Source organism: Mycobacterium sp. 2-64, from assembly GCF_035918375.1.
Lineage (GTDB): Bacteria > Actinomycetota > Actinomycetes > Mycobacteriales > Mycobacteriaceae > Mycobacterium > Mycobacterium intracellulare.
On the sequence record NZ_CP142361.1, the window covers coordinates 3,064,152 to 3,179,494 of the forward strand.

103 protein-coding genes and 2 pseudogenes (1 of these 105 only partly in view) are annotated in these 115,343 nt (G+C 68.6%); 35 read left to right on the top strand and 70 right to left on the bottom strand.

Annotation, left to right across the window (positions count from 1 at the left end):
• The first annotated feature begins 18 nt into the window (after window positions 1-18).
• Entirely contained in the window at window positions 19-537 is a 519-nt protein-coding gene (locus QGN31_RS14485) for a nuclear transport factor 2 family protein (RefSeq protein ID WP_008256487.1), read from the top strand.
• Between the two features lie 6 nt (window positions 538-543).
• Window positions 544-1,644: an NAD-dependent epimerase/dehydratase family protein gene (locus tag QGN31_RS14490; RefSeq protein ID WP_008256485.1), complete on the top strand. Its 1,101-nt coding sequence runs from the start codon at window positions 544-546 to the stop codon at window positions 1,642-1,644.
• Here the strand turns inward: QGN31_RS14490 and QGN31_RS14495 are convergent.
• Entirely contained in the window at window positions 1,641-2,618 is a 978-nt protein-coding gene (locus QGN31_RS14495; RefSeq protein ID WP_014384660.1) for an NAD-dependent epimerase/dehydratase family protein, read from the bottom strand. The genes QGN31_RS14490 and QGN31_RS14495 overlap by 4 nt on opposite strands.
• Entirely contained in the window at window positions 2,618-3,589 is a 972-nt protein-coding gene (locus QGN31_RS14500; protein WP_014384659.1) for an aldo/keto reductase, read from the bottom strand. The genes QGN31_RS14495 and QGN31_RS14500 overlap by 1 nt, the downstream gene beginning before the upstream one ends.
• Window positions 3,590-3,685: 96 nt before the next feature.
• Between QGN31_RS14500 and QGN31_RS14505 the strand changes: the two genes are divergently transcribed.
• Entirely contained in the window at window positions 3,686-4,993 is a 1,308-nt protein-coding gene (locus tag QGN31_RS14505) for an acyltransferase family protein (RefSeq protein WP_014384658.1), read from the top strand.
• A gap of 12 nt (window positions 4,994-5,005) precedes the next feature.
• Here QGN31_RS14505 and QGN31_RS14510 read toward each other — a convergent pair whose 3' ends face one another.
• The 10 genes from QGN31_RS14510 to QGN31_RS14555 all read right to left on the bottom strand — a co-directional run bounded on the left by QGN31_RS14510 (window position 5,006) and on the right by QGN31_RS14555 (window position 14,129).
• Window positions 5,006-5,920 carry a formate/nitrite transporter family protein gene (locus tag QGN31_RS14510; RefSeq protein WP_014382505.1) on the bottom strand — a complete coding sequence of 305 codons (915 nt, stop codon included), beginning with the start codon at window positions 5,918-5,920 and terminating at the stop codon, window positions 5,006-5,008.
• A complete protein-coding gene (locus QGN31_RS14515; protein ID WP_008256475.1) occupies window positions 5,917-6,186 on the bottom strand; it encodes a hypothetical protein in 270 nt (89 codons plus the stop codon). The genes QGN31_RS14510 and QGN31_RS14515 overlap by 4 nt, the downstream gene beginning before the upstream one ends.
• On the bottom strand, window positions 6,183-6,803 hold the full coding sequence (locus QGN31_RS14520; RefSeq protein WP_014384657.1) for an RNA polymerase sigma factor: 621 nt from the start codon (window positions 6,801-6,803) through the stop codon (window positions 6,183-6,185). Before QGN31_RS14520 ends, QGN31_RS14515 begins: the two co-directional genes overlap by 4 nt.
• 10 nt (window positions 6,804-6,813) lie before the next feature.
• The gene (locus tag QGN31_RS14525; protein ID WP_014384656.1) at window positions 6,814-7,881 is read right to left on the bottom strand and encodes an acyl-CoA dehydrogenase family protein; all 1,068 of its coding nucleotides are present in this window, start codon (window positions 7,879-7,881) and stop codon (window positions 6,814-6,816) included.
• Entirely contained in the window at window positions 7,878-8,363 is a 486-nt protein-coding gene (cynS, locus tag QGN31_RS14530) for a cyanase (RefSeq protein ID WP_014380078.1), read from the bottom strand. Before cynS ends, QGN31_RS14525 begins: the two co-directional genes overlap by 4 nt.
• Window positions 8,364-8,387: 24 nt before the next feature.
• A complete protein-coding gene (locus tag QGN31_RS14535) occupies window positions 8,388-8,912 on the bottom strand; it encodes an OsmC family protein (RefSeq protein ID WP_014384655.1) in 525 nt (174 codons plus the stop codon).
• Window positions 8,913-9,075: 163 nt separating this feature from the next.
• Window positions 9,076-10,392: an iron uptake transporter deferrochelatase/peroxidase subunit gene (gene efeB, locus QGN31_RS14540; RefSeq protein ID WP_014941874.1), complete on the bottom strand. Its 1,317-nt coding sequence runs from the start codon at window positions 10,390-10,392 to the stop codon at window positions 9,076-9,078.
• Window positions 10,393-10,394: 2 nt separating this feature from the next.
• Window positions 10,395-11,477, bottom strand: a complete 1,083-nt coding sequence (efeO, locus tag QGN31_RS14545; protein WP_014941873.1) for an iron uptake system protein EfeO — start codon at window positions 11,475-11,477, stop codon at window positions 10,395-10,397.
• 164 nt (window positions 11,478-11,641) lie between these two features.
• Entirely contained in the window at window positions 11,642-13,210 is a 1,569-nt protein-coding gene (efeU, locus tag QGN31_RS14550) for an iron uptake transporter permease EfeU (RefSeq protein ID WP_014384653.1), read from the bottom strand.
• 85 nt (window positions 13,211-13,295) lie between these two features.
• Window positions 13,296-14,129: a DUF3097 family protein gene (locus tag QGN31_RS14555; RefSeq protein WP_014382497.1), complete on the bottom strand. Its 834-nt coding sequence runs from the start codon at window positions 14,127-14,129 to the stop codon at window positions 13,296-13,298.
• 224 nt (window positions 14,130-14,353) lie between these two features.
• Here QGN31_RS14555 and QGN31_RS14560 point away from each other — a divergent pair, with 224 nt between their 5' ends.
• Window positions 14,354-14,641 carry a DUF3349 domain-containing protein gene (locus QGN31_RS14560; protein ID WP_009956367.1) on the top strand — a complete coding sequence of 96 codons (288 nt, stop codon included), beginning with the start codon at window positions 14,354-14,356 and terminating at the stop codon, window positions 14,639-14,641.
• Window positions 14,642-14,662: 21 nt separating this feature from the next.
• On the opposite strand, the gene QGN31_RS14565 is transcribed toward QGN31_RS14560, so the two are convergent.
• The 6 genes from QGN31_RS14565 to QGN31_RS14590 all read right to left on the bottom strand — a co-directional run bounded on the left by QGN31_RS14565 (window position 14,663) and on the right by QGN31_RS14590 (window position 20,874).
• Window positions 14,663-15,628, bottom strand: a complete 966-nt coding sequence (locus QGN31_RS14565) for a patatin-like phospholipase family protein (RefSeq protein ID WP_043954831.1) — start codon at window positions 15,626-15,628, stop codon at window positions 14,663-14,665.
• 66 nt (window positions 15,629-15,694) lie between these two features.
• Window positions 15,695-16,765 (bottom strand): ABC transporter ATP-binding protein, encoded by a 1,071-nt coding sequence (locus QGN31_RS14570; protein ID WP_014941871.1) that lies wholly within the window; start codon window positions 16,763-16,765, stop codon window positions 15,695-15,697.
• A gap of 2 nt (window positions 16,766-16,767) precedes the next feature.
• Window positions 16,768-17,562: a carbohydrate ABC transporter permease gene (locus QGN31_RS14575; protein ID WP_014384650.1), complete on the bottom strand. Its 795-nt coding sequence runs from the start codon at window positions 17,560-17,562 to the stop codon at window positions 16,768-16,770.
• A 34-nt stretch (window positions 17,563-17,596) separates the two neighbouring features.
• Complete coding sequence (locus tag QGN31_RS14580) at window positions 17,597-18,568, bottom strand: carbohydrate ABC transporter permease (protein WP_326544623.1); 972 nt, start codon at window positions 18,566-18,568, stop codon at window positions 17,597-17,599.
• Window positions 18,565-19,890, bottom strand: a complete 1,326-nt coding sequence (locus tag QGN31_RS14585; protein ID WP_009956372.1) for an ABC transporter substrate-binding protein — start codon at window positions 19,888-19,890, stop codon at window positions 18,565-18,567. The genes QGN31_RS14580 and QGN31_RS14585 overlap by 4 nt, the downstream gene beginning before the upstream one ends.
• A gap of 12 nt (window positions 19,891-19,902) precedes the next feature.
• Window positions 19,903-20,874: a sigma-70 family RNA polymerase sigma factor gene (locus tag QGN31_RS14590; protein ID WP_014941870.1), complete on the bottom strand. Its 972-nt coding sequence runs from the start codon at window positions 20,872-20,874 to the stop codon at window positions 19,903-19,905.
• Window positions 20,875-21,039: 165 nt separating this feature from the next.
• On the opposite strand from QGN31_RS14590, the gene QGN31_RS14595 reads away from it, so the two are divergent.
• Entirely contained in the window at window positions 21,040-21,390 is a 351-nt protein-coding gene (locus QGN31_RS14595; protein WP_009956374.1) for a DoxX family protein, read from the top strand.
• An 11-nt stretch (window positions 21,391-21,401) separates the two neighbouring features.
• On the opposite strand, the gene QGN31_RS14600 is transcribed toward QGN31_RS14595, so the two are convergent.
• A complete protein-coding gene (locus tag QGN31_RS14600; RefSeq protein WP_009956375.1) occupies window positions 21,402-22,202 on the bottom strand; it encodes a nuclear transport factor 2 family protein in 801 nt (266 codons plus the stop codon).
• On the bottom strand, window positions 22,202-22,762 hold the full coding sequence (gene pncA, locus QGN31_RS14605; RefSeq protein ID WP_158020468.1) for a pyrazinamidase PncA: 561 nt from the start codon (window positions 22,760-22,762) through the stop codon (window positions 22,202-22,204). The genes QGN31_RS14600 and pncA overlap by 1 nt, the downstream gene beginning before the upstream one ends.
• A gap of 95 nt (window positions 22,763-22,857) precedes the next feature.
• Here pncA and QGN31_RS14610 point away from each other — a divergent pair, with 95 nt between their 5' ends.
• Window positions 22,858-23,925: a DoxX family protein gene (locus QGN31_RS14610; protein WP_014380064.1), complete on the top strand. Its 1,068-nt coding sequence runs from the start codon at window positions 22,858-22,860 to the stop codon at window positions 23,923-23,925.
• 19 nt (window positions 23,926-23,944) lie between these two features.
• On the opposite strand, the gene QGN31_RS14615 is transcribed toward QGN31_RS14610, so the two are convergent.
• From QGN31_RS14615 to QGN31_RS14630, 4 genes are read right to left on the bottom strand one after another with little or no spacing between them, the layout of a single operon-like run.
• Window positions 23,945-24,523, bottom strand: a complete 579-nt coding sequence (locus QGN31_RS14615) for a zeta toxin family protein (RefSeq protein WP_014941867.1) — start codon at window positions 24,521-24,523, stop codon at window positions 23,945-23,947.
• Window positions 24,524-24,547: 24 nt separating this feature from the next.
• Window positions 24,548-24,937, bottom strand: coding sequence for a TA system antitoxin ParD family protein (locus QGN31_RS14620; protein WP_014941866.1), 390 nt, complete (start codon window positions 24,935-24,937; stop codon window positions 24,548-24,550).
• 57 nt (window positions 24,938-24,994) lie between these two features.
• Window positions 24,995-25,282: a hypothetical protein gene (locus QGN31_RS14625; protein WP_014941865.1), complete on the bottom strand. Its 288-nt coding sequence runs from the start codon at window positions 25,280-25,282 to the stop codon at window positions 24,995-24,997.
• Between the two features lie 27 nt (window positions 25,283-25,309).
• Window positions 25,310-26,314, bottom strand: a complete 1,005-nt coding sequence (locus tag QGN31_RS14630; protein WP_326544625.1) for an SAM-dependent methyltransferase — start codon at window positions 26,312-26,314, stop codon at window positions 25,310-25,312.
• Between QGN31_RS14630 and QGN31_RS14635 the strand changes: the two genes are divergently transcribed.
• Window positions 26,304-26,915 (top strand): TetR/AcrR family transcriptional regulator, encoded by a 612-nt coding sequence (locus QGN31_RS14635; protein ID WP_009956383.1) that lies wholly within the window; start codon window positions 26,304-26,306, stop codon window positions 26,913-26,915. The genes QGN31_RS14630 and QGN31_RS14635 overlap by 11 nt on opposite strands.
• 70 nt (window positions 26,916-26,985) lie before the next feature.
• Here the strand turns inward: QGN31_RS14635 and QGN31_RS14640 are convergent, their stop codons facing one another.
• Genes QGN31_RS14640 through QGN31_RS14650 form a run of 3 tightly spaced genes read right to left on the bottom strand, consistent with a single transcriptional unit; the run spans window position 26,986 to window position 31,022 of the window.
• Entirely contained in the window at window positions 26,986-27,486 is a 501-nt protein-coding gene (locus QGN31_RS14640) for a gluconokinase (RefSeq protein ID WP_014384641.1), read from the bottom strand.
• Window positions 27,483-29,486 carry a DUF7064 domain-containing protein gene (locus QGN31_RS14645; RefSeq protein WP_014384640.1) on the bottom strand — a complete coding sequence of 668 codons (2,004 nt, stop codon included), beginning with the start codon at window positions 29,484-29,486 and terminating at the stop codon, window positions 27,483-27,485. The genes QGN31_RS14640 and QGN31_RS14645 overlap by 4 nt, the downstream gene beginning before the upstream one ends.
• An 18-nt stretch (window positions 29,487-29,504) precedes the next feature.
• Window positions 29,505-31,022: a carboxylesterase/lipase family protein gene (locus QGN31_RS14650; RefSeq protein WP_041784972.1), complete on the bottom strand. Its 1,518-nt coding sequence runs from the start codon at window positions 31,020-31,022 to the stop codon at window positions 29,505-29,507.
• A gap of 80 nt (window positions 31,023-31,102) precedes the next feature.
• Between QGN31_RS14650 and QGN31_RS14655 the strand changes: the two genes are divergently transcribed.
• Window positions 31,103-31,771, top strand: a complete 669-nt coding sequence (locus QGN31_RS14655; RefSeq protein ID WP_196232480.1) for a hypothetical protein — start codon at window positions 31,103-31,105, stop codon at window positions 31,769-31,771.
• 74 nt (window positions 31,772-31,845) lie between these two features.
• Here QGN31_RS14655 and QGN31_RS14660 read toward each other — a convergent pair whose 3' ends face one another.
• Window positions 31,846-33,069 (bottom strand): cytochrome P450, encoded by a 1,224-nt coding sequence (locus QGN31_RS14660; RefSeq protein WP_043954826.1) that lies wholly within the window; start codon window positions 33,067-33,069, stop codon window positions 31,846-31,848.
• A gap of 92 nt (window positions 33,070-33,161) precedes the next feature.
• Between QGN31_RS14660 and QGN31_RS14665 the strand changes: the two genes are divergently transcribed.
• Window positions 33,162-33,791, top strand: coding sequence for a TetR/AcrR family transcriptional regulator (locus tag QGN31_RS14665; RefSeq protein WP_014941862.1), 630 nt, complete (start codon window positions 33,162-33,164; stop codon window positions 33,789-33,791).
• Between the two features lie 12 nt (window positions 33,792-33,803).
• Here the strand turns inward: QGN31_RS14665 and QGN31_RS14670 are convergent, their stop codons facing one another.
• The 4 genes from QGN31_RS14670 to QGN31_RS14685 form a co-directional block, all read right to left on the bottom strand.
• Complete coding sequence (locus QGN31_RS14670; protein WP_009956392.1) at window positions 33,804-34,424, bottom strand: hypothetical protein; 621 nt, start codon at window positions 34,422-34,424, stop codon at window positions 33,804-33,806.
• 111 nt (window positions 34,425-34,535) lie between these two features.
• Window positions 34,536-35,288 carry a mycofactocin-coupled SDR family oxidoreductase gene (locus QGN31_RS14675; RefSeq protein ID WP_014384634.1) on the bottom strand — a complete coding sequence of 251 codons (753 nt, stop codon included), beginning with the start codon at window positions 35,286-35,288 and terminating at the stop codon, window positions 34,536-34,538.
• A 67-nt stretch (window positions 35,289-35,355) separates the two neighbouring features.
• Entirely contained in the window at window positions 35,356-36,438 is a 1,083-nt protein-coding gene (locus tag QGN31_RS14680; protein ID WP_036458891.1) for an NAD(P)H-dependent amine dehydrogenase family protein, read from the bottom strand.
• Between the two features lie 62 nt (window positions 36,439-36,500).
• Window positions 36,501-37,289: an SDR family NAD(P)-dependent oxidoreductase gene (locus tag QGN31_RS14685; protein ID WP_014941861.1), complete on the bottom strand. Its 789-nt coding sequence runs from the start codon at window positions 37,287-37,289 to the stop codon at window positions 36,501-36,503.
• A 209-nt stretch (window positions 37,290-37,498) separates the two neighbouring features.
• Here QGN31_RS14685 and QGN31_RS14690 point away from each other — a divergent pair, with 209 nt between their 5' ends.
• Complete coding sequence (locus tag QGN31_RS14690) at window positions 37,499-38,098, top strand: TetR/AcrR family transcriptional regulator (RefSeq protein ID WP_026071596.1); 600 nt, start codon at window positions 37,499-37,501, stop codon at window positions 38,096-38,098.
• A gap of 7 nt (window positions 38,099-38,105) precedes the next feature.
• On the opposite strand, the gene QGN31_RS14695 is transcribed toward QGN31_RS14690, so the two are convergent.
• Entirely contained in the window at window positions 38,106-39,209 is a 1,104-nt protein-coding gene (locus QGN31_RS14695; protein WP_014384632.1) for an NAD(P)H-dependent amine dehydrogenase family protein, read from the bottom strand.
• Window positions 39,210-39,599: 390 nt separating this feature from the next.
• On the opposite strand from QGN31_RS14695, the gene QGN31_RS14700 reads away from it, so the two are divergent.
• The 10 genes from QGN31_RS14700 to QGN31_RS14745 all read left to right on the top strand — a co-directional run bounded on the left by QGN31_RS14700 (window position 39,600) and on the right by QGN31_RS14745 (window position 48,025).
• The gene (locus QGN31_RS14700) at window positions 39,600-40,247 is read left to right on the top strand and encodes a hypothetical protein (protein ID WP_009956400.1); all 648 of its coding nucleotides are present in this window, start codon (window positions 39,600-39,602) and stop codon (window positions 40,245-40,247) included.
• A gap of 219 nt (window positions 40,248-40,466) precedes the next feature.
• A complete protein-coding gene (locus QGN31_RS14705; RefSeq protein ID WP_014941860.1) occupies window positions 40,467-41,996 on the top strand; it encodes a nitric oxide reductase activation protein NorD in 1,530 nt (509 codons plus the stop codon).
• A gap of 22 nt (window positions 41,997-42,018) precedes the next feature.
• Entirely contained in the window at window positions 42,019-42,813 is a 795-nt protein-coding gene (locus QGN31_RS14710) for a CbbQ/NirQ/NorQ/GpvN family protein (RefSeq protein ID WP_009956403.1), read from the top strand.
• Between the two features lie 17 nt (window positions 42,814-42,830).
• Window positions 42,831-42,959 (top strand): hypothetical protein, encoded by a 129-nt coding sequence (locus tag QGN31_RS14715; RefSeq protein ID WP_009956405.1) that lies wholly within the window; start codon window positions 42,831-42,833, stop codon window positions 42,957-42,959.
• Window positions 42,956-43,681: a hypothetical protein gene (locus QGN31_RS14720; RefSeq protein ID WP_009956407.1), complete on the top strand. Its 726-nt coding sequence runs from the start codon at window positions 42,956-42,958 to the stop codon at window positions 43,679-43,681. Before QGN31_RS14715 ends, QGN31_RS14720 begins: the two co-directional genes overlap by 4 nt.
• 13 nt (window positions 43,682-43,694) lie before the next feature.
• Window positions 43,695-44,126 carry a hypothetical protein gene (locus QGN31_RS14725; RefSeq protein ID WP_014380057.1) on the top strand — a complete coding sequence of 144 codons (432 nt, stop codon included), beginning with the start codon at window positions 43,695-43,697 and terminating at the stop codon, window positions 44,124-44,126.
• A 13-nt stretch (window positions 44,127-44,139) separates the two neighbouring features.
• Window positions 44,140-45,189, top strand: a complete 1,050-nt coding sequence (locus tag QGN31_RS14730) for an NAD(P)H-dependent amine dehydrogenase family protein (protein ID WP_014941859.1) — start codon at window positions 44,140-44,142, stop codon at window positions 45,187-45,189.
• Complete coding sequence (locus tag QGN31_RS14735; RefSeq protein WP_008256385.1) at window positions 45,186-45,608, top strand: hypothetical protein; 423 nt, start codon at window positions 45,186-45,188, stop codon at window positions 45,606-45,608. Before QGN31_RS14730 ends, QGN31_RS14735 begins: the two co-directional genes overlap by 4 nt.
• A gap of 211 nt (window positions 45,609-45,819) precedes the next feature.
• A complete protein-coding gene (locus tag QGN31_RS14740) occupies window positions 45,820-46,779 on the top strand; it encodes an SDR family NAD(P)-dependent oxidoreductase (RefSeq protein ID WP_014384628.1) in 960 nt (319 codons plus the stop codon).
• Between the two features lie 19 nt (window positions 46,780-46,798).
• Window positions 46,799-48,025 (top strand): cytochrome P450, encoded by a 1,227-nt coding sequence (locus QGN31_RS14745; RefSeq protein WP_014384627.1) that lies wholly within the window; start codon window positions 46,799-46,801, stop codon window positions 48,023-48,025.
• Here the strand turns inward: QGN31_RS14745 and QGN31_RS14750 are convergent.
• From QGN31_RS14750 to QGN31_RS14760, 3 genes are all read right to left on the bottom strand, one after another.
• Window positions 48,022-50,631: a sugar epimerase family protein gene (locus QGN31_RS14750; RefSeq protein WP_041784970.1), complete on the bottom strand. Its 2,610-nt coding sequence runs from the start codon at window positions 50,629-50,631 to the stop codon at window positions 48,022-48,024. The two genes, QGN31_RS14745 and QGN31_RS14750, sit on opposite strands and share 4 nt — an antisense overlap.
• 26 nt (window positions 50,632-50,657) lie before the next feature.
• Window positions 50,658-63,191 (bottom strand): type I polyketide synthase, encoded by a 12,534-nt coding sequence (locus tag QGN31_RS14755; protein WP_043955717.1) that lies wholly within the window; start codon window positions 63,189-63,191, stop codon window positions 50,658-50,660.
• 361 nt (window positions 63,192-63,552) lie between these two features.
• Window positions 63,553-63,903: a hypothetical protein gene (locus QGN31_RS14760; RefSeq protein WP_026071594.1), complete on the bottom strand. Its 351-nt coding sequence runs from the start codon at window positions 63,901-63,903 to the stop codon at window positions 63,553-63,555.
• A gap of 172 nt (window positions 63,904-64,075) precedes the next feature.
• On the opposite strand from QGN31_RS14760, the gene QGN31_RS14765 reads away from it, so the two are divergent.
• Window positions 64,076-64,411, top strand: a complete 336-nt coding sequence (locus tag QGN31_RS14765; RefSeq protein WP_007770897.1) for an RNA polymerase-binding protein RbpA — start codon at window positions 64,076-64,078, stop codon at window positions 64,409-64,411.
• A gap of 9 nt (window positions 64,412-64,420) precedes the next feature.
• Here QGN31_RS14765 and lnt read toward each other — a convergent pair.
• The 3 genes and pseudogenes from lnt to QGN31_RS14780 all read right to left on the bottom strand — a co-directional run bounded on the left by lnt (window position 64,421) and on the right by QGN31_RS14780 (window position 69,627).
• Window positions 64,421-67,280: pseudogene (lnt, locus tag QGN31_RS14770) on the bottom strand (apolipoprotein N-acyltransferase).
• Window positions 67,273-68,805 carry an amidohydrolase gene (locus tag QGN31_RS14775; protein ID WP_085978373.1) on the bottom strand — a complete coding sequence of 511 codons (1,533 nt, stop codon included), beginning with the start codon at window positions 68,803-68,805 and terminating at the stop codon, window positions 67,273-67,275. The pseudogene lnt and the gene QGN31_RS14775 overlap by 8 nt, the downstream one beginning before the upstream one ends.
• A 300-nt stretch (window positions 68,806-69,105) precedes the next feature.
• A complete protein-coding gene (locus QGN31_RS14780) occupies window positions 69,106-69,627 on the bottom strand; it encodes an FxsA family protein (protein ID WP_008256375.1) in 522 nt (173 codons plus the stop codon).
• A 73-nt stretch (window positions 69,628-69,700) separates the two neighbouring features.
• On the opposite strand from QGN31_RS14780, the gene QGN31_RS14785 reads away from it, so the two are divergent.
• Entirely contained in the window at window positions 69,701-70,408 is a 708-nt protein-coding gene (locus tag QGN31_RS14785; RefSeq protein ID WP_008256373.1) for a dienelactone hydrolase family protein, read from the top strand.
• Between the two features lie 3 nt (window positions 70,409-70,411).
• Here QGN31_RS14785 and QGN31_RS14790 read toward each other — a convergent pair whose 3' ends face one another.
• Together QGN31_RS14790 and cobN are read right to left on the bottom strand one after the other, a co-directional pair.
• Entirely contained in the window at window positions 70,412-70,792 is a 381-nt protein-coding gene (locus tag QGN31_RS14790; protein ID WP_008256371.1) for a PPOX class F420-dependent oxidoreductase, read from the bottom strand.
• Between the two features lie 234 nt (window positions 70,793-71,026).
• Window positions 71,027-74,602 (bottom strand): cobaltochelatase subunit CobN, encoded by a 3,576-nt coding sequence (gene cobN, locus QGN31_RS14795; protein ID WP_014941855.1) that lies wholly within the window; start codon window positions 74,600-74,602, stop codon window positions 71,027-71,029.
• 56 nt (window positions 74,603-74,658) lie between these two features.
• Here cobN and QGN31_RS14800 point away from each other — a divergent pair, with 56 nt between their 5' ends.
• Window positions 74,659-74,859: a hypothetical protein gene (locus QGN31_RS14800; protein ID WP_014941854.1), complete on the top strand. Its 201-nt coding sequence runs from the start codon at window positions 74,659-74,661 to the stop codon at window positions 74,857-74,859.
• A gap of 4 nt (window positions 74,860-74,863) precedes the next feature.
• Here the strand turns inward: QGN31_RS14800 and QGN31_RS14805 are convergent, their stop codons facing one another.
• The 4 genes from QGN31_RS14805 to QGN31_RS14820 form a co-directional block, all read right to left on the bottom strand.
• The gene (locus tag QGN31_RS14805; protein ID WP_014384620.1) at window positions 74,864-76,414 is read right to left on the bottom strand and encodes a molybdopterin-dependent oxidoreductase; all 1,551 of its coding nucleotides are present in this window, start codon (window positions 76,412-76,414) and stop codon (window positions 74,864-74,866) included.
• Between the two features lie 100 nt (window positions 76,415-76,514).
• A complete protein-coding gene (locus tag QGN31_RS14810; RefSeq protein ID WP_043955714.1) occupies window positions 76,515-77,189 on the bottom strand; it encodes an alpha/beta hydrolase in 675 nt (224 codons plus the stop codon).
• Window positions 77,190-77,292: 103 nt separating this feature from the next.
• Complete coding sequence (locus QGN31_RS14815) at window positions 77,293-78,048, bottom strand: ABC transporter ATP-binding protein (RefSeq protein WP_038536136.1); 756 nt, start codon at window positions 78,046-78,048, stop codon at window positions 77,293-77,295.
• Between the two features lie 11 nt (window positions 78,049-78,059).
• Window positions 78,060-78,887 carry an ABC transporter permease gene (locus tag QGN31_RS14820; RefSeq protein WP_043954818.1) on the bottom strand — a complete coding sequence of 276 codons (828 nt, stop codon included), beginning with the start codon at window positions 78,885-78,887 and terminating at the stop codon, window positions 78,060-78,062.
• A gap of 102 nt (window positions 78,888-78,989) precedes the next feature.
• On the opposite strand from QGN31_RS14820, the gene cobG reads away from it, so the two are divergent.
• The 3 genes from cobG to QGN31_RS14835 are packed head-to-tail and all read left to right on the top strand — an operon-like array spanning window position 78,990 to window position 82,226.
• Window positions 78,990-80,090: a precorrin-3B synthase gene (gene cobG, locus QGN31_RS14825; protein ID WP_014941850.1), complete on the top strand. Its 1,101-nt coding sequence runs from the start codon at window positions 78,990-78,992 to the stop codon at window positions 80,088-80,090.
• A gap of 19 nt (window positions 80,091-80,109) precedes the next feature.
• On the top strand, window positions 80,110-80,736 hold the full coding sequence (locus tag QGN31_RS14830; RefSeq protein WP_014941849.1) for a precorrin-8X methylmutase: 627 nt from the start codon (window positions 80,110-80,112) through the stop codon (window positions 80,734-80,736).
• The gene (locus QGN31_RS14835) at window positions 80,733-82,226 is read left to right on the top strand and encodes a precorrin-2 C(20)-methyltransferase (RefSeq protein ID WP_014941848.1); all 1,494 of its coding nucleotides are present in this window, start codon (window positions 80,733-80,735) and stop codon (window positions 82,224-82,226) included. The genes QGN31_RS14830 and QGN31_RS14835 overlap by 4 nt, the downstream gene beginning before the upstream one ends.
• A gap of 62 nt (window positions 82,227-82,288) precedes the next feature.
• Here QGN31_RS14835 and QGN31_RS14840 read toward each other — a convergent pair whose 3' ends face one another.
• Window positions 82,289-83,941: a PPE domain-containing protein gene (locus QGN31_RS14840; protein ID WP_201409419.1), complete on the bottom strand. Its 1,653-nt coding sequence runs from the start codon at window positions 83,939-83,941 to the stop codon at window positions 82,289-82,291.
• A 175-nt stretch (window positions 83,942-84,116) separates the two neighbouring features.
• On the opposite strand from QGN31_RS14840, the pseudogene QGN31_RS14845 reads away from it, so the two are divergent.
• Together QGN31_RS14845 and sigC are read left to right on the top strand one after the other, a co-directional pair.
• A pseudogene (locus QGN31_RS14845) lies at window positions 84,117-84,761 on the top strand (DUF2275 domain-containing protein); the annotation flags it as partial.
• A 162-nt stretch (window positions 84,762-84,923) separates the two neighbouring features.
• Complete coding sequence (gene sigC / locus QGN31_RS14850; protein ID WP_225324108.1) at window positions 84,924-85,478, top strand: RNA polymerase sigma factor SigC; 555 nt, start codon at window positions 84,924-84,926, stop codon at window positions 85,476-85,478.
• On the opposite strand, the gene QGN31_RS14855 is transcribed toward sigC, so the two are convergent.
• Genes QGN31_RS14855 through QGN31_RS14870 form a run of 4 tightly spaced genes read right to left on the bottom strand, consistent with a single transcriptional unit; the run spans window position 85,467 to window position 88,894 of the window.
• Entirely contained in the window at window positions 85,467-86,195 is a 729-nt protein-coding gene (locus QGN31_RS14855; protein ID WP_201409421.1) for a cobalt-precorrin-6A reductase, read from the bottom strand. The two genes, sigC and QGN31_RS14855, sit on opposite strands and share 12 nt — an antisense overlap.
• Complete coding sequence (gene cobM / locus QGN31_RS14860; protein ID WP_136245495.1) at window positions 86,195-86,950, bottom strand: precorrin-4 C(11)-methyltransferase; 756 nt, start codon at window positions 86,948-86,950, stop codon at window positions 86,195-86,197. The genes QGN31_RS14855 and cobM overlap by 1 nt, the downstream gene beginning before the upstream one ends.
• The gene (gene cbiE, locus QGN31_RS14865; RefSeq protein ID WP_201409422.1) at window positions 86,947-88,113 is read right to left on the bottom strand and encodes a precorrin-6y C5,15-methyltransferase (decarboxylating) subunit CbiE; all 1,167 of its coding nucleotides are present in this window, start codon (window positions 88,111-88,113) and stop codon (window positions 86,947-86,949) included. Before cbiE ends, cobM begins: the two co-directional genes overlap by 4 nt.
• 31 nt (window positions 88,114-88,144) lie before the next feature.
• On the bottom strand, window positions 88,145-88,894 hold the full coding sequence (locus QGN31_RS14870) for an SDR family NAD(P)-dependent oxidoreductase (RefSeq protein WP_201409423.1): 750 nt from the start codon (window positions 88,892-88,894) through the stop codon (window positions 88,145-88,147).
• Between the two features lie 35 nt (window positions 88,895-88,929).
• On the opposite strand from QGN31_RS14870, the gene QGN31_RS14875 reads away from it, so the two are divergent.
• Window positions 88,930-89,340 carry a F420-dependent biliverdin reductase gene (locus tag QGN31_RS14875; protein WP_008256343.1) on the top strand — a complete coding sequence of 137 codons (411 nt, stop codon included), beginning with the start codon at window positions 88,930-88,932 and terminating at the stop codon, window positions 89,338-89,340.
• Window positions 89,341-89,382: 42 nt separating this feature from the next.
• Here the strand turns inward: QGN31_RS14875 and QGN31_RS14880 are convergent, their stop codons facing one another.
• Window positions 89,383-90,510: a M24 family metallopeptidase gene (locus QGN31_RS14880; protein WP_201409424.1), complete on the bottom strand. Its 1,128-nt coding sequence runs from the start codon at window positions 90,508-90,510 to the stop codon at window positions 89,383-89,385.
• Between the two features lie 202 nt (window positions 90,511-90,712).
• On the opposite strand from QGN31_RS14880, the gene QGN31_RS14885 reads away from it, so the two are divergent.
• Window positions 90,713-91,669 carry a 5'-3' exonuclease gene (locus QGN31_RS14885; RefSeq protein WP_020188912.1) on the top strand — a complete coding sequence of 319 codons (957 nt, stop codon included), beginning with the start codon at window positions 90,713-90,715 and terminating at the stop codon, window positions 91,667-91,669.
• 7 nt (window positions 91,670-91,676) lie between these two features.
• Here QGN31_RS14885 and QGN31_RS14890 read toward each other — a convergent pair whose 3' ends face one another.
• The 11 genes from QGN31_RS14890 to dop all read right to left on the bottom strand — a co-directional run bounded on the left by QGN31_RS14890 (window position 91,677) and on the right by dop (window position 103,774).
• On the bottom strand, window positions 91,677-92,438 hold the full coding sequence (locus tag QGN31_RS14890; RefSeq protein ID WP_008256331.1) for a DUF4333 domain-containing protein: 762 nt from the start codon (window positions 92,436-92,438) through the stop codon (window positions 91,677-91,679).
• Between the two features lie 65 nt (window positions 92,439-92,503).
• Window positions 92,504-95,284, bottom strand: a complete 2,781-nt coding sequence (locus QGN31_RS14895; protein WP_014384603.1) for a DEAD/DEAH box helicase — start codon at window positions 95,282-95,284, stop codon at window positions 92,504-92,506.
• Window positions 95,285-95,303: 19 nt separating this feature from the next.
• A complete protein-coding gene (gene tatC / locus QGN31_RS14900) occupies window positions 95,304-96,260 on the bottom strand; it encodes a twin-arginine translocase subunit TatC (RefSeq protein WP_085978343.1) in 957 nt (318 codons plus the stop codon).
• A 55-nt stretch (window positions 96,261-96,315) separates the two neighbouring features.
• Complete coding sequence (gene tatA, locus QGN31_RS14905; RefSeq protein WP_009953370.1) at window positions 96,316-96,594, bottom strand: Sec-independent protein translocase subunit TatA; 279 nt, start codon at window positions 96,592-96,594, stop codon at window positions 96,316-96,318.
• A 94-nt stretch (window positions 96,595-96,688) separates the two neighbouring features.
• Entirely contained in the window at window positions 96,689-97,660 is a 972-nt protein-coding gene (locus QGN31_RS14910) for a helix-turn-helix transcriptional regulator (protein WP_014941843.1), read from the bottom strand.
• Window positions 97,657-98,655: a helix-turn-helix transcriptional regulator gene (locus QGN31_RS14915; protein ID WP_014941842.1), complete on the bottom strand. Its 999-nt coding sequence runs from the start codon at window positions 98,653-98,655 to the stop codon at window positions 97,657-97,659. Before QGN31_RS14915 ends, QGN31_RS14910 begins: the two co-directional genes overlap by 4 nt.
• Before the next feature lie 75 nt (window positions 98,656-98,730).
• Window positions 98,731-100,089: a Pup--protein ligase gene (pafA, locus tag QGN31_RS14920; protein ID WP_008256314.1), complete on the bottom strand. Its 1,359-nt coding sequence runs from the start codon at window positions 100,087-100,089 to the stop codon at window positions 98,731-98,733.
• 216 nt (window positions 100,090-100,305) lie between these two features.
• The gene (prcA, locus tag QGN31_RS14925) at window positions 100,306-101,085 is read right to left on the bottom strand and encodes a proteasome subunit alpha (RefSeq protein ID WP_014382455.1); all 780 of its coding nucleotides are present in this window, start codon (window positions 101,083-101,085) and stop codon (window positions 100,306-100,308) included.
• On the bottom strand, window positions 101,082-101,957 hold the full coding sequence (gene prcB / locus QGN31_RS14930) for a proteasome subunit beta (RefSeq protein WP_014380035.1): 876 nt from the start codon (window positions 101,955-101,957) through the stop codon (window positions 101,082-101,084). Before prcB ends, prcA begins: the two co-directional genes overlap by 4 nt.
• Window positions 101,954-102,148 (bottom strand): ubiquitin-like protein Pup, encoded by a 195-nt coding sequence (locus QGN31_RS14935; protein ID WP_009953377.1) that lies wholly within the window; start codon window positions 102,146-102,148, stop codon window positions 101,954-101,956. Before QGN31_RS14935 ends, prcB begins: the two co-directional genes overlap by 4 nt.
• Window positions 102,149-102,265: 117 nt before the next feature.
• Window positions 102,266-103,774 carry a pup deamidase/depupylase gene (dop, locus tag QGN31_RS14940; protein WP_008256308.1) on the bottom strand — a complete coding sequence of 503 codons (1,509 nt, stop codon included), beginning with the start codon at window positions 103,772-103,774 and terminating at the stop codon, window positions 102,266-102,268.
• A 123-nt stretch (window positions 103,775-103,897) separates the two neighbouring features.
• Here dop and QGN31_RS14945 point away from each other — a divergent pair, with 123 nt between their 5' ends.
• Window positions 103,898-104,503: a hypothetical protein gene (locus QGN31_RS14945; protein ID WP_009953378.1), complete on the top strand. Its 606-nt coding sequence runs from the start codon at window positions 103,898-103,900 to the stop codon at window positions 104,501-104,503.
• Between the two features lie 7 nt (window positions 104,504-104,510).
• On the opposite strand, the gene QGN31_RS14950 is transcribed toward QGN31_RS14945, so the two are convergent.
• Both QGN31_RS14950 and arc read right to left on the bottom strand, forming a co-directional pair.
• Window positions 104,511-106,316, bottom strand: coding sequence for a hypothetical protein (locus QGN31_RS14950; RefSeq protein WP_201409425.1), 1,806 nt, complete (start codon window positions 106,314-106,316; stop codon window positions 104,511-104,513).
• Between the two features lie 34 nt (window positions 106,317-106,350).
• Window positions 106,351-108,180, bottom strand: coding sequence for a proteasome ATPase (gene arc / locus QGN31_RS14955; protein WP_008256304.1), 1,830 nt, complete (start codon window positions 108,178-108,180; stop codon window positions 106,351-106,353).
• Between the two features lie 309 nt (window positions 108,181-108,489).
• On the opposite strand from arc, the gene QGN31_RS14960 reads away from it, so the two are divergent.
• Together QGN31_RS14960 and QGN31_RS14965 are read left to right on the top strand one after the other, a co-directional pair.
• Complete coding sequence (locus tag QGN31_RS14960) at window positions 108,490-109,098, top strand: hypothetical protein (protein WP_014941838.1); 609 nt, start codon at window positions 108,490-108,492, stop codon at window positions 109,096-109,098.
• An 8-nt stretch (window positions 109,099-109,106) separates the two neighbouring features.
• Complete coding sequence (locus QGN31_RS14965; protein WP_014941837.1) at window positions 109,107-109,406, top strand: DUF503 domain-containing protein; 300 nt, start codon at window positions 109,107-109,109, stop codon at window positions 109,404-109,406.
• On the opposite strand, the gene trmI is transcribed toward QGN31_RS14965, so the two are convergent.
• Window positions 109,403-110,248: a tRNA (adenine(58)-N(1))-methyltransferase TrmI gene (gene trmI, locus QGN31_RS14970; RefSeq protein ID WP_014941836.1), complete on the bottom strand. Its 846-nt coding sequence runs from the start codon at window positions 110,246-110,248 to the stop codon at window positions 109,403-109,405. The genes QGN31_RS14965 and trmI overlap by 4 nt on opposite strands.
• A 74-nt stretch (window positions 110,249-110,322) precedes the next feature.
• Here trmI and QGN31_RS14975 point away from each other — a divergent pair, with 74 nt between their 5' ends.
• Window positions 110,323-111,219, top strand: a complete 897-nt coding sequence (locus QGN31_RS14975) for a RecB family exonuclease (RefSeq protein WP_043954809.1) — start codon at window positions 110,323-110,325, stop codon at window positions 111,217-111,219.
• Window positions 111,220-111,222: 3 nt separating this feature from the next.
• On the opposite strand, the gene QGN31_RS14980 is transcribed toward QGN31_RS14975, so the two are convergent.
• From QGN31_RS14980 to QGN31_RS15000, 5 genes are all read right to left on the bottom strand, one after another.
• Window positions 111,223-112,593 (bottom strand): FAD-containing oxidoreductase, encoded by a 1,371-nt coding sequence (locus QGN31_RS14980; RefSeq protein WP_014941834.1) that lies wholly within the window; start codon window positions 112,591-112,593, stop codon window positions 111,223-111,225.
• A complete protein-coding gene (locus QGN31_RS14985) occupies window positions 112,590-113,108 on the bottom strand; it encodes a membrane protein (RefSeq protein WP_043954807.1) in 519 nt (172 codons plus the stop codon). Before QGN31_RS14985 ends, QGN31_RS14980 begins: the two co-directional genes overlap by 4 nt.
• A gap of 118 nt (window positions 113,109-113,226) precedes the next feature.
• A complete protein-coding gene (hisG, locus tag QGN31_RS14990; protein ID WP_043954805.1) occupies window positions 113,227-114,081 on the bottom strand; it encodes an ATP phosphoribosyltransferase in 855 nt (284 codons plus the stop codon).
• 2 nt (window positions 114,082-114,083) lie between these two features.
• Complete coding sequence (locus QGN31_RS14995) at window positions 114,084-114,365, bottom strand: phosphoribosyl-ATP diphosphatase (RefSeq protein ID WP_014941831.1); 282 nt, start codon at window positions 114,363-114,365, stop codon at window positions 114,084-114,086.
• A gap of 46 nt (window positions 114,366-114,411) precedes the next feature.
• Window positions 114,412-115,014 carry a TetR family transcriptional regulator gene (locus QGN31_RS15000; protein ID WP_014941830.1) on the bottom strand — a complete coding sequence of 201 codons (603 nt, stop codon included), beginning with the start codon at window positions 115,012-115,014 and terminating at the stop codon, window positions 114,412-114,414.
• Between the two features lie 305 nt (window positions 115,015-115,319).
• On the opposite strand from QGN31_RS15000, the gene QGN31_RS15005 reads away from it, so the two are divergent.
• Window positions 115,320-115,343 carry the start of an MlaE family ABC transporter permease gene (locus QGN31_RS15005; protein ID WP_014941829.1) on the top strand. It continues 819 nt past the right edge of the window, so the window shows 24 of its 843 coding nt (coding positions 1-24); the start codon lies at window positions 115,320-115,322; its stop codon lies off the right edge, out of view.

Genomic DNA, 115,343 nt, shown 5'->3' on the forward strand with positions numbered 1-115,343 from the left:
GAGCAGAATCGAGCCGCAATGACAGAGCGCGCGGAAAACCTGGTCACCGACGGCTTGCCGGCGATCGAGTCCATCAAGCAGCTCAAAGCGCGCTACTGCCGCTACCTGGACACCAAGGATTGGGCGGCCTGGCGAACGATCTTCGCCGACGACTTCGTCAGTGACACCTCCGAAGCGGGCGGCAAGGTGATCGCCGGCGCCGACGACTTCGTCGCCTTCACCCGCCAGGCCCTGGGCCGACCCACCCAGGCCACCGCGCACCAGGTGCACACCCCCGAAATCGAGCTCACGTCGGCAACGACGGCGCGTGGGATATGGGCGCTGCAAGACGTCGTTCGGTTCGGGCCCGGGGCAACCTTGGTCGGCTACGGCCATTACCACGAAACCTATGAAAACGTCGCGGGTCGCTGGCTTATCAAGAGCTCCAAGCTAACTCGGCTCCGCGAGGACATCGTGACCCCGTTATTCTCGATTTACGTGTCCCCCCGAATCCGCACGGCGATCGCCAAGATCGCCGGCCGGCTGATGGATCGGTGACGCGGCGTGGCTGTCGACACCGTTCTGGTCACGGGCGCATTCGGACAAGTCGGTAGGCGCTGCACGCAGCTCCTGCTCGACCGGGGGCACACCGTCGTTGCGATGGATCTGCGCAACGACAACACCGTGGCCGTCGAGAAAGAACTGGCCGCCGCGGGCCAATCCGGGACGCTGATCCCCGCCTACACCGATTTATTGGACGCCGACGCGGTGCGCGATCTGGTCGCCGCCCACCGTCCCGGGGCCGTCGTCCACCTGGCCGCCATCGTCTCCCCGCCGTCGTATCGCAACCCCGCATTGGCCCGGCGCGTCAATGTCGGCGGCACCGAGAATCTCTTGGCCGCCTGCGCCACGCTCCCGCGCCCACCGCTGTTCCTCATGGCGTCCAGCGCAGCGGTGTACGGATCGCGGAATCCCTTCCGCCAGCCCGAGCGGATCACCCCGGATACCCCGGTGAATCCCATCGATCAATACGGCCAGGACAAGGTGCTTGCCGAGGCGGCGATCCGTGCCAGTGGCCTGCCCTACGCGCTCTACCGGCTTGCGGGTGTCATCTCGCCGGACACCCAGGCCGGCATCAACGGTGACTACCTCGTCCTGATGCGGTCGATGCCGAGCGATAACCGCATTCACGCGGTGGATGCGCGCGACGTGGCACTGGCGTTCGCCAACGGCGTCGACCGCGAAACGGCCATCTCCGGCAAGGTGTTGCTCATCGGCGGCAACGAGACGTATGTGATGCTGCAGCACCGGCTGCAAGACGACCTCATGACCGCGGCGGGGCTGGGCCCGCTCGGCCCCTCGGCCGGCCTGCCCGGCGACCCGGGCGACGATCGCGGCTGGAGTTTCACCGGCTGGTACGACACCACCGAAGCGCAGGCGCTGCTCGAGTTTCAAGAGCACGACTGGCAGCAGACGGTGGCCTGGCTCGCCGACTCGCAGGGCCCTGTGCGCAACGTGCTGCGGCTGCTTGGCCCGCTATTGCGGCCGATTCTGCGCGCCGTCTTCGTGGTGCAGCGCCGGCTGGAAGGGCGCGGCCCCTACGCCGACCCCTGGGGATTGATCGAAAAGAAGTACGGCACGGCGGCATTGGCCAGCGTCGACTAGCGCGACGCAAACCAGACGGCGGCCTTACGGATCGAGTCCTCGACGGGTTCGGGCGTCCATCCCAGTTCGCGGGTGGCCTTGGAGTGGTCCAGCGGCGACATCAGTTCGGCCATCCGGATTCCCGCGTAGGCGAACGGCAGGTCGCGGCCCAGCAGCCAAGCCGCCGCGTCGTTCACCCGCGCCCCGGCCCGCAGCACCGACATCGGGATGCCGATGCGCGGCGATCGCCTTCCGACGGCGGTGGCGGCGATCTCATGCAGCTCCCGGATGCTCATGTACCTGTCGGACACGATGTAGCGTTCGCCGTCGCGCGCGTGCTCGGCGGCGAGAAGCATTGCCCGGGCGGCGTCTTCGATGCCCACCACTTCGGACGAGTAGTCGAAATAGAACGGAAAACGGCCCTTGGCGACCCGGGCGAGCAGCGCACCGTGCGGGGTCGGCGCCCAGTCGCCCGGCCCGTAGGTGGTGGAGATGCACATCGCCACGCCCGGCAGGCCCTTGTCCCGCGCGTACGACAGCAGCAGGTCTTCGCCGGCCACCCGCGCTTCGATGTAGGCGCCGCCCTGATCCCAGTTGTGCGGGTCCTCCTCGGTGACCGGCTTGCCGTCGCTGATCGCCAAAGAGCCTGTGGTGCTGGTGTATACGAATCTCTTCAGGTCGGCGCCCAGGGCCGCGTCCAGAACATGGCGCAGGCCCTCGACATTGGTGCGGAACAGCGGCGCCGGATCACGCAGCCACATTCTGGCGTCGACGACGCAGTAGTAGACGACGTCGCAGCCCGCCATCGCGGCGCGCAGCGCGGCGTCGTCGAACACGTCGCCGTAGCAGCGCTCGACGTCGAGATCGTCGATGCCCGCGGTGGAGCTGGTGTGGCGCACCATGACTCGCACGTCTTCACCCGCCGCCACCAGTTGCCGTGTGACATGTGATCCCAGAAACCCGCTCGCGCCGATCACCAGCTTCTTGTCGGCCACTAGCGGTCTATCCATGCCATTTGCGCCTGCGCGTGATGCCCTCCCACGGGTGGGGTGAGGCGGTCGAGCCGCGCCAGTTGGTCCGGGGTCAGCTCTAGCGCGTCGGCCCCGACGTTTTCTTCCAGGCGGGTGACCCGTTTGGTGCCCGGGATGGGCACGATGTCGGGCCCTTTCGCGAGCAGCCACGCCAATGCGACCTGGGCCGCCGTGGCGCCGACGTCAGCGCCGATCTCGCGCACTTCGTCCGCGCATCGCAGGTTGTGCTGGAAGTTCTCGTCGAAGAACCGCGGATTGGTCTTGCGGTAGTCGCTGTCGGGGAGCTCCTCGGTGGAGCGGACCGTACCGGTGAGGAAGCCGCGGCCCAGCGGTGAGTAGGCGACGAAACCGATTCCCAGCTCGCGCAGCAACGGCAAGATCGCCGGTTCTTGGTCGCGCGTCCACAGCGAATACTCCGATTGGACGGCCGTGACGGGATGCACCGCGTGCGCGCGGCGGATGGTGTCGACGCCGACTTCGGAAAGGCCGATGTGCCGGATCTTCCCTTCGGAAACCAGCTCGGCCAGCGCGGACATCGTTTCTTCGATCGGGGTCTGTCGGTCGAGGCGATGCTGGTAGTACAGATCGATGTAATCGGTTTCCAGCCGCCGCAGCGAACCGTCCACGGCCAGGCGGATATTGGCGGGGCTGCTGTCGAGCCCGTCACGGCCGGTATGCGAGATGAGACCGAACTTGGTTGCCACCACCACCTGATCGCGACGGCCCCGCAGGGCACGCGCCAGAAGTTCCTCGTTGACGTAAGGGCCGTAAACCTCGGCGGTGTCGATCAGGGTGACACCCAGGTCGATGGCGCGATGGACGGTGCGGATCGATTCGGCGTCGTCGCTTCCGGCGCCGGCATAGGCGACCGACATTCCCATCGCGCCCAGTCCCAGGCGCCCGACCCGCAGCTCACCGAGTTGAGCCTGTTTCATGGCCCTTCTCCTCTTCTTGACGTGGTTCAGCGAGGCCTCGCTGAGCGCTGGACGGTACCGTGGCGCTGTGTCCCGCGTCGAGCTTCCCCCGATCTGATGGGCGGCGCAATCAGCCCGCGCCCGGCCCGCGATCTGGCGGTTGACTATTACCGCGTATCCGGAGTGGTGCTGATCGTGCTGGGACACTGGCTGGCCGGGTCGGTGACCTACCACGACGGACAGTTCGGCCGGCAGAACCCGCTCGTCGACATGCCCTGGACCCAGTGGCTGACCTGGCCCTTCCAAGCGGTTCCGACGTTCTTTTTGGTGGCGGGTTACGCCGGCGCGGTGTCGTGGACGCATCGGCGCGACACCGGCGGAGTCTCGCGCCAGACCTGGTTACAACACCGGCTGGCCCGGGTGCTCGGGCCGACCGCGGCGTACACCGCGTTGGTGTCGGTGGCGGTGGTTGTGCTGGGCGCGTGCGGTGTCGCGGGTTCGGTGCTCGAGTACGCCGGCTGGGCGGTGGCGATGCACCTCTGGTTCCTGGCGGTGTATCTGGTGGTGGTGTCGCTGACGCCGGTTGGGATTGCCGCACACCGCCGTTGGGGCCTTCGGGCGCCCGCGGCGCTCGTGTTGGGGGTCGCGGTCGTCGATGCCGCCAGGCTCAGCACTCACGTGCACTACCTCGACTGGCTGAACTACCTGTTGGGCTGGGGAGCCCTGTATCAGCTCGGAATCGCCTGGCGCGGTGGGCTATTGACGGGCCGCAGGCCCTGGTTGCTGGCCGGTGCCTCGGCGGCGGGGCTGGCGGGGTTGATCTGGCTGCGAGTCTATCCGGTCAGCATGATCGGCGTTCCCGGCCAGACCATCGACAACACGACACCGCCTACCGTGGCGCTGATGGGCTTTGGTGGCGCGCAAACGGGCATCGTCATGGCGCTCGCGCCCATGCTCAACCGCGCGCTGCGCGCGGCCCGCGTCGAGCGGGCTCTGTCCATCGCCAACAACAACATCATGGCCCTCTATCTGTGGCACATGATTCCCGTCGTGATCGTGGCGATCGTCGGGTATCCGGCCGGACTCTTGCCGCAACCCCCGGAAGGAAGTGCCGCCTGGTGGCTGGCCCGGCTGGAATGGGTGGCCATCCTCAGCGTCGTGACGGCAGCCGAGATCGCGCTGTTATGGTGGGCGCGAAGGGTTTTCGCCGCTCCCCTGCCACTGCTCGGTGTCCCGCTCAGCGAGCGCCGGGCCGAGCCCGTGATGCTCACCGGCGCCGCGATGACCGCCTACGCCCTGGCCGTGGTCGCCGCCAAGGGCTTCGCCCCAGACGGGCGGTTTCCGTGGGTGATCGCGGTGGTCTTCGCCGCCGGGGCGCTCTTCGCGGCGTTGCGCCCCACGGCCCGGCGCACGAACGCTACATGACGACGCCGGCAATCAGATTTGGCGGTGCTGCAGCCGCGCGATGATCCAGAACGGCAGCGCCACGAAAACCGTACCCCCGATGAGGTTGCCGACGGTGGTGATGCCGATGTTGGTGAGCAAGCCGTGCGCGCCGAACCCCCAGCCGATCGCGCCGCGGGGCGCGGTCGGATGGAAGAGGTTGAGCAACAACGGAAGACCGAGGAATCCGACATTGGCAATCACGTGCTGGGTGCCGCCGATCACGAATGCGAACGGGCCATAGAACGCGAACGTCATCCTCGCGACGTCGCTGCGGGCCTTGAAGAACATGCACATCGAGGTCTGCAGGAACCACGTGCAGACGACGGCGAGCAGGAGCGCGGTCCAGAAGGGCTGGCCCGCCTTGAGGGTGCCGACGGTCGCGGCGCGCTCGGCAAAGGCGCCCAGGTAGGGACCGCCGGCCGCGGCGCAAATGGTGACGAATATCAGTGCGCCGGCGATGTTTCCGACGAGTCCGACGGTCACCAGGAGGGCGTAGTTACCGACGCTGAGTGTGCGTTTGAGCACGGCGAGGAAACCGGCGGCCATGTCCGCGGTGATCAGCGACATGCCCGACACCAGGATGAGGACGAAGGACATGCCGAACGCCAGGCCCATCAACAGGCTCGCCACCCCGGGCGTCTTGACGCCGGTACTGACCACCAGGGCCAGCAGTGCCCCGAACGCCACCATCACGCCACCGACCAGGGAGCGCATCAAAAAGGCCCACGGATGCGCGGCTTTTTCCACTGCCATGGCCGCTACCCGATCCACCATCGCTCCCACCGTCAGCGGCTCGAAGGGATCCTCGGGGGCGCGGTCAGTGGTGACGACGCCGGTGGGCAACGCGGTGACCGTGCCCGCCGTTGCCGAGCTCGGCAGCGGCTGCGCTGGAGCGTTGATGGTCATCCGTGTTCGCCTTTCCGTAAGGTGTTGATCGCGTGGAGGACTCCAGAGACGTGGTCCTCGGTGAGGCGCTCGCCGTCGAAGACGTGGCTGAGCAGGATCTTGAGGTCGAGCATCTGTTGCAGGTAGACCAGGCACGGGGGGCATTCGTCGAGGTGCTTGGCCACGATCGGTCCCCATTGCCGCGGGTCGGAGTCGACGAGGTCGTCAACCAGGCGGACGAAGTCGACGCAATCGATGGCGGGGACGGTGTTGTCGTGAACGGTCATCGTTGATACCGCTTTTCCAGTTCGTTTCGGAGATTTCCGCGGGCGCGGTACAGCAGCGCCCGCTGCGCCTCGGAGGTCAGATCGAGGAGCTCGGCCGCCTCGTCGGCGGGGGCGCCGACGATGTCGCGCAGGATGACCAGTTGCCGTTGCCGCTCGGGCAAGGCGTCCAGCGCCGCACGGACGTACCCGACGAGTTCGCTTTGGACCGTGTGATCTTCCGGCAGAAAGCGCCGCGACGGCGGCTCGCGCCAGTGTCCGGCATCGGGGTGGCCGTCGGGGTGCATGCGGCCCGATAGGGGGTCAGCATCCGCGGTCGCCAGCATCTCGTGATGACGGATCCGCGATTCCCGGCGCCGGTGGCGCGACGCGGTGTGCTTGACAATCCCGAACAGCCAGGTGCTCACCGACGAGCGCCCCTGGAACGAATCCGGCGATTGCAGCACCTGCACCCACGCCTCCTGCACGGCTTCTTCGGCGACGGCCGGCGAATCCACCATGGTCCGGGCGAAATTCACCATGGGGCGGTGGTAGTCGCGCACCAGGCTGGCCAGCGGAACCCCGCCGACCAGCCGTTGTGATCGGGTGCCCTCGGGCGGCACCGCCACCGGGGTCACCATCGGTCCATGCTCAGGCGCATCGGGCCAACTCCCAGCGCAGCTGGCCCTCGGACGGCGACTGGACGGGGATGAACGCGGCCTCCCGGTAGCGGCGACTCACCGAGGTCCGGCTCGCATATCCCTTCCCACCAGCGGTTCGCATCTCCAAATCAGTGCTGGCGCTGGATAATTCGGCCGCGGTGAGCCTCAGCGACAGCAGCTCCTTCTTGACCGGCGACCGGGGGCCGCCCACCGCGGCGGCCAAGTGGGCCAACGTCGCCTCGGCGTCGGTGAGCCTTTCGCAGACGCGGTCGACGTCGGTGCCGAACACCGCGTTGACACCGCCGAGCCCCAGCCTGGCGTGGTCGATTGCCGCCCTGGCCAGCCCCAGACACATCGCCGACTGCAGCACAAGGAAAGTCGGGCGGACCGCGTGCAAAAAGCCTTCGAAATCGCGCGACAGCACCTGGCCGTCGGGCACGTGAGCGCCGTCCAGGTTCAGATACGACGAGGCCGTGCTCCCCATGGCCAACAGCTCGAAGTGCTCACCCAGGAGCACCCCGGGTGTGTCCAACGTCATCGCGACGATCAATCTCTCGCCGGCATCGGTGCGCACCGCCGTCACCATGGTCGAGTCGGGGTAGAGGTTGCTGGCCCACCTGATCGGGCCGGACACCCGGTAGCCGCCGGCTACCGGTGTGGCGGTCAACTCCACGCTGCCACAGCCCGCGGCCTCTTTGAAGGCCGCGGCCATGCCGGTGACTCCCAGCACGGTTCCCGAAAGCAGCCGGTCGGCGGCGGCCGCGCCGAACGGTGTTGCGGCCGTCAGCAAATACTCGACCGCCATGCGATGGGCCCACAGCGAAAAGCCTGTGCTCATGCACGTCCCCGAGATCAACCGGATCACCTCGGCCATCGCCGGGAGCCGGCCGTCGGCGTTGGCCGGGGCGCCGATGCCGAGCAGACCGGCCTCCCCCAGCGCCGTGAAGCTGCGACGGGACCGGTGCTCGCCGCCGTCCAATGCCGCGGCGTGGGCCCGAATGTCTTCCAACAGGCCGACATCCAGCCGGCCGGCCGCGGGATCCAGGGTCGCCGTCATTTCGCCACCTCCTGCGCCTGCTCGGCGGAGTGTTGCCACGCGTAATCGAGGAACTTGCCGTCGAATGTGACGACGACTCTGTCGCCCTGGGGGTGCGGACGGCGCTGCACGCTGAGCTGAAAGTTGATCGCGCTCATGATGCCGTCCCCGAATTCTTCATGGATGAGTTCTTTGATCGCCGGACCGTAGACCGCCAGCGCCTCGTGGAACCGGTAGATCGTCGGATCTTTCGCTATGGTCGCATCGGATCCCCGGTGCGGCATCATTTGCAGAACGGCCACCGCCTCCTCGTCGAGGCCGAGGAGCGATGCCACCGCCCGGGCGTCGCCGGCCGAGAGCGGATGCTGCCCGAGCAGCGCGGCGACGGTCCATGCCGGGTCCTTGCCGATGGTTTCGGCGATTTTCGCCCAGCTCAGTCCGTGCTTGACGCGGGCGAGCCTGATCGTCTCGGCAAGGTCGGATTTGGTCAATGTTTTTGCCATGGTTCTGGTTTGAGGTTGCGATGCTTATCCGGCGCGCAGCGTCGATTCGAGGCTCACCGGGTTGCGAAACGTGTTCACGACCGGCGACCACGCGATGGCGTTGTCGTGGATCTCCTTGAGCGTGGCTTCGTCGGCGTCGCCGGCGAGGCTCACCGTGCAACGGACCGCGCTGAACCCGAGGCGCTTTCGTTCGGGGGTGTCCCCCACGCCCCACACCGCGGAGATGTCGATGTCGCCTTCCATCTCGACCTCGATTTTGGTGAGGGTCACGCCACGATGTGTGGCGTTGGCCAACAGCCCCACGGACACGCACGAGCCCAGCGCGGCCAGGGCGGTTTCGGAGGGGTTGGGTGCCGAGTCGTCACCGAGCAGCGCGGGCGGCTCCCCCACCAGCATCGGCGCCAGGTCGCGGACGTAGGTCATGTTGCGAAATCCGGTCTCACACACCGTCTTGGCCTTGAGCGTTTTCTTGCCGGTCTCGGGGTTGGCCTTGGCGTTACACGACAGCCGGTCGAGGCCTTCGGCGTCGATGACGAGCGCGTCGGTCATGGGTGTTCTCCGTTTCTCGCTGATTGTGCGGTTTCACGGAATTAGTGTTTGGCGGGCACCGATGCGTGACGGCGGGTGGGATTGATTTACCCGCGCGCCACGAAACGTCACATGGGTGAAACGCGGCGGCGCTCAGCGGCCGTCACGGCGCGGCGAAGTTTGCTCAGCGGAACAGGCTTTGCCCGATGTAGTGGCCTTCAGCGGGCGCGGGAGGAACCGCGAAGATAGCTGATCCGATGTGGCGGATGTATTCGTTGAGTAGGTCGTGGGCGCCCAGGCGGTTCTGGAGGCGGATAAAATCTTGCGGATCGTTTTGGTAGGAGATGAACAGCAGACCGGCGTTGAGTTGGCCGTTGGCGTCCAGACCGTCCGTGTAGTTGTAGGACCGCCGGCGGATCATGATGCCGTCGTTGTTTTCGCGGGCGGCCAGGCCGACGTGGGACATCGGATCGATGAGCGGGTTGCCGTCGGCGCCCTTGGCGGTGAAGTCGGGTGTATCGAATTCGGCCTTGCCGCTCAGCGGTGCGCCTTCGTCCTTGGTTCGGCCGAAGATCCTCTGCTGGTTGCCGATCCGGTCGACGTCCCATGTTTCGAGCAGCATTCGGATCTTGCGGACGACCTGGTAGGTCCCGCCGTTCATCCAGGGCTGGTCGCTGTTATCGACCCAGACGAATTTGTGGTATTCGGCATCGGTGGCGACATTGCGGGTTCCGTCTTTGAATCCCAACAGGTTTCGCGGCGTGTGCTGGCCCGGCCCTGCTGAGGCGCGGCCGAATCCCAGCACCGCCCAGAACGGGGAGACGATGTTGCGTCCGAGCCGGGCCAAGTTGCGCACGGCGTGGTAGCAGACCTGGGGGTCGTCGGCGCACGCCTGCACGGACAGGTCGCCGCCGTGCAGGCGGGGATCGAGGTTGTCCCCGTTGAGCGGTGGCAGGTCGGTGAATTTGGTGGGGCGTCGCGCGGCCAGTCCGAATCGGTCACCGAACAGTGCCGGGCCCAGGCCGATGGTGACGGTCAGGCTGGCCGGGCTCAGCCCGTAAGCCTCTCCCGTGTCGGCGGGTGGCTGCACATCGACCTGCGGCTGCACGGTACCGACCGGCTTCCCCTGCTGCAGGATTGCGGCCGCGGCCGACCATCGCGCCAAGAGGGTTTGCAGCTCGGCGCGGCCGGCGCCGGCGGCCAGGGAGAACGACATGAACATGGCGTAACGCTGTGGCGGGGTGTCGATTCCGCCCTGGTGCGCCTGCCCGTAGAACGGGTAACTGCGACGCAGGTCGACGGTGTCGTCGTCATCGCCGCGCTGTCCGGCCGCCATCGCGTGCCCGGCGAGGCCTCCCCCGACGGCGCCGAGGGCCGCGCCGCCGAGCCCGGCCAGCATGGCGCCGCCGAGCGCGCGCCGGCGCGACACCGCTGCCGAGTCCGGCTGTGCCCCAATGCCGTCCGGGCCGTCGTCGGCCAAACCGGTGCTGTCGTCGGTCACGATCAGCCGCCCGCGACGACTTTTTGGGCGACGGTGGACAGGCTCTGATGGAGCGGCTGGATGACCGCGGTCAGCTTGGGCGCATCGCTGGCCTTCAGCGCGGGGGTGTAGGTCCGGTAGCCGCCCAGGGCGGTGGGGTCGCGGTACCCGTCGAGCGTGGCGAGCACGTTGCGAAACTGCTGATCGATCTGCTTGACGAGATTGGCGTCGATCCTGTCCAGGCCCGGGCGCAGCGACGCGTACGCCTGCTGGGCGCCTTCGATGTTGCCCGAAAAGTCCATCAGGTCAATGTGACTGAACGCCTCTTCCTCGCCGGTGATCTTGGTGTTCTGGATCTCTTCGATCAGGTCGCTGGCGCCGTTGGCCAAGTCCTCGGGTTTATACGTCAGGGTGGTGATGATGCCGTTCAATTTGCCGACGTTGCCGACCAATTCCGTGCTGAACGCCTTCGTTGCGGGGGTGATCGCACCGCCCTGCCACAGGTCACGCTCGATGGCGTGGAAACCCCTCCACCCGACCCTGGCGTCGACCGGGGTGGACTCGCGCATGTCGATCAGATAGTCGAGGCTGCCGGCATTGTCACCGACCGCATAGCCTGGCAGCACGAAGCCCTCGACGGTGGACTCCGAACGCTCCCAGAACAACCGGGCTTTGGCGTAGGACGTCTTCGCGGCGTCGAGGTCGCCCGACTGCACCGCGGCGTCGAGGACCTTCACGCCGTCGTTGAGTTGGGCGATCTGATTGACGACGTAGGCCGCATAGTCCTTGGTGCCCTGGCTGAGGATGCTGGCCACGGTGCCCGTCGGCGTCGCCGGCGCGGTACCCGTCACCGTCAGGGTCTGGTATTCGGTGCTCGCCCCCGGGCAATAGAGCTGGTAGGCGCCGCCGTCCAGTGTGACGGTGAACGACACCGGGTCCAGGCCCGGCGCAAGGTTCTCCTTCTCGCCGATAATCCGCTGGTCCCTGAGCAACTCGACTTCGTTGATCCCGGGGGCGTTCGCGTTGGCCACCGTGAAGGTCACCGGGCCGGCGGGCACGGTGGCGGTGTCCAGCGCGCAGCCGTCCTTGCCGGCGTCGTTGGTCATGGTGACCTTGACGGCGCTGGTGCCACCCGGCCTCGGTTGCGCCGCGGGGCCCGAGTTAGTGCCCGGGTGGCTGCAGCCGGTCGTAGCCGACAGTATGCCGGCTACCAAAGCCATTGCTGCCAAACGCATCTCAAAGATGTGGTGCCTCGCGGTACGCTTCACCATCAATCGTTCCCTCTCGTGTTGCCGGCGTGCCGGCGCCGCATCGAGGCTATAGCGCCGAGACCGCAGAGCAGGGCGAAACCGCCGAGCGCCAACGGAAGCCAGACATTCCAGAGCTGCCGGTCCGCGCGATTGCGTCCGCTGGTGGCGATCTCGGCCGCGGTCGAGTGGTCTTCGGCGCAGGACGTGGACCAGTCGGTCGCCAGCCCGCCCAGACTGACGGTCTTGGCGCCGGTCAGCCCGCCGCCGGTCAAGATCGCCGTGCGGTTGCTCGTCGCTTGCGCACTTACCACGACATCACCCCGGGCGAGCACGGTGTACACCGTGGTCGTCGACCATTGACCCTGAAACGGCCCTGGAGTGCGGCCGACCCCGAGACCGACGGGCAGCCGACCCCCCGTCATGCTCAGCAACTGATCCAGCGTGACGTCCGGCGCACCGTCGGCACCGGCGGCCTCGGAAGCCTGCCATACCTGTACGGGCACGCCGTCCACGGTTTGGTGGTCCGCCGGGACGAGCACGACGCTGTGGACGGTCGCGGCGCCCGCGGGGGCCACGGTCAGCTCGCGTCCGTGCGGCCCGGTCCCCATCGACACCGCGGCGGTGTGGCCCGAACGGTCGGTGACGGTGCGCGGCCGCGCGTTCGGCGACGAGCCACCGGCGGGCGCCATGATCGCCAGCCCCGCCGCCGCGACGAGCAGCAGCGTCGAGGCGGTCGCCAGCAGCCGGCTCCGGGCTCGCGGGGCGGCGGCGACGCCGGCGGGCCACAGGAACACGATGAGCACTGGCACGGTATACAGCAGCCAGCCCAGCACCTCGATCAGGCGCGGGTCGGCGGGGATGCCGAATACGCCGGCGGTCACCGCGCCCAGGACGGAATTGCTCGGTATCCACCCGGACAGGTCGAGCACCTGCTGCTGGCCGATGCTTACCCAGCCCGCCTCGTGTGCGGTGCGCAGGCCGCCCACCACCAGCCCGGCGGCGATCAGCACCAAGAACACCCCGGTCACCCGGAAGAATCGGCCGAGGTTGAGTCGCACGCCACCGAAGTACAGGCCCACGCCGAGCCCGATCGCCGTCGCGATGCCCGCGGCGCCGCCGAGCAGGGCGAACCACCGGTTGCCGTGCGACGTCTCGGCGGCGGCCAGCAGGAACACCGACGTCTCGAAGCCCTCCTTGAGGACGGCGAGAAACGCCATCGCGGCCAGCGCCAGCGCGCCGCCACGATGGACCGCCCGCCCGGCGTCGCGCTCGAGTTCGCCCTTGAGCTGCGCGGCGTTGCCGTTCATCCAGATGATCATCGACGTCACGAACACCACGGCGATGGCGTTGATGACGGTTTCCATCATCTCTTGCTGGACCTGCGGCAGGCTCGCGGCGAACAGGTCGAGGCCGACACCCACCGCGACGCTGAGCACCACGGCCACCGCCACGCCGGCGAACATCGGCCGGATCGTCTGGCCGTTGCGCTTGAGGAAGGCGGCGACGATGCTCACGATGAGCGAAGCCTCGAGGCCTTCGCGGAGGCCGATGAGGAACGTGCCTACAAATACGCCGAATACGCCCTGCATGCGCCCTGTTTCTGTCCCGCCGATCTGCGGCTTAGCGTAGCCGACCCGAAAGGCCCCTGGCGGCCTGGCCGTTCGGGCGCCGAGGTCAGCGGGCCGGATGCGTCACGAAGTCGATGAGTTCCTCGACCCGACTGATCAGCGCCGGCTCGAGATCGTTCCAGTCGCGTACCCGCGAACGGATATGCCGCCACGCCCGGGCGATGTCGGCCTGATCGGCGTGCGGCAGGCGTAGCGCCTGGCACGCGCCGTGTTTCCAGTCCACCTGCCGCGGCACGTCCGGCCAGGCGGCCAGCCCCAGCCGTTGCGGCTTCACGGCCTGCCAGATGTCGACGTACGGGTGACCGACGACGAGGGTGTCGGCGCCACCCGGGCCCCGCCGCACCGCGTCGGCGATGCGGGCTTCCTTGGAGCCGGTGACAAGGTGGTCGACGAGCACTCCGAGACGGCGCCCCGGCCCGGGAGCGAACTCGGCGACGATGTCCACCAAATCGTCGACGCCGCCGAGTTGCTCGACGACGACACCTTCGATCTTCAAGTCCTCGCCCCACACCTGCGCGATGAGTTCGGCGTCGTGACGGCCCTCGACATAGATTCGGCTGGCGCGGGCGACCCGTGCCCGGGCACCGGGCACCGCGACCGAACCCGACGCCGTCCTGGTCGCGGCGGCGGGCGCCGCCCGTCGCGGCGCGGTGAGGATGACGGGCCGGCCTTCGAGCAAATACCCAGGGCCCAAAGGAAAGCCGCGCACATGACCTCGCCGGTCTTCCAGATCCACCCGACCGTATTCGACGCGCACCACCGCGCCCACGTAGCCGGATTCGACGTCCTCGACAACCAGGCCCAGGTCGGCCGGGTGTTCGGTCGACCGCGGCTTGCGTCGCCCCGCGGCCAGCACATCGGTCCCATAACGATCCACCACGCGGCAATCCTAGAAAGCCTTGCGGCCAAACAGTGTTACGGCGCGCCAGGGGGTGTGGCGATAGTCGGCAAGATCACTCTCGGCGCACCAGCGCGGGCACGCCGCAAAAACCTGCGTTTAACTGTGTGGCGTTACCTGGCTGATCGCGTCGGCGATGGTACGTTGCTAGCTAAGGCAAGCACTGCCGCTCATGCGCAACTTGCGGCGGTTAGCGAGGTGGACGTATGGACTTGTCGCATTGGGTGACAAGCATTGTCGCGTTTGTGCGGGCCGGCTACCCTACCGGCATGCCGGCCCCCGGTCACGTGCCGTTGGTGGCCCTGACGCGCCGACGACTCTGCGGCCACGACATCAGCGCCATCGCAAGCGATCTCATCGCGCGTCGCGTCTGGCCGACCAACCCGATCGACATCGGGGTGGAGATCACCCGGATCACCAACCAGCTGCCGACACCCGAGGACGTCGAGCGTGTCCAGCGTCGCGTTCATGTGATGCGATGCTCGCGCGGGTAGCCACGTCCGAATTCAGCGCCCTCATGTTGATTTAGGCACCGGGCCGCCGCACGCGGCGAGATAGTCGGCGTAGTTCCAGGTCTGCAGAAACTGTTGGCCCGCTTGCAATCCTCGTTGGTAGAGGGCCTCACGCTGCTGCACGGTGATGTCGAAGTCGATCGGGCTGACTTCGTCGGCGGCCACGAAGACGGTGCGCCGGACGGTGCAGGGATCGTCAATGTAGGCGTTGTCCTGGTTACTCACCAGCGTCTCTATCGCGGCGAGCCCCAACGACACCGGGCCGTGGACGGGATGCGTGGGCGGGATGCCGGGACGTGCCGACAGCCGGATTCCGAATGTGGGCCACCGTGGTTGGCCATCCGGCCGGTCAAACAACTGCACCGGAAAGTCCGACAGCAATCCGCCGTCCACCCATGTGGCGCCGGCGACCCGAACCGGTTCGAACACGTACGGGATGGCCGACGACGCGTGCACCGCGCGCGCGACCGAAAAGTCATCGGGGTCGATGCCATACGTGCTGAGGTCCCAGGGGATTCGCACCAGCCGGCGCCGTGACAGGTCGCTGGCCGTCACCACCAGGGACCACGCGAACTGTTCGGGCTGTTCGCCGGTGCGCAGGTCGCCAAACGTCCGCACGCCCAGATCACCGAGCAGCCCGGCGAGCAGCTGCTCGAGATAGGCCCCCCGATACACACCGTCCGACGTCAGCAGGGACAGGGCGCCGCCGATCAGTGGAACCCGCCCGATCAGGTTGCGGTCGAGGAACTTCCGGTAATCGATGGAGCGCATCATGTCGGCCAACCGGCTGATCGGCTCACCGGCGACCTGCAGGGCGGCCACCAGCGAGGCGACGATCGCGCCCGCGCTGCTTCCCGCGACCCGGGGAAACCGGTACCCGGCCTGGTCGAGCGCGTCCACCGCTCCCACCAGTCCGATCCCCCGGACACCGCCGCCTTCGCACACCAGGTCGGCACGCACGTCACTCACTGCCACCAGCCTAGCCGGACCGGGCGGGGCTGTCCCGGCGCGGCACGCCGAAAACCGCGAGCACGATCAACACAGTCGGCGACCATCCACGCCGAAGAAATGCACGTGTCCCGGCTCCGGGCGCAGGCGCACCCTGCTGCCCCTTGCCGGTGGATTGCGTCCGTCGGCGCGCGCCACGATCGGCGCATCGATTACCTTGCCGGAGCCGGTGATTCGCCCGTACAGGTAGGCGTCCGCACCCAGTTCTTCCACCACGTCGACCTCCATTTCGACACCGAGGCCGCCCACCTCGAAGTGTTCGGGACGGACCCCGACGACGACCTCCCCCGCGGCACCGGCGATCTCCCGCGGCACCGCGACGGGCCAATCACCAAGCGACACGGCGGAATCCACAAGCGGCAGGGTGAACAAATTCATTGCCGGCGACCCGATGAAACCCGCCACAAAGACGTTGGCCGGGTTTCGGTAGAGCTCCCGGGGCGGGGCGAACTGCTGCAGCACGCCGTCGCGCAGCACGGCGACGCGGTCACCCATGGTCATCGCCTCGACCTGATCGTGGGTGACGTAGACGGTCGTCGTACCCAGCCGCCGTTGCAATGCGGCGATCTGGTTGCGGGTCTGCACCCGCAGTTTCGCATCGAGATTGGACAGCGGTTCGTCCATCAGGAACACCTGCGGCCGGCGCACGATCGCGCGCCCCATCGCCACTCGCTGACGCTGGCCGCCGGACAGGTCCTTCGGTTTGCGATCGAGAAACGGTTGCAGGTCAAGCAATTTCGCCGCGTCCAACACCCGTTCACGGATCTGCGCCTTCGGGGTTTTGGCGATCTTCATGGCAAAGCCCATGTTTTCGGCCACCGTCATGTGCGGGTAGAGCGCATAGTTCTGAAAGACCATCGCGACGTCGCGGTTCTTGGGATCGACACGGGTGACGTCCCGGTCACCGATCCGAATGCGTCCGGAGTCCACGGTTTCCAGCCCGGCCACCATCCGCAGCGAGGTGGTCTTGCCGCATCCGGATGGCCCCACCAGAACGACGAACTCGCCGTCGCCGACAACGAGATCCAGGTTGTCCAGCGCCGGGCGATCCGCTCCGGGATAGCGCCGCGTCGCCTGCTCGAAGCTCACCGAGGCCACGATCAGCCACCCATCCCGGTGACCGCGATGCCGCGGACAAACGAGCGTTGCGCGAACGCGTAGATGACGACCAACGGCAGCATGATGAGTATCGAGGTTGCCATCAGGACCGGCCACCGGGCAACGTATTCACCCTTCATCCGGACCAGCCCCAGCGTCAGCGTGGCCAGGCTGTTGCGCTGAATCATCAACAAGGGCCAGAGAAAATCGTTCCAGACGTTGACCCAGGTGAGCACCGCGAGCACCATGACCGCCGGCCGGGCGTGGGGCAGCAGGATGCGCCAATAGACCTGCCATGGCGAACAACCGTCGAGTATCGCCGCCTCCTCCAGATCGGTCGGTAGGGTCCGGAAGAATTGCCGCATCAGGTACGTGCCGAACGCGCTACCGAAGAAGCCCGGCACGATCATTGCCCACGGAGTGTCGACCCATCCCAGGGTCCGCATGACGAGGAACTGCGGGATCACCGTCACCGTCAACGGCACCATCAACGTCCCCAAATACACCACAAACAGCGCGTCGCGGCCGCGGAAATCCAGTCGCGCGAACGCATATCCGGCCAGCGAGCAAAAGAACACGTGCCCCGCGGTGACGCACCCCGCGTACAGCACGGTGTTGAAGAACATCCGCCCGAACGGCAGCAGCGCGAACACTTCGGTGTAGTTGGACCACCGCGGGTGCGCCGGCAGCAGGGTGGGCTCGCTGACCTCGCCCTCGGTTTTCAGCGAGCCCGACACCGCCCACGCGATCGGGAACAGCGCGCACCAGGCGATGCCGAGCAGCGCGGCATAGACCATGCCGCCGCGCAACGCGGTGCGCCTGATGACCCCCTCACTTAAGCCCACGCGAAGTCTCCAAAGAACGTCGATGGCTCACTTTCAACTGCACCACGGTCAGCACCAGCAGGACGGCGAACATCACCCACGCCAGCGCGGACGCGTATCCGAACTCGAGGAACGAAAACGCGTGCTGGAACAGCATGATGCCCAGGACGTAGGTCGCCGATTCCGGTCCGCCGTTGGCGCCGGTGAGGACGTAGACCATGTCGAACGCCTGAAAGGCGTGGATCACCGAGATGATGACCACAAAAGAGATCGATCCCCGGATCAACGGCACCGTGATCGAGACGAATTGCCTTATCTCGCTTGCTCCGTCGATTTTGGCCGCCTCGTACACCGTCCCCGGGACGCCCTGCATCGCGGCCAACAAGACGACGGCGGCGAACGGTACACTGCGCCACACGCTGACGATGCACAGCGAGACCATGGCCCAGTGGGGCTCGACCAACCATGGGACGGGGCCGAGCCCCACCCAGCCGAGCATGATGTTCAGCAAGCCGTTGTCGGTGTTGAAAACGAACTGCCACACCACCGCCATGACCACCGGCGAGATGGCCAATGGGAGGAAGACAATGGTGCGGAAAATGCCGATGCCCCTGGCCTTCTGGTTCAGCACACCTGCGACAACCAAACTGATGACGACCGTGGGCACCACCGTCCCCAGGGTGAAGATCACCGTGTTGCGGATCGCGATCAGGAACAGCGGATCCGCGGTGAACAGCTCCCCGAAGTTCTTCAGCCCCACGAATTTCGGCGGTGTGAACACGTCCCACCGCTGAAAGCTCATGTACAGCGAGAAGCCCAGCGGAAAGAGCATGAACACGGCGACGGCCACCAAGTTGGGAGCGACGAACAGCCGGCCCGCCCACGCGTGGCGGCGCCATGGGCTCGGGTTTTCCGGGGCCGTTGCGCCCGCCTTCGGCGCAGGGGCGGCGGCCGCGCCACCCGAATGAATCGCGGTCATGGGCTGCGCAGCACTTCGTCGACGGAGCGGGACAGGCCGGCCAAGGACGTCGCCGGTTGGCGTCCGCGCAGGACGGGGCCAAAGTTGCGGTCGATCAACGCGTTCACCTTCTCCCAGGCCGGGGTGATCGGCAGACCCTGCGAATACGCCGGGCCCTCGGTGAGCACGCTGAGATTGCCGATCCGCCGATGGGCGTTGGCGAATCCTTCCGAATTGAGCGCCGACCGCAGCACGGGAACGAACAGGCAGGATTCACCGATCAGCGCCTGGCCGACCGGACCCGTCGCGAATTTCACGAACTCCCAGGCCTGCTCCTTGCGTGGACTGGTCGACGAGATGCCCAGCCCGGTGGCGCCGATGTCCGAACACGCCGCACGCCCGTTGGCGAGCGCCGGGCCGACCGGCAACGGCGCGACATCGAAATCGAGGTCCTCGGCGCGAAGGTAGGTCTGGTAGCGCCAGTGCCCGCCCAGCGCGATCGCCGCCCGCCCCACCGCGAACAGGTTGGGGGTGGACATCGACTGCGTCTCCGATGCATTGGGCGCGACCCGGTGTTCGTTGGCCAGGTCGGCGTAGAACTGCACCGCCTCCTGGAAGGCGGCATCATCGAAATTGAGGTGGGTCGGATTCAGCCGCGGGTTGGACCAGGGGACGCCGTTGTTCATCGCGAACAGTCCCGCCGAGTAGGTCGACACCCAGGTGTTGACGAAGCCATACTGCGCCGCCCGCCCGGAGGTGTCGCGCTTGGTCAGCGCGCGGGCGGTGTCCAGGAATCCGCTGAAATCCCAAGGCCGTTGCCACGTGGTGGGCGGGGCGGGCACCCCAGCGTCGGCGAACAGCCGCTTGTTGTAGAACAGGTAGTTTCCCGACCATTGTTCGGGAAGGGCGAACTGGCTTCCGTTGAACGCAAACGTCTCATACAGCGCCGGGATGCTGTCCGCCTTGAGCTGCTGGGCGAACGCTTTGTCCCGCGCCAACAGAGGATTCAGATCCAGCAGCACACCGCGGTCGGCGAGTTCGGCGTAGGACAGTTCCCACGTCATCAGCACGTCGGGGCATTTGCCGCCGACACAGAACGTCGAAAGCTGTTGCATGACGCCCGGCCCGGACAGCACCGCACGCACCTTGATGTCGGGATGGCGGCGCGCGAACTCGTCGATGATGCGCATCCTCGCCTCACGCTCGTCCGGATTGGCCGCGAAGAAGAAGGTCAGCGCGTCGTCGTCGGGAGCGCAGCCGGCGGACCACGGTGCCAGCGCGACGGCGGACAGCGCGCCGGCGCCCCGCAGCAGGCTGCGCCGTCCGAACGGCTTGTCGAGCATGGCTCTCCCGGTCTAGCCCCGTTCCCGGCCGCTGGCCGGTTGTATCTGACGTCCTTGGTACCCGACGAGCTTGTGATGTTCCTGGATCGGCCTGGCCGGCAGCGTAAGCGCCGCCCGGCGGATGCGCTCGGCATCGCCGGTGATGTCGATCGTGTGGATGCGGTCGTCGGCTCCGATGCCGATCACCAGCAGGACCTGAGCGCGCCCATGGGTGGCGATCACGATGCCCGGTGCCCCGTCGATGAGCATGACAGCGCCGGCGCGCGCCCGCCGGGCGAAGCGGCGGGTCTCCTCGGCGACCTGCCGGGCGCCGCGCACCGTGGTGGGCACGTCCGCGGGGACCAGGGAGCGGTCAACCGTGCGCACGACGTCGGGTGCGAGCAGCTCGAGCAGGCTGGCGATGTCGCCACCGCGGGAGGCCGCCAGGAACGCCTCCACCACCTCGAGGTGACCGGCCGTGCTGCGGGGCTGGGCGGCCGGGGCGGCCTGCAGCCGGCCGCGGGCCCGGCTGGCGAGTTTCTTCGCCGCGTCCGGCGACCGATGCAACAACTCGGCGATCGTCTCGAACGACATGGCGAACACGTCGTGCAGCACGAAAGCGACGCGCTGTGCCGGTGAGAGGCGGTCGAGCACGACGAGCAGGGCGCTGCTCACCGACTCCGCCAGCAGCGCGTCCTCGTCGGCAGGCGCCGACGCCGCCTCGGCCAGCCGGTCCAGCTCGTCGGGTTCGGCGAGGGGTTGCTCGGCGCGGCGCTTGCGCGCCCGCAGCTGGTCCAGCGCCTCGCGCGCGGTGATCGTCGTGAACCAACCGGAGAGGTTGTCGACGGCCCGAAAGTCCGCGCGGCTGGCCTTCAGCCACGCCGACTGCACCGCGTCGTCCGCGTCGGCCACCGAACCCAGCAGCTGGAACGCGACCGATCGCAGGTGCCGCCGATCCGCGTCGAAACGCTCCGCGAGAGCCACCAAATCCGTTGTTGCGCCCATGGGTCACCTTTTCTGCACGGGAATCGTCAAGGAGATGACCGCATCCACTGGACTTCCTGTTGCGAAGGAGACCAACACCATGACCCTACCGATTGTGCGCCGCGGCGCGCTCAGTAACCAGACAATTCGCCGCGGAACTCGCTGCGCGACAAGGGATTGATCCACATGAACACCGCACTTGTCGTGGTCACCCTGTCGACCGCGGCCGTCACCGCCGCGATCGCCATCGCCGATCTCGTTCCGGCTCGATTCGTGCTGGCGAACTCCGCCCAAGTCGGGGTGCCGCGTTCGTGGTTACCGGCGTTGGGCGCCGTGAAGCTGGCCGGAGCCGCCGGTATCGTGGTCGGGCTGCTGGGCGCACGCGAACTGGGCATCGCCGCCGCCGCAGGCCTGGTCCTGTTCTTCGTCGGCGCGGTGTTGACGCATGTGAAGGCGCGGGTCCTGTACAACATCGCGTTCCCCGGGGCCTACTTGTGCCTGTCCGCAACGTCGCTGGCGCTGATGCTCGCCCGCTGAACATCGTCGGATCAGCAGGGAAAGTACCGGATCCGCTCGATCGCGTCGCCGCGCCGCGTCACATCGGCGAACATGATGGCGCGCCCGTGGTCCGAGTTGATGGAGACCGCGACCGTCGGGCCGGCGCTCTTGGTCTTGGTCGCGCCGGCCCCGTCCAGTTGTTCCACCAATTCGGCCAGCTCGAGCGGATCGCGATCACCCAAAGTTATTGCGGCCGTTGATGATAGCGCACGTGCCGCAGCGAATGCGTCTCCTCGCGCGGCGGCGGCGAGGAAAGTCCGCACCAGCCGTTGGTGGCGCGCCCCCGCCCGACGGAATCCGGCCATGAATCCCGCGCTCCCCCGCCATCCCTGATTGGTCAGCAGGCCTTTGGACAGGTGCAGCGCCGGGCTCACCGCGCCCGGTCCGGTGCGCAGGAACTGCGCCATCATGGCGGGCAGTTCCCAATACGCCCGTAGTTCGCCGATCAGCCACTCGCCGTTGGCTTCTCGGAGGTCGTAGCGCAGGAATGCGGGGATGTACATGGTCACGGCGGGGCCCATGGCGACCTCGAGCTCGAGATCGCGCAAGACCGTCGTGCCGACGACGATGTCGAGATCGCGGTGGAATTTGATGTCACGCGGGCCGATGAACGTGTCGTAGAAACGGCCGATCTGTTCATGCCCCACGTGGGGCCGCGAGCCCACCGGATCCTCGACGCGGCCGTCGCCGGTGAACAGCCCCACCCATCCGGCCCGATCGTGCGCGGCGGCCGCCTGCGGTGAGCGCTCCACCGCCGCGAGTAGACGTTCCCGGTCCAGCGGCACCACCATTACGATCCCCCCACCAATTCGACGCCGACGGATTCCAATTCCGCCAGCGCCTGGGCGGCCGCATCCGCTGTGGTGGCCGCGGTCAGGTCGACGAGCACCCGGGTCTTCAGGCCCGCCCGCGCCGCGTCCTCGGCGGTCCGCCGGACGCAATGGTCGGTGGCGATGCCGGCCACGTCGACGTCGTCAATGCCGCGCTGCCGCAACCACTCCAGGAGGGGGGTCCCGTTCTCGTCGGCACCTTCGAACCCGCTGTACCCCGCGGAGTACGCGCCTTTGCGAAAGACGGCATCGATGCGCGCGGTGTCCAAGTCGGGCCGAAATTCCGCGCCCGCGCTTCCGGCGACGCAGTGCGGCGGCCAGGTCGAGGAATAGTCCGGCCGGTCGGAGAAATGCCCGCCCGGGTCGATGTGGAAGTCCTGGGTGGCCACCACGTGGCGATAGCCCGGCGCGCTAGACAGGTAGGCGTTGATGGCGGGCGCCACCGCGGCGCCGCCGGCCACCGGCACGGCGCCGCCCTCGCAGAAATCGTTTTGCACGTCGACGATGATCAACGCTCGCACGAGCTCCACACTATCCCGCCGGGCCAGAGCGCCGCCCTAGCTGCGCAAATCGGCGTCACGGTTTGCTCGACAGGCAGTCGGGTAATACACCGGCCATGGTGATCAGGAGAATCGCGCGACCCCTGTTGTCAGTCGCATTCATCGGGCAAGGAGTCAATTCACTACTCAACCCCAAATCGGCGGCCCAGGCGGCGGCGCCGGCAGTGGACGGCTTGCAGGCATTGCCGGATTCGGTGAGCGCCAACATTCCGAGCGACCCCGAGACGGTCGCCCAAATCACCGCGGCCGTCCAGATCGGTGGTGGCCTGCTGCTCGCCAGCGGGAAGCTTCCGCGCATCGCTTCGGCCGCGCTGGCGGTGACGGTGTTACCGGCCAACATTGGGGCGCACTCGTTCTGGAACGAAAGCGATCCGGCGGTCAAAGCCCAGAAACGGCAGCAGTTTCTGACCGACCTGAGCCTGTTGGGCGGACTGTTGATCGCCTCCGCCGACACCGCGGGTAAGCCGTCGCTGGGGTGGCGTGGACGCCGCGCGGCCGAACGGCTCTCCGAGCGGGTGTCGTCGGCGTGGCCCGGATCCGACGATTCGGCCTTCGACAGCGACTTGTCGGAGCTGGGCGACCGGATCGCGCACGGCCTGCACGTCGGCGCCGAACGCGGCCGCGAGCTGGCCAGCACCGCGGCGGAACGGGGTGCGCCCTACGCCGAAGCCGCGCTGGAACGCGGCCGCGAATTGGCCAGCACGGCGGCGCAGCGCGGTGCGCCATATGCCGAGACCGCGCTGGAGCGCGGCCGCGAGTTGGCCAGCACCGCGGCCGAGCGCAGCAAGCCGCTGGCGAAGAAGGCCCGCAAGCGCGGGGAGGAATGGGCCGATGAGGCCGCCGACCGCGCGGCCTATCTGGCCGAGAAGGCGCGTAAGCGCGGCGAAGAGCTCGCCGATGAGGCCGCCGATCGGGCCGCACCGCTGGCGAAGAAGGCGCGCAAACGCAGCGAGAAGCTCGCCAAGAAGGCGCGCAAGCGCAGTGAGAAGCTGGCCGACACGGCGCGGGCGCGCTCCGAGGAACTCGCCGAGACCGCGCGCAAGCGCGGCAGCCACTTGGCCGACACCGCACGCGAGCGCGTCGGCGGGCAGGTCGAGACCCGTCGGCGCAAGCTGTCCTGGTGATTGCGTCGGGCTGGTGCAGCTAGTCCGGCCAGCGCGACCGCAAGATCTCCGGAGCCCACGCCGGCCAGTCCGGTGAACCGATAATCATGCCGCCGCTGAGGCGGGCGACAATGCGCGGCCCGCGCAGCCGGCCGTTGTCGTAGACGGTGGCGACGTCGGAAAGCGCGATGGCGTCGGTGACCGGTGTCCACAAGCGACGATGGCGCTCGCGAACCTTGGTTTCCGGTACGTCGTGGCCGCCGGCCCGCACGCGGTGCCGGACACGTTCGACGGCAAGGTCTTCCGGGATGAGCATCGCGTGCAGGACGACGGTGAAGCCCGCTCGGAGGGCGGTGCGGATGAGGTCCAGCTTCGACGGGTGGGAAAACACGGTCTCCGCGATGAACGACCGCCCCAGGTCGATCAACTTCGCGCGCGTGGCGGCGGCGATTTGCGCGGCGTCGTAGGCGCGCCCCGCCGCATCCCCCGGCCAGCGCTGCCTTGCGATCTCATCGGCGTTGACGACCGGGCTGCCGGGCAACAGCGGCGCCAGCGTGAACGCGATGAAGGTCGACTTGCCGGCACCGTTCGGCCCGACCACCAGGTCAAGTCGCTGCATCGGACCGCGCCGGCGAACGCCGGGTCAGCGCCCGCGCGCCAGCACCACGGCGGCGCCGTCGGGCCGGTGCTCGACGATGTCGCCGTCCTCGTTGAGGGCGACCGTGGTGACGCCATGCCCGGCCAGCGTCGCCCCGTAGTCGGCGTGCACCAGGCTTTCGTCGATGGCCGCGGAGACCTCGGCGTTGAACACCACGCCTTCCTCGACGGTGAGTTCGCCGGTCGCCAGCTGGCCGGCCAGCGCGGCCTCGACCCGCCGACGCGAGGCGGTGTGCTGGCTGGACACCGCGCGCCCGACACGCGCCCAGTGGTCGAGTTGCTGCTTGGCCGAACGGCTCTGGCGGGCGCCTTCGGAGGCCGCGCTGTCCATCAGGTCGGACGCCACGCGGGTCACACGATCGGGAGCGTCGGCCATGACTTCCTCCGTGATGCAGCACCCCGTTACAACTTGTAGCAAGATGCTACACCGGCGTCACCGGATCTGTCGCTGCCCGTACCACACCCCCTCCGGGGCGCCGATCGCGCCGGCCTTTTCGCGGGCTGTGGCCAGTTCCCGCGAGGTGGCGAATTCGCGTGCCTTGTCGAGGTCGTGCATGTCCATGACGACGATGACCGTCCTGGCATCGGCGGCATCCACGTAGGTCCCGGTGACCACCAAACCGTGATCGCGGCGCACGGCATCGAGCGCCGGATCGCGGAAGACGGCGCTCCATTGCTCGACGCTGGCAACTTGTTGTATGACGAGCATTACCCCGGCCATGACGAATCCTCCTGACAGCGTTGGCTTTTACGGCGTGGTTTTCGCTGCGGTGACCAGCCAGGCGCGGCTGGCCCCGTCGCGGCCGGATTCGAAGGCGGGCGGCGCGTTGCGGCCGTAATCGGCGGCGACCTGACCGACGTCGCGGATGTCGCCGCGCCAACCATGTTGATTCAGCCAAGGGCCGAGATCACCCGACGGGCCGCCCCGCCACATCGAGACGAGCTCGGGTGAGATCGCCGCGCGCGCGGCGCGAAGGAGCTCGGAGTCCTCGTTGTGATCCAGCGCCAGGATGCTGCCGAGGATCGAGCAGGAGCTGATCCGACCGAGCAAGCCGTCCGCGGCATCGGCGTTAAGAGCGTAGAGGATCCCTTCGGCGAGCCAGGCCGTCCGCTTCGCGGGCTCGAACCCCGCTCCCACCAAGCGTGCCGGCCAATCGGTCCTCAAATCCGCCGGCACGACGACACGACGGCAGCGCGGCTGGGCGTGCATCTCTTGCAGCACATCGGATTTGAAGGCCAGAACCTCGGGCTGATCGATTTCGTAGACCGTGGTGCCGGCCCGCCAAGGCAGACGAAATGCCCTGCTATCCATGCCGCAGGCGAGCAGGACGACCTGGCCGATGCCGGTCGCCGCGCCATCGAGAAGCGCTTGATCGAAGAATCGGGTGCGCACCGCGACTTGCCCGGCCATGAGCCGGAAAAAGTCACGGGCCAGACCCGCGGCGTCCCACATAGATCCGTCAGGATCAGCGCGGTCGATGAATGCGCGCGCATACGGGTCGTTGAACAATCGGTCCGTGCGTGAGCTTTCCTCGGCCCGCAGCACCGCCCCACCGAGGGAAGTCGCGCCAATGCCCGTTGGTCCTGAACCCGTTTGCGGACGCTCAGCCATACGGTGACCCGCCTTCGATGCCTGGCCGCCGGCCTCATCGGCAGCATGTCTACAAACGTAGACATTGCCAATGTTATGCCGCGCCGGCCCATCATGTCTACAGTTGTAGATAAATTTCTGAGGGAGCACGATGAAGCGCACGTCGACCGGCGTCGGCCCGGACGGGAGCCCGCCGCGGCGCGATGCCGCCGCCACAAAAGCGCGCCTGCTGACGGCGGCGCGCGAACAGTTCTTGCGACACGGTTATCGGGCCACCTCGCTGCGTGCGATTGCTGCCCAAGCCGGCGTCGACGTGATGCTCATCAGGCGCTACTTCGGTTCCAAGCAACAGCTATTCGACGAAGCCACGAACATTTCCGGCAACGTCGAAGCCATCCGCCGGGCCACCGACAGCGCGGTGGGCCAGACCCTGATCGAACGAGTGCTACAAGCCCGGCAAGACAGCGACGCCCCGCTGTTCGCGCTCCTGCGCTCGAGCGGGGACCCCGACGTCGTCGCACGCCTCAACGCCCAGCTCGAAAACGGCTTGACCCGCAACCTCTCCCGCCGGATCCGGGCCGACGAACCTCGACTCCGCGCCGACATGGTCGCCGCCCTGCTTCTGGGCATTGGCGTCTTGCGCGTCCTCCTGCACAAGGAGCCGATCGCCACCGCCAGCGACCGCGACATCGCCGCCCTGTTCACGGAGGCATTCGAGGCATTGACCGAACTGCCCCAGGACGCCGGGGGCGCCGGCCACTAGCGGCGGCGGAATGTCGCCGCGCGTCGACGCGAATCGCTTTCACCGGTAGGCATTTCGATCGGCCGCGTCGTCAGGGGTCCCGCCGTGACCTCAAGACGGCGTCGATGATCGCCTCGACGTCTTGGCCGGCGTCGACGGTCATGCCCGCCTCGTCCGGGCCGAGGGCCTCAAGGGTGTCCAGTTGCGAGCGCAGCAGCGCGGCCGGCATGAAGTGGTCGGTCCGGGCCGCCAGCCGGCCGGCGATCAGTTCCGCCGAACCGGACAGATGCAGGAACTCGACGCCCGGGCAGTGCGCGCGCAGCCGGTCGCGGTACTCCTTTTTCAGCGCCGAACAGCTCACCACCCCGCCGTCGCGGTGAGCCGCCAGCCATTCGCCGACCTTGTCCAGCCAGGGATAGCGGTCGTCGTCGTCGAGCGGTTCGCCGGCCGCCATTTTGGCGATGTTGGCGGCCGGGTGCAGCGTGTCGGCGTCAACGAACGGGACCCGCGTGCGTCGCGCGAGCGCCGCCCCGACCGTCGACTTGCCCGATCCGGATACGCCCATCACCACGACGGGAGCCGATCGGCTCACCCGGATTGTTCGCCGAGGTTGCGGTTCCATTCCAGCCAGCCGACGCCGCTGCGCCCGTCGGCGGTGGTGATCGTGGCCCAGACGCGGGGGAACTGGCTGACCCGCCCGTCGGCGGCGACAAGCCGGACCGGCGCCTGGCCGCGGACGTCCACGTTGGCGGTGATCTCCCCCGGGTTGAGCGTCAGCGTCGCCTCCAGCGGTAACCCGTTGTCGTCGAAGGACTCTCGTGAGTCGACGGTCTGCAGCTCGGTGACCCGGCCGTCGGCGCGCTGGGTGTAGCCGATGCTGAATGCCGGTGCACCCGGGATGCGGATGTTGACGCCGTGCAGATGGGTGCCGTCGTTCAGGTGCAGTGCGCTCCAGATCCAATCCATGCTCCACCAATCGCGCACACCCCAGGAGTGATCGCGCTGGCCGGGCACCGCGTCGAGGCGGTAGCTGGTGTCGCCGACGGTGACGGTGCCCGAGACGGTGCAGGGAATCTCATATCGCGTCGTGAGCCCGTACTGGTATGGGGTGCCGTCGGTGTCCCACACCAGGTTCATGGACATCGCGACGGGCGTGCCGGATTCCCCACGCAACAGCGCAGCCGGGTCGGGGTAAGCCTGAGCCCTCGCCCGCACATCGACGCGGTAGCTCTGCAACGGCGTACCGGCGGAATGTCCGAGCTCGAACTCGTCGGTGCGCACCGTCCACGGGTCCGCCGGCAGCGGGACCTGCGCGTCGACCGCGACGGTTGGCATGTCGGGGCCGCACAGCAGCACGTGTACCCATGCGGTTTGCTCGTTGGCCACCAGGCCGAGGCGGAACCAGCCGCCCAATCCCTGTGCGGTGTCGGCGAAGTCGGCGTACCAGCTCTCGCTCCACAGCGGTTCGGCGGTCGGATCGTGGGCGAGCTCATCCTCCGGCACCGGTTGCAACGGCTCGGATGCCACCGCCGCCGGCAGCGTCGCCAGCGCGTCCGTGTCAAGGACGTGATCGCAGTGCCGGCGCAGCATCGTCATGAACATCTGGTCACCACGGTCGGTGCGCTCCACCAGCATCGAGGAGACGATCGCCATCATCACGCCGAAAAAGCTCTGCCGGCGCACGCCGTCGGCGACGTCGGCCAGGGTCAGGGGCGCGTCGGGTCCCAGCGCCTCGTGGTATGCCCGCAGCAGCGCGTCGTAGTGCTCGCGGCGGTCCTCGGTGGGCAGCGCGCACCCGAGGAAATAGGACAGGTCGGTCAGTGCCGGTCCCCACGACACCGTCTGCCAGTCGACCACCGTCAGCGCGCGGTCGGCGCCCGAGGTACCGAACAGCATGTTGTCCAACCGGTAGTCGCCGTGCACCAGACCCTGTATCCCGGACGCCTGGGCCTCCTGGTCGAGGTAGGCGTCGAACGCGGCAACCAGGCGCTCGCACACCACGCGGTGCTCCGGTGCGATCTGGTCGCCGTAACGGTCGACGAACCCCGCGTACAGCGGGGTGATCATCGCCTGGTTCAGCGGCGCGTCACGGTTGAGCCACGGCGCTTCGGCCAGCGAGACGTCGCCGAGCAACGGGCCGTGCAGCCGTCCCAGCTCGACGGCGCCGAGGCGGGCCTGTTCGATTGTGGCGCCGGCGATTTCATCGCCGACCACGGCCGGACCCGCGTCGCCCAGCAGCAGGTCGAACACGCCCGTGGAGGTGTCGACCGCCGCGTGATAGCAGGGCGCGATGGGCCCGCCCAGCCGCGGCGCGATGTCGCCGTAGAAGCGGACCTCCCGCTCGTAGAGTCCCAGAGCCAGCCCGGTCTGCCGGCTCACCGGGTCGGTGGCGGCGACCTTGAGCACCACCGACGCGGGCCCGCCGTCGGCCTGCGCGTAGTTGAGCCGGATGCGGTAGCACTCGCTCATCTGCCCGGTGCCGATGCGCTCGACCGAGAAGTCGGCGATGGGTCCGGTGCCGATCACCGCGGCCAACCAGGAGGCGGTGAGGTTACTCGGGGTTTCGATGACTTGCTCGGTCTCGGCGTGCATGAGGGTTAGCGTGCCAGGTCAGTGCGCGAGTGAGAAGCCGTCCCAGGCCATCCGGCGGTGCGGGTGTGGATCGAACTCGACCCGCGATTTGCGGTCGAAGACCATCACGGCGCGGTCGGTGGCGTTGTAGCGGGGCCAATCCTCGCCCGGGACGCCGGTGCGGCTGAAGGCGCGCCACCGCCGTTGCACCTGGTTGCTGACCCGCAACGCGGCGCGCCGGTCGGCCGCCGCGGTCAGCAGGGCGCCGAATCTGGTGCGGTAGACGTCGAAGACGGCCAACAACTCGGTGGCATGGGTGGCGCCGAAACCCGACCAGCGCAACGTGCGCGGGGCGTAGTCATACCGGTAGAGGTAGGTCGGCGCGTGCGCGCTGTGGGCCTCGGCGATCTGCCAGGCCGCCGATCCGAACGCGAAGTCGCCGCCGAGCTGGATGCACGCCGCCCGCTCGGGGTAGTCCGGGTACGCGGCGGTAATGCGTTCGCGGATAGCGGGGTCCGCCTCGGCCAGCAGCTCTTCGACCATCGATTCGTTGGTCGGCAACATCGCCAGGAACCGGGTGAACAGCCGGCCCTCTTCGGCGTTGGTGCCGACGATCAGCGGTACCGGGTGCGCGTCACCGCGCCGCATCGCCTCAACGGGATCCATCGGCAGCACGTCGTCCCCGACGACCGGGCCAATCGGGAAGGCGCCCAGCCTGTTCTGCATGCCCTCGTCGATCAATGCGTGCTGGGTTTTCACCAGTTGGGCGGCCGACGCCCGCATCAGAGCGTCGGCGGCGTCCTGCTTGCGCACGCCCAGCAGGCCGGCGAAGCGGTTCGCGAACTCGGCGGCAACCTCTTTGGATCGCGTCAGGCCCGATGCGGGACTCTCCGAAATGGCCCGGGCGAACAGGCCTTTGGCGGACGGCACGGCCAGCAGGGAGGCGGTGATGCACGCGCCGGCGCTCTCGCCGAAGATCGTCACATTGTCCGGGTCACCGCCGAATCCGGCGATGTTGTCGCGCACCCACTGCAACGCCAGCACCAGATCGCGCAGATACAGGTTGCTGTCAATGGTGATGTCGGGCGTCGACAGCGACGAGAAGTCCACACATCCCAGCGCGCCCAGCCGGTAGTTCACCGACACGTACACGCATCCCCGGCGTGCCAGGGCCGCGCCGTCGTAGAGCGGTGTCGCCGAGCTGCCCAGGAAGTACCCGCCGCCGTGGATGAAGACCATCACCGGCAGCGGCCCCTCCATGGCACCCTCGGGCGCTACGACGTTGAGGGTGAGGCAGTCCTCGCTCATCGGCTGATAGCGGCCGCCCAGCCCGGACAGGCCGAGCAGGGTGTAACGGCGCTGCTGGGGTGCGCAATTGGCGAAGCCGTGGCAGTGCCGCACTCCCGACCACGGTGCCGCCGGCTGCGGCGCCCGGAAGCGCAGGTTTCCCACCGGTGGACGGGCATACGGGATCGACCGCCACCGATTGACCCCGTCCCTGGTGAAGCCCTCGACGGTGCCGGTGGCCGTGTGTGCGCGGACAGTCCGGTGATGCATAAACCCGACGGTAACCGACATGACGGCGTTAACGCGCGCGCAGCGCCTTATTTGCCCGGCGCGGCGGTTAGCCTGACTGGATGCGGATAGCTGCGATGATCGCCGCGTCGGTACTGGTCGCCGGCTGCTCACACACCACGGGCAACCATTCCGAGCCGACGCCGAGTTCCACCCAGACCTCCGTTGGCCCGTCCGGAAGCAAGACGCCAGGAGCATCCGCCGCGCCGGCCGCCGGCGCCGCGGTCTCCGACGTCATCGCGTGGATAGAGGCGGCCCACCCCGCCGATCCTGGCCGCTACCACACGGCGGCCCGCGACGGTGTGGCCACACCCCTGGGCAGCGACATCGCCCTGGCGGCGGTGGGCGGCAAAGTCTCCTGCATGACGGATGCCGCGCACACCGACGGCGCGCTGAATTGCCTGGTGAACCTGGCCACTCCGGCGCCGGCGCCCGCGACCGCCTATGGCGAATGGCAGGGCGGTTGGGTCACCTTCGACGGGGTGCACCTGCAGGTGGGAGCCGCGCGGGCCGACCCCGGCCCCTTCGTCAACGGCAACGGACCGGAGCTGGCGAATGGGGACTCGCTGTCGTTCGGCGACTATCGGTGCCGAGCCGACCAGGCCGGCCTGTATTGCGTGAACTACGCGCATCAGTCGGCGGCGCGTTTTGCGCCCGCCGGCATTCAGCCCTTCGGCTGCCTGAAGTCGGTGCCGCCGCCCGACGGGGTCGGCGCGGCGTTCAGCTGCTGAGGATTTCATTGCCCAACTTCGAGTTGTCGCGTGAAATCGCGGCATTCGACACCAACAACTCCACGTTCGGCGGTTCACCAGGTGACCGGAAGCTCTTTCATGCCGTAAATGTCGGCCTCTTTGAACCGCAACTCCTCCCGCGGAACGGCCAGCTTCAGCCCGGGCAGCCGTCGCGCGAGGGTGGCGAACGCGACCTGCATTTCCACGCGGGCCAGGTTGGCCCCAATGCACTGGTGCACGCCGTACCCGAAACCCAAGTGTCCGCGCGTGTTTCGACGGATGTCGAAACTCTCTGGGTCGTCGACGAATTCGGTGTCCCAGTTTCCGGCGGGCAGGTTCATCATCACGAACTCCCCCGCCCGGATCAACTGGCCACCGATCACCAGATCTTCGGTCGCCACACGGTCGACCTGGCTGTGCACGATGCTCAGATAGCGCATCAGCTCTTCGACGACGTTCGCGATGAGGGCGGGATCGTCGGTCTGGCCGAGCCGCTCGAAGGCGCTCGGATGTTGCAGCAGCGCAACCGTTCCCAGTGAGATCATATTGGCGGTGGTCTCGTGACCCGCCTGCATCATGATCACACTGTTCATCGCCGCGGTCGCGTGGTCGAGTTGACCCGTCGCGACGTACTCGGTGATCATGCGGCTGATCAGATCGTCGCCGGGTTCGCGCTCCTTGCGTTGCACCAACTCCTGGATGTAGGCGTACATCGCCCCGAAGGCCTGTCCCTTTTCCGCCTCGGACGTCTTCTGGTCGAGCCCGGCAGTGGTGTTGCGCTGGAAAAGCTCGAGATCTTCGGGCGGCACGCCCAGCAGCAGCGCAATCACCAATGATGGCACCGGCAAGGCGAATTCACGCACCAGATCGGCAGGCGGCCCCACCGCGATCATCTCGTCAAGAAAATGGTCGACCATCTCCTGGATCTGCGGCCGCATCGATTCGCAACGCCTGAAGGTGAAGTTGCCGGTCATCATCCGCCGGATCCGGTGATGCTCGGGATCGTCGGTGCGCGCAAACATCACCGGGACCTCGTTGTCGGCGTTGGTGGGCATGATGGAGTCCGGAATGGTCTTCGCGGACAGCCGCGGATCGACCAGCGCTGCCCTGATGTCGGAGTAGCGGCTCACCACCCAGACCGGATTGCCGTGGAACATCGCCTGTCGTAGCCCGGGCTCTTCCCGCCAGCTCGCGAACTCTACCGGCGTTGCGAGCGGACAGTGGGCGGGACGCGGCACGGGCAGTGCCGGAAGCTCCGCGTCCGAGCAGGAGTCGGACGCCTCGAAAGATATTGACATAAGCCGCGTTTCCCATTAACTGTCAGTTACCTGCCAGTTGTAGAGCGTAAAGGGACCGTTGTCGGTAGTCAACTGTCGGTTACGCTGTCACGATGACCGCGGTGGAGGACCGGCCGTTGCGGGCGGACGCGGCGCGCAACGTCGAGCGCATACTGCGCGCGGCGCGCGAGGTCTACGGCGAGTTGGGCCCGGACGCCCCGGTGGAGGCGGTCGCTCGCCGGGCCGGCGTCGGCGAACGAACCCTCTACCGCAGGTTTCCCACCAAGGCGGATCTCGTCCTGGCGGCGCTGGAACAGAGCATCGCCGAGGATCTCACGCCGGTGATCGACGCCGCCCGCCGCGCGACGGATCCTCTGCGCGGCCTGACCCAATTGATCGAAGCGGCGATCTCGCTCGGCGCGCGCGAACACAGCCTGCTGGCCGCCGCCCGCCGGGCCGGGTCCCTCACGTCCGACATCTCCATGTCGCTCAATGCCGCGCTCGCCGAGCTTGCCCGCGAGGGCCAGCGTCTCGGCAGGATTCGCGCCGACCTGGTCAGCGACGACCTGCCTCGGCTGATCGCCATGCTCTTCAGCGTGCTCTCGACGATGGATTCCGACAGCGACGGCTGGCGACGCTACGTCGCCCTGGTCGTCGATGCCATATCGGTTGATGAGCGGCGGCCATTGCCCCCGGCGGCCGAACTGCGCTACACACTGCAGCCGGACGGCTGGCCGCTGTGAAGGAACGGCCGCTCAGCTAGCCGGCAGACCCGCCTTGACCGCGGCGTCCTGTTTGCGCGCGAGATCGAGCAGGATGTCGGCTGGCGTGGGATTGCCTATGACACAGTCGAATTCCATATCGACCATGGCCCTGCCCTCGACGAATACCGCCTCAGAGATCTCCATCGGATTGGCCGGGTCGGTGCTCTGCCCGATCACCATGAATCCGTTGGTGCCGACGTCGATGGGCTGCTGCTCGCCGCTGACCTTCTTGCCGACGACGTCGCGCATGTTCGCGGCCGTCTTGTCGGCCGTCGCCGCGTCGGGAAAGACCGCGATCGTGTCGATGATGGTGCGCTTGCCGTCGGGGTTCTTGAAGACCTGCCCCACGCCGACGATGCCGCCCGGATTCTGGCTGGGCGGCCCGTCAGCGGTGGCGTGCGGGCCGACGTCGGCGGCCTGGATGAGCAAGGAGCTGTAGTTCGCCGGCGCCCCGGGTGAAGACGGGGCGCTCGACGAGACGGCCGCGCTCGACGACGCGGCCGGACCCGATGGCGCAGTCGAGTTCTTGTCCTCGCCGCAGCCGGCGATCGCGGCGCTGAGCAGCATCGCGGCGGCAGCCAGGCCGACCGCGGACGTCCGGACCTTTGTCATGAGCCCTCCTTTGTGAGGTCAGCTATTTGTAACCCGTACCCGGGCCACCCGCAGTGTGAACACGCAAACTATGTGGGCCGGCGGGCAAATCGCCATCGGACGAGTTTCGCTTCAGTTGATGGTGACGCCCGCGTCGACCTTGAACTCCAGCCCGGTCACGTATCTGGACTCGTCGGAAAGCAGGAACAGCACTGCGCTGCTGACGTCGGCGGGCTCGACAGCCGGCGCGGGCATCGCATTGACGAAGATGGGAATGAGATCGGAACGCTGCTCTCCCAGGAGAGGCCCGAACGACGGCGGAACCATCCCGGTGGGCACGCCCGTGGGAAGCACGGCGTTGACACGCACGTTCTGCGCCGCCAGCTCGTTGGCCAAGGCCAGCGTCAAGCCGACGACGCCGTGCTTGGCCGCCGTGTAGGGCGTCTGCAGCGGGAATCCCTTGATGGCGCCGGCGGAGCTGATGTTGACCAGGCTGCCTCCACCTTGCTCGAGCAGGTGCGGTATCGCGGCCGCACAGGTGTTCCAGACGCCGATCAGGTTCACGTCGACCACCGTGCGCCACTGTTCGGCAGTGGTCTTGTCCCACGGCGCCACCGTGAGCACGCCGGCGTTGGCGACCGCGCCGTCCAGGCCGCCCAGCTCGCCGACTCCCTCGTCGACCGCGGAACACAGTTGCGCCTCGTCGCGGACATCGACAACGCGACTCACGCATCGGCGACCGAAATCCCGTACCAGCCTTACTGTTTCGGTGAGGTCATCCTCGGTGGCCAACGGATATTCAATCTGCGGCATGGATTGGCAGATGTCGACGAGGATGAGGTCCGCGCCCTCCTGCGCAAGCCGCAGCGCATGGCCGCGCCCCATGCCGCGGGCGGCGCCGGTGATCAGAATGCGTTTACCGGCAACGCGTCCTGGAGCCGGGGTGGTCAGTTCAGTGCTCGTTCCACATCAATCCGCGCATCGTCGCTGACAATGGGATGTCCTCGACCCCGATCAGCCCTTGGGGCGCGCGGCACACCCAGTCGATCGCGTTGACCGCCCGGCCGGCGGTGGAGATGCAGCCGGCATCGGTGGAATCGTAAAGGGGGTGGGATACATGGGTGTTGATCTCCACCCGCGGCTCGCCCTCCACGACGACGCGGTGCACACCGGTGTGGCCATCGGGCGGGAATTCCCAGTCGGGCGCGGCGGCCGGGGTGAGCCTGGTGACGTGCTCGAGGGTGATGACCGGCTTGCCGTCGCGCACGCCCTCGGTGGCGAATCGGACCGCGGCCATCTGCCCCGGCTGGACGGTCATCATCGTGCATTCGATGCGTTCGGGCGTGTACCACGGCTCGCAGCGCTGGCGCACGTCGTCGAGCGTGATCCCGAGATGGTCGGCCAGACTGCGGACCTGACCGCCCCACATCGCCACGATCACCCCGGGCAAGAACATCATCGGCGAGTCGTCGTCGGGCGTGGTTCCGAACCCCATTGCCGCACCGGTGAACTCGGCATCGTCGTAGTTTCCGTAGTCGAAGATCTCCTGCACGGTGATCGACGAGATCCGCGTGGTCAGGCTGGCCGCCGAATGCACCAGCGTATCGCCGGAGAAGCCGGGGTCGATGCCGTTGACGTAGAGCGAGGCGTTGCCTGCCGCGCACGCGCGCTCCAAGGGCTCGCGCAACCAATCGTCGGCATGGCGGGGTGTCACCAGCCAGACCATCGATGTGCCAACGACGTTGATGCCCGCCGCGAGGAACTTGGCCATCTGTTCGATGGCTTCCATGGGTCGCGTCTCACCCTGAGACGTGTAGACGACGCAATCGGCGCCAAGATTGAGCAGTGCGTCGATATCGTCGGTGGCGATGATGCCGGTCGGCTCGTCCAGCCCGCAGAGCTGCGCCGCGTCCTTGCCGATCTTGTCGGCGCTGGCGGCGTGCACGCCGACCAGTTCCAGATCCGGTCGGCCGATGATGGCCCGCAACGAGTGCCGGCCCACATTCCCGGTGGAAAACTGTATGACTCTGCGCACTTACCCTCATCCTTCCGACCGTGGGCGATGACCCATCATGGCGCGTTGCGTCGCGGTCCAGGTCAGTAATCGGGGATTGGAAGCGGCGAGTTGTTCGAGTCGATGCCGCCGTCGACGTGGAAGATCGCGTTCGTCGCGTAGCAGTCGCGCGTGCACAGGTACACCGTCAGCCGCCCGAGATCCTCGACGTCACCGAGCCGATGCAGCGGGGTGGCCTCCTGCATTTTCTCCAGCGATCCGGGCATCAAGTCCAGGCTGCCCCGCAGGCCGTCGGTGGCGAACGATCCCAACGCAATGGCGTTGACGCGGATCTTCGGCGCGAGTTCCTGTGCCATCGCGCGGGTGAGCGCCTCGAGGCCGCCCTTCGCGACGCAGTAGGCCGTCAACGCGCGGATGCCGAACCGGGCGGAACCGGACGAGATGTTGACGATGGATCCGCGTCCCGCGCTGATCATGTGCGGGGCGACGAGCTGGCTCATGTTGAACGCTGATGTCACGCACCAGTCGAAGGTGTGCCGGAAGTCTTCGTCGGTGATGTCCAGAAAGCGCGCATAGGTGGAGCCGCCGACGTTGTTGACGAGAATGTCGATGCGCCCGAAGCGTTCCATGGCCGTGTTCACGACGCGCTCGCCGTCCGGGCGGCTCATCGCGTCCGCGACGAGCGCCAGCCCTTTGCCGCCCGAGGCCTCGATGCCTTCAATCGTGCCAACGATATCCGCCTCGGTACGCGCGGTCCCCACAACCGTGGCGCCGGCCTCCCCCAACACCCGGGCAATGCCCGCCCCGACGCCTTTCCCGGCGCCCGTCACGATCGCGACCTGCCCATCAAGCTGGAACTGTTCCAACGCCATGCCGAGCTCCTTCGATCGTGCGTGGGGTGCGCCGTTCAATCTATGAACTGGGCTGACTAAAGTCAACGAATTCGCGTGATCGGCGTCCGCGGTACCGTTGAGTGTCTGAGAATGATCAAGTTATGCAAGCGTTTTTGGCGCGGACACGGCATAATGGGCCGTTGAGCCCCGCAACTCTTGCATGAGTCGGGTCAACTGTGAGGAAACACATGGCTGTGACGGATCGGCTGTCGACCCGAGAAGCGAAGCGTCTGCAGACGAGGGAGCGTTTGATGGGGGCCGCGATCGCGGAGTTCGCCCGGGCCGGCATGGCCGAGGCGGACGTCAGTGCCATCGTGGCCGCCGCGGGCGTGGCGCACGGGACGTTCTTCTTCCATTTCCCCACCAAGGAGCATGTGCTGCTGGAGCTCGAGCGCCGCGAAGAGGACCGCATAGCCAAGCAGTTCGCCCAATTCCTGAAGTCCAAGCACGATCTCGCTTCCGCGTTGGGCGAGGCGGTCCGCCTCGTGGCCGGGTTGGAACGCCGGCTGGGCGATCGGCTCTTCAATGACTTTCTCGCGCTGCATTTCTCGCAGACCCGTCCGCAGACCGAGGACGGCCGCGATCACCCGTTGATCGTCTTGGTCGCCCAGGAAATCGCGCTTGCGCAGGAACGCGGTGAGACGGATCCGCACGTCAATCCCATGAACAGTGCGGTGTTCTTCTTGCTGGGTCTCTACGCCCTGTTGATCACCACCAACCACTGGCCGACCGGACATGCGCTGCTGGAAGACTACGTCGCGAGGACGTTGCGAAGTTTGAAACCCTGACCCGCCGCTAGGGGCGTATGACGCCGCGCAGCGGCATCAGGCCGAGTTCCTTGTGGGACATGAACCCCGGCGGAGCGTCGCAGACCGCGGGTATGGCGTTCGCGGGGCCCATCGCGGTCCAGGTGTATCCGGGCAGCGCGTATCCGCCGTTGGGGTCCTGCGCGCCCTGCAGGATCAGCTCGGTGGAGGAATCGCCCTCGATCACAATGCGGTAGTGGTAGTGCTGGGGCCAATCCTCCTGCGGTTCAATGGCGTCGAAGGTGTCCATCGTGTAGATCTCGTGAAAGACGATGAGGGGTCTGCCGTCCACCCACGCCGTCCACTTGTGGTGCTGGCGAGCGACAGTCCCCTTTTTGATCACGCCCTTGAAGCCCGGCATGTCGCTGCGCTCCCCTCCCTCGAAGGGGATGTCGCGGGTGGCGCTCCCGAGCTCCACCTCGGTCGTGTATCGCTCGACTGTTTTGCCCAGTCCCTCGACGACCATCGCCATCGACTGGGCGAACAACGGCCATGCCTGTCCCAGCAGATTCGGGCCATCTTCGAACCCGGCCGGGTCGCTGCCCATCCCCATCTCGAACAGGTACTTCAGGGTGTCGCGCCCGAAATTCACCACCTCGTAGATGTGAATTGTGTCGATCTGACTGATGATTCGGGCCAGCGTCAGGACGAGCAGGTCTCCGGCGAACCCGGGGTTGACACCACCCGCATGAAACGACGTGCCGCCCTCGTGGCACGCGGCATCGATCTTGTCGATGTCCGCCTGACTGTGCTCGGTCCGATACCACCACGCCCCACCCGAAGCGACGACATTCTTGCCGCCGCGCAGCAGGCGGCACACCTCGTCGGGGTCGGACCATAGCGGCGCATAGAACACGCAATCGGCGTCGAGTGCCTCGATGGCATCCTTGTCGGTGGTCGCCCGCACGCCGGTCGGCGGTTTGCCGCAGAGCTCACCGGCGTCCTTGCCGACTTTCTCCGGTCGATTGCACAGGACGCCGACCAGTTCGTAGGCAGGGTTGTGCACAAAATGACGCAGCGCGATCGTTCCGACATTGCCGACGCCCCATTGGATTACACGATATTTCTTCTCGGCCGGCGACTTGAGCGTCATCGCTACTCCTTTGCATGGCCAGAATGCCTGAGCGCTCGCTGAGCGTAGGCGTCTGGCAACGGGCGTGTCAACGAATACCAGCTGACTTTCGTCAGTACTGTCGCTCCGCTGGTGGGGCGTGGACAGGCGGCGTGAACTCCGCATTAGCCCTGTGGCACGCACGAACTGCGGGAATTGGGGCGAATCTCGCTGACGGTTCGTCGCCGACCCGGTGCGCGTCTTCTGCTGACTGTAGTCAGCCTGTTATAGTGCACTCGCCGGTCCAATCAGTGTCGATGGCGGGGAGGGTTCGTGAATTTGCCGAAGCTGCATCAGCGCGACGCCGGGATAGGTGCAGCCACGCGCTCGCCCGGCTCTGCCCCATCGCCGGGTCTGGCCATCGACGAGCACATGGAACGCTCACGGCTCGCGCAGCAGCGGGCGGACAAATGGCTTATCTCCGGCAGCCTCCTGATCGGCACGGCAGCCCTGGGTGTTTTCGGGCTGCCGCTGTTCCTCTGGGGGGTGCGGCTGCTGCGCCGGGCGCAACGCGACGGCCTCTCGGTCCGGCCGATGCTGGTCACCCTGCTCGGCTATCTCGTCATCATCGACGCCGCCATCAACACCGTAGGGTGGGCGCTTGATCTGGTGGCGAACCACACCATCCTCGCGCGCGTGCTGCTCAACGGGTGGGGCAACATGTTCGACGCCGGCTACTTCTGGCACTACAACGAGCTGTGGGTCGGCGGCGCGGCGGGGCCCGGCGAGAAAGCCCTGGAGGTCGGGCTGATCCTGACCGTCTTCACCATGCGGATCGCCGCCGCCATCGGGTTTCTGCAGATGAAGCGGTGGGGCCACCAGTGGATGGTCATCACCTGCTGGATGGGCGTGGTCATTTGGATCACCTACGTGTTCAACATGACGATGTTCGCCGACGTGCGCTTCGCCGGCGTCGTGCTCCCGGTCGTCGGCTGGTGGCTCTACGACATCTTCTACATCACCCCGTTTTTGGCCATCCCCTATCTGCACACCGTCAACCGCGAACTCTTCTCCGACTGAAATGCCCGACGCGCCTTCGGTTCACGAGAGTTCTCGACATCTCAGCACGCATCAACTGACCACGGCACCGAGGAGGTCACATCGTGGGCTATCTGTGGGAGATTTTTCGCTATGTCGCCGCGTGGGGCGGCACCGGACTGATCATCTGGTTCTGGTACTGGCTGTTCTCCAACATCGGCACGTTCTGAGCCGGGGTTCGCGGAGCGCGGGATTGGGCCGATGACTGAGCATTCCGACGGCCATGCGATGGCGCTGGAACGCAGTTGCGCGGTGACGGCGGTCGCGCTGAGCGAGCAACGCCGAGAAGGGGTGCGGCTCGTCACCGGTGAGCGACGGGGCTTCGGGTTGAACGCGGGGCTCACGTTCGTCCACGTCCCCTACCCCGCCCCCTCCGACTGGACACGCAGAACCCTGACCTGCGGGGTGGCCCTGCAATGCTCGCCATCGAAGGAACGCGTCACCGAATTTCGGCTGAACGAGCTGTCCGCGCGCGAACTGCGCGCGCTCACGCTCGTCGAAGGCGGCGTCGCGCTCGGCTGGATCGCGTCGCGCTGGCCCGGCCTGCTTCCCGAGGTCCAACGGCTGCTCCCCGACGTCCACCCCGAGGCCGCGGACATGGACGGCACCCAGATGCTCGACAGGGCAATCGGATTGGCGGCCACCGGCCGGGAGTTGGCGGTCCCGCCGCTGCTGGGCGCTTTGCCGCTGGCCTACACGGCGCCGCAGGGATTGACCGATAGGTTGCGACGCAGCTTCGGGAGGATGCCGTGGACCACGACGCAGAAGCGTCTTCCGCGGCCATACTCAGTTCCGGTCGGTGGTGACGGGGGCGTCCGCAACCCGAACCTGCCGCCGCCGAGCCGGCCGCAGGACAACGATCTCGACGTCACACCCCAACACCGGCCCGGGATTCCCTATCCCGAGTGGAACATGTGGACACAGCGATTCATGCACGACCACGTCGCTGTCGTCGAGCACGCCGACGGCCGGCGCCTGCGCCGTCCGGTGCCGGTGGCCGTCGACGTCCGCAAGTGGTTCGAAGAACACACCCACCGTGCAATGACCAGCCGACTCGAAGACGGCTCGGACCTCGACGTCGACCAATACGTCAGCCACTACATCGACCTGACGACGGGCGAGGCCAAGGAGCCGAGGGTGTTTCGCGACCTGCTGCCCAGCAGTCGCGACGTCACCACCGCATTGCTGCTCGACGGCAGCTCGTCGCTGGGGGTGCACGGGGGCCGGGTGTTCCAGCTCGAATTGGCCTGTGCCGACGCGCTTTCGCGTGCCATGACGCTGGCGCGCGAACGCCATGGCGTTTTCGTGTTCACCGGCAACACCCGGCACCGGGTCGAGGTGCGGTGCCTGAAGGACTTCGAAGACCGCCGGTTCGTGCCGCCGAGCGGGCTGGGCCTGTCCACCCGCGGCTACACCAGACTCGGTGCGCCGCTGCGCCATTTGACCAGCCGCCTGCTGGCCCAGGCCTCCGAGCGGCGCCTGCTGATCATCATCGGGGACGGGCTGATCTCCGATGAAGGCTACGAGGGCCGTTACGCCTGGGCCGATGCCGCGCACGCCGTCGAGGAGGCCAACGAGGCCGGGGTGTCGATGTATTACGTGGGCGTCGGGCCGACCCGGGTCGACCCCCTCCCGGAGGTGTTCGGGCCGCGCCGGTCGCAACGGATCCGGCGCATCGAGGAATTACCCCGGGTATTGGCCCATGTCCATCGCGAACTGGTCGCAGCGTGAATGCCGACCGATTGAGGAAGAGATGACCACCGACACATATTTCGCCAACGGCAACGAAGTTCAGCTGTTCGAACAGGCCTTTCAACGGCGCCTGCCGGTGATGCTGACCGGCCCGACCGGGTGCGGCAAAACCCGGTTCGTCGAACACATGGGCTCGCTGCTGCAGCGACCGGTAGTCACGATCAGTTGCCACGACGACCTCACCAGCTCCGACCTCGTCGGCCGCTTCATGGTGACCGGCGGCGACGTCGTCTGGACCGACGGCCCGCTCACCCGGGCCGTCAAAGCCGGCGCGATCTGCTACCTCGACGAAGTCGTCGAGGCCCGCCACGACTCCTTGGCGATCCTGCACTCGCTCACCGATCACCGACGATCGTTGTACCTGGACCGCGCCGGCGAGGTGGTGAAAGCCCCCGAAGAGTTCATGCTGGTGTGTTCGTACAACCCGGCCTATCGCAGCTCACTCAAGGAGCTCAAACCCTCGTTCCGCCAACGGTTCGTCACGCTGGCGATGCACTATCTGCCGCCCGACCGCGAGGCCGACGTGATCGTCGCCGAATCCGGAATCCCGTTGGCCACCGCCCAGCGACTGGTCGGGTGCGCGGTCGCGATCCGCACGGCCGACGATGCCTTCCACTTCGAGCCGCCGTCGACCAGGGTGCTGGTCACCGCCGCCCAGCTGATCGCGGCCGGTGCAACCGAATTGGACGCCGCCGACGCGTGCATACTCGCGCCGCTGAGCACCGATGGCGCGGTCACCGACGGTCTGCGTGAAGTCGCGGCAGCCAGCCTGGCCACCTCGAACAGTTCGCCCTAGGGAAAGGAGCAACCGGCATGGACCGACAGGAGGCGAAGCGCAAAAGGGCGCTCATCATCTTCCAGATCTTCATCTACGGCTATCTGCTCGCGATGTTCGGAGTCCAGCTTTACATGTCGTTCGCGCGGGGCTGGTGGGATCTGTGAATGTACCGCTGCTGAAACGGAATTCGGGAGACGCGCCGGAACGTGCCGACGGGTCGCGCAGCCTCGAGGATCACCACGACGAATCACGCCAGGCCCAGCGCCACGCCGACAAGTGGATGATCGTCGGCGCCGCCCTGATGGGCATGTGGGCACCGGGCCTGATCGGATTTCCCATCTTCATGCGCGGGGTATGGCTGCAGCGCCAGGCCCTGCGCGCCGGGCTGTCGGTGCGGCCCATGATCGTGACCCTCATCGGCTATCTCGTCCTGATCGACGGGATGCTCAACAGTCTGGGCTGGGCACTTGACCTGGTCGCCAACCACACATTGATCAACAGGGTGCTGATGGTCGGGTGGGGCAACATGTTCGACGCCGGCTACTTCTGGCATTACAACGAGTTGTGGATCGGCGGCGCGGCGGGCCCGGGCGAAAAGGCCTATGTGGCAGGCCTGATCCTCACCGTATTCTCGATGCGGGTCGCGGCGGCCATCGGGTTTTTACAGATGAAGCGTTGGGGCCATCAGTGGATGGTCGTCACCTGCTGGATGGGCGTGGTGATCTGGTCGGCCTACGTCTTCAACATGACCATGTTCGCCGACGTGCGCTACGCCGGTGTCGTGTTCCCGGTCATCGGCTGGTGGCTCTACGACATCTTCTACATCACCCCGTTCCTCGCGATCCCGTACCTGCACACCGTCAATCGCGAAATCTTCTCCGACTAAAAGGAGCAGTGCCATGACTAGTCCGTCCGTACCGTCCCCCACCGAAGACAAGGACCCGGCAGCCGATCTCGAGCCCGGGACGACGCCGTACTACGCGCGCATGCACACCTGGATCAAGCGCGCCGTGTTGGTGTGCCTGGTAGCGCTCGTGATCGAGGGCGCCTTCACGCTGCCGTTCATGGCGGTCTACTACGGGTACCCGACGCTGAGCCTCACCCAAATCTGCAGTGAGCTGCTTAAGATCCGGTACTCCAACGACACCTTGGAGTGCAAGTACCCCTACCCGCCGTTCGGGCCCCCGGAGGGCGCCGAGGGCAAAGCCACCGCGCAGGACGTCTGGGGCATCCAACCGATACCGAAGTACCACCGGCTGGGGTTCCGCGAACTCGTCAAGATCCACGACGAACGACTCGCCCGCCAAGCGCAGGCGGCGACGCACCCATGACGGGGCCGGCCCGGTGACCTATCGGGTCGTCCAATGGACGACCGGTAACGTCGGCAAGAGCTCGGTCCGGGCGATCGCCGCGAACGCGACGCTGGAGCTGGTCGGATGCTATGCCTTCTCGCCGGAGAAGGCAGGGCGCGACGTCGGCGAGCTGTGCGGGATCGAGCCACTGAATATCAAGGCCACCAACGACATCGAGGCGCTGCTCGCGCTCAAGCCGGACTGCGTGGTCTACAACCCGATGTTCGCCGACGTCGACGAGCTGGTCCGCATCCTCAAGGCCGGCATCAATGTGGTGGGCACCGCCGAGTTCATCACCGGCCACTTTCTCGGCGCGGGACGCGAGCGCATCGCCCAGGCCTGCGAGGCGGGCGGATCGAGCATCTTCGGCACCGGCATCAACCCAGGCTTCGTCCAACTGTTCACCATCGTGTCGGCGGGACTCTCGGAGCGGGTGGACAAGGTGTCGGTGCTGGAGTCCTTTGATACCACGATCTACAACTCGCCGGCGACCGAAATCCCTATGGGCTTCGGCTATCCCATCGACCGTCCGGACCTGCCGGCTGTCACTGAGAAAGGATCCGGCATCTTCCGCGACGGCGTGTTGCTGCTCGCCGACGCCCTCGGCGTCGAGCTCGACGAGGTCCGTTGTGAAGCCGAGTACGCCCAGACCACAGAGGATCTGCACCTGCCCGGGGACTGGACCATCGCGACGGGCTGCGTGGCGGGCATCCACGTTCGCTGGAAAGGGATTGTTGCCGGCCGAGAGGTCATCGAAATCGGCGGGCAATGGCGGAAGGGGCAAGCGCTGGAACCGGATTGGCCGCTGGACATGGGCTACACCGTCGAGGTGCAGGGCCGACCGACGATCAAGACCACGCTGAGCTTCCTGCCACCGCCGGACTTCGAGGGCACCACCTTGGACGACTACATCATGTTGGGCCTCACTATCACCGCCGTGCCGGCGATCACCGCGATACCCGCCGTCGTCGCCGCACCTCCCGGCATCGTCACCTACAACGACCTGCCCCTGCTACTTCCCCGCGGAGTCCTGACGACATGACGACAACACAAGAACCCTCGCTCCATCACGTCGTGTTCGCCGTGGCACCGGAACGACATGCGGCCGTGACCCAGATGTTCAGCGATCTGGGGTTCGTCTTCGAGCCGCTGCAGCTGGCCGAGCTCGGTCTGGACATTCACCTCGACTGGAATCGGGGCATCGAGCTGATCAGCCCGATCCCGGGATCGACCGGGGAGGTCGCCGTTTCGGTGACCGAGTTCCTCGAGCGCCACGGCGACGGCGTGTTCACCGTGGTCATCGGGGTCCCGGAAGCTTCCAGGGCCGACGCCGTCGCCGAGCGCTACGGTGCGACAACGCGTTTCCGGCAACGCATGGAGGGCGAGGGCACCTTTCTCGACGAAAACGACGTGTCGATCCTGGGACTGCCACTGACATTCCTGGCGACCAACATTCCGTGATTGGAGACGGCATGGCCCAACATCGTGAGCCGAACGGAGTTTGCGAGCTCGCCTCGGACGAGCTGCCCATGGCTCTCGGCCGCGGCGTCGTGACCGAGTGGTCAAGGCGGATACCCCATTCCAAGCTGCCACCGGGACCCTGGAACACGTGGCCGTCCCCGACGTGCACCCTGCCGCTATTGCCGCTGCGGATACTCGCCACGGAGAGGTCATGACCGAGCTCCGGTTCGACGGGCGGGTCGCGATCGTCACCGGGGCCGGCGGCCAGGAGCCGAGCCTGGGGCGCTCGCACGCCAAGCTGCTCGCTCAGCGAGGGGCCAAGGTCGTGGTCAACGACCTCGGCGTCGGGCCCGACGGCCGAAACATCCTGCGGGCCAATGCGGAACAGGTGGCCGACGAGATCTGCGCGGCCGGTGGTGAGGCGGTTGCCGACCTGCACAGCGTCGCCGACGAGGACGGCGCGCGCCGGGTCGTCCAGACCGCGATGGACGTGTGGGGCCGCGTTGACATCCTGGTGAACAATGCCGGTGTCTGCTTCATGGCGCACTTCGACGAGATCTCCGACGCCGACATTCGCAATGTCATCGACGTGCACCTGATGGGGACCGTGTGGATGTGCCGGGCGGCGTGGCCCCACATGCGCGATGCGGGTTACGGCCGCATTGTGAACACCACCTCCGGGGCGATGTTCGGACTGGAAAATCTTTCCATCTACGGTGCGGCAAAGGGCGGAATCTTCGGGCTGACACGCGGTCTCGCCGTCGAAGGGGCACCGCTGGGCATCAAGGTCAATGCGTTGGGGCCTGCCGCCGACACGACCGCCGTGCGCCATTTCAACAACCCGTCCGCGTTCACCAGGCTGATGGAGGATCACTTTCCGACCGGCCTGGTGTCACCCGCGGTGGCGTTCCTGGTTCACGAGAGTTGCCCGGTATCCGGAGCCAACCTCGAGGCGGGTGGGGGAAACGTGGGCATCCGGGTGTTCGGTCAGACGACGGGTATATACGACGCCGATCTCACCATCGAGAAGGTGCGGGACACCTTCGCGGCGATCACCGACACGTCGACGGCCAGGTTGATACCGGATTTGCCCGACTCCGGTGAGTTAGCCCCGGGCGAGGCCATTTCGGCGCCTATCGAGGTACTACCGAAGCGCTACCAACCGAGTTGATTTCGGCCAAGGAGACATCATGACCGTCGACACCGCAGCACCCAGCGTCTTCGACGCAGGCCTGCCCACACTGCACTACGACATCGCCGACACCGTGCACCAGGTCGCCCCGCGGATCCACGAGGCGCGCAAGCGATCTCCGATCGCCCTCGGGCCGTTGGGACCCGAGGTGCTCGGCTACGAACTCGCCCGAGGGATACTTCGCGATCCCCGGTTCGTCTTCCCGCCCGGCATGCACATGACGGCTCGCGGGATAACCTCCGGCCCGCTCTATGACCGGGTGCTGGGCACCATCCTCGGCATGGAAGGCGAGGAACATCGGCGCCTGCGCGGTCTGGTGTCCAGGGCCTTCACGCCGCGGGCGTCCGCGCGCATGGAAGACACCATCGACAGGGTGATCAACGATTTGATCGATCAGGTCGCCGGGGCCGGCCGCTGCGACTTCGTCGCCGACATCGCCCGGCCCTACCCGATCCCGATCATCTGCGCGTTGTTGGGCGCACCACCTGAGGACTGGGAGCAGTTTTCCCTATGGGCGGAGGACATTTTCAAGATCGTGCGGTTCGACTCCGACCTGGCGAACGAGCAGCACATCGTGATGCGGGCGTGGGACGAGTTCGACGCCTACATCGACGACATGATCGCCGAACGGCGGAGCCGGTTGACCGACGACTTGATCTCCGAACTGATCCGCGCGCAGGACGACGGCGACCGGCTGAGCAACGCGGAGATGCGCATGCTGGCGTTCAGCATCCTGTCCGCCGGCACCGACACCACCCGCAATCAGCTGGCCGCGTGCATGCACGCGCTGTGCGATCACCCCGAGCAACTGGCGATGCTCCGCAAAAACCCCAACCTCGCGATGCCGGCCGTCGAGGAATGCATGCGCCATTCGCCCGCGGTCTGTACCACCCTGCGCACCGTCCTCGACGATGTCACATTCGCCGATTACACCTTTCCGGCCGGCACCTTCATTTCAGTGAATACCTTTGCCGCCAACTGCGATCCGGAGGTCTATGCGCACCCGGGCAGGTTCGACATCACCCGCGAGGACCCGCCGCCCATTCTGACGTTCGGCGGCGGTGCCCACTATTGCCTGGGCGCGAACCTCGCCCGAACGGAACTCGCCGGAGCGCTCAAAGTCCTCGCCCGGCGCATGACCAACCCGCGGCGCGTGGCGACGGCGCAGTGGAAACCGATGCTGGGACTGAGCGGGCCGGTCGGTCTGGAGATGGAATTCGACTAGCTCAGCGCGTCGTCCGCGGCCAGCTCCAGGACGTGGATTTCGCCCGTCGCGCCGTCGACCTCGACCAGGGCGCCCGGTGGCAACGACTTGGTCGCCCCCTGAACGTCGACGACACAGGGGAAGCCGAATTCGCGGGCCACCACCGCGGCGTGGGACATCGGGCCGCCCAGTTCGGTCACGACGGCGGCGGCGTAACAGAACGCCGCCGTGTATCCGACGTCGGTGACCTCGGCGACGAGGATCTCGCCGGGCTGCAGGTCGTCGATGGTGTCGGGGCGCACGATGCGTACCCGGCCGCGCACCCGCCCGCCGCACACCCCGACCCCGCGCAGGGTGTCCCCGCCGGCCAGGGCGGGCGACGAGGGCGCGGTTGGCTGCCAGCTTCCGCTGAACACCGTCGGCGGCGCCACCGCGACCAGCCGGCGTTGCTCGGCCCGGCGCCGGGCCACTAGCGCGCCCACATCCGCCGGCAGGGCATCCAGTTCGTCGACGAGCAGATAGAAGACATCATCGGCGGCTTCGAAGACGCCCGACTCGACCGCCCTGCGCCCGTACTCGCGCAGCAGCGTGCGCAGAACCCAGTTGGCCCGCACCACCTTGTCGCGGCGGACCTCACGGTCGCGCAGTTGCTGGGTGGCCAGCACCGCAATTGGCTTGGCGTGCAACGGAATCTGGGGGCGCTGGGGTTGCTGCGCCGACGGCGCGCTCATCGCCCTGGTCACCATCCGGACCAGCAGCTCGGGGTCGTCGGCGTAGCTGGTTGACAGCATCTCGAGCTCGGCGGGCCCACGGTGGCCGATGAGCGCCAGCTCGGCCAGCAGCGCGGCATGGAATTCCGGTGCCTCGACGGCCAGCTTGTCCAGCCGGTCCCCCGGTTCTGCCAGTAGCGCCGTCACTTTCGGATCGCGCTGCGCGGCAACCACCAACCGCTGCATCGCCTCGACCGAACGCGCGCTGACCAATTCGGGCCCACCGGGGGCGGCGACGTCCCGCCCGCACAGACCACGCAGCAGCACGTTGAACGCCGCGCACAGCAGGAATGAGCCGGCGGCCAGCACCCAGCCGTGCACCACCTGGTCCCGCGCCAGAAAGATCAGGCTCAGCAGGCGGCGATCGTCGATTCCGGCGAGGTCACCTTCGGTCAGGCGTTCCAGGCGATCGACGTCGGCAACGAATTCGCGGGTGTCCAGGGGCGCGCCGGCCGACAGGCCGATCAGGTTGACGCCGAATACCCCGATGTTGCGGACGGTGCGCAGTCGCTTGCGGATTCGATCGGTGTCGGAGTGCGGATGTTCCTCACCGAAGATCGGCAGGGCGGCCATGCTGGGGCCGAAAAATCCGCTGTTGCTCACCACCGTCGTGGGCTTCACGAAAGGCACCGTCTCGGCCATGAAATGCGCGGTCGTGATCGCGCCGTACAGGCGGTGGGCGAACACCGCGACCATGCGCATCGCGATTTCGCGCTGGATCGTGCCCCCCGGGCGCAACCGCTCGGCAACGCACACCGCGCTGGCCCGCAGTCCCCGGACCGTCGCCGACGCCGACGCCGGCGAGAACGGGCCGGGTAGTGCCTCCGACAGGTTCGTGGCCAAAAACGTCGGAAAGCGCGGGTCGATCGGTGTGTCGAATTCCCCGTTATCCCCCGCTGCGCCCGCCAAATTCGGCTTGACGCCGTCGTCGCTCGGCGCGTCGACCGAGGGTAGGTCCTGGATGGTGGCCAGGCGCCAGGGCAGCGATATCACCCGCTTGCCCACGGTGACCCGGCCGCGCACGGCCAGCGCGAAATCGTCGATGCATTCGGCGGATTCCCACGCGGGCCGAAATCCCCACTCGTGCTGCAATCGCGAGAGATCCATGAGCGGGGCGCAATGCGCCCGTTGCAGTTCGCCCGGCTCGAAGCCCAGCCTCACGACCGGGCGCCCGAGAGCGGCGGCGATCTGCCGCAAGGTCACCTGTCCGGCAGCGGCGAGATTGACCGGGCCGCTGTCGATTCCACCGTCCACGATTGCCTGGTTGAACAGCCGAAGCGCGTCGTCGAGATGGACGACTTGCATGCGGTGATCGCTGGACCGGGCGGGAAACACCGGTAGCGCCAGCATCCGGCGCACCCAGTTGTCGACGCTTCGGCCGAGAATCAGCGCGGAGCGGATCGCGACCCATTCCGTGCCCGCTCCCGCGACCATGCGTTCGACCTGGGCGTTGAGTTGGCCGTCGACGGTGACCGGGGTCAAGGCATCGTGTTCGGCCTTGGGCGCACCGCCGCCGCCGTAGACGTGCGCCGAAGACGCGAAAACGATTCTCCTGGACCCGGTCTCGACCATCGCGTCGAGCACGTTGCGGGCGCCGTCGATGTTGACCTCGTGACCGATCCGTTCGTCTGGTCCGGGAGTGTTCGCCCACGCGCAGTGCGCAACCACTTCCGCGCCCGCCAGGGCGCGCTTGACCGCGGCGGCATCACGGATGTCGGCGTCGACGAAGTCGGCTGCGCTCGGCCAGCTTTCGGGGCGGTGGCGGGCAAGGCCGACGACATCGTGGCCCTGGGTGAGCAGCCGCATGGCGAGTCCGCGGCCGAGCACTCCGCTGGCCCCGGTGACAGCAATTCTCACTGAATGCCTTTGGTGGTCATAGGTGGCTAGTCGTCGTCGTCCAGCAGCGCCGCGTTGACCAGGTCATCGAGGTCCATGTCGGCGATGTCCTTTTCGGTGGTCGCCGGCGCCGCGGACTGCGCGTTGCCGTTGGATTCGTCGGCCAGCGCCAGTAGCAGTTCCAACACGCCGGCCTGTCGGAGCCGCTTGACCGGAATCGACCCGACGACGCGCTGGATCTCGGCTTCGCCCGGCGCCGCGCCCCCCGGGGTTTGTTCCGACGCCCCCACGAGTTCTCGGTGCATGTAGCCCGCCAGCGCCGCGGAGTTCGGATAGTCGAAGATGAGCGTGGGTGAAAGCGCCAGCCCGGTCGCGGCTTTGAGCCGGTTGCGCATCTCGACTGCGGTCAGGGAGTCGAAGCCAAGCTCCTGGAACGCCCGGTCCGGGTGGATCGCCTCCGGGCTGGAGCTGCCGAGCACGGTGGCGATGTGCGAACGCACCAAGTCCAGCAGTATCGCCTGCTGCTCGTCCTCGGGGAGCCCCTCGAGGCGTTGCAGCAGAGCGGATTTCGACTTGGCGGCGGCCAGCGAGTCGTCGACCTGGCGTCGCGTCGGCGCGTTGATCAGATCGACGAACATGGGCGGCAGCGTGCCCGAGTCGAACTTGACCCGCAGCGCCGCGAGGTCGATGTGGGCGGGCAGCATGAACGGCTCGTCGACGATGAGCGCGGTGTCCATCAGCTCCAGCGCCTGCTCCGAGGACATCGCGACGATCCCGTCCCGGCCGAACCGGGCGAGGTCGGCGGCGCCCAGCCCGCCGGTCATGGCGCTGGCCTGATCCCACAGCCCCCAGCCCAACGAGATCGCCGGCAGGCCGTGGGCGCGTCGATGCGCGGCCAACCCGTCCAGGAACGAGTTGCCGGCGGCGTAGTTGGCCTGTCCCGAGGCGCCCGCCAGGCCGGCGATCGACGAAAACATCACGAAGGCCGACACATCCAGGTCGCGGGTCAACTCGTGCAAGTTCCATGCCGCATCGACCTTGGAACGCAGCACCGCGGCCATCCGCTCGGGATTCAGCGACGTCACCACCGCGTCGTCCAAGACGCCGGCGGCATGGATCACCCCCGTCAGCGGGCGTTGCATCGGGATGTCGGCGATCACCTTGGCCAAGGCCTCGCGGTCGGCGGCATCGCAGGCCACCGCCTCCGCGTGCGCGCCGGCCGCCCTCAGCTCGGCCACGAGCTCCGCCGCCCCCGGCGCATCAAGACCGCGCCGGCTGACCAACACCACGTTCCGCGCGCCGTGGCGGGTCACGACGTGCCGCGCGACCGCCGAACCGGCCATCCCGGTGGCGCCGGTGATCAACACGGTGCCCGCCGTCCACGCGTCCGGCATCGTCATGACGACCTTTCCGACGTGGCGGGCCTGGCTCAGATAGCGCAGCGCGGCGGGCGCACGGCGCACGTCGAATCGGGTCACCGGCAGCGGCCTCAGCACGTCTTCGGCGAACATGGCGGCCAGCTCGTCGAGCATCTGGGCGATGCGGTCCGGTCCGGCTTCGAAGAGATCGAAGGCGCGGTAACGCACCCCGGAGTGGTCGCGCGCGACGACCTCGGGGTCGCGGATGTCGGTCTTGCCCATCTCCAGGAACACCCCGCCCGGCGCGACCAGCCGCAGGGAGGCGTCCACGAATTCGCCGGACAGCGAGTCGAGCACGATATCCATCCCGGCCGTGCCGGTCCTGCCGGTGACCGCGCGGAACTTGTCCTCGAACTCAAGGCTGCGCGAATCGCCGATGTGGTCGTCGTCAAACCCCATGGCCCGCAGCGTGTCCCACTTGCCACGGCTTGCCGTCGCGAACACTTCCAGCCCGATCTGGCGGGCCAGCTGGACCGCGGCCATACCCACCCCGCCGGCGGCGGCGTGCACCAGCACCCGCTGACCGGGCTTCGCGGCGGCCAGATCCACCAGGGCGTAGCGCGCCGTGGCGAACACCACCGAAGCAGTCGCCGCGGCGGTGTGTGACCATCCCGCCGGCACCTTGACAAGCAGTCGCTCGTCGGTTTTGGCGATCGTTCCGGTGCCGTCCGGGAACAGCCCCATGACGCGGTCGCCGACCTCGAAACGCCCGTCCTGCGAGGCGGTTTCGGTGATCACGCCGGCGGCCTCGATGCCCATGATCGCGTCCGGGTCGGGATAGAGGCCCAACGCGATCATCACGTCACGGAAGTTGGCGGCGATGGCCGACAGCGCCACCCGCACCTGCCCAGGTCCCAGCGGCGCGTCGGCGTCCGGAATCCGCTCTATCCGCAGATTCTCGATCGTGCCGTAGCTGCTCATGCCCAACCGCCACGGGCCCTGCTCGGGCGGCGTCAGCAGGCCGCCGACCGCGCGGCTGCCGAGCACCCGCGCGGTGTAGACCATCCCGTTGCGCCGCAACGCCTGCGGCTCGCCGACCGCCAACAAGGCGGCGATCGCGTCGGGATCCAGCGGCGCGTCCGTGTCGACGAGCACGATGCGGCCGGGGTGTTCGGTCTGCGCCGACCGCACCAGGCCCCACACCGCCGCACCGGCCAAATCGGTGACGTCCTCCCCGGGCAACGTCATCGCGCCCCGGGTCGCCACCACCAGCGTCCCGGTGACGTCGCGGGACAACCAGGTCTGCAGCACCGGCAGCACCGCTCGCGTCGCCGAGTACACCTCGGTGATCACGTCGCCCGACACCGGCTCCGATTCGAACAGCACTACGGATTGTCCGGCCTCGCCGCTGTCGGATTCCACGGATTCCGGTGCACCCCAAGCGCTTACCGGCACCGGCTGCACCGTCGATGCCGGCTGAGCGGACCAGATCAGCTCGAAGAGCCGGTCCGGTCCCGAGTTAGACACCGCGGCCAGGAGCTGCTGATCGGTCACCGGACGGGCCACCATCGATGCCACCGAGAGCACCGGCAGTCCCAGCCCATCGGCCAGTTCGATCGATACCGCCGAGGCGCCCACGGGCATGATCCGGGCGCGCACCGCCGCCGCCCCCGCGGCGTGCAACGACACCTGCTGCCAGGAGAACGGCACCAGGATCGAACCCGGGGCGAGCTCGTCACTCTCGGACGACAAGATGACCGCGTGCAGCGCCGCGTCCAGCAGCACCGGGTGGACCCCGAACCCGCTCACCGACACCCCGGCGTCGGACGGCAGGGTCACTTCGGCGAAGATTTCGTCGCCACGGCGCCACATCGAGGTCAGGCCACGGAACGCGGGCCCGTACCCGTAACCACGCTCGGCCAGTTGCTCGTACCCGTCGCCGACCTCCACCGGGACCGCACCCACGGGCGGCCACGCGGACAGGTCCGCGCCCGGCTCCACCGACCCCGCGCGCAGCACGCCTTCGGCGTGCAACGACCAGCCCGAGCCCGCTTCGGCCCGTGAGAACACCGACACCGCGCGCGCACCCGAGTCGTCCGGGCCACCGACCACGACCTGAACCGCGACCGAGCCGCCGGCCGGGAGCACCAGCGGCGCGGCCAGATTCAACTCGTCGAGGATTCCGCAGCCCACCTCGTCGCCGGCGCGGATGGCCAACTCGACGAATCCCGCACCCGGGAACAGCACGACACCGCCGACGGCATGATCGGCCAGCCAGCCTTGCGTACCCGGCGACAACCGACCGGTCAACACCACCCCACCCGACGCCGGCAGTTCGACCACCGCGCCCAGCAGGGCGTGTTCGCCGGGGGCCAGGCCCAGGCCCGCGGCATCGGCGGGGGCGTCGTCGCGCGAGAGCCAAAAGCGCCGCCGGTCAAAGGCATACGTGGGCAATTCGACGAGATTCGCCGTGCCGATGGCGCCGCGCCAGTCCACCGGCATGCCGGCGACGAACCCGTGCGCGACGGCGTTGACCAGGGCCGTCGGCTCCGGCCGGTCCTTGCGGAGCGCGGACATCGTCGTCACCGGGTTGTCGGCCAACGTTTCCTCGATCGACGCCGTCAGACCGCTGCTCGGCCCGACTTCGAGGAATCGGTTTGCGCCGGCCGCATGGACGAATCGGACGCTGTCGGCGAATCGCACCGCCTCGCGGACGTGCCGCTTCCAGTACGCCGCGGTTCCGAAGTCATCGGCGGCCAGCCCGCCGGTCACGTTGGACACGATCGGGATGGTCGGCTTGCCGATGGTCAGTCCCGCCGCCACGGTGCCGAATTCGTCGATCATGGCGTCCATCAACGGGGAGTGGAACGCGTGCGAGACGGCGAGTTGATGGACGCGGCGGCCGTCGGCGCGGAGCTGGTCCGCGATCTTGGTCACCGCGCCTTGCGTTCCCGAAATCACCACGGAGGCAGGCCCGTTGACGGCCGCGATGCCCACGCTGTCTTGTTCGGAGGGCACGAGCAGCGGCCGCACCTCGTCTTCGGTGGCCTGCACGGCGACCATCGCCCCGCCCGAAGGCAGCGCCTGCATGAATCGGCCGCGGGCGGCGACGAGGACGGCGGCGTTCTTCAGCGACAGGACGCCGGCGGCGTGGGCGGCGGCCAGCTCGCCGATCGAGTGGCCCATCACGAAGTCGGGGTGTATGCCCCAGGATTCGAGCAGCCGGAACAGCGCGACTTCCACCGCGAACAGCGCCGGCTGCGCGAATTCGGTGGTGTTCAGCAGGCTTTCGTCGCTGCCCCAGATGACGTCGCGCAGGGGGCGCAGCAGGTGCTGGTCCAGTTCGGCCAGGACGGCGTCGAAGGCCTCGGCGAACATCGGGTACGCGTCGTGCAATCCCCTACCCATGCCGAGTAGTTGGGAGCCCTGACCGGGGAAGACGAACACGGTCTTGCCGCCGGGCGCCGCCGTCCCGCGAATGATTGATTGGGCCAGTTCGTCTGCGGCCAGCTCGTCCAGCCCGGCCAGCAGGCGGTCACGGTCGTCGGCGACGATGACGGCCCGCTGTTCGAAGGTCGACCGGCCCGCCAGCGTCCAGCCCACATCGACGGCGTCCAGATCCGGGTGGGCGCGCAGATGGGTCGCCAGCCGGGCGGCCTGAGACCTCAACGCCGACGGCGATTTCGCCGACACCACCCACGGGAGGACCGGCACCTCGGGGCGCTCGGTGACCTGAACGGTTTCGGCGGGTGCGGCCTCGATGATCACGTGGGCGTTGGTGCCGCTGATGCCGAACGACGACACCCCGGCCCGCCGCGGACGATCCGCACTCCAGGGCTGGGCCTCGGTGAGCAACGACACCGCACCCGCCGACCAGTCGACATGCGGGCTGGGCTCATCGACATGCAGTGTCGCGGGCAGCGTTTCATGGCGCATGGCCTGCACCATCTTGATCACACCCGCCACACCCGCGGCGGCCTGCGTGTGACCCATGTTCGACTTGATCGACCCCAGCCACAACGGCCCGCCCGAACCACGGTCCTGCCCATAAGTCGCCAACAACGCCTGCGCCTCGATCGGATCACCCAGCGTGGTCCCAGTGCCGTGCCCTTCCACGACGTCGACCTCCGACGCGGCCAGGCCCGCGTTGGCCAGCGCCGCACGCACCACCCGCTGCTGCGAAGGACCGTTGGGCGCAGTCAGCCCATTGGAGGCACCATCCTGATTGACCGCCGAGCCCCGCACCACCGCCAACACCGGATGCCCCAACCGCTGCGCATCCGACAGCCGCTCCACCACGAGCATGCCGCCGCCTTCGGAGAATCCGGTGCCGTCGGCCGCGCCGGCGTACGCCTTGCACCGGCCGTCGACGGCCAACCCGCGCATGCGGCTGAACTCGACGAAGATATCGGGCGTCGCGTTGACCGTGACGCCGCCGGCCAGCGCCAGATCGCACTCCCCCGAACGCAGCGACTGCACCGCCATGTGCAAGGCCACCAACGACGACGAGCACGCCGTGTCCACCGACACCGCCGGACCCTCCAGCCCCAGCACATACGACACCCGCCCCGAGGCCACACTCGAGGACTGACCGGTCAGCCGGAAGCCTTCCGCGGTGGGCGCGGCGTCGATGCCGTAGCCCTGCGTGTACACGCCGGCGAACATGCCGGTGGCGCTGCCACGCAGCGCGCCGGGTTCAATTCCTGCCCGCTCCAAGGCTTCCCAGGAGAGCTCGAGGAACATGCGTTGCTGCGGATCCATCGCCAGGGCCTCACTCGGCGCGATGCCGAAGAAGGCCGGATCGAAATCCGCGACACCGTCGACGAAACCGCCGGTCCGGGTGTAGCAGGTGCCCGGGACGTCGGGATCCGGGTTGTACACGCCGGCCAGATCCCAACCGCGATCGGTCGGGAAATCGGAGAGGACGTCGCGGCGCTCGGTGAGCATCTGCCACAGATCCTCGGGGGAATTCACCCCGCCGGGATAGCGGCACGCCATGCCGACGATCACGATCGGATCGTCCTCGGTGGCGCGCGCGACCGGGGCGTGCTTGATCTCCTGCGGGGCCCCGGCGAGTTCGGTGCGGATGTAGCCGGCCAGGCCGTTGGGTGTCGGGTAGTCGAAGATCAGCGTGGGCGAAAGCGCCAGTCCCGTCGCGGTTTTGAGCCGGTTGCGCATTTCGACCGCGGTCAGCGAGTCAAAGCCCAACTCCTGGAACGCCTTGTCCGGGTCGATCGCCTCGGCGGAGGTGTTGCCCAGCACGGTGGCGATGTGGGAGCGCACCAGGTCCAGCAGCACGGCGTGCTGCTCGGCCTCGGACAGGCCGTCGAGGCGATGCGCCAGAGCCGATTTGGACTTCGCGGCCGCGAGCGAGTCGTCGACCCGGCGCCGCGTGGGCGCGTTGACCAGGTCGGCGAACATCGGCGGCACCGCGACCGCGTGGGCGCGCAGCGCGCCGAGATCGATGCGGGCGGGCGCCAGGAAGGGTTCGTCGACGATCAATGCCGTGTCGAACAGTTCCATGGCCTCGTCCGAGGACAGCGCGAGGATCCCGTCGCGGCCCAGCCGGGCGAGGTCGGCGGCGTCGAGCCCGCCGGTCATGGCGCTGGCCTGGTCCCACAAGCCCCAGCCCAGCGAGATCGCCGGCAGCCCGTGCGCGCGCCGATGCGCCGCCAGCGCGTCGAGGAACGAGTTCGCGGCGCCGTAGTTGCCCTGGCCCGACGAGCCCACCAGCCCGGCCATCGAGGAAAACATCACGAACGCCGACAGATTCAGGTCGCGGGTCAGTTCATGCAAATTCCAGGCCGCGTCGATCTTGGCCCGCAGCACCGCGTCGATCCGCTCGGGTGTCAGCGAGGTGAGCATCGCGTCGTCGAGCACGCCGGCCGCGTGGATCACGCCGGACAGGGGCCGAGTCGCCGAGAGTTCGGTGATCACCGCGGCCAGCGCCGTCCGGTCGGCCGCGTCGCAGGCGATCACTCGCGCCCGGGCGCCGGCCGCTTCCAGCTCGGCGATCAGCTCGGCGGCTCCCGGCGCGTCCGGTCCGCGCCGGCTCAGCAGCGCCAGGTCCTCGACGCCGTGGTGCGCCACCAGGTGACGCGCCAGCGTCGATCCCGCCATGCCGGTCCCGCCAGTGATCAGCACGGTGCCCGAGGCCAGGCCGGCACCCGGTCCGGTAGGCACAGTCATGACGACCTTGCCGATGTGGCGGGCCTGGCTCAGGTACCGCAAGGCCGCGCGACCGCGCCGCACGTCAAAGGTGGTCACCGGCAACGGTTCCAGGACCCCGGCGTCGAACAGACCGGCGAGCTCGATCATCCACTGATGCATGCGAGGACGTCCGGGCTCGAACAGGTCGAAGGCGCGGTAGCGGACGCCCGGGTATTCCTGGGCCACCGCGCCCGGGTCGCGGATGTCGGTCTTGCCCATTTCCAGGAACATGCCACCCGGGGCGACCAGGCGCAGGGAGGCGTCGACGAATTCGCCGGCCAGCGAGTCCAGCACCACGTCCATGCCGGCCCCGCCGGTGACCGAGCGGAACTTGTCCTCGAACTCGAGGCTGCGGGAGTCCGAGATGTGGTCGTCGTCGAAGCCCATGGCCCGCAACGTGTCCCATTTGCCGCGGCTCGCGGTGGCGAACACCTCCAGGCCGAGGTGCCGGGCGAGCTGGACGGCGGCCATCCCGACCCCACCCGCGGCGGCGTGCACCAACACCCGCTGCCCGGGCTGGACCTCGGCCAGGTGGATGAACGCCATGTAGGCGGTGGTGAAAACCGCTGAGATGCCGGCGGCTTCGGCGTAGGACCAGTCGGCCGGCTTGCGCTGCAGCAGACGGACGTCGCCGGGCACCAGGGTGCCGCTGCCGTCGGGGAAGAAGCCGTACACCGAATCGCCGACCTCGAATTCGGTGACTCCCGGTCCGACCTCGACCACGACTCCGGCGCCTTCGCCGCCGAGCAGGGCCTCGTGGGTGAACATGCCCAGGGTGATCATGACGTCGCGGAAGTTGGTGGCGATCGCGCGCAGGGCCACCCGAACCTGACCCGGCTCCAGCGGAGCGTCGGCGTTGGGAACCGGCTCGAGTTGCAGGTTTTCGAAGGTGCCCGCGCTGCTGATGCCCAGCCGCCAGGGGCCGTTCTCCGGGGGTGTCATGATGCCGTCGACCGCACGGCTGCCGCGCACCCGTGCGGTGTGGGCCCTGCCGTCGCGCAGCAGCACCTGCGGCTCGCCGACGGCGAGAGCGGTCGCTATCGCGCTATCGTCCAGCGCGGCATCGGAATCCACCAGCACGATCCGGCCGGGATGCTCGGTCTGCGCCGACCGGACCAGCCCCCACACCGCCGCGCCGGCCAGGTCGGGGACGTCCTCTCCCGCCAGTCCCATCGCGCCGCGCGTCGCGACGACCAGCACCCCGGAGTCGTGCTCGGACAGCCACGACCGCACCGCGGCCAGGGCCTCATGCGTGCGACGATACGATCCCGTGACCGGGTCTTCCTCGGCCGCAAGGGATTCGAAGACTTCGTGCGGGGGCGTCTCGCCCGCGCCGGCGGTCGCCGGCGACCACTCCAGCTCGAAGAGCCGGTCGGGACCCGAGGCCGACACCGCCGCGCGCAGCTGCCGCTCGCTCACCGAGCGCGCCACCATCGCGCGCACCGACAGCACCGGCAATCCGAGGCCGTCGGCGAGTTCGATCGACACCGCACTGGCCGCGGCCGGCGCGATGCGTGCGCGCACCGCCGACGCGCCCGCGGCGTGCAGCGATACGCCCTGCCAGGAGAACGGCAACACCACTTCGTCGGTGTGGTCGGCCATTTGGTGCCCGATGACCAGCGCGTGCATGGCCGCGTCGAGCAGCGCCGGGTGCACGCCGAACCCATTGACGCTCCCGGCGGCGTCGGGCAGCCGCACCTCGGCGAAGATCTCGTCGCCGCGCACCCAGGCCGCGGTCAGGCCCTGGAACGCCGGGCCGTAACCGTAACCGCGGGCGGCCAATTGCTCGTAACCGTCGGCCGGGTCGACCGCGACGGCGCCCGCCGGCGGCCAGGCCGACAGGTCCGCGCCCGGCTCGACCGAGCCGGTGCTCAGTGTTCCCTCGGCGTGGCATACCCAGCCCGAACCGGTGTCCGGCCGCGAGAAGATCGACACGACGCGCTGACCGGTTTCCGCGGCCGGACCGACCACGACCTGTACGGCCACCGATCCCGCTCCGGAGCCCTTGGCGGGCAACATCAGTGGCGCCTGCAGGGTCAGTTCGTCGACCGTCGAACACCCGACTTCGTCGCCCGCGCGGATCGCCAATTCCACAAAGCCGGCGCCGGGGAACACGACCGCACCGGACACGGCGTGGTCGGTCAGCCAGCCCTGCAGGCTGGGCGAGAGGCGGCCCGTCAGCACGACCCCGCCCGAGGACGGCAGTTCGACCACTGCGCTCAGCAGCGGGTGCTCGCTGGCTCCCAGGCCCAGGCCGGTGGCGTCGGCCGCGGCTCCTTCGCCGGACAGCCAAAACCGCCGGCGGTCAAAGGCATACGTGGGCAGCTCGACGAAGCCGGCCCCGTCCAGCACACCACGCCAACCCACGCTCACTCCCGCGACGAACGCGGTGGCAGCGGACGTCAGGAATCGGTCGAGCCCGCCGTCGTCGCGGCCCAGGGTCGGAATGACCTTGGCTTCGGAGGCCTCGGCGTCGCGGCCGGCATGGTGGTTGGCGGTGTCCTCGATGCCCGCGACCAGGGCCGGGTGCGGGCTGGATTCGATGAACGTCCGGTATCCGTGCTCGCTCGCGCTCCGCACGGCCTGGTCGAACTGCACGGTCTGCCGGATGTTGCGATACCAGTAGTCGGCGTCCAAACCCGCTGTGTCCAGGCGGTTTCCGGTCACGGTGGAAAAGAACGCGATGCGCGAGGAACGCGGCTCGATGCCGGACAGCGCCTGGGCGAGGTCGTCGCGGATCGCCTCGACCTCCACCGAGTGCGAGGCGTAGTCCACGTCGATGCGCCGGGTCCGCAGTTCGAGGTCGGCGCAGAACCCGACGAGTTCGTCGAGCGCGGCCACGTCGCCCGACACCACGACCGCCGACCGGCCGTTGACGGCGGCGATGCTGACCCGACTACCATAGGGCGCCAACAACTCCCGGGCCCGCTCGGTGCTGCAGGCGATCGACAGCATGCCCCCCGGGCCGGCCAGCGAGCGCAGCAGCTTGCTGCGCAGCGTGACCACCCGGGCGGCGTCTCGCAACGACAGGGCTCCGGCGACGTAGGCCGCGGCGATTTCCCCTTGCGAGTGGCCGATCACCGCGTCCGGGCTCACTCCGACCGATTTCCACAGTTCGGCCAGCGACACCATCACCGCGAAGAGCACCGGCTGCACCACGTCGACGCGATCCATTCCCGGTGCGCCGGGTGCGCCGCGCAGCACGTCGATCAGCGACCAGTCGACGAATTCGGCGAACGCCTCTTCGCACGCCTGGATCTGTTGTGCGAATACCGGTGCGGTATCGAGCAATTCGATGCCCATGCCCAGCCATTGGGAGCCCTGTCCGGGGAAGACGAACACGGTCTTGCCCGCCGGCGTCGCGATGCCCCGCAGGACGGTCCCGGTCGGGTCATCGTTGGCCAGCTCGTCCAGCCCGGCCAGCAACCGGTCCCGATCGTCGGCCACCACGACGGCCCGATGCTCGAACGTCGCGCGACCGGCCAGCGTCCATCCCACGTCCGCGACGTCCAATTCTTGGTGGGCACGCAGGTATTCGGCCAGCCGCGCCGCCTGGGCCGCCAGCGCCCTGGCCGATTTCGCCGACAACGCCCACGGCACCGCGGGCACCGTGGGGCGCTCGGTGACCTCAACGGTTTCGGCGGGTGCGGCCTCGATGATCACGTGGGCGTTGGTGCCGCTGATGCCAAACGACGACACCCCCGCCCGCCGCGGACGATCCGCACCCCAGGGCTGGGCCTCGGTCAGCAACGACACCGCACCCGCCGACCAGTCGACATGCGGGCTGGGCTCATCGACATGCAGTGTCGCGGGCAGCGTTTCATGGCGCATGGCCTGCACCATCTTGATCACACCCGCCACACCCGCGGCGGCCTGCGTGTGACCCATGTTCGACTTGATCGACCCCAACCACAACGGCCCGCTAGTACCCCGATCCTGCCCGTACGTGGCCAACAACGCCTGCGCCTCGATCGGATCACCCAGCGTGGTCCCAGTGCCGTGCCCTTCCACGACGTCGATCTCCGACGCGGCCAGGCCCGCGTTGGCCAGCGCCGCACGCACCACCCGCTGCTGCGAGGGACCATTGGGCGCAGTCAACCCATTGGAGGCACCATCCTGATTGACCGCCGAACCCCGCACCACCGCCAACACCGGATGCCCCAACCGCTGCGCATCCGACAGCCGCTCGACGACCAGGATCGCCCCGCCCTCAGACCAGCCGACGCCGTCGGCCGCGCCGGCGTACGCCTTGCATCGCCCGTCGGGTGCTAGTCCCCGGTGCCGGCTGAATTCGACAAAGACCGTCGGCGTGGCGTTGACGGTCGCGCCGCCGGCCAGCGCCAGATCGCACTCCCCCGAACGCAGCGACTGCACCGCCATGTGCAAGGCCACCAACGACGACGAGCACGCCGTGTCCACCGACACCGCCGGACCCTCCAGCCCCAGCACATACGACACCCGCCCCGAGGCCACACTCGAGGTCATGCCGGTCAGCCGGTAACCCTCGATCTCCTCGGCGAGCATGCCGTAGCCCTGCACGATGAGCCCCGCGAACACCCCGGTGGCGCTGCCACGCAGGCCACTGGGGTCAATCCCGGCCCGCTCCAACGCTTCCCAGGACAGCTCCAGCAACATCCGGTGCTGGGGATCCATCGCCAGGGCTTCACTGGGCGCGATGCCGAAGAAGGCCGGATCGAAATCCGCGACACCGTCGACGAAACCGCCGGCGTTCACATAGCACTTGTGGCGGGCGTCGGGATCGGGGTCGTACAGCGCCCCGAGGTCCCATCCTCGGTCGGCGGGAAACTCCGAGATCACGTCGCGGCCGTCGGCCACCATTTGCCACAGCGACTCGGGGCTGTCGACGCCGCCGGGAAAGCGGCAGGACATGCCGACGATCGCGATCGGCTCGCTTGACCGCTCCAGTAGCGCGCGATTGGTGCGCTTCAGGCGTTCAACCTGGACCAGCGCTTTCCGCAGCGCCTCGGTCGCATGCTGGAGTTGGTCCACCATCACTAAACCTCGCCCTAACCCTCACCTAATGTCTGGCCGTCTTGTCCCGCCGGCTGCGGTTGTCGCCGATTCACGGGATTCGCTGCACGAGGCGACGCCGTGTTTCGTTCGACCAGCGTCGTGCAGCTTTCCGACCCAAGAATGTTGCTGGTGAGTATGGCCAACTCCGACTGGATTTCAAAACGTCCGCTGCTCCCGATTGCTACAGGAGGACCGGCTTGGACAGGTGCGGCGCCCGCTCAGGCGAGGTGCGCCGCGCCCAGCCCGGTGAACTCGATGGACCACGGCCCGCTGCAGACGTGGCCCGTGGTCCATGGCGAGACTGTACCCGTCTAGCCATAGTCGGTGGTCAGGCGCAGTGTCAGACACCCGCTCGGCGCCAGCCGTCGGCGGCGCGGGCCGCGTGGATCAGCGCGTCGCATAACTGGCGCAGTTCGGTGGCCTCGGCGCCTTCCTCGAGGGCGGTGGCGACATCCTCTGCGGCGCACCGCACCTGGTAGACGCGGTCGGAGAGGTCGGCCGCGTCGTCGGCCGACAGCACCACCGCGTCGTCGGGCACCGCCGCAGCGCCGTGCCGGTTCAACGAGGCACGTTGCTCGTAGGCCCGCTGCCGGCACGACTGCCGGCAGTACTGGCGGCGGCGGCCCATCCCCACGTCGGCGACGTCTCGACCGCACCAGCGGCAGGGCTGCGGGTGGGTACGGCGACTCACGCCTGCCGACTTTAGTCGGGGATCTCCTGCGATCCCGGTATCATTGAAGGTCGCGTCGCGTACGCCGGCTGTACGCCGGGAACTGCGCAGATCGCCACAGCGTTGCTAATCGAGAGAGAATTGCACCACAGGGGGCCGCAGGGCTCCGAAACGACTTAAAGGAGTAGCACCCATGGCTGATCGCGTACTGAGAGGCAGTCGCCTCGGAGCCGTGAGCTACGAGACCGACCGCAACCATGACCTGGCGCCGCGCCAGCTCGCGAAGTACCGCACCGAGAACGGCGAGGAGTTCGAGGTCCCCTTCGCCGACGACGCCGAAATCCCCGGCACCTGGCTGTGCCGCAACGGGCTGGAAGGCACCCTGATCGAGGGCGACCTGCCCGAGCCCAAGAAGGTGAAGCCGCCGCGCACGCACTGGGACATGCTGCTGGAGCGCCGCTCGGTCGAAGAACTCGAAGAGCTGCTCAAGGAGCGCCTCGAGATCATCAAGACCCGTCGACGGGGCTGACCGCGCGGTTTAGCTGCGGTTGTCCGCCCTGGTAGCCCGCGCGCCCGACCGGCGGCCCTGAATGCCCCATCGGGTCACTTTGACCAGGGCTTCGCGGATGTTGGATCCGCTCATCTTGGACACGCCGAGCTCGCGTTCGGTGAACGTGATGGGCGCCTCGACGATGGTGAACCCGTTGCAGATGGTCCGCCACGTCAGGTCGATCTGGAAGCAGTAGCCCTTGGAGTCGACGCCGTCGAGGTCGATCGCCTCGAGGACCTCGCGCCGGTAGGCGCGGTAGCCGGCGGTGATGTCGTGCACCCCGATGCCCAGCGCCAGCCGCGCGTAGGTGTTGGCGGTCCAGGACAGCGCCCACCGCCGCCAGGGCCAGTTGCGCACCGTCCCGCCGTCGACGTAGCGCGAGCCGATGGCCAGATCGGCGCCGCCGTCGACCGCGTCCAGCAGGCGGTGCAGCTGTTCGGGGGCGTGGCTGCCGTCGGCATCCATTTCGACGAGCACCGAGTAGTCACGGCTCAGTCCCCAGGCGAAGCCCGCCAGGTACGCCGCGCCCAGGCCGTCCTTGGCGGTGCGGTGCATGACGTGCGTGCGACCGGCGTCGGCCGCGGCCAGTTCCTCGGCCAGCTGGCCGGTGCCGTCGGGGCTGCTGTCGTCCACGATGAGCAGGTGCACGTGCGGGCACGCGTCCTTGAGCCGCCGGTGGATCACCGGCAGGTTCTCCAGCTCGTTGTAGGTCGGGATGATCACCAAGACGCGCTGGCTGGGACGATTGCCCGGGGCGTGGGGCGCCGGCTGGCCGGTGGTCATGTAGCTCCTCTGTGTCGCCCGAATTGAAAGCAAGTCGGCCGTCCCCGGGTGGGACGGAGTGTCGTCACCCGCCGTTGTCTGCCGGCGTGCGATCCCCGCCCTCGTCGGGCGCGGTGTCTGAGTCGTGCTCGTCGGGCGGGGATGTGCCCGGGGTCGCACCGGCCGTTTTGGAAGGACGTGCCGATCGACCCGAGGACCTGGTCCTGAGACGACTCGGACGCGGGAACCATCCATTGTGCCGTATCCCTGCCAAAATGACCGCCCCGGCCGCTGCCGCCATGATCCACTGCAACAGCGGCGCCCAGCGGGTTGCCGGCGTCAACTTGGTCTTGAGGCGCACCGGCATGTCCAGGTAGGCGGGCTGGAAGAAGTCGGTACGCGCCAACTCGCCGCCGTCGGGGGCGATCACGGCGCTGATCCCCGTCGTGCCCGCGACCACCACGTATCGGTCGTGTTCGACGGCCCTGACCTTGGCGAACGCCAGCTGCTGTTCGCTCATCGTCTTGTTGAAGGTGGCGTTGTTGGCCGGCACCGTCAGCAGCTGGGCGCCGCCCAGGACCGCGTGCCGCGGGACGCGGTCGAAGATCACTTCCCAGCACGTCGCGACCCCGACGGGGACCCCCGCCATGTGCACGACGTCACTGCCCGGCCGGGGCACCATGCTCCCGGCGCGGCCGGCGTACCCGGACAGATGCTTGAACAGCCAGGGCATCGGCAGGTACTCGCCGAACGGCTGGACGATTTCCTTGTCGTGGCGTTCGGCCGGGCCGGTGGCCGGGTTCCACACGATCATCGTGTTCGTGTAGTGCGGATCCTCCGGGGGGCGTCCGGGGACTTCGAGCACGCTGCCGATCAGGATCGGGGCGCCGATCGCGGCCGCGGCCTGCGATATCTCCAGCGCGGCGTCCGGGTTCACCAGCGGGTCGATGTCGGATGAGTCCTCCGGCCAGATCACGAATTGCGGTTGCGGCGCGGCCCCGGCGCGCACGTCGTCGGCCAGCGCCAGCGTCTCGCGGACATGGTTGTCCAGCACCGCCCGTCGCTGCTCGTTGAACTCGAAACCCAGCCGCGGCACATTGCCTTGCACCGCGGCGACGGTCACGGACGGCTCGCCTCCCGAGCCGGTGCCGGCGTGCCGCACCTGCGGCCAGACCATGGCCGACGCGAACAGCACCAGGCAGATGCAGACGCCGGGCAGCACCACCGCGGGCGGCGGCGGCTCGGTTTCCGCTCCCTCGGCCGCGCCGCGCACCGGGTGGCCCGCGCGCCACCACTTCACGATCTCCCGCGCGATGGCGGTCGCGCTGAAACCCACCAGCATGATGGCCATGGACAGCAGCGCGACGCCGCCGAGCTGAACCAGCGGCAGGAACGGTCCGTGCGTCTGGCCGAACGCCACGGAGCCCCAGGGGAAGCCGCCGAACGGGAAGACCGACTTCAGCCATTCCTGTGCGGCCCACAGCAGCGCGAACCAGATGGGCCAGGCGGGCAGCCGGCGCACGACGACGGCGCACAGACCGAAGGCGGCGGGAAACAGCGCCGACACGGCCGACAGGGCGACCCACGGCACGGAACCGACCAGGAGCCCGACCCACGGCAACAGCGGCAGGTAGAAGGCCAGGCCGAACAGGAACGCGTAGCCCAGCCCGCCCGCCGGCGTCGTCGCGGGATCGGTCAGCACCCACGCCAGCAGCGCCGCGGCAATCACGGCAGCCCACCACCAGTTCAGAGTCGGGAAGCTGGCGCACAGCAGCAGGCCGCCCACCACGGCGCAGATCAGCCGGGTCAGCCGGGGCAGCAGTGCGGCCTGGGCGGCGGGCAGCCTCGCGATCACCGCGGTCACCAGCCCGGTCGCCGCCCGGCGGGCCACGGTCCCCAGTCGGTCGGTCAGCCGCGCGCGCTCGCGGGGCCGTTTCGGGTGCGCGTCGGCGGGCTCGTCGTCGCGCTCGGATTCGGCGTCGTCGCTGATCGGGTCGGGCCGTTCCTCCACCGGGTCGGCGGCGGCGGTTTGGTCCGGTTCGTCTTGGTCCGGGGGCTCCTCACCGCCCGACCAGTGCCTAGCCATGGATGACAGCGCCCCGATGCACGGTTCGCCGGCACCGCGGCAGGGCGTCGTCCGGGCCCAGGCGCGGCAACGCGGGCACGCGGGACCGCGGGTCGGTCGACCACCGCTGCACGGTGTCGCGCGGGGCGTGCACCTCCAGCGCCCCGGCATCCCAGATGGCGTACGACGCCGGCGCACCCGGCGTCAGGGTGCCCGCCTTGCCGTCGCGGTCACCGGCCGCGCGCCAGCCACCGCGGGTGGCCGCAGCAAACGCGGCCCGCGCCGAGACGGCGCTGCCCGCGGTGCGATGGTTGACGGCCGCGCGCACGCTCATCCACGGGTCGAAAGCCGTCACCGGGGCGTCGGAACCTAGCGCGAGGGGCACGCCTTGGGATGCTAACAGCGCAAACGGGTTGAGCCGACTGCCCCGCTCGGCGCCGAGCCGGCGCGCGTACATGCCGTCGGCGCCGCCCCAAAGGGCGTCGAAATTGGGCTGCACGCTGGCGACGACGCCCCAGTGACCCAGTTTGGTGGCCTGCTCGGCGTCGATCATCTCGACGTGCTCGAGGCGGTGCCCGCAACGCGCGACGGCGACCGGCCCGAGGTCCGCGGCGACCCGCTCGAAGGCGTCCACGACGGTGGCGACGGCGGCGTCCCCGATGACGTGGAACCCGGCGGTGATCTCGGCCTCGGTGCACGCCCGCACGTGGGCCTCCACGGCGTCGGCGTCCAGGTAGCAGGTGCCCGCGCGGTCCGGCGCGTCGGCGTAGGGCTCGTGCAGCCAGGCGGTGCGCGACCCGATCGCGCCGTCGACGAACAGGTCACCGGCCAGGCCGCGCGCCCCGGTCGCGGCCATCAGCTCGCGGGCCTGCGCCGGGGTGCGCACCGCCTCGCCCCAGTAGCCGATCACCTCGACACCGTGCTCGAGAGACCGCAGCTGCAACCAGTCGTCGATCCCGCCGATCTGGGGACCGGCGCACTCGTGCACCGCGACGATGCCAGCCGCCGCGGCGGCCTCGAGCGCCGCGGCGCGGGCATCGGCGAGCTGCTCGGGGGTCAGCAGGGCGCGGGCGGCGGCGCGCACCAGATGGTGCGCGTCGCCGGCAAGGGGCCGCTGCTCACTGAAGCCGGGCGCCGAAGGAAGTTCCGCGACGAGGCGTCGCAGGCCCGTCGAGGCCGCCGCGGAGTGCACGTCCACGCGTGCCAGGTAGGCGGGTCGGTCGCCGAGAACGGCGTCGAGGTCGCTGGTGCCGGGCGGGGTGTTGTCCGGCCACGAGGTTTCATCCCACCCGTGCCCCCATACCGGTTGGCCGGGGTGGGCGGCGGCGTAGTCGGCGACCATCTGAATGCATTGCGCGCGCGAGCCGGCCCGGCGCAGGTCCAGCCCGCTCAGTGTCAGGCCGGTCGCGGTCAGGTGAATGTGGCTGTCGACGAATCCCGGCGCCACGAAACCGCCGTCGACGTCTTCGACGTCGGCATCGGGGAACATGCTGCGCCCCACCTCGTCGCTGCCCAGCCAGGCGATGACGCCGCCGCGGACCGCCATCGCGGTCGCGTCGGGGTGCGAGGGGCTGTGCACCCGGCCGTTGACGAGCAGAGTCACCGGGCTATCAAGGGGACCATCAGTCACGTGCCGTGACGATGCAGGCCGTGAAACGGCCTGAGGAGGAAGGGGACCATCGGTCACGTGCCGTGACGATGCAGGCCGTGAAACGGCCTGAGGAGGAAGGGGACCATCGGTCACGTGCCGTGACGATGCAGGCCGTGAAACGGCCTGAGGAGGAAGGGGACCATCAGCCACAGCCCAAAGCTACGTGCAAAGGCAACTGTGGTCGGCCCCGCCGGCTCAGCGCCCGTCGAAGCGCTGGGTTCGCACCGGTTCGACGTCCTTGACGTCGATGACCTCGCCGTCGATGTAGTCGCCCTGGCCGCGGACGTCATCCGGGTAAGGACCGGCCGGATAGGGATCGGCGCGGAAGGTGGTGGCGTAACTGATTCCGGGCACCCGGCGCCGCAGCGTGCGCACCGCCATGGCGCCCAGCCCGGGGCCGGCGGCCGACCGCACCGGCGGAATGAGCAGCAACAGGCCCAGCGCCGTGCTGACTAGCCCGGGCATGAGGACGAGCAGCGCGGCCAAACTGACCACCGCGCCGTCGCCGGCCGCGTCGCGTGAGCCGGCCGGCCCGGAGCGCAGTCTCCCGATTCGACGGATGAGGTGGGACCCTGCCATCGGAGCGACGATGCCCCACCCGAGCAGGAACGTCGCCAACAGCATCAGCAGGGTCCAACCCCATCCGATCGTCGACACCAGCGCGAAGATCACCGCCAGTTCGACGACGGCATAGACGAGCAACAGCCGCGACACCATGTCAGGCCAACGTCCGCGGACCGCGTTGGAGTTCCCGTGGTGCTCGTCCTCGCGATTGCAGTTAGATGACGCTATGACGACGATTCAGATCGATACCCCCGACGGACCGATCGATGCGTTATTGAGCACGCCGTCGGGACAGGGCCCGTGGCCGGGCGTGGTGGTGATCCACGATGCGTTCGGTTACGGCCGGGACAAGCAGTCGGCCAACGACCGCATCGCCCGGGCGGGATATCTGGCTCTCACCCCGAACATGTATGCCCGCGGTGGCCGGATCCGTTGCATCTCGCGGGTCATGAAGGAATTGCAGACGCAGCGCGGCCGGGCCCTCACCGACATCCTGGCCGCGCGCGATCACCTGAAAGCCATGCCGGAATGTTCCGGTCAGGTGGGCATCGCCGGTTTCTGCATGGGCGGCCAGTTCGCACTTGTCATGTCGCCCAAGGGTTTTGGTGCCGCCGCGCCCTTCTACAGCACTCCCCTGCCCCGCAACCTCGACAAGACGCTCGATGGGGCGTGCCCGATCGTGGCCAGCTTGGGCGGTCGTGACCCATTGGGACGGGGCGCGCCCGAGAAGCTGCGCAAGACGATCGCCGACAAGAACATCACCGCCGATGTGAAGGTCTACCCCGGCGCCGGGCACAGCTTCGCCAACGAACTTCCCGCCCAGGGTCTGCTTCGTATCACCGGCTTCGGCTACAACGAGGACGCCACCGAGGACGCCTGGCGCCGCGTGTTCGCGTTCTTCGGCGAACACCTGGCGGCCGGCGCGACGGCCTAGCGTTCACGCCACTTTCAGCTCGAGCCCCACATTGTTTTCCATGCCGCCGCGCAACTTGCTGAAGAAGTTGAACACCTTGCCCACGATGCCGTAGCGCTTGCCGATCGCGTCGTAGACCGCGGCGGTGTGCGACTTGTCGAGGATGACGGCGGTCCCCTCGACGGCCTCACTGGTGGGGCGGCCGTTCATCGTGCAGGTGGCCAGCGTGACACGCGGGGTGTTGCGGATGCGCTTGACCTTCCACGACTGTTCCTGGGTGATGACCAGGAGCCGGCCTTGATCGGCGGCGGCCCAGATCGGCGTCGGCTTGGGCCTGCCGTCCTTGGTGAACGTGGTCAACAGGATGTATTGCGCCTTGGCGAGATCGGCGAACGTCGGTGTCACGGTGCCAACCTACCGCTCGTGGCAATTCGACGTTGACATCCTTGCCGCCGACGACAACTTTCACCAGCACTGCGACCTCGGCCGTGCCGGCCTCCCCGAAGGGGTCGCCGCCATCACCGCCTACCGGATGGCGGATCGGATTGCATCTGACGGCTCCGCCGGCTCGTGCCCAGCGTGCCGCCAGCCGCACATTGAGTGCCGGGTGTGCGGCCCGCCGCATACTCGCGGGAGGGGTCAGCCCTCCAGGTCGCCCTCGGTTTCCAGTAGCGCCCGGCGCAGCCCGTCGAGGGTTTCCGGCTGCGGCTGCGCCCACATGCCGCGCCCGGCCGCCTCCAGCAGCCGTTCGGCCATGCCGTGTAGCGCCCAGGGATTCGACTCGGCCATGAACTTCCGGTTCTCCGGGTCCAAAACGTAACGCTCGGTGAGCTGTTCGTACATCCAGTCGGCCATCACCTGAGCGGTCGCGTCGTAGCCGAACAGGTAGTCCACGGTCGCCGCCATCTCGAACGCGCCCTTGTATCCGTGGCGGCGCATCGCCGCCATCCAGCGCGGATTGATCACCCGGGCCCGGAACACGCGCGTGGTCTCCTCCGACAGGGTGCGGGTGCGGATCGCGTCGGGCCGGGTGTTGTCGCCGATGTAGGCCGCGGGCGCTTGGCCGGTCAGCGCCCGCACGGTCGCCACCATGCCGCCGTGGTACTGGAAGTAGTCGTCGGAGTCGGCGATGTCATGTTCCCGGGTGTCGGTGTTCTTGGCGGCCACTGCAATACGCCGATATTGCCGGTTCATGTCGTCGACTGCCTCGCGGCCGTCCAGGTCGCGCCCGTAGGCGAACCCGCCCCAGGCGGTGTAGACCGCGGCGAGGTCGGCGTCGTCACGCCAGTTGCGGCTGTCGATGAGCTGCAGCAGCCCGGCGCCGTAGGTGCCCGGCTTCGATCCGAAAATCCTTGTGGTCGAGCGGCGTTGATCGCCGTGCTGAGCCAGATCTGCCTCGGCGTGGGCCCGCACGAAGTTGTCGTCGGCCGGTTCGTCGAGCCCGGCGACCAGCCGCACGGCGTCGTCGAGCATCGTCACCACGTGCGGGAAGGCGTCCCGGAAGAAGCCGGAGATCCGAACCGTCACGTCGATGCGGGGGCGCCCGAGCTCGGTCAGGGGAATCGGGGCGAGGTCGACGACACGGCGTGACGCGTCATCCCACACGGGCCGAACGCCCAGCAGGGCAAGCACTTCGGCGATGTCGTCGCCGGCCGTGCGCATCGCCGAGGTCCCCCAGACCGACAGTCCCACCGATCGCGGCCACCGGCCGTGGTCGTCGCGGTAGCGGGCGAGCAGCGAATCCGCCAGCGCCACACCGGCTTCCCAGGCCAGTCGGGAGGGCACGGCCTTGGGGTCGACGGAGTAAAAGTTGCGCCCGGTGGGCAGCACGTTGACCAGGCCACGTAGCGGGGAGCCCGAGGGGCCGGCCGGGATGAATCGTCCGTCCAGGGCGCGCAGCACCTGCTCGATTTCGGCGGAGCTGCCGGCCAGCCGGGGCACCACTTCGGTGGCGGCGAACCGGAGGACCCGTGCCACCTCTGGGTTGTCGCTGAGCCGTTCGGCCGCATCGGGATCCCAGCCGGAGGCCTGCAGCGCCGCGACCAACTCCCGCGCCACCGTCTCGGTCGCGTCCACCCTGGTTCGTTCGTCGGTGCCGTCCTCGGCCAGACCCAACGCCTGGCGCAGGCCGGGAATGGCGTGCTCGCCGCCGAAGAGCTGACGGGCACGCAGGATCGCCAGCACGAGGTCCAGTTCGGGCTCCCCCGTGGGCTTTTGGCCCAGGATGTGCAGGCCGTCGCGGATCTGGACATCCTTGATCTCGCACAGCCAGCCGTCGACGTGCAACAGCATGTCGTCGAACGAGTCCTCGGCGGGACGTTCGGTGAGCCCGAGATCGTGGTCCATCTTCGCGGCCCGGATGAGGGTCCAGATCTGCTGGCGGATCGCGGGCAGCTTGCCGGGATCCAGCGCGGCGACGTTGGCGTGCTCGTCAAGCAGCTGTTCCAAACGGGCTATGTCGCCGTAGGTTTCGGCGCGCGCCATCGGCGGGATGAGGTGGTCGATGAGCACCGCGTGCGCGCGCCGCTTGGCCTGGGTGCCCTCGCCGGGGTCATTGACCAGGAAGGGGTAGATCAGCGGCAGGTTGCCCAGCGCGGCATCGGGCGCGCAGCCCGCCGACATGCCCAGGGTTTTGCCCGGCAGCCATTCCAGGTTGCCGTGTTTGCCCAGATGCACCACGGCGTGCGCCCCGAACCCGGTGTCCAGCCAGCGGTAGGCGGCCAGGTAGTGGTGGCTGGGCGGCAGGTCGGGATCGTGGTAGATGGCGACCGGGTTCTCGCCGAAGCCGCGGGGCGGCTGCACCATCAGCACCACGTTGTCCGATTGGATTGCGGCGATGACGATTTCACCGTCGGGATCGTTACTGCGGTCGACGAACAGCTCCCCCGGTGGCGGTCCCCAATGCTGGACGACGGCGTCGGTGAATTCGGCGGGCAGGGTCGCGAACCAGGCGCGGTAGTCCGTGGCGGACACGCGGATCGGGTTGCCGGCCAATTGGCCTTCGGTGAGCCAGTCGGGGTCTTGGCCGCCGCGTTCGATCAGCGCGTGAATCAGGGCGTCGCCGTCGTTCGCCTCGACGCCGGGCAGGTCACCGACGTGGTACCCGCGGTCGCGCATCGCCCGCAGCAGCGCGACGGCGCTCGCGGGCGTGTCCAGGCCCACCGCGTTGCCGATGCGGGCGTGCTTGGTGGGGTAGGCCGAGAACACCAGGGCGACCCGTTTGTGGGGCGGGGCGACGTGGCGCAGCTGCGCGTGCCGCACCGCCAGCCCGGCGACCCGGGCGCAGCGTTCCGCGTCCGCGACATAGGAGATCAGGCCGTCCTCGTCGATCTCTTTGAAGGAGAACGGGACCGTGATGATGCGGCCGTCGAACTCGGGTACGGCCACCTGACTGGCCACGTCGAGCGGGCTCAGGCCGTCGTCGTTTTCGCACCACTGGGCGCGCGGGCTGGTCAGGCACAGCCCCTGCAGGATCGGAATATCCAGCGCGGCAAGGTGTTCGACGTTCCAGCTGTCGTCATCGCCGCCCGCGGACGCGGTGGCCGGTTTGAGTCCCCCGGCGGCCAGGACGGTCACGACCATCGCGTCGGCGGCGCTGAGCCGTTGCAGCAGTTCGGGTTCGGCGGTGCGCAGCGATGCGCAGTAGACGGGCAGCGGCCGTGCGCCGGCGTCCTCGATGGCCCCACATAGCGATTCGACGTAGCCGGTGTTGCCGGCCAGGTGCTGAGCGCGGTAGTACAGCACGGCGATCGTCGGCCCATCGACATCCTTGGCATTCGGCCGCGCCAGCTCGCCCCACGTCGGCGTCACGACCGGCGGGGTGAACCCGAACCCGGTCATCAGCACGGTGTCCGAGAGGAAGGCGTGCAGCTGGCGCAGGTTGTCCACGCCGCCGTGGGCCAGGTAGATGTGCGCCTGGACCGCGATGCCGGCCGCCAGCGTGGACAAGCCGGTCAGCTCGGCGTCGGCGGCCTGCTCGCCGCTGACCAGCACCGTGGGCACGCCGCTGGCGATCACCGTGTCGATCCCGCCCTGCCAGGCCCGGTAGCCGCCGAGGATCCGGACCACCACGATGGCGACGCCGGCCAGCAGGTCGGGCAGGTCGTCCTCCGAGAGCCGCGAGGGGTTGGCCCACCGGTAGTTTTTCCCGCTGGAACGGGCGCTGATCAGGTCCGTGTCGGATGTCGACAGCAGCAGGATGGTCGGTTCAGCCACCCGTCATTCGTACCGCAGCGGCTTCGGACGGCCGAATCGGCACGTAGGGTCCCTCTATGAGCAGAGGATTCGTCGTCACTTTCGCGGTTGGGCTGATCGTCGCGTTGTTCGGGGTGATCTGGGCACTGCAAGGGTTCGGGGTGCTTGGCGGCAGCCCGATGAGCAACACCACCACCTGGTCCGTCATCGGGCCGATCACAGCGCTCGTCGGCATAGTGATCGCGGTGATCAGTTGGCGGAAGCTCTCGTCGAAATAGGTTGCTACGCCGGCACGACGGCGAAGTTCACCGTGTGCCAGCCGGTGGCGCCGTCGGGGACGGGATTGGCGCGCTCTTCGGTCTGGACGGCACCGGTGTTGTCGATGGCTCTCACGGTGATGGTTTCCCGCCCGGGGCTTTTCGCCTGCCACGGGAAGCGCCACAATCGCCATGTCTCATTGGAATAACTCGCGCCCAGTTCGGCCGGTTGCCAACCGCCGTCGCCGATGCGGACTTCGACCGCCCGCACGCCACGATTTTGTGCCCACGCAACGCCGCCGAACACCACCGGCCCCACCGGCACCGTCTGGCCGCCCCTGGGCACGTCGATGCGCGACTCCGTCTTGATGGGCGCTTGCGCCGCCCAGCCCTGCCGCGTCCAGTAGGCCTTGGCCCGATCGAACCGGGTCAGCTCCAAATCCACCACCCACTTGGTGGCCGAGACGTAGCCATAGAGTCCCGGCACCACCATGCGGGCCGGGTAGCCGTGCTCGGCCGGCAGCGGTTGACCGTTGAGGCCGACCGCCAGCAACGCGTCGCGGCCGTCCGTGACCGCCTGAACGGGGGTGCCGACGGTGAATCCCTCGATCGACGTTGAGAGCACCATGTCGGCATCGCGGTGTACACCGGCCGTCGCCAGCAGCTCCGCCAGCCGGTAGCCGGTCCAGATGCCCGTTGAAATGAGATCTCCACCAACGGGATTGGATACACATGTCAACGTGGTCACCGTCTCGACGATGTCGAAGCGGGCGAGGTCGTCGAAGCTCAAGGTGATCTCGCGGTCCACCATCCCATGGATCCGCAGGCGCCAGTCGCCGCGGCTGAGCTGGGGAACGCTGAGCGCGGTGTCAACCCGGTAGAAGTCAGCACTTGAAGTGATAAAGCTCGGCAACGCAACGCCTTTCGGCTGCACTTCGGCCGGTATCGGACGCGCCGGGGATCGTGGCCGGGGTAGGGCGAACGTCTTACGGTCGGCTTCCACCGAATGCGCCAGCCGGGTACCGAACGCCCCCGCTACCCCACTGACGACGCCCAGTCCGAGCAACCCGTACATGACCAGCCTGCGCCGGCTTGGATGTGCCACCTCCTGGTCGTCTGCGTCGTCGTCCGGCTCAGCCGAGAACCGCCGGGTGAGCACCCGCAGCACCCCTACGCCACACGCGGCACCGACGATGGTGGGGAGGGTGTCGAGCGCCGTCCCGCCTGGCCGCGACAGCACGGCGATGCAGCCGAGGACGCCCGCCGCGGCGATCACCACGCTGCCGAACGGGCGGCGCCGCGTCTCGAGGGTCCCGGCGATCGCCGCGATCGTCGCGATCACCACGAGCACGACGACGGCCAGGAAGGGTTTGTCCAGCGGGCCAAGCGTTTGGATGGCCCACTCTTTGAGGGGGCCCGGCGTCAGGTCGACGACCGCAGAACCCACGGCGGCGCGGGGTTCGGCTCGCGCACCGAACGGGATGCTGGCCAGTTGGATGACACCGAGCGCGACGGAGGCAGCGGCGACCCCGGCGATCATCCGGTCATTCGACGAAGCCGCGGCCACCGACGTCACTTTACTCGCGCTTCCGCACCACCCGGAAAACTCTTGCGGCACAGCGCTGGTGGCGTCGACGGGGGGCGTCTGAGCCTCGCGGACGGGTGATTCGCGTCGGTCAGTGACCGATCAGGGCCGCAATCCGCGTGGCGACCTCCCCGGCGACGCGCAGCGCCTCCTCGCTCGTGCCGGGCTCGTAGCGATCCGCCACCGGGTCGTAGTCGGCGCCGGCGATCGAACCATGGTCGGCGTCGAGCTCCACCAACTCGACCGGCCAGCCGACGCGGCGCAGGGCGGCGGCGAACTCCCGGCTGGCACTCACGGGGACGGCGTCGTCGGCCAGCCCGTGCAGCAGCGTGAACGGCGTGCCGGCGCGGCCATCCGATAGCGCCTCGGTCGGCGCCTGACCGGAGAGCGGATCGGGCACCATGAACGCGCCGGCCAGGCACACGGTGTGGACGAGGGTGACGTCGAACCGCGCCGCGTTGAGCGTCAGACCCGCCGCGGCGCAACCGCCCATGGACCACCCGACGAGCACGATGCCGTTGCCGGGGCCCGCGAAGTCGCGGGTGAATTCGAGCGATCCCAACAGATCCGCCCGGCCACCGTCGTCGGCATGGGAATTCCAGTCCGGCGCCACGACGGCCGCGCCGCGGTCGCTGAGCATGCCGGCCAGGGATCCGAAGGCCGCGCGGGCATCGGTCTGCATGCCGTGCCACAGCAGGACGGTGGGACGTCGGGAGTCGCCGAAGACGTCGGCTAAGCGTCCGGGGGCGTATTCCACCGTGTCCACGGCCACGAGTGTGCCCCGGGGGCCGTGATCCCAAACGGCGAGCCGGGCGATGCCGTTGCGGTGGAGTTCGATTCGACGTCGCAAGGATCGGCCGGTTCTCGGTTCACGATTGCACACCTAGTCGATCCAGCAACTCGGCGCGATGCCGCTCGGTATGGGCACCGGGATGACCGGGTGTGCGGCGCGGCTCGTCGATCGTCACCGTGTGGATGATGCGCCCCTCCTCGAGCACCAGCACGCGGTCGGCCAACGCCACCGCCTCGTCGACGTCATGGGTGATCAGCAACACCCCGAACCCGTGCCGGCGCCACAGATCCAGCAACAAGGCGTGCATCGTCAACCGGGTCAACGCGTCCAGCGCCCCGAACGGCTCGTCGAGCAGCAGCAGCCGCGGCTCGGCGACCAACGCCCGCGCGAGCGAAACCCGTTGCGCCTGCCCGCCGGACAGGGTCAACGGCCAGGACCCGGCGTGGTCGGTCAGCCCGACGTCGGCCAGCGCACGCTCGGCGCGCTGTCGCACCTGCGGCCGCGGGAGGCGGCTGCGGGTGAGGCCGTAGCCGACGTTGGTGCGCACGTCGCGCCACGGAAAGAGCCGCGGCTCCTGGAAGGCCAGGGCCGGGGCGCCGGCCACCACGCGCTCGCCGCTGTGGTCACGCGAGAGCCCGGCCAGCACCCGCAGCACCGTCGACTTGCCGGAGCCGCTGCGCCCGACCAGCGCGACGATCTCGCCGCCGCGCACCCGCACCGAAACGTCTTTGAGGACATGGCGATTCCCGTACCACTTGTCGACGTGGCGCAGCTCCCCCGCGACCTCGGTCCGCACCCGCGGGTGGGCGTCGGATTCTGCGATGACTGTCAACCGTGAACCTTTCAGTGTCGGTAGCGCAGGGCGCGGCGCTCGATGAGGCGGACGATCGCGTCGGTGACGATGCCCAGCAGCGCATAGATGGTCAGTCCGAAGATGATGATGTCGATCCGCAGAAAATCTCGGGCGTTGTTGATCAGGAAGCCAATTCCCTTGTCGGCGTTGATCTGCTCGGCGACGATCAAGGTCAGCCACGCGATCGCCAGCGACTGCCGAAAGCCGACGAGCACTTGCGGCGCTGTGCTGGGGACGAGAATGCGGGTGAACCGCTGCGCGAACGAAAAGCCCAGCACCTGAGCGGTTTCTACCATTTTGGGATCGACCTGGCGGATCGCCGAGAAGGTGTTCAGGTAGAGCGGGAAGACCACCCCCAGCGCCACCAGCAGGACCTTGGGCAGCTCGCCGATCCCGAACCACAGGATGAACAGGGGGATCAGGCCCAGGTGCGGCAGCGCGCGGATCATCTGCATGGGCGGGTCCACCGTGGCTTCGAGCCAACGGGACAGTCCGACTGCCGCGCCTGCGCCGACCCCGATCACCCCACCCAGGACCAACCCCTCGACAACCCGGACGGAGGAGACCTGCAGCGCGGCGGCGAGCTGGCCGTCACGGATCAACTCGACTCCGGCCTCGACGATCAGCGACGGCGCGGGCAGCACATCTTGCGGGATGACACCGACCGCGCTGCCCAGCTGCCACAGGGCCAGCAACGCCAGCGGGGAAGCGATGCGCACGATTTCCCATTTGCGGCGCGCCCATAACCCGCCAGGTGCGCCGGTTTGGGCGCTCCTGGGCTGTTTCGGCGCAGCGTCGAGCGCGGTGGCAATGCTCACCGTGCCGACGGTAGGGCGCGACCGTTGCCGTGGGTAAGGGTTTACGTCTGCCTGAAGCCAATGTCGGCCGCCGTGTTCAGCCGGTGGCCGTACCGTGGACGGGTGGCCAGGACGCGTGACACCGACGCTTGCCCGGGTGCGCTGCAGGTGCACCAGGCCGCCGACGGCGCTTTGGCCCGGGTGCGGTTACCCGGGGGCATGCTCACGGCCGCGCAGCTGGCGGCGTTGAGCGCCGCCGCCACGCAGTCAGGGTCGGGAACGCTCGAACTCACCGCGCGGGGCAACGTGCAGTTGCGCGGGCTGACCGACGTCACCGCGGTGGCCGAGACGCTGGCGGCCGCAGGCCTGTTGCCGTCGACGACGCATGAGCGCGTCCGCAACATCGTCGCGTCGCCGCTGTCGGGGCGGGCCGGGGGCGACGTCGACGTGCGCGGCTGGGTCGGCGACCTGGACGCCGCGATCTGCGCGGCGCCACGCCTCGCGGACCTGGGCGGCCGATTCTGGTTCAGCCTCGACGACGGGCGGGCCGACGTGTCCGGTCTGCGCGCCGACATCGGCGTGCACGCGTCGCCCGACGGTTGCGCGCTGCTGCTCGCCGGACGTGACACCGGCGTGCGGCTGGCCGCCGGCGAGGTGGTGGAGACGCTCGTCGCTCTCGCGACGCGCTTCGTCGAGATCCGCGAAACCGCCTGGCGCGTCCAGGAATTGGATGACCTCCGTCGGCTAGTACCCGACGCCGAGCCGGGTGGGACACCTTTTCCCGTCGTCACCAAGGCGCCGGTGGGCTGGATTGGTCAGGATGACGGTGGGGTGACGCTGGGGGCCGCGGTGCCGCTGGGTGTCCTGCCCGCGCGGGTCGCGGAGTACCTGGCCGCGATCGAGGCGCCGCTGGTGATCACCCCGTGGCGCTCGGTGCTGGTGTGCGATCTGCAGGAATCCGTCGCCGACACCGCGCTGCGCGTGCTGGCCCCGTTGGGGCTGGTGTTCGACGAGAACTCCCCCTGGCTGACCGTGAGCGCCTGCACGGGCAGCCCCGGGTGTGCGCACTCGGCCGCCGACGTGCGGGCCGACGCCGCCCAGGCGTTGGACGCCGACGTCGCGCAGCACCGGCACTTCGTGGGCTGCGAGCGCGCCTGCGGCAGCCCGCCGGCCGGTCAGGTGCTGGTCGCCACCGGCGACGGATACCGGATGCTGCGAACCTGACAAGCCTTAGGGTGAGCGGGTGCTCGACTACATCCGCGATGCCGCGGAGATCTATCGCCAGTCGTTCGCGACCATTCGCGCCGAGGCCGACCTGGCCCGATTCCCCGCCGACGTGGCCCGCGTCGTCGTCCGGTTGATCCACACGTGTGGCCAGGTCGACGTCGCCGAGCACGTCGCGTTCACCGACGACGTCGTCGAGCGCGTCGGCGCGGCCCTGCGCGGCGGCGCCCCGGTGTTGTGCGACTCGTCGATGGTGGCCGCGGGGATCACCACCGCACGGCTGCCCGCCGGCAACGAGGTTGTGTCGCTGGTGGCCGACCCGCGGGCGGCCGAGCTGGCCGCGCGCCGGCAGACCACCCGTTCGGCGGCCGGGGTCGAGCTGTGGGCCGACCGGCTCGACGGCGCCGTGCTGGCCATCGGCAACGCACCGACGGCCCTGTTCCGACTGCTCGAGCTGATCGACGAGGGGCTTGCGCCGCCGGCCGGGGTGTTGGGTGGGCCGGTGGGATTCGTCGGGTCGGCGCAGTCCAAGCAGGAGCTCGTCGACCGTCCGCGCGGAATGTCGTATCTGGTGGTGCAGGGCCGCCGGGGCGGCAGCGCCATGGCCGCCGCGGCCGTCAACGCGATCGCGAGCGACGCCGAATGACCGCCCGGGGGACGCTGTGGGGCGTCGGGCTGGGGCCTGGCGACCCGGAACTGGTGACCGTCAAGGCCGCGCGGGTGATCGGCGAGGCCGACGTGGTCGCCTATCACAGCGCCCGGCACGGCCGCAGCATCGCGCGCGGCATCGCCGAACGGTACCTGCGGCCCGGCCAGATCGAGGAGCACCTGGTCTACCCGGTGACGACCGAGGTGACCGACCACCCGGGCGGCTATGCCGGCGCGCTCGAGGACTTCTACGCCGAGGCCACCGAACGCATCGCCGCCCACCTGGACGCCGGGCGCAACGTGGCCCTGCTGGCCGAGGGCGACCCGCTGTTCTACAGCTCCTACATGCATCTGCACACGCGGCTGACCGAGCGATTCGACGCGGTCATCGTTCCGGGCGTGACGTCGGTGAGCGCCGCGTCGGCGGCCATCGCCACGCCGCTGGTGGCCGGCGACGAGGTGCTGTCGGTGCTGCCGGGCACGTTGCCGGTCGCCGAACTGACCCGCCGGCTCGCCGACTCCGACGCCGCCGTGGTCCTCAAGTTGGGGCGCTCGTACCACGCTGTGCGGGAAGCGCTTTCGGCGTCAGGGCAGCTTGACGACACGTTCTACGTCGAACGCGCCAGCAGCGCCGGTCAGCGCATCCTGCCCGCCGCGGAGGTCGACGAGACCAGCGTGCCGTACTTCTCGCTGGCCATGCTGCCGGGCGGCCGCCGGCTGCACCGGCGCGCCCCCGAGGGGCAGGCGACGGGCAGCGTCGCGGTGGTGGGCCTGGGCCCCGGCGATGCGGACTGGATGACGCCGCAGAGCCGGCGGGAGCTGGCCGCGGCGACCGACCTGATCGGCTACGGCGGTTACCTGGATCGCGTCCCGGTGCACGAGGGCCAGCAGCGGCACCCCAGCGACAATCGTGACGAGCCCGAGCGCGCGCGGCTGGCCTGCGCGCTGGCCGAGCAGGGCCGGGCCGTGGCGGTGGTGTCGTCGGGCGACCCCGGTGTCTTCGCGATGGCGACCGCGGTGCTGGAAGAGGCCAAACAATGGCCGGGCGTGCAGATCCGGGTGATCCCGGCGATGACCGCGGCCCAGGCGGTGGCCAGCCGGGTCGGCGCGCCCCTGGGCCACGACTACGCGGTGATCTCGCTGTCCGATCGGCTCAAGCCGTGGGAAGTGATCTCCGCGCGACTTGAGGCCGCCGCGGCCGCCGACCTGGTGCTGGCGATCTACAACCCGGCGTCGAAGACGCGGACCTGGCAGGTCGGGGCGATGCGTGACATTCTGCTGGCCCACCGCGAGCCAGGCACGCCGGTGGTGATCGGCCGCAACGTGTCGGGCGACGACGAAGACGTCCGCGTCGTCCGGCTGGCCGATCTCAACCCGGCCGAGATCGACATGCGCTGCCTGCTGATCGTCGGGTCATCGCAAACGCAGTGGTACTCAGCCGATTCCACCGAGGACCGGGTCTTCACTCCCCGGCGCTATCAGCCGTAGGGCTCAGTCTGATTGCCCTACTCCTCCGCACCCCGCTACGCGGGGGATGCATCGTCGTAGAGCTAGTCGCGGTCCCAGGTGCTCGGCATCATCGGCACGCTGGGGCCGTCGCTGAACCCGTCGCGGGTCAGCGTCGCCAATCCGGCGGCCCGGGCCGCGTCGGATTTGGCTGCGGCACCGGCGAATCCGAGCGGCCCCGCACTGTCCTCGGAGGGCCGTGCGGCGAATGGGTCCCCGCTATCGACGCCCGGATCCAAATCCTGGTCCAGGTCCATGAACTCGTAGCGGTAGGCGCGCTCGGTGGCGGTTCCGCCGCGGCGCCGGCGGGCCCGGGCCTTCTTTTTGGCCGCGGCGGCCGCGGCCGCGCCGGCGGGGGCGTCGAGGTCGTCCGAGGACGGCTCCTCCGACTTGCGCCGTGACCGGCTGCTCGCGCTGCCGCGCGCCGACAGTCCCGACAACCCCACCGCATACAGGGCGTTGGAGAGGCCCGCGCCGATTCCGTCGGTCGCCGTCGGACCGAAGCCCACCCCGGGTCCGCCACCGACCGGTCCGCCACCGGCCGACCCGGCAACCGTCGTCGCGGGCGCGGCGGACGGTGCCGACACGTGGCTGACACTGGCGGGCGCGGTGGCAATCGTCGGCGCCGGAGCAACCACCGGTGCGGGCGCCGCCGCGACGGCCGGCAGGGACGGGGCAGACGCGAGCGGGATCCCGACGCTGATCGCGGTGACCGCCGCAGCCGCCCCACCGGCCGCGGCCGCGCCGATGGCGGCAACGACGACCGGCGCCAGCACCACGGCCATCTGGATCGCCAGCTGGATGAACGGCCAGAAGATCATCAAGGTGTGGAAGATGGCCCAACCCAGCGCCGTCGACAGCGCCGGGGACAGTCCCAGCTGCCCGAAGAACGAGGCGAGACTGTTGACCCACGGCACCGGCGGGAACGGCCACCCACCGGGGTTGAGGTCCTTGGACACCGGCCACGCGAAATTCTGGGTGTACTGCTGCAGCCACTTGGTCAGCTGATCCATCCAGGACGGGTACTGCGTCGTGGTGGTGGCCTGCTGCTGGGCGCTCGAGGTGTCGGCGTTGTTGAGGTTGGAGCCGGAATCCGTCGCCGGCGCCACGGCGGCCGCTTGCATCGCCGCGGCGCCGGCGGTCCCGGCCTCGGCGCCCGGGACGACGATCGGCGGCGCGGGGGTGGTCGGCGGGACCGCGGCCAGCGCGGATTCGCTGACGGCTTGGTAGGTGGTCATCGTCGTCGCGGCCTGCACCCACATGCGCGCGTAATCAGCTTCGTTGACGGCGATCGGGATGGTGTTGATGCCGAAGAAGTTCGTGGCGACCAGCGCCCCGTGCACCGCGTGGTTTGCCGTGAGTTCGCCCATCGTGGGCATGGCGGCCAATGCGGCGGTGTAGGCGGTGGCCGCGGTCTCGTGCAGGCTGGCCGCGGTTGCGCTCTTGGCCGCGCTCTCCACCAGCCAGGCCTGGTAGGGGACGTGCGCGGCCACGTACTGGTCGGCGCTGGGCCCGTCCCACGCGCCGGCCTGCACGGCGCCCAGCAACCCGCTGAGCTCGGCCGCGGCGGTGGCGTAGTCGGTGCTCATCGACGACCATGCCGTCGCCGCGGCCAGCAGCGGGGCGGGGCCGGGGCCGCGGCTGAGCAAGGTCGAGTGCACTTCGGGCGGAAACGCGGCAAAGATCGGGGCGGTCATCGTCTGGGGCCTTCAGGCAAGAACACGAATACCTCTTCGGAATCTCGTGGATGGGCTGGCGATGCGTACGACCAGAGGTCGGTTGCGGCGGCGGTTTAGTTCCCCGCCATTTCGTTCGGGTGCCAAAAAGCCGGGCTTCTTTGCGCGCGAACGGTCGTGCTGCAACGATGCAGGGATGCGGTGTGACGTTGCGCGTGAAGCGCTGTCGGCTCGATTGGATGGCGAGCGACCCCAGGTGCTCGCGCAGCAGGTCGACGCCCACCTTGAATCGTGCCGCAGTTGCCGTTCCTGGCTTATCGGGGCGGCGGCGCAGACCCGTCGGTTCGCCTCGGTGGCGCCCGGCGAGGGACCCGACCTGGTCGACAAGATCATGGCCAGCATCGACGACCAAGCCTCCGGACACCCGAGGTGGATGCGCTGGTTGCGGTCGCACTACCGGCGCTGGGGTTTGATCGCGGTGGGCCTGTTCCAGGTGGCGATCGCCGCGGCCCAGATCAGTGGGGTCGATTTCGGCATGGTGTCCGGTCACATGCACGGCGCGATGTCGGGCGAGCACCTGATGCACGAGTCGACGGCGTGGTTGTTGGCGTTGGGCCTGGCGATGGTCGCCGCCGGCGTCTGGCCCGCCTCCGCGTCGGGGGTGGCGGCGATCACCGGCGTGTATTCCGTTGCGCTGCTTGGTTATGTGATCGTCGACGCCTTCGACGGACAGGTCACGGCCACCCGGATCGCCAGCCACATGCCGCTGTTGTTGGGCCTGGCATTCGCGTTGTTGGTGGCGCGCGAGCGCGTGGGCTCGCACCGGCGGCACGGCTCCGACGGCGCGGTCGACGCCGACCATCCCGCCTCGGCGGCCGACCCGTCGAGCGGTCGACGGCGCGGGCACCTGCGGCCGATCAACCACGCCGCCCCCGACCACGCCGCGCCCTCTACGACGACCCGTCGTAGGATCGGAAAACCCGCGCAACTAAGGTGGTTGAGCATGATCGCGCCGAGCGACGACGAGGCGGTAACCGAGCTCGCTTTGTCCGCCGCGCGCGGGAACGCGCGAGCGCTCGAGGCGTTCATCAAAGCCACCCAGCAAGACGTGTGGCGGTTCGTCGCCTACCTCTCCGATGCCGGCAATGCCGACGATCTGGCCCAAGAGACGTTCCTGCGCGCCATCGGCGCCATCGAGCGGTTCTCCGGACGCTCGAGCGCCCGGACGTGGCTGCTGTCCATCGCGCGCCGGGTCGTGGCCGATCACATCCGCCAGCTGCAGTCGCGGCCGCGTGCCGCGCTGGGCGCCGATCCCGAACACGTGGTGCGCGGCGACCGCAACGCCCGCGGGTTCGAAGACCTCGTTGAGGTTACGACGATGATCGCCGGCCTCAATCCCGAACAGCGGGAAGCGCTTTTGCTCACCCAGTTGCTCGGGCTGCCCTACGCCGACGCCGCCGCGGTGTGCGGTTGCCCGGTGGGCACCATCCGGTCGCGGGTCGCGCGCGCCCGCGATGCGCTGCTGGCCGACGGCGAGCGCAGCGACCTAACCGGCTAGCGCGCCAACCCATTCCGCGGCCTCGGCCACGGTGCCGACGGCGGTGACGCCCTCCGGTAGCGGCGGGCGCGCCACCATCACCACCGGCACCTTGAGCGCCGCGGCGGCATCCAGTTTGGCCCGCGTCATCTGCCCGCCGCTGTTCTTGGTGACCAGCGCGTCGATGCGGTGCTCGCGCAACAGCGCCACTTCCTCGTCGTAGCGGTACGGGCCACGCGAGAGCACCAGCCGGTGATGACGCGGCAGCGAGGCGTTGTCGGGTTCGGTGACCGCCCGGATCAAAAACCACGCGTCGCTGCCGGCGAAGGCGTGGACGCCGGAGCGACCGGTGGTGAGGAAGATGCGCGAATAGCCCTGCCGGGCAACCGTTTGCGCCGCATGCGTGTCCGACCCGACGACGAGTGCCTCGCCGGGATCCCAGGCCGGGCGCGCCAGGATCAGATGAGGTATCCGCAATTGGTCGCATGCGGTGGCGGCGTGCGCCGTCATGGTGGCCGCGAACGGGTGGGTGGCGTCGACGACGGCGTCGATGCCCTCGTCGTGCAGCCAGCGCCGCAGGCCGTCCACGCCGCCGAAGCCGCCGATGCGCACGGGGCCGACGGGCAGCGCCGGGTCCGGCACCCGGCCCGCCAGGGAGCTGATGACGTCGACGCGGGGGTGCAGGGTTTTCGCCAGCGCGCGCGCCTCGCCGGTGCCGCCGAGCAGCAGGACTCGCATCAATGCCTGCTCCCCCGGGCCCGCCCGGTCGAATACAGATAGCTGTCGGTGAATTCCCCCGCGGTCAGCGCGTCGCCGACGACGATGACCGCGGTCTTGGTGATGTCGGCCTCGTGCATCTGGGCGGCGATGTCGGCAAGCGTGCCGCGCAGCACCGTCTCCTGCGGCCAGCTCGCGAAAGCCACGGCGGCGACGGGTGTTTCGGGGCGGTAGCCGCCGTCGAGCAGTTGCGGAACGATGGCGTCGATCTGGGCTGCCGCCAGATGCAGGACCAGGGTGGCGCCGGATCGGGCGAGCGTCGCCAGGTCTTCGCCGGGCGGCATCGCGGTCGACAGGGTCGCCACCCGGGTCAGCGTCACCGTCTGCGCGACGCCGGGGACGGTGAGCTCGCGCTTCAGGGCGGCCGCAGCGGCGGCGAAAGCCGGTACGCCCGGCACGATTTCGTAGTCGATGCCCAGCGCGTCGAGCCGGCGGCACTGTTCGGCCAGCGCGCTGTACAGCGACGGGTCGCCGGAGTGCAGCCGCGCCACGTCGTGTCCTGCGGCATGCGCGTCACGTAGTTCGGCGATGATCTGTTCCAGCGTGAGCGGGCCCGTGTCAACGATTTTCGCGTCCTGAGGGCAGAGCGCCAGCAGGTCGTCGGGCATGATCGACCCGGCGTACAGGCACACGGGGCAGGTTCGGAGGAGCCGTTGACCGCGGACGGTGATCAGGTCGGCGGCGCCCGGCCCGGCGCCGATGAAATATACCGTCATTTGGTCATCACCCACTGGGTGACCGGGTAGTGCGGCTGCCAGCCCGTGAAGGAGCCCAGGGCCTTGCCGTGATAGTGCTGGAAGCGTCGCAGCTCACCGCCGAGGCGCGTATATGCCTGTGTGACAGCGGCTTCCGATTCGGTGGTGACCACGTTGGCGACAAGCCGCCCGCCGGCGGGCAGGTGGTCGAGGCAGGCGTCGAGCAGGCCGGGCTGGGTCAGGCCGCCGCCGATGAAGATCGCCGACGGCGGCGCGGCGCCGTCAAAGGCCTCGGGGGCGTCGCCGCGCACCTCGATGCCGACGCCGAAAGCCGCGGCATTGCGCTCGAGGTTGTGACGGCGTTGTTCGTCGCGTTCGAAGGCTATTGCGCCGCAACCCGGTCCGCTCAGGCACCACTCGACGCCGATGCTGCCCGAGGCCGCGCCGACGTCCCATAACCGCTCCCCCGGCCGCGGCGCCAGGGCGGCCAGCGTCACCGCGCGGATGCCCTGTTTGGTGATCTGGCCGTCGTGAGTGAATGCGTCGTCGGGTATTGGGGAGACGCGTTCGTCGGGCAGGTAGCGCACGGCGATCACGTTGAGGTCGTCGACGTGGCCGGGCGCGCCGCCGGCCCAGTCGCGGGCGGTGCCGTCGTGGCGGTGTTCGTCTGGGCCGCCGAGCCTTTCGAGCACGGTGAACTGCGAATCGCCGCGGCCGTGCGCGTTGAGCAGGGCGGCCAGTTCGGTGGGGGTGGATCTGCCTTGCGACAACACGATCGCCTGTCCGCCGCGGCGCACCGCGGTGTGCGGTTGCGCGGTGACGAGGCTGATCACCTCGGTGTCGTGGACGTTCCAGCCCATCCGCGCGCACGCCAGTGTCACCGAGGACACGTGCGGCAGCACACGTACCTTCTCGGGGCCGTGCAGGCGGATGAGCGTGCCGCCGATGCCGTGCAGCAGCGGGTCGCCGCTGGCCACCACGTGGATGTCGTCGTCCACCGGCAGCGCTTTCAGGGCGGGCAGCATCGGCGAGGGCCACTCCCGGCGGCGCGCGGGCACCGTGTCGTCGAGCAGGTCAAGTTGGCGCTGGGAGCCGTAAATAACTGTGGCCCTTCGTAATTCGGCTCGCGATGCTTCGGCGAGACCGGCCATGCCGTCGGCGCCGATACCGACGACGACGATCACGAGCGCGGCCCCTCATCGCCGCGGGCGCGCATCATCGCGGCATCCTGCGCCAGACGAACGCGGGCAGCAATCGCATCACGGCGGCCGCGGGTCCCAGCGCCCATGGGATCCACACGGTGCGGCGGCCTTTCGCCAGTGCCCGCGCGGTCGCGGCGGCCACCTTCGTGGGCGTGCTGGGCAGGGGCGCGGGCGTCATGCCTTCCGTCATACGCCCGATGACGAATCCCGGGCGGGCGATCAGCAGCCGCACCCCGGTGCCGTGCAGCGCGTCGGCCAGACCGTTGGCGAAGCCGTCCAGGCCGGCTTTGGCCGAGCCGTAGACGTAGTTGGCGCGCCGCACCCGGGCACCGGCGATCGAGGAGAACACCACCAGTCGGCCTTTGCCGGCGTTGCGCATGGCGGCGGCCAGGTGGGTGAGCATGCTCACCTGGGCGACGTAATCGGTGTGCACGACGGCGACCGCGTGCGCGGCGTCGGTCTCGGCGCGAGCCTGGTCGCCCAGGATTCCGAAGGCCAGCACCGCGGTGCCGATGGGCCCGTGGTCGGCGACGACCGAGGCGACCAGGGCGACGTGCGAGGCCAGGTCGTCGGCGTCGAATTCCCTGGTGTCGACCGCGGCGGCGCCGGCCGCTTTGAGCGCGCTGACCTGGTCAGCGAGCTGATCGGCGCGGCGCGCGGCCAGCACCACCGTCGCCCCGGGGGCCAGGCGTCGCGCCAACTCGACCCCGATTTCGCTGCGTCCGCCCAGGATTAGTACTGGACCCGCGCCCGTGTCGTCCACGGCTGCGATTATTACCTGCGCTAGCGTGAGCGGTGATGGCGAATACCACGACCCGGCTCACCGACGAGGCCCTCGCGTTTCTGTCGGAACGCCATCTGGCCATGCTCACCACGTTGCGAGCCGACAATTCGCCGCACGTGGTGGCGGTCGGGTTCACCTTCGACCCCAGGACGCACATCGCGCGGGTCATCACCACCGGCGGGTCCCAGAAGGCGGTCAACGCCGATCGCGGCGGGCTGGCCGTGCTGAGCCAGGTCGACGGCGCGCGCTGGCTGTCGCTGGAGGGCCGGTCCAAGGTGAACAGCGACGCCGACGCGGTGCGCGACGCCGAGTTGCGCTACGCCCAGCGCTACCGCACGCCGCGCCCCAACCCGCGGCGCGTGGTCATCGAGGTTCAGGTGGAGCGGGTGCTCGGGTCGTCGGATCTTTTGGACCGGGGCGCGTAGCGCGCCGATCGCTTCGCCGCCACAACTCACTCATCCCCAGCGTCAGCCGACCGGGACCACGATCAGTTCGTGCGGCCGGTTGTTGACGGCCAGGGCGCCGTCCTCGGTCACGACGACGATGTCCTCGATGCGCGCGCCCCAGCGGCCCGGGAAATAGATGCCCGGCTCGATGGAAAACGCCATGCCCGCGGTCAACGGCAGGTCGTTTCCGGCGACGATGTAGGGCTCTTCGTGCACCGACAAGCCGATGCCGTGCCCGGTACGGTGCACGAAATAGTCGGCGAGTCCTTCGGCGGCCAGCACATCGCGGGCGGCCGCGTCGACCTGCTCGGCCGTCACGCCCGGGCGTACCGCCTCATAAGCGGCGCGCTGGGCGCGCTGCAGCACCGAATACTGTTCAGCCACTTCTGGATTCGGCTCACCGATGCTGTAGGTGCGCGTCGAGTCGGAGTTGTACCCGGGTTCATAGGTGCCGCCGATGTCGACGACGACGATGTCACCGGCCTGCAGTTCACGATCCGAATATCCGTGGTGCGGGTCGGCGCCGTGCGGCCCGGATCCGACGATGATGAACGCCACCTCCGAATGCCCTTCGGCCACAATGGCGTCCGCGATGTCGGCGGCGACGTCGGCCTCGGTGCGGCCGGGCACCAAAAACTCCGGCACCCGGGCGTGCACCCGATCGATGGCGGCACCGGCTTTGCGCAACGCGTCGACTTCGCACTCCTCCTTGACCATTCGCAGCGTGCGCAACACCTCGGTGGCCAGCACTGGCAGGGCGCCGAGCACACTGGCCAGCGGGAGCAGATGTAGCGCCGGCATCGCATCGGTCACGGCGGTCGCGGCGGGGGCACCGCCCAGCGCGGCGCCCACCAGATCGTAGGGATTGTCACCGTCGACCCAATCGCGCACCGCCAGGCCGAGTTCGGCGATGGCCGACCCCTTCAGCGAGGCCAGCTCCAGTCGCGGCACCACCACCGTCGGATCACCGGACGCGGGCAACACCAGCGCGGTGAGCCGCTCCAAGGTCTGGGCGCGCGACCCGACCAGGTAGCGCAGGTCATACCCCGGCGTGATCACCAGCCCGGCCAGACCGGCATCGGCGGCCGCGGCGGCGGCCGCGGCCAATCGACGGGCATACACGGCTGCGTCGAAGCGGTGTGACTCCATGGCAGTCAGGCTAACCCGCCCGCCGAACGTCGACTCGTTGCGGCGATTTCGCCCGTGGGCCGACAACAAGTCGACGTTCGACGGGGTGGGGTTGGCCGGCCGACAACAAGTCGACGTTCGACGGGGCGGGGTTGGCCGGCCGACAACAACTCGACGTTCGACGGGGCGGGGTTGGCCGCGGCGGCGTGAGACCATATTCGGCATGCCAGGACCACTAGTGCTGCTCGATGGCGCCAGCATGTGGTTCCGTTCGTATTTCGGGGTCCCGTCCTCGATCACCGCGCCAGACGGCCGGCCCGTCAACGCCGTTCGCGGATTCATCGATTCCGTCGCCTTCGTGATCACCCAACAGCGACCAAGCCGGCTGGTGGTCTGCCTGGACCTGGATTGGCGGCCGCAGTTCAGGGTCGACCTCGTGCCGTCCTACAAGGCCCACCGCGTGGCCGAGCCCGAGCCGCCGGGCGAACCGGACATCGAGGAGGTCCCCGACGACCTGACGCCCCAGATAGACATGATCGCCGAATTGCTTGACGCCTTCGGGATTCCGACGGCGGGCGCGGAGGGTTTCGAGGCCGACGACGTGCTGGGCACGTTGGCGGCGCGGGAACGCGACGACCCGGTCGTGGTGGTCAGCGGTGACCGCGACCTGATGCAGGTGGTGTCGGACGATCCGGTCCCGGTGCGGGTGCTCTACCTCGGCCGCGGGCTGAGCAAAGCCACGTTGTTCGGGCCGGCCGAGGTGGCCGAGCACTACGGCGTGCCGGTCGAGCGGGCCGGGCCCGCCTACGCCGAACTCGCGTTGCTGCGCGGCGACCCGTCCGACGGCCTACCGGGCGTTCCGGGCGTCGGCGAGAAGACCGCGGCCTCGTTGCTGGCCCAGCACGGCTCGCTGGAACAGATCCTGGCCGCCGCCCACGATCCGAAGTCGAAGATGCCCAAGGGCCTGCGGGCGAAACTGCTGGGCGCGCTGGACTACATCGAGGCGGCCGGCGACGTGGTGCGGGTGGCCACCGACGCGCACGTCACGTTTTCGACGGCCAGCGACGAACTACCGCTGGTCGCGGCCGATCCGCAACGAACCGCCAAGCTGGCGACCGAACTGGGCGTCGGATCGTCGATCGCGCGCCTGCAGAAAGCGCTCGACGCGCTGCCGACCTGAGGGTCCGCTACTGCGGGCGGCCGACCTCGTAGGTGCCCTTGTTGTCCTGGAACGTCACCGTCACGTGCTTCGGCGCGCCGTCGATGCTGACGTCGCAGTCGAACGTGGCGCCCTTCTTGACGGTCGGGTTTTGCCCGTGGTTGCACTTGACGTCCTTGACGTTCTTGGCGCCGTAGCCGTTCGTTTCGTCGCTGAGGACCTGCTGAACCCCGGCCTGCGCCTTGCTGACGTCGAGCTTGGTGGTGACGAAGAAGCCCGGCTGCCAGAATCCCAGCACCAGCACGACGACGACGAGCAGCAACGCGATGCCGCCGCCCACGCCGGCGATCAGCCCAACCGGTCGCTTCTTGCCGGGCTGCTCATAGGGCGGGTACTGCTGCGGGTACTGGCCCGGCTGGCCGTATTGACCGTACTGCCCGTATTGACCCGGCGGTGGGTATTGGCCCGGCTGCCCGTACTGGCCGGGCTGCGGGTACTGGCCCGGCTGCCCGTACTGACCCGGCTGGGCGTATTGACCCGGCTGCCCGTACTGCCCGGGCTGGGCATAGCCCGGCTGCTGGGGGTACTGCTGCGGATAGGCCTGTTCAGCCGGCTGCTGGTACTGCGGGTATTCGGCCGGCGGCGTGTAGGCGGGCGCCTGCCACGAGGCCTCCTGGGTCTGCTGGTCGTGCCAGGACGGCGCCACCTGGGTCGGGTCCGACGAGTGGTCGCTGCCTTGACCTTGGCCGGGCGGTTGCCACTGCTGGTCCGATCCCTGCGGTCCGCTCATCTTTCTCCTCAGCCCCTTGTGTCTCGGCATGAACTATCGGCGTTTAACGGTAGCTCCGGCCTAGCCTACCCGGCGTCAACTGCAACGACGCCGCGCCGAATGTCGTTGATGGCCCGCTTCGCGGTGGCCCGAACCTCGGCGTCCGGGGCGGCGTTGCGCACCTGATCCAGCAGGTCAAGCGCCTGCCGGCACCAGCGCACGAAATCGCCCGCCAGCAGGGGCGAGCCGCTGCCCGCCGGGTCGGCCGCCGCCAGCGCCGCGGCCAGATCACCCGTCCGGGCCCAACGGTAGATGACGTTGACGAAGCCGTCGTCGGGTTCGCGGCTCGGGGCGATCCGGTGCGTCTGCTCGTCGGCGCGCAACGCCATCGACAGCCGCGATGTCTGCTGCAACGCCTGGCGTAGCGGCTGCGTGGGGGCGTCGGCGGCAAACGCCGCGCCCGGCCCGTCCCCGCCCCGGCTCTCGTACAGCACCGACGAGACCACCGCCGCCAGCTCGGCGGGCTTCAAACCGGACCACGCGCCGGTGCGCAGGCATTCGGCGACCAGCAGATCGCTTTCGCTGTAGATGCGCGCCAGTAGCCGCCCGTCGTCGGTGACGCGGGGATCGCCGTCGCGGCCTTCGATGAAGCCACGCTCGGTGAGCAGCCCGACGATCCGATCGAAGGTCCGGGCCAGCGAATTGGTCGCTGCCGCAACCTTTTTCTCCAATTGCGCGTTGTCGCGTTCGATCCGCAGATAGCGCTCGGCCTGCCGGACCTGTTCTTCCCGGCCGGGCGTGTTGTGCGACGGGTGCCGCCGCAGCTGTTCGCGCAGCTTCGCCAGCTCGGGGTCATGAAATTCGCCGTCGGCGTCCCCGCGGCCGCGGCGCTTCGCCGGAATGGCCAGCCCGGCGGCGGCCGACCGCAGCGCCGACGCCAGATCGCGGCGGACGCGCGGCTGCCGGTGCTCGACCCGCTTCGGCAGGGGCATCGACCCGACCGGCGCCGACATGCCCGAATAGTCGGCCGATGAAATCCTTCCCGCCCAACGGTTTTCGGTGAGCACCAGCGGCCGCGGGTCGGAGCTGTCGCGGGCGGATTCCAGCACCACGGCCAGCCCACCGCGCCGGCCGTGGGTGATGTTGATGATGTCGCCCCGGCGCAGCGCGGCCAGCGCGTCGCTGGCCGCCTGCCGGCGTTGCAGACGCGAGGCACGCGACTGGGCGCGCTCCATCTCGGAGATGCGCGCGCGCATCCGGGCGTATTCGAGGATCGGCGCTTTGGGGCCGCCCAGCTCGCCGGCGATCTCACCCAGCATCGCGTCGCCCCGCTCGATGCCGCGCACCAGCCCGACGACCGAACGGTCGGCCTGATACTGCGCAAATGACTGCTCCAGCAACCGATGTGCTTGCTCGGGGCCCATCTGCTGCACGAGGTTGATCGTCATGTTGTACGACGGGGCGAACGAACTGCGCAGCGGGAAGGTGCGGGTGGAGGCCAGCCCGGCCACCGCGGAGGGTTCGGTGGTTTCTTCGGTGGGATTCCAGAGCACCACCGCGTGGCCCTCGACATCGATGCCGCGCCGGCCGGCGCGCCCGGTCAACTGCGTGTACTCCCCCGGCGTCAGCGCCACGTGCTGCTCGCCGTTGAACTTGACCAGCCGCTCGAGCACCACGGTGCGGGCAGGCATGTTGATCCCCAGCGCCAACGTCTCGGTGGCGAACACGGCCCGCACCAGCCCGGCGGTGAACAGCTCTTCGACCGTGTGCCGGAAGGCGGGCAACATGCCGGCGTGGTGGGCGGCCAGACCGCGCAGCAGCCCCTCGCGCCACTCGTAGTAGCCGAGCACGGCGAGGTCGGCGTCGGCGAGATCGCCGCAGCGATGCTCGATCACCTCCGCGATCTGCGCCCGCTCTTCCTGGGTGGTCAGCTGCAGGGGGGAACGCAGGCATTGCTGGACGGCGGCGTCACAGCCGGCCCGCGAGAACACGAACGTGATCGCCGGCAGCAGCCCTTCGGCATCCAGGCTCGCGATCACGTCCGGACGCGCCGGCGTGCGGTAGAGCCGGGGCCGGCCCGACCGCGCCGGCGGACGCCCGCGTCCGGCACTTCGCCGCGGCTGCCAATCCGACATCCGATCCGCCTCACGGCGATGGGTGATGTGCCGCAACAGATCCGGGTTGACGCGGGGCTCGCGCGGGGCGCCCGGCTGCTCGGGGGCGTCCGAATGCCGGTAATCGAAGAGGTCGAAAAGTCGCTTGCCCACCAACACGTGTTGCCAGAGCGGCACCGGCCGGTGTTCGTCGACGACGACCGTCGTATCGCCGCGCACGGTCTGGATCCAGCCGCCGAACTCCTCGGCGTTGCTCACCGTCGCCGACAGGCTGACCACGCGGACCTCGTCCGGAAGGTGCAGGATCACCTCTTCCCACACCGGGCCCCGCATCCGGTCGGCCAGGAAGTGCACTTCGTCCATTACCACGTAGGAAAGGCCCCGCAGCGCAGGCGAATCCGCGTAGAGCATGTTGCGCAGCACCTCGGTCGTCATGACCACGACGGGCGCATCGGCGTTTACCGACATGTCCCCGGTGAGCAGGCCGATGCGGTCGCGGCCGTAGCGCGCCGTCAGGTCGGTGTGCTTCTGGTTGCTCAGCGCTTTGAGCGGCGTGGTGTAGAAGCACTTGCCGCCGGCCGCCAGCGCCAGGTGTACCGCGAATTCCCCGACGACGGTCTTGCCGGCGCCGGTCGGCGCGCAGACCAGCACGCCGTGGCCGCGTTCGAGCGCCACACACGCCCGATGCTGAAAGCCGTCGAGCGAAAAGGGCAGATCCATGGCGAATCGGGTGAGTTCGACCAGCTCCGCCACCTCATGGGGCGCCGACGGTTCAGGTGACATCGTCGTGTTGCCCGGCGGTGACCGACGGCTCCGGTATCGCGGTGGGCCGATCGATGACCGATGCTTCGTCGTCGGGGATCTCCGTCTGGGCTTCGCGTTTGGCCTTGCGCTTGTCGTGGAGGCGGGCGATCTGGATGGCCAACTCGAGGAGGACGGACAGCGCCAAGCCGAGTGCGGTCATCGAAAACGGATCGGAGCCTGGTGTGAATACCGCCGCGAACACGAACATCGCGAAGATCAATCCGCGCCGCCACGACTTGAGCCGCTGGTAGGTCAGCAGGCCGACGGTGTTGAGCATGACGATCAGCAGCGGGAATTCGAAGCTGACGCCGAACACCACCAGCAGATTGATCAGGAACCCGAAATAGCGGTCACCGGACAGGGCGGTCACCTGGACGTCGCTGCCGACCGTCAGCAAAAAGCCCAGGGCCTTGGACAGCACGAAGTAGGCCAGCGCCGCGCCCGCACCGAACAGCACCACGGCCGGGACCACGAACGCGATCGCGAAGCGGCGCTCCTTCTGGTAGAGCCCGGGGGTGATGAACGCCCACAGCTGGTAGAACCAGACCGGGCAGGCCAGCACCACCCCGGCGGTCAGTCCCACCTTGAGCCGCAGCATGAACTGGTCGAACGGCGCGGTGGCCAGCAGCCGGCATTGCCCGTTGGCGCTGATGTCCGCGCGCGCCGACTGCGGCAGCGAGCAGTAGGGATGACGCAGCCACTCGCCGAGGCTTTCCAGCCCGAAGATCGGATGCGAGTACCAGACGAACCCGAAAATCGTGGTCAGCACGATGGCCGCCAGGGAAATCAGCAGCCGCCTGCGCAGTTCGGTGAGGTGGTCGACCAGCGACATGGTCGCGTCCGGGTTGGTGCGACTGCGTCTGTTGCGTGGGTTGAGGCGCTTCAGCAGGCCAGAAGTGCGCGCTGAAACCTTGAGTGATTTCACGATGCTCGTCTAGGGCTCGGTCAGGGGCGCTCGGGCACCGCGACGATGACGGCGGCTACGCCGGGCGTGCTTCGCTGTGCCCCTGCTCGCTGGGCGCCGGAGGGTCGACCCGCTGCGACTGCACGGGCGTGGGGTTCGCCGCGGGGGCGTCGCTTTGGGTCCCCAAAGCCGAGTTCTCCGGCTTGTTCTCGCTCTGCATTTCCCGGATCTCGGACTTGAAGATCCGCATCGACTTGCCCAACGAACGCGCCGCGTCGGGGAGCTTCTTGGCACCAAACAGCAAGATCACCACGACCGCGAGGATCGCCCAGTGCCACGGACTCAGACTGCCCACTTTGATTACCTCCAGACGTTGACCCGATGCTACCGCAGCAGCGCCGCGTGGCGGTGGGCCCGCGCCGCGCCGAGGGGCCACGTTGCCTGGACTTTTATGAGCTCAGGGCGTCATACGACGCCACCGCGGCGGCCGCGGCGTCGCGCACCCGCTGCGCCAGCGACTCCGGTGCCAGCACCCGCACGGCCGGCCCCAGGCCCAGCACCAGCCGCGTCATCCAGTCCTCGGAGGCGTAGGTCATCACCGCCTCGCAGGATCCGTCGGGCAACTCGCGCACGTCGCGCATCGGGTAGTACTCGAACATCCAGGACGCCGTGGGCGCGACCCGTAGCTTGGCGAACGGCAGCGAGGGATCACCGTCGAACAGCGAGGTGTCGGGGGGCGCATGCAGCGCCGGCTCGGGCGGCGCGGCGGGCTCGTCGAGTTCGCTGGCCTCCACGATCCGGTCGAAGCGGAACAGCCGGACCCCTTCGGCCTCCCGCGACCAGGCCTCCAGGTAGCTGTGGCCGCCGATCAGCAGCACCCGGATGGGATCGACCACCCGGCTGGTGAGGGTGTCGTGCGAGGCGGAGTAGTAGTCGATGGCCAGCGCGTGCCGCGACTGCACGGCGGCGCGCACCGCGGCGGCGGCCCGGCTTTCCGTCGGCGCGGGCTCGTCGACGGCCGTCGCGGCGGGTGTGGTGTCGTGGCCGAGGGCTCCCGCGGCGTCCTCGATCTTGGCGATCGCACTGCGCGCGGCTTCCGGGTCGACGACGCCGGGGATGTCGGCCAGCGCCCGCAGCGCCACCAGCAGGCCCGTGGCCTCCGGCGAGGTGAGCTTGAGCGGTCGGTCGATGCCGGCGGAGAACGTCACCTCGATGGTGTCCCCGGAGAACTGGAAATCGATGAGGTCGCCCGGGAAGTAGCCGGGAAGGCCGCACATCCAGAGCTGGTTGAGGTCCTCTTCGAGTTGCTTGGCCGAGACCCCGAGGTCGGCGGCGGCCTTGGCCCGGGTGACCCGCGCGTTGGCCTGGAAGTACGGGACCATGTTCAGCAGCCGGACCAGGCGGGTGGAGATGGCGGTCATGCGGACACGCCCGCATGCGCCCGCAACCGGGCCAGCACGTCGTCGCGCAGCGATTGCGGCTCGAGCACCAGGGCGTCGGCGCCGTAGCCGGCGATGTCACGGGCGAGCTGGTCGGTGGATCGGATGTCGAGCTCGATCACCTCGCCGTCGCGCTCACCCAGCCGCCGTTCGCCGACGTGCCTGCCGGCCCGGCGCAGCGCGGTGGCCCGCCCGGCGGCCACCCATACCTGGGCCACCCCGCCGGCCGGTGTCGCTGCAACGTCGGTGACCGTCTGGGCCACGATCCGGCGCAGGTCAATGCCTTCCGGCACGGTGACCGCGCCCGCCGGGCCGATCGGCGTGACGTCGGGACCGATCCGGGAGAGCCGGAAAGTCCGGGTGGCGTCGCGGTCGCGGTCGTGGCCCACCAGATACCAGCGGCCCTTCTCGGTGACGACGCCCCAGGGCTCGACGGTGCGGGTGGCGTAGGGCTCGGCCCGCGACGGCCGGTGCGGAAACTGGACCGCCCGTCGGGAATCGATGGCCGACAACAGGATTCCGAGAACATCCTCCGAGCCACGCAGGCCCGGCACTCCGACCGGCGACGCGATGGCGACCGGCGCGTCGGGATCGACGTCGACGCCGGCGGCGCGCAGTTTGAGCAGCGCCCCCTGGGTGGCGGTGATGAGCTCGGGTGACTCCCACAGCTGGGTCGCGACGGCGACCGCGGCCGCCTCGTCCGGGGTCAGGTCGACCGGCGCGAGCGAATAGGCGTCGCGGTTGATCCGGTAGCCCTCGGTGGGGTCCCACGCCGACACCCTGCCGACCTCGAGCGGGATGCCGAGGTCGCGCAGCTCGTTCTTGTCGCGCTCGAACATGCGGGAGAACGCCTCGGCGCTCGCGCTCTCCGAGTAACCCGCCACACTCGACCTGATCTTTTCCGCCGTGATGTACCCGCGGGTGGACAGCAGGGCGATGACCAGGTTCACCAACCGTTCGACTTTTGACGTCGCCATTGGCACCAGATTATTCGATGGTCGCCGCCCGGCGCTTCCACCCGCGCACCGCGTCGCGCACGCGCGTCGGAGCGGCTACATGCTGGCGATCAGCCGCTTGACCCGCTCGTCGACCGCACGGAAGGGGTCCTTGCACAGCACGGTCCGCTGCGCCTGGTCGTTGAGCTTGAGGTGCACCCAGTCGACGGTGAAGTCACGGCCGGCGGCCTGGGCGGCGCTGATGAACTCGCCACGCAGCCGCGCCCGGGTGGTCTGCGGCGGATTGTCGACCGCCTCGGCGATGTCCTCGTCGGTGGTGACGCGGGCCGCAAGTCCCTTGCGCTGCAGCAGATCAAAGACGCCGCGCCCGCGCTTGATGTCGTGGTAGGCCAGGTCGAGCTGGGCGATCTTCGGGTCGGACAGCTCCATGCTGTAGCGGTCCTGGTAGCGCTGGAACAGCTTGCGCTTGATCACCCAGTCGATCTCGGTGTCCACCTTGGCGAAGTCCTGGCTCTCGACGGCGTCGAGCTGGCGACCCCACAGGTCGACGATCTGCTCGATCTGGGCGTTGGGTTCGCGGGTCTGCAGGTGCTCGACCGCGCGACTGTAATACTCGCGCTGGATGTCCAGGGCGCTGGCCTGACGCCCGCCCGCCAGCCGCACCGGCCGCCGGCCGGTGATGTCGTGGCTGACCTCGCGGATGGCGCGGATGGGGTTGTCCAGCGAGAAATCCCGGAACGGCACGCCCGCTTCGATCATCTCGAGCACCAGCGCGGCGGTGCCCACCTTGAGCATGGTGGTGGTTTCGCACATGTTGGAGTCGCCGACGATCACGTGCAGGCGCCGGTACTTCTCGGCGTCGGCGTGCGGCTCGTCGCGGGTGTTGATGATCGGCCGGCTGCGGGTGGTGGCCGACGAGACGCCCTCCCAAATGTGCTCGGCGCGTTGGGAAAGGCAGAACGTCGCGGCCTTCGGGGTCTGCAGCACCTTGCCGGCCCCGCAGATCAACTGGCGCGTGACCAGGAACGGCAGCAGGACGTCGGAGATCCGGGAGAATTCGCCGGCCCGCACGATCAGGTAGTTCTCGTGGCACCCGTAGGAGTTGCCCGCCGAATCGGTGTTGTTCTTGAACAGGTAGATGTCGCCGCCGATGCCCTCGTCGGCGAGGCGCTGCTCGGCGTCGACGAGCAGGTCTTCGAGCACCCATTCCCCGGCGCGGTCGTGGGTGACCAGCTGCACCAGGCTGTCGCACTCGGCGGTGGCGTACTCGGGGTGGCTGCCCACGTCGAGGTAGAGGCGGGCGCCGTTACGCAGGAAGACGTTGGAGCTGCGCCCCCACGACACGACCCGCCGGAACAGGTAGCGGGCCACCTCGTCCGGGCTGAGCCGGCGATGGCCGTGGAATGTGCAGGTGACCCCGAACTCGGTCTCGATGCCCATGATTCGTCGCTGCACGTAATCGAGCGTACTGGTTGTCCGAGCATGACGGTGAGCAAGCCGCGCGTATCGATCGACGAAGTTTTGCGCGGGCGGGTTCCAGAGCCGCGCCGCGCCCCCTCGTGATGACGCGGCCGCGGCGCGCACGCCGGGGAGATGCGAAGCCTCATCGGCACCTTGAGCACCGGCAGCCACACCAGCACCACCGCGTCAGACGCCATGCCCGACGGTGGTCTAGCCGGGCGAGCCGCCGTTCGACTCCGACTCGTCGCCGTCGCCGTCGCCGTCGGAGGATCCGTTCGAATCCAGTTCGCGCAGCAAATTCTCCAGGGTGGCGCGGTTGATCCGCCGGAACGCCCGCCGCGGGCGGTTGACGTCCAAGATGGCGACCTCCAGGCTGGCCACGTCCAGGGTGGACTGGTCGCCGTTGGAGGATTCGCTGCCGGCCCGCAACGCTTTCACCGCGATGCGGGTGGCCTCGCGCAGGTTGGCGTTTTCGGCGTACGAGTCCTTGAGCGCCGTGGTGATCGGTTCGGTGGTGCCACCCATCACCACGAAATGCGGCTCGTCGGCGATCGATCCGTCATAGGTAATGCGGTACAACTCAGGCGGTTTCGACTCGCCGTAGTGCGCCACCTCGGCGACGCACAATTCCACCTCGTAGGGCTTGGCCTGTTCGGTGAAGATGGTGCCCAGCGTCTGCGCGTAGACGTTGGCCAGCTGGCGGCCGGTGACGTCGCGGCGGTCGTAGGCGTAGCCGCGGGTGTCGGCGAATTGGATTCCGCCCCGGCGCAAATTGTCGAATTCGTTGAACTTGCCGGCGGCGGCGAAGCCCACGCGATCGTAGAGCTCGCTGATCTTCTGCAGCGACCGCGACGGGTTCTCCGCGACGAAAAGAACCCCGCCGGCATAGACCAGGGCGACCACGCTCTTGCCCCGCGCGATGCCCTTGCGCGCGAGCTCGCTGCGCTCGCGCATCGCCTGTTCGGGCGAGATGAAATACGGGAAGCTCACTTCTCACCACCATCGGGGCCGAAAGTGTCAGCGCGCGAACGGCTTTGGATCACCTCGCGAGCCAGCTCGGCGATGCGGCCCTCCGGCACTTCCAGCGCCCCCTCGGGGCCGATGGTGACCGCCGTGGGATAGATGCCGCGGACCAGATCCGGCCCGCCGGTCGCGGAGTCGTCGTCGGCCGCATCGTAGAGCGCCTCGATCGCGACCCGCACCGCGGAGTCGGCGTCGGTGACCTGCGAGTACAACTTCTTCATCGACGACTTGGCGAAAATGGAGCCCGAGCCCACCGACTGGTAGCCCTCCTCCTCCAGGTTCCAGCCGCCGGCGGCGTCGAACGACACGATGCGGCCGGCGCCTTCCGGATCGGGCGCGTCGATGTCGTAACCCACCAGCAGCGGCAATGCCACCAGCCCCTGCATGGCGGCGGCCAGGTTGCCGCGCACCATGATCGCCAGCCGGTTCACCTTGCCGGCAAACGTCAGCGGCACGCCTTCGAGTTTCTCGTAGTGCTCGAGTTCCACGGCGTAAAGGCGGGCGAACTCCACCGCGATGGCGGCGGTTCCGGCGATGCCGGTCGCGGTGTAGTCGTCGGTGATGTACACCTTCTTGACGTCGCGCCCGGCGATCATGTTGCCCTGCGTCGAGCGCCGGTCGCCGGCGAGCACCACACCGCCCGGGTACTTCAGCGCGACGATGGTGGTCCCGTGGGGCAGCTGCGCCCCGGCGCTTTCCGACTGGACGGCCCCGAAGGAGGCCGGCAGCAACTCCGGCGCCTGACGGCGCAGGAAGTCGGCGAACGACGAAAGGTCTACGGCGGGGTTTCCCGGAAGTGCGGAGTTGATGGGTAGGCGATCAGAGAACTGCCAGGTCACTGGCCGCCCTTTTGGACGTATGCCCGCACGAAGTCCTCGGCGTTCTCCTCGAGAACGTCATCAATCTCGTCGAGCAAATCGTCAGTCTCCTCGGCTAGCTTCTCCCGGCGCTCTTGGCCCGCGGCCGTGCTGCCGGCGAAGTCGTCCTCGTCACCGCCACCGCCGCCACGCTTGGTCTGCTCCTGAGCCATCGCCGCCTCCTGCGTTGTCTGGGCTTGTTGAATGGCCTTTCAATTGTCCAGCCACGCCGCCCGTTGGTCTTTCCTACCCTACCGGTCAACCCCGACGTTCCCCGTCCGAACCGGCGGCTAGCTGGTGAGTTGTTCGACCAGTTCCGCCGCGCTGTGCACCGAGTCCAGCAGCGCTCCCACGTGCGCTTTGCTGCCCCGCAGCGGCTCCAGCGTGGGAATGCGGACCAGGGAATCGCCCCCCAGGTCGAAGATCACCGAGTCCCAACTGGCCGCCGCGATATCGGCGCCGAACCGGCGCAGGCATTCACCGCGGAAGTACGCGCGGGTGTCCGTCGGCGGGCTGTCCACCGCTTCGAGCACCTGGTGCTCGGACACCAGGCGCTTCATCGAGCCCCGCGCGACCAGCCGGTTGTAGAGGCCCTTGTCCAGCCGGACGTCGGAGTATTGCAGGTCGACCAGGTGCAACCGCGGCGCCGACCAGCTCAGGTTTTCCCGCTGCCGGAACCCTTCGAGCAGGCGCAGCTTGGCGGGCCAGTCCAGCAGCTCGGCGCATTCCATCGGATCGCGCTCGAGTTGGTCGAGCACGTGCGCCCAGGTTTCGACGATGTCGGCCGCCCGCGGATCGGGGTCGCGGCTGTCGACGAGCTTCGCCACCCGATCGAGGTAAACCCGTTGCAGCGCAAGCCCGGTCAGCTCGCGACCGTCGGCCAGGGCCACCGCGGCGCGCAGCGACGGGTCGCGGCTGATCGCGTGGACCGCGTGCACCGGCCGCGCCAGGGCCAGATCGCTCAGGTCGATTCCGTGCGCCGGGCCCTCTTCGATCAAGTCCAGCACCAGCGACGTGGTGCCCAGCTTCAGATAGGTCGACGTCTCCGCCAGGTTGGCGTCGCCGATGATGACGTGCAGCCGCCGGTACCGGTCGGCGTCGGCGTGCGGCTCGTCGCGGGTGTTGATGATGCCGCGCTTGAGGGTGGTCTCCAGGCCGACCTCGACCTCGATGTAGTCCGAGCGCTGCGACAGCTGAAAGCCGGGCTCGTCGCCGGAGGGCCCGATGCCCACGCGTCCCGACCCGGTGACCACCTGCCGCGAGACCAGGAAGGGGGTCAGCCCGGCGATGATCGCCGAGAACGGCGTCTGCCGCGACATCAGATAGTTTTCGTGCGACCCGTAGGAGGCGCCCTTGCCGTCGACGTTGTTCTTGTAGAGCTGCAATTTCGCGGCCCCGGGCACGCTGGCGACGTGTCGGGCGGCGGCCTCCATCACCCGTTCGCCGGCCTTGTCCCAGATCACGGCGTCGAGCGGGTCGGTGCATTCGGGCGCGGAGTATTCGGGGTGCGCGTGGTCGACGTAGAGCCGTGCCCCGTTGGTCAGGATCATGTTGGCCGCGCCGACCTCGTCGGCGTCGACCACCGGCGGCGGGCCGGCCGAGCGGCTCAGGTCGAACCCGCGCGCGTCGCGCAGCGGAGATTCCACCTCGTAGTCCCACCGGGTCCGCTTGGCGCGCTGAATGCCCGCCGCGGCCGCATAAGCCAAGACCGCCTGCGTCGACGTGAGGATCGGGTTCGCCGTCGGGTCCGATGGCGAGGAAATGCCGTATTCGACCTCCGTCCCGATAATCCTTTGCATGCTTCAAAGACTAGGCGAGGTGCGGAATTGACCTTCTCCCGGGCGTCGGCGCCCTGGCGCGGCTGGTCATCGGTGATCGCGTTTGCTGTTGACGCCGCCGACGACGGTGATTAGCTTCACGGGATGACCGACCTATCCGGGAAGCGTTACGGCGAAGTGCTTCTCGTGACCCCCGGGGAGGCGGGACCGCAGGCCACGGTGTACAACAGCTTCCCGCTCAACGACTGTCCGGCCGAGCTGTGGTCGAAGCTCGACGCCCAGGCCATCGCCAAGGAGCACGGGGCGGCCACGGCGCTGCTCAACGGTCCGCGCTACTGGCTGATGAACGCCATCGAGAAGCAACGGCAAGGGCCGCAGATCACCAAGACCTTCGGCGGGATCGAGATGATTCAGCAGGCCACGGTCCTGCTGTCGTCGATGAACCCCGCGCCCTATACCGCCAATCAGGTCAACCGCCACACGGTTTTCGTCTTCAACCCGGGTGAAGAGGTCTACGAACTCCTCGATCCCGGCGGGCAGCGCTGGGTCATGCAGACCTGGAGCCAGGTCGCCGACCCCACCTTGTCGCGCGCCGACCTGCCCGGCTTGGCCGCCCGGCTCAACCTGCCGCACGGGTGGGCCTATCAGCCGCGCGTGCTGACCGAGGAGTTGCGGGTGGACACCCGCACCCGTTCCGCGCATGTCACGCAGGACGATCTGACGAACAGCTACTCGCTCCAGTTGGACTGACGCCGCGTCACAGGCGGTTTGCCATCCAACTCTGGTGCCGCACTGCCGCTTTGCGCGCGGCCTTGGCCAGTGCTCGGTCCGGCAGGTGACGGCCGAGCGCGTCGAGGACGAGCGCGGTCTCCGGCGCCGGATGACGCCAGATGTCGTCCAGCAACTGGGACGGGTCGGATAAACCGGCGAAGAGGCTGCACAACTCCTCGGGCGACTCCAAGGACTCCGCGAGGACGTCGACGAGCACGGCAACGTCGACGAAGCTCGCGAGCGTCTCGGCGTCGGCGCGGTCCCGCTGGATCAGCCAGAGCGCGGCGTGGCCGGCGACCGGGCTGTCCAGCAGCTGACGAACGAAGGGTTCGGCGACGTCGATGTCGAACTCGTTCAGGGCGACGAAGCCCATCGTCCGGCCGGCCGCGGTCTCCATGGCCGCGGCCGCCTCGGTGACCATCTGCACCCGCTCGGCGGCCGGCCGGTCGGACCGCCAGTTTGCTATCAACGGCACATGAGTGTCCTTGCCCACCAACAACATTGCGCCGATCAGGTCCGTCGCATCCCAGTCGTTGATTCGGTCGAGACGGCGCAGCGCAAATCCGGCGTCCTCCAGGTATTCCGGCACGACGTGACGCCCCAGCGCGGTCAGCGCCACAGTCCCACCGGTCCAATTGCTAGGCCCAAGCGGCTGCGGCCGTTCGAGGGCGTCGGTCCAGCGCACCACACCGGCCTGCCGCAGCACGTCGAGGAGTCGGCCCATGTCGTCCTCGACGTATGCCTCCAGCGTGTCCTCCTCGTCGGCGTACCAGCGCGGCGACGGCCGTTGCGCGGCAACCAGCGCGTGCACCCACTCCAGCAAGGATTCGAAGGGAAGTTTCGCGCCGTCTTGCAGCAGCGGCGCCAGCCAACACGCGATCCCGTCGTCGAGCAGGTCGTGCATGACGTGCTGCTCGGGATAGAGCTGCGCCGAATGCAACGACCGCAACGGACGTGACAAGAGGATCGCCGCGAACAGCGACTCCGCCCGCTCCACGGGCGAGCGCGTCCCCCACTCCTGCCCCGGCAGCACCCGGTGGCGATGCACGTCCACCGCGCCCGCCTCGATAGCCACTTGGACGAGGAAATTCAGACGCCGCAGCGCCGCCGTCGACCGCGCCGGATATTTCAGCTCGCCCAACTCGAAATCCAACACGTCGCCGGTGTCGAGGCGTTCCACCAGCGCGCGACCATCAGCCAGTTCGAGTTCGCCCTTGTCGGTGAGCGGCTTGCCGTCCGGCCCGAGATAGTCGCGCAAGGCATCGAGTTTGGCGAGCAGCGGGACCGCCGTCGCGGCGGCCGCCAGATCGGTCGCGGACGGCGGAACGTAGAGGAACGGCAGTTCGAAGGGCTCCGGCGCGTCGCCCGGGACCGGAAGATCCTCGACAACGGTACGGTCGCGTGCTTCGGCCAGCAGAGTCGGCGCAAGGTCGTCGGCCAGCCTGCGCAACCTGGCGGCGCGGTCGGCACCGCCGACCAGACGCCCCGTTGCCTCCATGAAGTCGACGTATACGCCGACCGCGAAGCACAGACTGGCGGCGTCGTCCGGCCGGCCTTCGAACCGCCGCGGACACCACTCCAGCAAAAATTCCGCGATATCGGCGGGCGCGAAATCGTCGAGAACACCGGTGGAGTCGAAGTAACGCCAGTCCAGAAAGACGGCGACGTCGGAGACGACCGCCTCCCGATCCGAGTCGGGTCCGGCCCACCAACGGTCGAGCTCGTCCAGCAGCACGCCACGAACGTGGTCGTAGGCGTCGTCGTCACCCGGAGCCTCAAAGCGCAGCCGCACGGGTGCGACGCTAGCCGGTGGCGCCGACAAATGTTTACAAGTACTGACCCAGGTTCGACTCGGTGTCGATGGCCCGCGACGCGCTCGAGCTCTTGCCGGTGACCAGCGTGCGGATGTAGACGATCCGCTCGCCCTTCTTGCCCGAAATCCGCGCCCAGTCATCGGGGTTGGTGGTGTTGGGCAGGTCCTCGTTCTCGGCGAACTCGTCGACGATCGAGTCGAGCAGGTGCTGGATGCGCAGGCCCGGTTGGCCGGTTTCCAGCACCGACTTGATCGCGTTCTTCTTCGCCCGGTCGACGACGTTCTGGATCATCGCCCCGGAGTTGAAGTCCTTGAAGTACATGACTTCCTTGTCACCGTTGGCGTAGGTGACCTCCAGGAACCGGTTGTCGTCGATCTCGGCGTACATCCGCTCGACGACCTTCTCGATCATCGCCTTGATGCAGGCCGTGCGGTCGCCGCCGAACTCGGCGAGGTCGTCGGCGTGCAGCGGCAGCTCCTCGGTGAGGTACTTCGAGAAGATGTCTTGCGCCGCTTCGGCATCCGGGCGCTCGATCTTGATCTTCACGTCGAGCCGGCCCGGCCGCAGGATCGCGGGGTCGATCATGTCCTCGCGGTTGGAGGCGCCGATCACGATGACGTTCTCCAGGCCCTCCACGCCGTCGATCTCACTGAGCAGCTGCGGGACCACGGTCGTTTCGACGTCCGAGGACACCCCCGTGCCACGGGTGCGGAAGATCGAGTCCATCTCGTCGAAGAACACGATCACCGGGGTGCCTTCCGACGCCTTCTCGCGGGCGCGCTGGAAGATCAGCCGGATGTGGCGCTCGGTCTCGCCGACGAACTTGTTCAGCAGCTCGGGGCCCTTGATGTTCAAGAAGTACGACTTGGCCTCGCGCGCGTCGTCGCCGCGGACCTCGGCCATCTTCTTGGCCAACGAGTTCGCCACCGCCTTGGCGATCAACGTCTTACCGCAGCCGGGCGGACCGTAGAGCAGCACACCCTTGGGCGGACGCAGCGCGTACTCCCGGTAGAGCTCCTTGTGCAGGAAGGGCAGCTCCACGGCGTCGCGGATCTGCTCGATCTGGCGGGTCAGGCCGCCGATGTCCAGGTAGCTGACGTCGGGCACCTCTTCGAGCACCAGGTCCTCGACCTCGGCCTTGGGGATGCGCTCGAACGCGTAGCCGGCCTTGGTGTCGACCAGCAGCGAGTCGCCGGGCCGCAGCTTGCGGGGCCGGGTGTCGTCGTTGAGGGCGTCGGGATGACCGTCGGGCAGGTTCTCGGCGACCAACGGCTCGGCGAGCCAGACGATGCGTTCCTCGTCGGCGTGCCCGACCACGAGTGCCCGGTGCCCGTCGGCCAAGAGCTCACGCAGTGTGGAGATCTCGCCGACCGACTCGAAGGTGCCCGCTTCCACGACCGTCAGCGCCTCGTTGAGGCGGACGGTCTGGCCCTTACGCAGCAACGCGACTTCGATGTTCGGCGAGCACGTCAGGCGCATCTTGCGGCCCGACGTGAACACGTCGACGGTGTCGTCCTCGTGCGTCCCGAGCAGGACGCCGTAGCCGCTGGGCGGCTGCCCCAACCGGTCGACTTCCTCCCGCAACGCCAGCAGTTGCTGGCGGGCCTCTTTGAGGGTCTCCATCAACTTCGAGTTACGGGACGCGAGGGAGTCGATGCGCGCTTCGAGCTGATGCACGTCGCGGGCAGAGCGGGCGCCGCCTTGCGCACCGACCGTGTGCTCGAGCTGCTCGCGCAACATCGCCGCCTCGCGGCGTAGCTGCTCCAACTCGGCCTCGTCGCCGCTGGACATGTCTGATTCGTGGGGGGTTCCGAAAGCTTCAGAACGCTCTGAGCTACCCATCTTGCGCTCCTTTCCCACACCGAATTGGCGCGGCGGATACTTCAAAGCTACCGGCGATTGACGATTGATGTGCGTAGTCAAATACCCACGAAAAGTTAAGATTTTCGTCACGCTGGTAATCTCGGCCACTAATCGTGATGATCGAAACGGCCTCGGGAGGTGGCACAGTGACCGCAAAAAGCCTCGCCACCGGCTCGGCCCGCGTCGCAGTCACCGCCGGTGTGACTTCAGTTGCACCCATCGGCCCGACCTTAGCGACATCGCTCCCACCCGCAGCGGCCAGAGCCGCCTAGCCGGCCGACCGACTGGATGCATCGACCACTGTCCGTAGCGCTCAGCACCGCCACCGCCCTGGCGGTGGTCGGACTCGCGGCGTGTTCGTCGAAGCACCCCGCAAGCGAGTCGTCGACCGTCTCGTCGCTGCCGCCGGCCCCCTCCAGTCAGGTTGCTGCGCCCGTCACGGCGCCCTTGCCACCGCCCGAAGCCCTCACCGATGTCCTGGCCCGCCTGGCCGATCCGAACGTCCCCGGCGACGCCAAGGTGAGTCTGGTGGAGGGCGCCACCCCGGAGAGCGCGGCCAGCCTGGACAAGTTCACCAACGCGTTGCGGGACAACGGCTACCTGCCGATGACCTTCGCCGCGAACGACATCGCGTGGTCGGACAAGAACCCGTCGAATGTGCAGGCCAGCGTCGCCGTCCACACCGCCCAGGCCAACAACGCCAACTTCACCTTCCCGATGGAATTCGCTCCCTTCCAAGGCGGTTGGCAGCTTTCCCGGCACACCGCCGAAACGCTATTGGCCCTGGGCAAGTCGCCGGCGGCCCCGTCCTCCGGCGCCCCCGCGAGCCCGCCCGAACCCGCGCCGCCGCCGCCACCGCCTCCCGAACCCGCTCCGTCCCAAAACCCGCCGGGCTGACGCGCCGGATGTGGATCGGCTGGCTCGAGTTCGACGTGTTGCTGGGCGACGTTCGCTCGCTCAAACAGAAGCGATCGGTCGTGCGTCCCGTCGTCGCCGAATTGCAGCGCAAGTTCAGCGTCTCGGCGGCCGAGACGGGCTCGCACGAGTTGTATCGACGGGCCGGCATCGGGGTCGCCCTGGTAACGGGTGACCGCGGCCACGCGGTCGACGTGCTGGACGCGGCCGAGCGGCTGGTGGCCGCGCATCCCGAGTTCGAGCTGCTGTCGGTGCGACGCTCGCTGGTGCGCGGCGACGATATCGATTAGCCGTCGCGGCCTTCGCGCTTGCGGCCCAGCGGCGCGGGCGCGACCACCCCGGGGGCGAGCCGTCGGGTGAAGATCAGGAAGGCCGTGTGCCCGCGCATCGAATGCTGCGGGCGCACCGCGAGCCCGACGACATTCCACCCGCGTTGCAACGTCTCCCACGACCGCGGCTCGGTCCAGCACTGCTGGGCCCGCAGCGCCTCGACGGCGCGCGACAGTTGGGTGACGGTGGCCACATAGATCATCAGCACGCCGCCGGGGATGAGCAGCCGCGCGACCGACTCCAGCACGTCCCACGGCGCGAGCATGTCGAGCACGGCGCGGTCGAAGGATCCGTCCGGCAGCTCGGAGTCGGCGACATCGCTGACGATCAATTCCCAGTTGTCCGGCGCGTGCCCGCCGGCGAACACCGACACATTGCGTTGGGCGTGCTCGGCATGGTCGGCGCGCTGCTCGTAGGAGACCACCCGCCCGTCGGGCCCGACGGCGCGCAGCAGCGAGCAGGTCAGCGCGCCCGAACCGGCCCCGGCCTCGAGCACCCGGGCGCCGGGGAAGATGTCGCCCTCGTGAACGATCTGGGCCGCGTCCTTCGGGTAGATCACCTGCGGGCCGCGGGGCATCGACATCACGTAGTCGATCAGCAGGGGCCGCAGCACCAGGTACGCGGCGCCGTTGCTGGACTTGACCACGCTGCCCTGCTCGAGCCCGATGACGGCATCGTGCGGGATCGACCCGCGATGGGTGTGGAACTCGGCACCCTCGGCGAGCACCATCGTGTAGTGCCGACCCTTGGCATCGGTGAGCTGAACACGCTCGCCCACGGTGAACGGGCCGGTTACGGACACGCGGTCTAGCGTGCCAGCCGACTCGCCCCCGCGGGTGCTTGGGGGTTGTCGGAGCCCGGTCATAGGCTTTCGGCATGATCGTCCAGCCGGAGGCTCCGCAGTCCGTGACGGGCCCGGCGAGGCAGGTGTCCCGCCCGGCGCTGTCACCGTCGCGGGCGGCGGACTTCAAGCAATGCCCACTGCTGTACCGCTTCCGGGCCATCGACCGCCTGCCCGAGGCCCCGTCCCCGGCGCAGCTGCGCGGATCCCTGGTTCACGCCGCCCTGCAGCAGCTTTACGGGCTGCCCGCCGCGCAACGCGGCCCCGACACCGCCCTGTCGCTGGTGCAGCCCGCGTGGGAGCAGGTGATGGCCGCGACGCCGGAGATCGCCGCGGGTTTGGACCCGGCCCAGCGCTCCCAGCTGCTGGCCGAGGCCCGGGCGCTGCTCGCCGGCTACTACCGCCTCGAGGACCCGACGCGTTTCGACCCGCAATGCTGCGAAGAACGCGTGGAGGTCGAACTCGCCGACGGCACGCTGCTGCGCGGATTCATCGACCGCATCGACGTCGCCGCCACCGGCGAACTGCGGGTGGTCGACTACAAGACCGGCAAGGCGCCGCCGGAAGCGCGGGCCCTGGCCGAGTTCAAGGCCATGTTCCAGATGAAGTTCTACGCGGTGGCCCTGCTGCGTTCGCGCGGCGTGCCGCCCACCCGGCTGCGGCTGATCTACCTGGCCGACGGCCAGGTCCTGGACTATTCGCCGGATCACGACGAGCTGCTGCGCTTCGAGAAGACCCTGATCGCGATCTGGCGCGCCATCCAATCCGCCGGTCAGACGGGCGATTTCCGTCCCACCCAGTCGCGACTGTGCGACTGGTGTCCGCACCAGCAGCACTGCCCGCTTTTCGGTGGGACCCCGCCTCCCTACCCGGGCTGGCCGGAATCGTTTGATGCGCAAAGCGATTCGCGCCCGAGCGAGCCGGCGGCGTAGCGCCTAGTCGAGCGGCGACATCTCCTGCAGCACAGTCGGAATCAGCTCGCTGACCGTGGGATGGATGTGCATGGTGCGGGAGAGCGTGGTGTAGGGCGCCTTGGCGGACATGACGTCCAGGATGCAGTGAATGGCCTCGTCGCCGCCGACCCCGAAGACGGCGGCCCCCAGGATCTGCTTGGTTTCGGCGTCGACGACGACTTTCATGAAGCCTTGTGTCTCACCCTTTTCCACCGCCCGGCCGACCCTGGTCATCGGCCGCTTGCCGACGAGCGCCGTGCGCCCCGACGCGCGGACCTGCTCGACGGTCAGGCCGGCGCGCCCCAGCGGCGGATCGATGTAGAGCGCGTAGGTGGTGATGCGGTCGCTCACCCGCCGCGGGTCGTCATCGAGCAGATTGGCGGCGACGATCTCGAAGTCGTTGTAGGACGTGTGGGTGAACGCACCCTTGCCGTTGCAATCGCCCATCGCCCAGATGTGCTCGACGCTGGTCTTGAGCTGGTCGTCGACGACGATGTAGCCGCGGGCGTCGGTCCGCACACCGGCGGCCGCCAGGCCCAGGTCATCGGTGTTGGGGCGCCGGCCCGCCGCCAGCAGCAGATGACTCCCCCGGATTGGCGTGGCGCCGTCGCGCGGGGTGAGTTCAAATCCGTTGCTGGTCTTGGTGACCCGCACGTCGTCGGCGTCGACGACGATGTCGATGTCCTCGGCCCGCAAGATGTCTTCGATGGTGGCCGAGACATCCTCGTCTTCGCGCGACGCCAGCCGCGGACCCCGCTCCACCACCGTCACCCGCGCCCCGAAGCGCCGGTACATCTGCGCGAACTCCAGCGCGATGTAGCTGCCGCCCACGATGACGAGATGTGTTGGCAGTTCGTCGAGTTCGAGGATCGACGCGTTGGTGAGGAAGTGGACCTCGTCCAGGCCCGGAATGTCGGGCACCACGGCGCGGCCGCCGACGTTGAGGAAGATGCGGTCGGCGTGCAGCACGTCGTCACCGACCCGCACCGTGTGCGCATCGGTGAAAACGGCGTGCCCGCGGACCAGGGTGCAGCCGTCCATGCCCTCGAGCCAGTCTTCGACACCTTTGCGGTCGTCGAGCATGATCTGGTCCTTGCGGGCCTTGACTTTCGCCATGTCCACGCTGATCTCGCCGGTGCCGACGCCGTACTGCGCGCCGCGCCGCGCCAGGTGCGCGGCATGGGCGGAGGCCACCAGCGTCTTGGTCGGGATGCATCCGGTGTTGACGCAGGTGCCGCCGATCAGTTTGCGTTCGACGATCGCGACGCGCTGCCCGGCTGCCGTCAGCCGCCCCGCCAACGGCGGGCCCGCCTGGCCCGCACCGACGATGATCGCGTCGAAATGTTCTGTCACTTAACCGCCGTCAGCAGGTACTCCGTCAGCACGTGGCCCGTCACGGCCACGATGACGAGTCCCCCGACGATCGCGACCGCGTCCTCGAGCAGCGCGATGGGCAGGTCTCGGCCCGCGGCGGCGGCCAGCCGCTTGCGCGCCTGGTAGCCGCCGAGAGTGCCGAGCACCGCGCCGATGACGCCGGCCCCGAGCGCGGTAAAGGTCCAGTGCGGCCAGGCGCCCAGCGCCGCGCCCGCGAGGCCACCCATCACGATGCGGCCCGCGAAGATCGGTGCCGCCGTGCGGGGCGGGGTCTTGGGCAGCTTGTCGTTGATCAATTCGCCGACGGCCAGGACGGTGAGGACGACCACCGCGACGATGCTGGCCATCCAGGACGCCCACGTGCCGTGCAGGTCGATCCATCCCAGGAGGGCGGGGGCGGCGGCCCAGGCGACCACCGCGGGCGCCGTCAGCGAACGCAACCCGGCAACGACACCAATCAACAAAGCCAGCAACACAACAAGCGCGTGAGTCACGAAGACCTCCTGGAGGACGAAACAGCCGGCGACCTTTCAGGGACGGCCCATACGCCAACCCGGGCAGTCCCCCGAGGCGGACGCTAACACAGCCGCGGCGGTCGCACCGCGTGTGCAATCAGAAGCGGCAAAACCTGATATCGGACGCCAGGATCGCCTTGGCGCCGATGGCGGCCAGCTCATCCATGATTTCGTTGACGCCCCGGCGCGGGACGAGCGCCCGGATGGCAACCCAATCCGGATCGGCCAGGGGCGCAATCGTGGGCGACTCCAGCCCCGGCGTGATCGCGGTGGCCTTGTCCAGCACCGAGCGGGGGCAGTCGTAATCGAGCATCAGATACTGCTGGCCGAACACCACGCCCTGGATGCGCGCCACCAGCTGATCGCGCGCGGCCTGTGTCCCGGAGCGGCTGGCCTGGTCGCTCTCGATCAGCACGGCTTCCGAATCGCACAGCGGATCGCCGAAGGCCACCAGGTTGTGCAGGCTCAGGGTGCGCCCGGACCCGACCACATCGGCGATGGCGTCGGCGACGCCGAGTTGCACCGAAATCTCCACCGCGCCGTCGAGTCTGATGACGGTCGCCTCAATACCGCGGCCCGCCAAGTCTTTTCGGACCAGGTTGGGGTACGCCGTAGCGACCCGCTTGCCGGCCAGATCGGCAATCTTCCAGTCACGCCCGGCCGGGGCGGCGTAGCGGAAACTCGACGAACCGAATCCCAGCGCCAGCCGTTCGCGCACCGGGGCGTCGGAATCGCCCACCAGGTCGCGGCCGGTGATGCCGAAATCCAGCTCGCCCGAACCCACATAGATGGCAATGTCTTTGGGCCGCAGGAAGAAGAACTCGACCTGGTTGGCCGGGTCGATGACGGTCAGGTCCTTGGAGTCGGTGCGGCGCCGGTAGCCGGCCTCCGCCAAGATCTCGGTGGCCGGCTCGCTCAGCGTGCCCTTGTTGGGAACCGCAACCCGCAGCATGGTCACAGCTTCCGATACACGTCGTCGAGGGACAGCCCGCGGGCGACCATCAGCACCTGTGTCCAGTAGAGCAGCTGGCTGATCTCCTCGGCCAGCGCGTCGTCGGGTTCGTGTTCGGCGGCCAGCCACACCTCGCCGGCTTCCTCGAGGATCTTCTTGCCCAGCCCGTGGACGCCGCCGTCGAGCGCGGCGACCGTCGCGCTGCCGGCCGGCCTGGTGCGGGCACGCTCGCCCAGTTCGGCGAACAGATCCTCGAAGGTCTTCACGGCCAGCGATTGTTTCACGCGGCGGTCGGCAAAGTCACGGCGGTTTCGTTCGGGACCGCCGGGTTCAGTCGAATCCGGCGAGGGTCAGCCGCAGCGCTTGCTCCAATTGCTCGTGAAAGGGCGGACTTTCGCCGATGTGCGACGACAGCCATCCGTCGAGGACGAATTGGACTGTGGCCAAACTGGTGTGGACCAACAACGCGGGCCGAATGTCGGCCGTCGCGTCGACACCCATCCGGTGAGCGACCTGCTGGATCAGGTTGCCGTGGTCGGCTTCGCTGATCAGCACGGATTTGCTCAACAGGTGCGGCGCGGTGGCCACGGCGAGGCGCCAGGTGTCCAGGTTGTCAACGTCGGCGACGTCCCTGGCGTGCGTGACGAACAGTTGGATCAGCGCCTCAACCGGCGACTCGTGTGGCGGTCTCGCACTGTAGGAACCCACGATCTCGGCGGCCGCATCCCGGACGGGATCGACCAGCAGGCCCTCCTTGGTGGGCGCGTACCGGAAATAGGTACTGATCGAGACCCCGGCGGCTTCGGCGATGTCCTCGGTGGTCACCGCGCCGAACCCGCGTTCGGCGAACAGCTGATGCGCGGTCTGCTGGATCTGCGAGAGCAGCTCGGCTCGCCGCCGGTCCCGCAACGAGCCGGAGTTTGCTGAGGGCATGCCATCACCTTCGTCAATCCGACAATATAACCCCGCGGCGCCGTCCAGCGACGAACTCAGATGAGGGACTCTACACTATTGAAAGTCCCTATCAAATAGGCTAGTGTGATGCAGCACACACCGATGAACTGCAGAGTCTTGGCGCTTGTTGACACTATTTTAATAAAGTTGGCGTCTAACGGCTGCCCAACGGCCTCTGCTCGGCACTCAGGACTTAGGGGTGGGAAGAGGGCCGATGACAGCGGTAGCTGGTACGCGATGACGTATGCCTTGGGTTTGCTAGACCGACCGCGGGTCGCGCCGCTATGACGACGACACAGCTTGACGGT

Bases quoted from the DNA above. Each gene is read 5' to 3' on its own strand.
- QGN31_RS14715 (WP_009956405.1), top strand. From the start codon at position 42,831: ATGGACCGACAGGAGGCGAAGCGCAAAAGGGCGCTCATCATCTTCCAG.
- QGN31_RS14705 (WP_014941860.1), top strand. From the start codon at position 40,467: ATGACTGAGCATTCCGACGGCCATGCGATGGCGCTGGAACGCAGTTGC.
- efeO (WP_014941873.1), bottom strand. From the start codon at position 11,477: ATGACCAACGACGCCGGCAAGGACGGCTGCGCGCTGGACACCGCCACC.
- QGN31_RS14885 (WP_020188912.1), top strand. From the start codon at position 90,713: ATGCCAGGACCACTAGTGCTGCTCGATGGCGCCAGCATGTGGTTCCGT.
- QGN31_RS14960 (WP_014941838.1), top strand. From the start codon at position 108,490: ATGCATCGACCACTGTCCGTAGCGCTCAGCACCGCCACCGCCCTGGCG.
- sigC (WP_225324108.1), top strand. From the start codon at position 84,924: ATGATCGCGCCGAGCGACGACGAGGCGGTAACCGAGCTCGCTTTGTCC.
- QGN31_RS14595 (WP_009956374.1), top strand. From the start codon at position 21,040: ATGAACACCGCACTTGTCGTGGTCACCCTGTCGACCGCGGCCGTCACC.
- QGN31_RS14515 (WP_008256475.1), bottom strand. From the start codon at position 6,186: ATGACCGTTCACGACAACACCGTCCCCGCCATCGATTGCGTCGACTTC.
- QGN31_RS14580 (WP_326544623.1), bottom strand. From the start codon at position 18,568: ATGACCGCGATTCATTCGGGTGGCGCGGCCGCCGCCCCTGCGCCGAAG.
- QGN31_RS14910 (WP_014941843.1), bottom strand. From the start codon at position 97,660: ATGACCGCCATCTCCACCCGCCTGGTCCGGCTGCTGAACATGGTCCCG.
- QGN31_RS14485 (WP_008256487.1), top strand. From the start codon at position 19: ATGACAGAGCGCGCGGAAAACCTGGTCACCGACGGCTTGCCGGCGATC.
- QGN31_RS14675 (WP_014384634.1), bottom strand. From the start codon at position 35,288: ATGGGGCGCGGCCATGCGCTGCGGCTTGCGCAGGAGGGCGCGGACCTC.
- QGN31_RS14945 (WP_009953378.1), top strand. From the start codon at position 103,898: ATGACCGACCTATCCGGGAAGCGTTACGGCGAAGTGCTTCTCGTGACC.
- QGN31_RS14775 (WP_085978373.1), bottom strand. From the start codon at position 68,805: ATGGCGGTCCGCGGCGGCGTCATCGCCTGGCTGGGCAGCGACGAGGTG.
- QGN31_RS14695 (WP_014384632.1), bottom strand. From the start codon at position 39,209: ATGACGCTCAAGTCGCCGGCCGAGAAGAAATATCGTGTAATCCAATGG.
- QGN31_RS14745 (WP_014384627.1), top strand. From the start codon at position 46,799: ATGACCGTCGACACCGCAGCACCCAGCGTCTTCGACGCAGGCCTGCCC.
- QGN31_RS14840 (WP_201409419.1), bottom strand. From the start codon at position 83,941: ATGACCGCCCCGATCTTTGCCGCGTTTCCGCCCGAAGTGCACTCGACC.
- QGN31_RS14655 (WP_196232480.1), top strand. From the start codon at position 31,103: ATGCGGATAGCTGCGATGATCGCCGCGTCGGTACTGGTCGCCGGCTGC.
- QGN31_RS14890 (WP_008256331.1), bottom strand. From the start codon at position 92,438: ATGAGCGGACCGCAGGGATCGGACCAGCAGTGGCAACCGCCCGGCCAA.
- QGN31_RS14670 (WP_009956392.1), bottom strand. From the start codon at position 34,424: ATGACAAAGGTCCGGACGTCCGCGGTCGGCCTGGCTGCCGCCGCGATG.
- QGN31_RS14645 (WP_014384640.1), bottom strand. From the start codon at position 29,486: ATGCACGCCGAGACCGAGCAAGTCATCGAAACCCCGAGTAACCTCACC.
- QGN31_RS14765 (WP_007770897.1), top strand. From the start codon at position 64,076: ATGGCTGATCGCGTACTGAGAGGCAGTCGCCTCGGAGCCGTGAGCTAC.
- QGN31_RS14685 (WP_014941861.1), bottom strand. From the start codon at position 37,289: ATGGCGTTGGAACAGTTCCAGCTTGATGGGCAGGTCGCGATCGTGACG.
- QGN31_RS14935 (WP_009953377.1), bottom strand. From the start codon at position 102,148: ATGGCTCAGGAGCAGACCAAGCGTGGCGGCGGTGGCGGTGACGAGGAC.
- QGN31_RS14660 (WP_043954826.1), bottom strand. From the start codon at position 33,069: ATGTCAATATCTTTCGAGGCGTCCGACTCCTGCTCGGACGCGGAGCTT.
- QGN31_RS14615 (WP_014941867.1), bottom strand. From the start codon at position 24,523: ATGCAGCGACTTGACCTGGTGGTCGGGCCGAACGGTGCCGGCAAGTCG.
- cobM (WP_136245495.1), bottom strand. From the start codon at position 86,950: ATGACGGTATATTTCATCGGCGCCGGGCCGGGCGCCGCCGACCTGATC.
- QGN31_RS14965 (WP_014941837.1), top strand. From the start codon at position 109,107: ATGTGGATCGGCTGGCTCGAGTTCGACGTGTTGCTGGGCGACGTTCGC.
- QGN31_RS14780 (WP_008256375.1), bottom strand. From the start codon at position 69,627: ATGGTGTCGCGGCTGTTGCTCGTCTATGCCGTCGTCGAACTGGCGGTG.
- QGN31_RS14585 (WP_009956372.1), bottom strand. From the start codon at position 19,890: ATGCTCGACAAGCCGTTCGGACGGCGCAGCCTGCTGCGGGGCGCCGGC.
- QGN31_RS14560 (WP_009956367.1), top strand. From the start codon at position 14,354: ATGGACTTGTCGCATTGGGTGACAAGCATTGTCGCGTTTGTGCGGGCC.
- QGN31_RS14625 (WP_014941865.1), bottom strand. From the start codon at position 25,282: ATGGCCGGGGTAATGCTCGTCATACAACAAGTTGCCAGCGTCGAGCAA.
- QGN31_RS14700 (WP_009956400.1), top strand. From the start codon at position 39,600: ATGGAACGCTCACGGCTCGCGCAGCAGCGGGCGGACAAATGGCTTATC.
- QGN31_RS14710 (WP_009956403.1), top strand. From the start codon at position 42,019: ATGACCACCGACACATATTTCGCCAACGGCAACGAAGTTCAGCTGTTC.
- QGN31_RS14520 (WP_014384657.1), bottom strand. From the start codon at position 6,803: ATGGTGACCCCGGTGGCGGTGCCGCCCGAGGGCACCCGATCACAACGG.
- QGN31_RS14975 (WP_043954809.1), top strand. From the start codon at position 110,323: ATGATCGTCCAGCCGGAGGCTCCGCAGTCCGTGACGGGCCCGGCGAGG.
- QGN31_RS14690 (WP_026071596.1), top strand. From the start codon at position 37,499: ATGGCTGTGACGGATCGGCTGTCGACCCGAGAAGCGAAGCGTCTGCAG.
- QGN31_RS14610 (WP_014380064.1), top strand. From the start codon at position 22,858: ATGGTGATCAGGAGAATCGCGCGACCCCTGTTGTCAGTCGCATTCATC.
- QGN31_RS14510 (WP_014382505.1), bottom strand. From the start codon at position 5,920: ATGACCATCAACGCTCCAGCGCAGCCGCTGCCGAGCTCGGCAACGGCG.
- QGN31_RS14800 (WP_014941854.1), top strand. From the start codon at position 74,659: ATGAGCAGAGGATTCGTCGTCACTTTCGCGGTTGGGCTGATCGTCGCG.
- QGN31_RS14835 (WP_014941848.1), top strand. From the start codon at position 80,733: ATGACCGCCCGGGGGACGCTGTGGGGCGTCGGGCTGGGGCCTGGCGAC.
- QGN31_RS14735 (WP_008256385.1), top strand. From the start codon at position 45,186: ATGACGACAACACAAGAACCCTCGCTCCATCACGTCGTGTTCGCCGTG.
- QGN31_RS14600 (WP_009956375.1), bottom strand. From the start codon at position 22,202: ATGGTGGTGCCGCTGGACCGGGAACGTCTACTCGCGGCGGTGGAGCGC.
- QGN31_RS14635 (WP_009956383.1), top strand. From the start codon at position 26,304: ATGAAGCGCACGTCGACCGGCGTCGGCCCGGACGGGAGCCCGCCGCGG.
- QGN31_RS14535 (WP_014384655.1), bottom strand. From the start codon at position 8,912: ATGACCGACGCGCTCGTCATCGACGCCGAAGGCCTCGACCGGCTGTCG.
- QGN31_RS14785 (WP_008256373.1), top strand. From the start codon at position 69,701: ATGACGACGATTCAGATCGATACCCCCGACGGACCGATCGATGCGTTA.
- QGN31_RS14880 (WP_201409424.1), bottom strand. From the start codon at position 90,510: ATGGAGTCACACCGCTTCGACGCAGCCGTGTATGCCCGTCGATTGGCC.
- efeU (WP_014384653.1), bottom strand. From the start codon at position 13,210: ATGCAGGGCGTATTCGGCGTATTTGTAGGCACGTTCCTCATCGGCCTC.
- arc (WP_008256304.1), bottom strand. From the start codon at position 108,180: ATGGGTAGCTCAGAGCGTTCTGAAGCTTTCGGAACCCCCCACGAATCA.
- QGN31_RS14875 (WP_008256343.1), top strand. From the start codon at position 88,930: ATGGCGAATACCACGACCCGGCTCACCGACGAGGCCCTCGCGTTTCTG.
- QGN31_RS14590 (WP_014941870.1), bottom strand. From the start codon at position 20,874: ATGGGCGCAACAACGGATTTGGTGGCTCTCGCGGAGCGTTTCGACGCG.
- dop (WP_008256308.1), bottom strand. From the start codon at position 103,774: ATGCAAAGGATTATCGGGACGGAGGTCGAATACGGCATTTCCTCGCCA.
- QGN31_RS14525 (WP_014384656.1), bottom strand. From the start codon at position 7,881: ATGACGGCGACCCTGGATCCCGCGGCCGGCCGGCTGGATGTCGGCCTG.
- QGN31_RS15000 (WP_014941830.1), bottom strand. From the start codon at position 115,014: ATGCCCTCAGCAAACTCCGGCTCGTTGCGGGACCGGCGGCGAGCCGAG.
- QGN31_RS14855 (WP_201409421.1), bottom strand. From the start codon at position 86,195: ATGCGAGTCCTGCTGCTCGGCGGCACCGGCGAGGCGCGCGCGCTGGCG.
- QGN31_RS14620 (WP_014941866.1), bottom strand. From the start codon at position 24,937: ATGGCCGACGCTCCCGATCGTGTGACCCGCGTGGCGTCCGACCTGATG.
- QGN31_RS14500 (WP_014384659.1), bottom strand. From the start codon at position 3,589: ATGAAACAGGCTCAACTCGGTGAGCTGCGGGTCGGGCGCCTGGGACTG.
- hisG (WP_043954805.1), bottom strand. From the start codon at position 114,081: ATGCTGCGGGTTGCGGTTCCCAACAAGGGCACGCTGAGCGAGCCGGCC.
- QGN31_RS14740 (WP_014384628.1), top strand. From the start codon at position 45,820: ATGACCGAGCTCCGGTTCGACGGGCGGGTCGCGATCGTCACCGGGGCC.
- cynS (WP_014380078.1), bottom strand. From the start codon at position 8,363: ATGGCAAAAACATTGACCAAATCCGACCTTGCCGAGACGATCAGGCTC.
- QGN31_RS14575 (WP_014384650.1), bottom strand. From the start codon at position 17,562: ATGGTCTATGCCGCGCTGCTCGGCATCGCCTGGTGCGCGCTGTTCCCG.
- QGN31_RS14915 (WP_014941842.1), bottom strand. From the start codon at position 98,655: ATGGCGACGTCAAAAGTCGAACGGTTGGTGAACCTGGTCATCGCCCTG.
- QGN31_RS14650 (WP_041784972.1), bottom strand. From the start codon at position 31,022: ATGCATCACCGGACTGTCCGCGCACACACGGCCACCGGCACCGTCGAG.
- QGN31_RS14505 (WP_014384658.1), top strand. From the start codon at position 3,686: ATGGGCGGCGCAATCAGCCCGCGCCCGGCCCGCGATCTGGCGGTTGAC.
- QGN31_RS14755 (WP_043955717.1), bottom strand. From the start codon at position 63,191: ATGGTGGACCAACTCCAGCATGCGACCGAGGCGCTGCGGAAAGCGCTG.
- QGN31_RS14725 (WP_014380057.1), top strand. From the start codon at position 43,695: ATGACTAGTCCGTCCGTACCGTCCCCCACCGAAGACAAGGACCCGGCA.
- QGN31_RS14665 (WP_014941862.1), top strand. From the start codon at position 33,162: ATGACCGCGGTGGAGGACCGGCCGTTGCGGGCGGACGCGGCGCGCAAC.